126 protein-coding genes and 3 riboswitches (2 of these 129 cut by a window edge) are annotated in these 112,411 nt (G+C 43.9%); of the genes, 43 read left to right on the forward strand and 83 right to left on the reverse strand.

The features are described 5' to 3' along the window. The 5 genes from ACXQIQ_RS08230 to ACXQIQ_RS08250 form a co-directional block, all read right to left on the reverse strand. Window positions 1–509: the 5' portion of an alpha/beta hydrolase gene (locus tag ACXQIQ_RS08230; protein ID WP_439299244.1), read on the reverse strand. Its footprint begins 151 nt before the window's first position; only the first 509 of its 660 coding nucleotides appear in the window; its start codon is at window positions 507–509; its stop codon lies off the left edge, out of view. Between the two features lie 20 nt (window positions 510–529). Then, entirely contained in the window at window positions 530–1,015 is a 486-nt protein-coding gene (locus ACXQIQ_RS08235) for a GNAT family N-acetyltransferase (protein WP_439299243.1), read from the reverse strand. A gap of 12 nt (window positions 1,016–1,027) precedes the next feature. Beyond that, window positions 1,028–1,438 carry a VOC family protein gene (locus tag ACXQIQ_RS08240; protein ID WP_439299242.1) on the reverse strand — a complete coding sequence of 137 codons (411 nt, stop codon included), beginning with the start codon at window positions 1,436–1,438 and terminating at the stop codon, window positions 1,028–1,030. Next, the gene (locus ACXQIQ_RS08245; protein ID WP_439299241.1) at window positions 1,435–1,797 is read right to left on the reverse strand and encodes a VOC family protein; all 363 of its coding nucleotides are present in this window, start codon (window positions 1,795–1,797) and stop codon (window positions 1,435–1,437) included. Before ACXQIQ_RS08245 ends, ACXQIQ_RS08240 begins: the two co-directional genes overlap by 4 nt. Before the next feature lie 117 nt (window positions 1,798–1,914). Then, the gene (locus tag ACXQIQ_RS08250; RefSeq protein WP_439299240.1) at window positions 1,915–3,456 is read right to left on the reverse strand and encodes a hypothetical protein; all 1,542 of its coding nucleotides are present in this window, start codon (window positions 3,454–3,456) and stop codon (window positions 1,915–1,917) included. A gap of 187 nt (window positions 3,457–3,643) precedes the next feature. Between ACXQIQ_RS08250 and ACXQIQ_RS08255 the strand changes: the two genes are divergently transcribed. Beyond that, entirely contained in the window at window positions 3,644–4,303 is a 660-nt protein-coding gene (locus tag ACXQIQ_RS08255) for a sigma factor-like helix-turn-helix DNA-binding protein (RefSeq protein WP_439299239.1), read from the forward strand. Window positions 4,304–4,321: 18 nt separating this feature from the next. Beyond that, entirely contained in the window at window positions 4,322–4,906 is a 585-nt protein-coding gene (gene clpP, locus ACXQIQ_RS08260) for an ATP-dependent Clp endopeptidase proteolytic subunit ClpP (protein WP_439299238.1), read from the forward strand. A 56-nt stretch (window positions 4,907–4,962) separates the two neighbouring features. On the opposite strand, the gene ACXQIQ_RS08265 is transcribed toward clpP, so the two are convergent. After that, window positions 4,963–5,289, reverse strand: coding sequence for a four-helix bundle copper-binding protein (locus ACXQIQ_RS08265; protein WP_439299237.1), 327 nt, complete (start codon window positions 5,287–5,289; stop codon window positions 4,963–4,965). A gap of 145 nt (window positions 5,290–5,434) precedes the next feature. Next, window positions 5,435–5,635, reverse strand: a complete 201-nt coding sequence (locus ACXQIQ_RS08270) for a cold-shock protein (protein ID WP_226548119.1) — start codon at window positions 5,633–5,635, stop codon at window positions 5,435–5,437. Between the two features lie 416 nt (window positions 5,636–6,051). Here ACXQIQ_RS08270 and ACXQIQ_RS08275 point away from each other — a divergent pair, with 416 nt between their 5' ends. Next, on the forward strand, window positions 6,052–7,221 hold the full coding sequence (locus tag ACXQIQ_RS08275; RefSeq protein WP_439299236.1) for a lamin tail domain-containing protein: 1,170 nt from the start codon (window positions 6,052–6,054) through the stop codon (window positions 7,219–7,221). Window positions 7,222–7,473: 252 nt separating this feature from the next. Here ACXQIQ_RS08275 and ACXQIQ_RS08280 read toward each other — a convergent pair whose 3' ends face one another. Continuing rightward, the gene (locus ACXQIQ_RS08280) at window positions 7,474–8,037 is read right to left on the reverse strand and encodes a hypothetical protein (RefSeq protein ID WP_439299235.1); all 564 of its coding nucleotides are present in this window, start codon (window positions 8,035–8,037) and stop codon (window positions 7,474–7,476) included. Between the two features lie 115 nt (window positions 8,038–8,152). Here ACXQIQ_RS08280 and ACXQIQ_RS08285 point away from each other — a divergent pair, with 115 nt between their 5' ends. Genes ACXQIQ_RS08285 through ACXQIQ_RS08295 form a run of 3 tightly spaced genes read left to right on the forward strand, consistent with a single transcriptional unit; the run spans window position 8,153 to window position 11,094 of the window. Then, complete coding sequence (locus tag ACXQIQ_RS08285) at window positions 8,153–9,586, forward strand: FAD-binding oxidoreductase (protein ID WP_439299234.1); 1,434 nt, start codon at window positions 8,153–8,155, stop codon at window positions 9,584–9,586. Further along, window positions 9,583–10,167 (forward strand): MFS transporter, encoded by a 585-nt coding sequence (locus ACXQIQ_RS08290; RefSeq protein WP_439299233.1) that lies wholly within the window; start codon window positions 9,583–9,585, stop codon window positions 10,165–10,167. The genes ACXQIQ_RS08285 and ACXQIQ_RS08290 overlap by 4 nt, the downstream gene beginning before the upstream one ends. A 30-nt stretch (window positions 10,168–10,197) precedes the next feature. After that, complete coding sequence (locus tag ACXQIQ_RS08295; RefSeq protein ID WP_439301912.1) at window positions 10,198–11,094, forward strand: alpha/beta fold hydrolase; 897 nt, start codon at window positions 10,198–10,200, stop codon at window positions 11,092–11,094. Window positions 11,095–11,205: 111 nt separating this feature from the next. Here the strand turns inward: ACXQIQ_RS08295 and ACXQIQ_RS08300 are convergent, their stop codons facing one another. Next, window positions 11,206–11,997, reverse strand: coding sequence for an SDR family oxidoreductase (locus tag ACXQIQ_RS08300; RefSeq protein ID WP_439299232.1), 792 nt, complete (start codon window positions 11,995–11,997; stop codon window positions 11,206–11,208). Beyond that, the gene (locus ACXQIQ_RS08305; protein ID WP_439299231.1) at window positions 11,975–12,883 is read right to left on the reverse strand and encodes a fumarylacetoacetate hydrolase family protein; all 909 of its coding nucleotides are present in this window, start codon (window positions 12,881–12,883) and stop codon (window positions 11,975–11,977) included. The genes ACXQIQ_RS08300 and ACXQIQ_RS08305 overlap by 23 nt, the downstream gene beginning before the upstream one ends. A 144-nt stretch (window positions 12,884–13,027) precedes the next feature. Between ACXQIQ_RS08305 and ACXQIQ_RS08310 the strand changes: the two genes are divergently transcribed. Then, window positions 13,028–13,345 carry a DUF3870 domain-containing protein gene (locus ACXQIQ_RS08310; RefSeq protein ID WP_439299230.1) on the forward strand — a complete coding sequence of 106 codons (318 nt, stop codon included), beginning with the start codon at window positions 13,028–13,030 and terminating at the stop codon, window positions 13,343–13,345. 158 nt (window positions 13,346–13,503) lie between these two features. Continuing rightward, window positions 13,504–14,328, forward strand: coding sequence for a YihY/virulence factor BrkB family protein (locus ACXQIQ_RS08315; RefSeq protein WP_439299229.1), 825 nt, complete (start codon window positions 13,504–13,506; stop codon window positions 14,326–14,328). Here the strand turns inward: ACXQIQ_RS08315 and ACXQIQ_RS08320 are convergent. Then, the gene (locus ACXQIQ_RS08320) at window positions 14,325–14,756 is read right to left on the reverse strand and encodes an NUDIX hydrolase (protein WP_439299228.1); all 432 of its coding nucleotides are present in this window, start codon (window positions 14,754–14,756) and stop codon (window positions 14,325–14,327) included. The two genes, ACXQIQ_RS08315 and ACXQIQ_RS08320, sit on opposite strands and share 4 nt — an antisense overlap. Window positions 14,757–14,965: 209 nt before the next feature. Continuing rightward, the gene (locus ACXQIQ_RS08325; RefSeq protein ID WP_439299227.1) at window positions 14,966–15,322 is read right to left on the reverse strand and encodes a hypothetical protein; all 357 of its coding nucleotides are present in this window, start codon (window positions 15,320–15,322) and stop codon (window positions 14,966–14,968) included. A gap of 154 nt (window positions 15,323–15,476) precedes the next feature. On the opposite strand from ACXQIQ_RS08325, the gene ACXQIQ_RS08330 reads away from it, so the two are divergent. Continuing rightward, window positions 15,477–16,808: a helix-turn-helix domain-containing protein gene (locus ACXQIQ_RS08330; RefSeq protein ID WP_439299226.1), complete on the forward strand. Its 1,332-nt coding sequence runs from the start codon at window positions 15,477–15,479 to the stop codon at window positions 16,806–16,808. A gap of 230 nt (window positions 16,809–17,038) precedes the next feature. On the opposite strand, the gene ACXQIQ_RS08335 is transcribed toward ACXQIQ_RS08330, so the two are convergent. Then, window positions 17,039–17,632: a hypothetical protein gene (locus ACXQIQ_RS08335; RefSeq protein WP_439299225.1), complete on the reverse strand. Its 594-nt coding sequence runs from the start codon at window positions 17,630–17,632 to the stop codon at window positions 17,039–17,041. Then, window positions 17,629–18,531, reverse strand: a complete 903-nt coding sequence (locus ACXQIQ_RS08340; protein ID WP_439299224.1) for a hypothetical protein — start codon at window positions 18,529–18,531, stop codon at window positions 17,629–17,631. Before ACXQIQ_RS08340 ends, ACXQIQ_RS08335 begins: the two co-directional genes overlap by 4 nt. 183 nt (window positions 18,532–18,714) lie before the next feature. On the opposite strand from ACXQIQ_RS08340, the gene ACXQIQ_RS08345 reads away from it, so the two are divergent. Beyond that, the gene (locus tag ACXQIQ_RS08345; protein ID WP_439299223.1) at window positions 18,715–19,731 is read left to right on the forward strand and encodes a S8 family peptidase; all 1,017 of its coding nucleotides are present in this window, start codon (window positions 18,715–18,717) and stop codon (window positions 19,729–19,731) included. 40 nt (window positions 19,732–19,771) lie between these two features. Here ACXQIQ_RS08345 and ACXQIQ_RS08350 read toward each other — a convergent pair whose 3' ends face one another. The 3 genes from ACXQIQ_RS08350 to ACXQIQ_RS08360 all read right to left on the reverse strand — a co-directional run bounded on the left by ACXQIQ_RS08350 (window position 19,772) and on the right by ACXQIQ_RS08360 (window position 23,612). After that, window positions 19,772–21,037: an MFS transporter gene (locus ACXQIQ_RS08350; protein ID WP_439299222.1), complete on the reverse strand. Its 1,266-nt coding sequence runs from the start codon at window positions 21,035–21,037 to the stop codon at window positions 19,772–19,774. A gap of 480 nt (window positions 21,038–21,517) precedes the next feature. After that, window positions 21,518–22,555, reverse strand: a complete 1,038-nt coding sequence (locus tag ACXQIQ_RS08355; RefSeq protein ID WP_439299221.1) for an NAD-dependent epimerase/dehydratase family protein — start codon at window positions 22,553–22,555, stop codon at window positions 21,518–21,520. Window positions 22,556–22,679: 124 nt separating this feature from the next. Next, window positions 22,680–23,612 (reverse strand): prenyltransferase/squalene oxidase repeat-containing protein, encoded by a 933-nt coding sequence (locus ACXQIQ_RS08360; RefSeq protein ID WP_439299220.1) that lies wholly within the window; start codon window positions 23,610–23,612, stop codon window positions 22,680–22,682. Window positions 23,613–23,766: 154 nt separating this feature from the next. On the opposite strand from ACXQIQ_RS08360, the gene ACXQIQ_RS08365 reads away from it, so the two are divergent. Next, window positions 23,767–23,982 carry a hypothetical protein gene (locus ACXQIQ_RS08365; RefSeq protein ID WP_439299219.1) on the forward strand — a complete coding sequence of 72 codons (216 nt, stop codon included), beginning with the start codon at window positions 23,767–23,769 and terminating at the stop codon, window positions 23,980–23,982. 26 nt (window positions 23,983–24,008) lie between these two features. Here the strand turns inward: ACXQIQ_RS08365 and ACXQIQ_RS08370 are convergent, their stop codons facing one another. The 6 genes from ACXQIQ_RS08370 to nadB form a co-directional block, all read right to left on the reverse strand. Next, window positions 24,009–25,193 carry a molybdopterin-dependent oxidoreductase gene (locus tag ACXQIQ_RS08370; RefSeq protein ID WP_439299218.1) on the reverse strand — a complete coding sequence of 395 codons (1,185 nt, stop codon included), beginning with the start codon at window positions 25,191–25,193 and terminating at the stop codon, window positions 24,009–24,011. A gap of 28 nt (window positions 25,194–25,221) precedes the next feature. Next, window positions 25,222–25,740: a DM13 domain-containing protein gene (locus tag ACXQIQ_RS08375; RefSeq protein ID WP_439299217.1), complete on the reverse strand. Its 519-nt coding sequence runs from the start codon at window positions 25,738–25,740 to the stop codon at window positions 25,222–25,224. A gap of 30 nt (window positions 25,741–25,770) precedes the next feature. Continuing rightward, complete coding sequence (locus ACXQIQ_RS08380; RefSeq protein WP_439299216.1) at window positions 25,771–26,397, reverse strand: YczE/YyaS/YitT family protein; 627 nt, start codon at window positions 26,395–26,397, stop codon at window positions 25,771–25,773. A gap of 244 nt (window positions 26,398–26,641) precedes the next feature. Continuing rightward, window positions 26,642–27,748, reverse strand: coding sequence for a quinolinate synthase NadA (nadA, locus tag ACXQIQ_RS08385; protein ID WP_439299215.1), 1,107 nt, complete (start codon window positions 27,746–27,748; stop codon window positions 26,642–26,644). A 1-nt stretch (window position 27,749) separates the two neighbouring features. Beyond that, window positions 27,750–28,586 carry a carboxylating nicotinate-nucleotide diphosphorylase gene (gene nadC / locus ACXQIQ_RS08390; RefSeq protein ID WP_439299214.1) on the reverse strand — a complete coding sequence of 279 codons (837 nt, stop codon included), beginning with the start codon at window positions 28,584–28,586 and terminating at the stop codon, window positions 27,750–27,752. Further along, the gene (nadB, locus tag ACXQIQ_RS08395) at window positions 28,555–30,108 is read right to left on the reverse strand and encodes an L-aspartate oxidase (protein WP_439299213.1); all 1,554 of its coding nucleotides are present in this window, start codon (window positions 30,106–30,108) and stop codon (window positions 28,555–28,557) included. Before nadB ends, nadC begins: the two co-directional genes overlap by 32 nt. A 118-nt stretch (window positions 30,109–30,226) precedes the next feature. On the opposite strand from nadB, the gene ACXQIQ_RS08400 reads away from it, so the two are divergent. The 4 genes from ACXQIQ_RS08400 (at window position 30,227) to ACXQIQ_RS08415 (ending at window position 34,342) form a co-directional block, all read left to right on the forward strand. Then, window positions 30,227–31,366: an IscS subfamily cysteine desulfurase gene (locus ACXQIQ_RS08400; protein WP_439299212.1), complete on the forward strand. Its 1,140-nt coding sequence runs from the start codon at window positions 30,227–30,229 to the stop codon at window positions 31,364–31,366. A gap of 150 nt (window positions 31,367–31,516) precedes the next feature. Next, window positions 31,517–31,861: a nuclear transport factor 2 family protein gene (locus ACXQIQ_RS08405; RefSeq protein WP_439301911.1), complete on the forward strand. Its 345-nt coding sequence runs from the start codon at window positions 31,517–31,519 to the stop codon at window positions 31,859–31,861. 134 nt (window positions 31,862–31,995) lie between these two features. Continuing rightward, window positions 31,996–33,321: an FAD-dependent oxidoreductase gene (locus tag ACXQIQ_RS08410; protein WP_439299211.1), complete on the forward strand. Its 1,326-nt coding sequence runs from the start codon at window positions 31,996–31,998 to the stop codon at window positions 33,319–33,321. A 25-nt stretch (window positions 33,322–33,346) separates the two neighbouring features. Then, complete coding sequence (locus tag ACXQIQ_RS08415; RefSeq protein ID WP_439299210.1) at window positions 33,347–34,342, forward strand: class I SAM-dependent methyltransferase; 996 nt, start codon at window positions 33,347–33,349, stop codon at window positions 34,340–34,342. Between the two features lie 59 nt (window positions 34,343–34,401). On the opposite strand, the gene ACXQIQ_RS08420 is transcribed toward ACXQIQ_RS08415, so the two are convergent. Next, entirely contained in the window at window positions 34,402–36,366 is a 1,965-nt protein-coding gene (locus ACXQIQ_RS08420) for a phospholipase D-like domain-containing protein (RefSeq protein WP_439299209.1), read from the reverse strand. 201 nt (window positions 36,367–36,567) lie between these two features. Here ACXQIQ_RS08420 and ACXQIQ_RS08425 point away from each other — a divergent pair, with 201 nt between their 5' ends. Then, window positions 36,568–37,323, forward strand: a complete 756-nt coding sequence (locus ACXQIQ_RS08425) for a sulfotransferase domain-containing protein (protein WP_439301910.1) — start codon at window positions 36,568–36,570, stop codon at window positions 37,321–37,323. 66 nt (window positions 37,324–37,389) lie between these two features. Here ACXQIQ_RS08425 and ACXQIQ_RS08430 read toward each other — a convergent pair whose 3' ends face one another. Continuing rightward, on the reverse strand, window positions 37,390–37,674 hold the full coding sequence (locus ACXQIQ_RS08430) for a hypothetical protein (RefSeq protein WP_439299208.1): 285 nt from the start codon (window positions 37,672–37,674) through the stop codon (window positions 37,390–37,392). 395 nt (window positions 37,675–38,069) lie between these two features. Between ACXQIQ_RS08430 and ytvI the strand changes: the two genes are divergently transcribed. After that, window positions 38,070–39,101 (forward strand): sporulation integral membrane protein YtvI, encoded by a 1,032-nt coding sequence (gene ytvI, locus ACXQIQ_RS08435; protein ID WP_439299207.1) that lies wholly within the window; start codon window positions 38,070–38,072, stop codon window positions 39,099–39,101. Window positions 39,102–39,219: 118 nt separating this feature from the next. Next, a complete protein-coding gene (locus ACXQIQ_RS08440) occupies window positions 39,220–41,472 on the forward strand; it encodes a PAS domain-containing protein (RefSeq protein ID WP_439299206.1) in 2,253 nt (750 codons plus the stop codon). A 270-nt stretch (window positions 41,473–41,742) separates the two neighbouring features. Here ACXQIQ_RS08440 and ACXQIQ_RS08445 read toward each other — a convergent pair whose 3' ends face one another. The 10 genes from ACXQIQ_RS08445 to ACXQIQ_RS08490 form a co-directional block, all read right to left on the reverse strand. Next, window positions 41,743–42,660 (reverse strand): DUF6454 family protein, encoded by a 918-nt coding sequence (locus ACXQIQ_RS08445; protein WP_439299205.1) that lies wholly within the window; start codon window positions 42,658–42,660, stop codon window positions 41,743–41,745. A gap of 209 nt (window positions 42,661–42,869) precedes the next feature. Further along, a complete protein-coding gene (locus tag ACXQIQ_RS08450) occupies window positions 42,870–43,451 on the reverse strand; it encodes an ECF transporter S component (protein WP_439299204.1) in 582 nt (193 codons plus the stop codon). A 201-nt stretch (window positions 43,452–43,652) separates the two neighbouring features. After that, a riboswitch (FMN riboswitch) is annotated at window positions 43,653–43,805 on the reverse strand. A gap of 74 nt (window positions 43,806–43,879) precedes the next feature. Next, entirely contained in the window at window positions 43,880–44,623 is a 744-nt protein-coding gene (gene tatC, locus ACXQIQ_RS08455) for a twin-arginine translocase subunit TatC (protein ID WP_439299203.1), read from the reverse strand. Window positions 44,624–44,696: 73 nt separating this feature from the next. Beyond that, on the reverse strand, window positions 44,697–44,909 hold the full coding sequence (gene tatA / locus ACXQIQ_RS08460; RefSeq protein WP_439299202.1) for a twin-arginine translocase TatA/TatE family subunit: 213 nt from the start codon (window positions 44,907–44,909) through the stop codon (window positions 44,697–44,699). A gap of 26 nt (window positions 44,910–44,935) precedes the next feature. Next, on the reverse strand, window positions 44,936–46,597 hold the full coding sequence (locus tag ACXQIQ_RS08465) for a PhoX family protein (RefSeq protein WP_439299201.1): 1,662 nt from the start codon (window positions 46,595–46,597) through the stop codon (window positions 44,936–44,938). 729 nt (window positions 46,598–47,326) lie between these two features. Beyond that, window positions 47,327–47,536, reverse strand: coding sequence for an aldo-keto reductase family protein (locus ACXQIQ_RS08470; RefSeq protein WP_226548154.1), 210 nt, complete (start codon window positions 47,534–47,536; stop codon window positions 47,327–47,329). 207 nt (window positions 47,537–47,743) lie between these two features. Beyond that, a complete protein-coding gene (locus ACXQIQ_RS08475; RefSeq protein WP_439299200.1) occupies window positions 47,744–48,844 on the reverse strand; it encodes a GerAB/ArcD/ProY family transporter in 1,101 nt (366 codons plus the stop codon). Between the two features lie 15 nt (window positions 48,845–48,859). After that, a complete protein-coding gene (locus ACXQIQ_RS08480) occupies window positions 48,860–49,093 on the reverse strand; it encodes a hypothetical protein (protein WP_439299199.1) in 234 nt (77 codons plus the stop codon). Window positions 49,094–49,097: 4 nt separating this feature from the next. Further along, entirely contained in the window at window positions 49,098–50,291 is a 1,194-nt protein-coding gene (locus ACXQIQ_RS08485) for a Ger(x)C family spore germination protein (RefSeq protein ID WP_439299198.1), read from the reverse strand. Between the two features lie 28 nt (window positions 50,292–50,319). Then, complete coding sequence (locus ACXQIQ_RS08490) at window positions 50,320–51,861, reverse strand: spore germination protein (protein WP_439299197.1); 1,542 nt, start codon at window positions 51,859–51,861, stop codon at window positions 50,320–50,322. 174 nt (window positions 51,862–52,035) lie between these two features. On the opposite strand from ACXQIQ_RS08490, the gene ACXQIQ_RS08495 reads away from it, so the two are divergent. From ACXQIQ_RS08495 to ACXQIQ_RS08510, 4 genes are all read left to right on the forward strand, one after another. Further along, window positions 52,036–53,547 (forward strand): glycine betaine uptake BCCT transporter, encoded by a 1,512-nt coding sequence (locus tag ACXQIQ_RS08495; protein WP_439301909.1) that lies wholly within the window; start codon window positions 52,036–52,038, stop codon window positions 53,545–53,547. A gap of 64 nt (window positions 53,548–53,611) precedes the next feature. Then, entirely contained in the window at window positions 53,612–54,484 is an 873-nt protein-coding gene (locus tag ACXQIQ_RS08500; RefSeq protein WP_439299196.1) for a phosphotransferase family protein, read from the forward strand. A 79-nt stretch (window positions 54,485–54,563) separates the two neighbouring features. After that, a complete protein-coding gene (locus ACXQIQ_RS08505) occupies window positions 54,564–54,836 on the forward strand; it encodes a small, acid-soluble spore protein, alpha/beta type (protein WP_439299195.1) in 273 nt (90 codons plus the stop codon). Between the two features lie 362 nt (window positions 54,837–55,198). Continuing rightward, window positions 55,199–56,731: a carboxypeptidase M32 gene (locus tag ACXQIQ_RS08510; protein ID WP_439299194.1), complete on the forward strand. Its 1,533-nt coding sequence runs from the start codon at window positions 55,199–55,201 to the stop codon at window positions 56,729–56,731. 51 nt (window positions 56,732–56,782) lie between these two features. Here ACXQIQ_RS08510 and ACXQIQ_RS08515 read toward each other — a convergent pair whose 3' ends face one another. Beyond that, entirely contained in the window at window positions 56,783–56,968 is a 186-nt protein-coding gene (locus ACXQIQ_RS08515) for a hypothetical protein (protein ID WP_439299193.1), read from the reverse strand. 142 nt (window positions 56,969–57,110) lie between these two features. Here ACXQIQ_RS08515 and modA point away from each other — a divergent pair, with 142 nt between their 5' ends. Together modA and modB are read left to right on the forward strand one after the other, a co-directional pair. Continuing rightward, window positions 57,111–57,896, forward strand: coding sequence for a molybdate ABC transporter substrate-binding protein (gene modA / locus ACXQIQ_RS08520; RefSeq protein ID WP_439299192.1), 786 nt, complete (start codon window positions 57,111–57,113; stop codon window positions 57,894–57,896). Window positions 57,897–57,905: 9 nt separating this feature from the next. After that, window positions 57,906–58,574 carry a molybdate ABC transporter permease subunit gene (gene modB, locus ACXQIQ_RS08525; RefSeq protein WP_439299191.1) on the forward strand — a complete coding sequence of 223 codons (669 nt, stop codon included), beginning with the start codon at window positions 57,906–57,908 and terminating at the stop codon, window positions 58,572–58,574. A gap of 47 nt (window positions 58,575–58,621) precedes the next feature. Here modB and ACXQIQ_RS08530 read toward each other — a convergent pair whose 3' ends face one another. From ACXQIQ_RS08530 to ACXQIQ_RS08575, 10 genes are all read right to left on the reverse strand, one after another. Beyond that, complete coding sequence (locus tag ACXQIQ_RS08530; RefSeq protein ID WP_439299190.1) at window positions 58,622–59,410, reverse strand: putative hydro-lyase; 789 nt, start codon at window positions 59,408–59,410, stop codon at window positions 58,622–58,624. Between the two features lie 18 nt (window positions 59,411–59,428). Then, on the reverse strand, window positions 59,429–60,616 hold the full coding sequence (locus tag ACXQIQ_RS08535) for an NRAMP family divalent metal transporter (protein WP_439299189.1): 1,188 nt from the start codon (window positions 60,614–60,616) through the stop codon (window positions 59,429–59,431). An 11-nt stretch (window positions 60,617–60,627) separates the two neighbouring features. Beyond that, window positions 60,628–61,398 (reverse strand): LamB/YcsF family protein, encoded by a 771-nt coding sequence (locus tag ACXQIQ_RS08540; protein ID WP_439299188.1) that lies wholly within the window; start codon window positions 61,396–61,398, stop codon window positions 60,628–60,630. Then, complete coding sequence (locus ACXQIQ_RS08545) at window positions 61,395–62,405, reverse strand: 5-oxoprolinase subunit C family protein (RefSeq protein WP_439299187.1); 1,011 nt, start codon at window positions 62,403–62,405, stop codon at window positions 61,395–61,397. Before ACXQIQ_RS08545 ends, ACXQIQ_RS08540 begins: the two co-directional genes overlap by 4 nt. Then, a complete protein-coding gene (gene pxpB, locus ACXQIQ_RS08550) occupies window positions 62,402–63,115 on the reverse strand; it encodes a 5-oxoprolinase subunit PxpB (RefSeq protein ID WP_439299186.1) in 714 nt (237 codons plus the stop codon). Before pxpB ends, ACXQIQ_RS08545 begins: the two co-directional genes overlap by 4 nt. A gap of 14 nt (window positions 63,116–63,129) precedes the next feature. Continuing rightward, window positions 63,130–63,888, reverse strand: coding sequence for an IclR family transcriptional regulator (locus ACXQIQ_RS08555; RefSeq protein ID WP_439299185.1), 759 nt, complete (start codon window positions 63,886–63,888; stop codon window positions 63,130–63,132). Window positions 63,889–64,252: 364 nt separating this feature from the next. Beyond that, window positions 64,253–64,567: a quaternary ammonium compound efflux SMR transporter SugE gene (gene sugE, locus ACXQIQ_RS08560; protein WP_439299184.1), complete on the reverse strand. Its 315-nt coding sequence runs from the start codon at window positions 64,565–64,567 to the stop codon at window positions 64,253–64,255. A 63-nt stretch (window positions 64,568–64,630) separates the two neighbouring features. Continuing rightward, window positions 64,631–64,723: riboswitch (guanidine-I (ykkC/yxkD leader) on the reverse strand. A 48-nt stretch (window positions 64,724–64,771) separates the two neighbouring features. Beyond that, window positions 64,772–65,137, reverse strand: a complete 366-nt coding sequence (locus ACXQIQ_RS08565; protein ID WP_439299183.1) for a hypothetical protein — start codon at window positions 65,135–65,137, stop codon at window positions 64,772–64,774. A 105-nt stretch (window positions 65,138–65,242) separates the two neighbouring features. Then, on the reverse strand, window positions 65,243–65,392 hold the full coding sequence (locus tag ACXQIQ_RS08570; protein WP_439299182.1) for a hypothetical protein: 150 nt from the start codon (window positions 65,390–65,392) through the stop codon (window positions 65,243–65,245). A gap of 145 nt (window positions 65,393–65,537) precedes the next feature. Continuing rightward, on the reverse strand, window positions 65,538–66,023 hold the full coding sequence (locus ACXQIQ_RS08575; protein WP_439299181.1) for a DinB family protein: 486 nt from the start codon (window positions 66,021–66,023) through the stop codon (window positions 65,538–65,540). A gap of 171 nt (window positions 66,024–66,194) precedes the next feature. Between ACXQIQ_RS08575 and ACXQIQ_RS08580 the strand changes: the two genes are divergently transcribed. The 3 genes from ACXQIQ_RS08580 to ACXQIQ_RS08590 all read left to right on the forward strand — a co-directional run bounded on the left by ACXQIQ_RS08580 (window position 66,195) and on the right by ACXQIQ_RS08590 (window position 69,180). Beyond that, window positions 66,195–67,175, forward strand: a complete 981-nt coding sequence (locus tag ACXQIQ_RS08580; protein ID WP_439299180.1) for a metal ABC transporter solute-binding protein, Zn/Mn family — start codon at window positions 66,195–66,197, stop codon at window positions 67,173–67,175. A 177-nt stretch (window positions 67,176–67,352) separates the two neighbouring features. Then, window positions 67,353–68,207, forward strand: a complete 855-nt coding sequence (locus ACXQIQ_RS08585) for a permease (RefSeq protein ID WP_458026097.1) — start codon at window positions 67,353–67,355, stop codon at window positions 68,205–68,207. 4 nt (window positions 68,208–68,211) lie between these two features. Next, a complete protein-coding gene (locus tag ACXQIQ_RS08590) occupies window positions 68,212–69,180 on the forward strand; it encodes a TIGR03943 family putative permease subunit (RefSeq protein WP_439299178.1) in 969 nt (322 codons plus the stop codon). Between the two features lie 19 nt (window positions 69,181–69,199). Here ACXQIQ_RS08590 and ACXQIQ_RS08595 read toward each other — a convergent pair whose 3' ends face one another. The 6 genes from ACXQIQ_RS08595 to ACXQIQ_RS08620 form a co-directional block, all read right to left on the reverse strand. Then, complete coding sequence (locus ACXQIQ_RS08595) at window positions 69,200–69,754, reverse strand: GNAT family N-acetyltransferase (protein WP_439299177.1); 555 nt, start codon at window positions 69,752–69,754, stop codon at window positions 69,200–69,202. 14 nt (window positions 69,755–69,768) lie between these two features. Further along, window positions 69,769–70,161, reverse strand: a complete 393-nt coding sequence (locus tag ACXQIQ_RS08600; RefSeq protein ID WP_439299176.1) for a hypothetical protein — start codon at window positions 70,159–70,161, stop codon at window positions 69,769–69,771. Window positions 70,162–70,282: 121 nt separating this feature from the next. Next, window positions 70,283–70,663 carry a VOC family protein gene (locus ACXQIQ_RS08605; protein WP_439299175.1) on the reverse strand — a complete coding sequence of 127 codons (381 nt, stop codon included), beginning with the start codon at window positions 70,661–70,663 and terminating at the stop codon, window positions 70,283–70,285. Between the two features lie 11 nt (window positions 70,664–70,674). Further along, complete coding sequence (locus tag ACXQIQ_RS08610) at window positions 70,675–71,226, reverse strand: cysteine hydrolase family protein (protein ID WP_439299174.1); 552 nt, start codon at window positions 71,224–71,226, stop codon at window positions 70,675–70,677. 227 nt (window positions 71,227–71,453) lie between these two features. Beyond that, window positions 71,454–72,005, reverse strand: a complete 552-nt coding sequence (locus ACXQIQ_RS08615; RefSeq protein ID WP_439299173.1) for a GNAT family N-acetyltransferase — start codon at window positions 72,003–72,005, stop codon at window positions 71,454–71,456. A 111-nt stretch (window positions 72,006–72,116) separates the two neighbouring features. Then, window positions 72,117–72,371: a hypothetical protein gene (locus ACXQIQ_RS08620; RefSeq protein WP_226548183.1), complete on the reverse strand. Its 255-nt coding sequence runs from the start codon at window positions 72,369–72,371 to the stop codon at window positions 72,117–72,119. Between the two features lie 267 nt (window positions 72,372–72,638). Here ACXQIQ_RS08620 and ACXQIQ_RS08625 point away from each other — a divergent pair, with 267 nt between their 5' ends. Beyond that, window positions 72,639–73,169, forward strand: a complete 531-nt coding sequence (locus ACXQIQ_RS08625; protein ID WP_439299172.1) for a GNAT family N-acetyltransferase — start codon at window positions 72,639–72,641, stop codon at window positions 73,167–73,169. On the opposite strand, the gene ACXQIQ_RS08630 is transcribed toward ACXQIQ_RS08625, so the two are convergent. The 5 genes from ACXQIQ_RS08630 to ACXQIQ_RS08650 form a co-directional block, all read right to left on the reverse strand. Continuing rightward, complete coding sequence (locus ACXQIQ_RS08630; RefSeq protein ID WP_439299171.1) at window positions 73,145–73,573, reverse strand: gamma-glutamylcyclotransferase family protein; 429 nt, start codon at window positions 73,571–73,573, stop codon at window positions 73,145–73,147. The two genes, ACXQIQ_RS08625 and ACXQIQ_RS08630, sit on opposite strands and share 25 nt — an antisense overlap. Before the next feature lie 9 nt (window positions 73,574–73,582). Then, complete coding sequence (locus ACXQIQ_RS08635) at window positions 73,583–73,744, reverse strand: hypothetical protein (protein ID WP_439299170.1); 162 nt, start codon at window positions 73,742–73,744, stop codon at window positions 73,583–73,585. Window positions 73,745–73,844: 100 nt separating this feature from the next. Further along, window positions 73,845–73,944, reverse strand: a riboswitch (SAM riboswitch). A gap of 77 nt (window positions 73,945–74,021) precedes the next feature. Then, a complete protein-coding gene (locus tag ACXQIQ_RS08640) occupies window positions 74,022–74,282 on the reverse strand; it encodes a DUF2164 domain-containing protein (protein ID WP_439299169.1) in 261 nt (86 codons plus the stop codon). Next, a complete protein-coding gene (locus ACXQIQ_RS08645; protein ID WP_439299168.1) occupies window positions 74,279–75,010 on the reverse strand; it encodes an SIR2 family NAD-dependent protein deacylase in 732 nt (243 codons plus the stop codon). The genes ACXQIQ_RS08640 and ACXQIQ_RS08645 overlap by 4 nt, the downstream gene beginning before the upstream one ends. Window positions 75,011–75,161: 151 nt before the next feature. Continuing rightward, complete coding sequence (locus tag ACXQIQ_RS08650; protein WP_439299167.1) at window positions 75,162–75,353, reverse strand: YjcZ family sporulation protein; 192 nt, start codon at window positions 75,351–75,353, stop codon at window positions 75,162–75,164. Window positions 75,354–75,527: 174 nt separating this feature from the next. Here ACXQIQ_RS08650 and ACXQIQ_RS08655 point away from each other — a divergent pair, with 174 nt between their 5' ends. Beyond that, the gene (locus tag ACXQIQ_RS08655; RefSeq protein WP_439299166.1) at window positions 75,528–75,791 is read left to right on the forward strand and encodes a DUF2524 family protein; all 264 of its coding nucleotides are present in this window, start codon (window positions 75,528–75,530) and stop codon (window positions 75,789–75,791) included. Window positions 75,792–75,876: 85 nt separating this feature from the next. Here ACXQIQ_RS08655 and ACXQIQ_RS08660 read toward each other — a convergent pair whose 3' ends face one another. The 5 genes from ACXQIQ_RS08660 to ACXQIQ_RS08680 form a co-directional block, all read right to left on the reverse strand. Then, on the reverse strand, window positions 75,877–76,272 hold the full coding sequence (locus ACXQIQ_RS08660) for a hypothetical protein (protein ID WP_439299165.1): 396 nt from the start codon (window positions 76,270–76,272) through the stop codon (window positions 75,877–75,879). Continuing rightward, window positions 76,232–77,056, reverse strand: coding sequence for a DUF6843 domain-containing protein (locus ACXQIQ_RS08665; protein WP_439299164.1), 825 nt, complete (start codon window positions 77,054–77,056; stop codon window positions 76,232–76,234). Before ACXQIQ_RS08665 ends, ACXQIQ_RS08660 begins: the two co-directional genes overlap by 41 nt. 115 nt (window positions 77,057–77,171) lie before the next feature. Beyond that, entirely contained in the window at window positions 77,172–77,948 is a 777-nt protein-coding gene (locus ACXQIQ_RS08670; protein ID WP_439299163.1) for a 3-hydroxybutyrate dehydrogenase, read from the reverse strand. 19 nt (window positions 77,949–77,967) lie between these two features. Next, complete coding sequence (locus ACXQIQ_RS08675; protein WP_439299162.1) at window positions 77,968–79,287, reverse strand: GntP family permease; 1,320 nt, start codon at window positions 79,285–79,287, stop codon at window positions 77,968–77,970. A 271-nt stretch (window positions 79,288–79,558) separates the two neighbouring features. Then, window positions 79,559–80,926 (reverse strand): sigma-54 interaction domain-containing protein, encoded by a 1,368-nt coding sequence (locus tag ACXQIQ_RS08680; protein ID WP_439299161.1) that lies wholly within the window; start codon window positions 80,924–80,926, stop codon window positions 79,559–79,561. Window positions 80,927–81,065: 139 nt separating this feature from the next. Between ACXQIQ_RS08680 and ACXQIQ_RS08685 the strand changes: the two genes are divergently transcribed. Together ACXQIQ_RS08685 and ACXQIQ_RS08690 are read left to right on the forward strand one after the other, a co-directional pair. After that, the gene (locus ACXQIQ_RS08685; RefSeq protein ID WP_439299160.1) at window positions 81,066–81,749 is read left to right on the forward strand and encodes a hypothetical protein; all 684 of its coding nucleotides are present in this window, start codon (window positions 81,066–81,068) and stop codon (window positions 81,747–81,749) included. Between the two features lie 66 nt (window positions 81,750–81,815). Further along, window positions 81,816–82,028: a hypothetical protein gene (locus ACXQIQ_RS08690; protein WP_439299159.1), complete on the forward strand. Its 213-nt coding sequence runs from the start codon at window positions 81,816–81,818 to the stop codon at window positions 82,026–82,028. Between the two features lie 31 nt (window positions 82,029–82,059). Here ACXQIQ_RS08690 and ACXQIQ_RS08695 read toward each other — a convergent pair whose 3' ends face one another. Further along, window positions 82,060–83,478 (reverse strand): ATP-binding protein, encoded by a 1,419-nt coding sequence (locus ACXQIQ_RS08695; protein WP_439299158.1) that lies wholly within the window; start codon window positions 83,476–83,478, stop codon window positions 82,060–82,062. Further along, window positions 83,468–84,166: a winged helix-turn-helix domain-containing protein gene (locus ACXQIQ_RS08700; protein ID WP_439299157.1), complete on the reverse strand. Its 699-nt coding sequence runs from the start codon at window positions 84,164–84,166 to the stop codon at window positions 83,468–83,470. Before ACXQIQ_RS08700 ends, ACXQIQ_RS08695 begins: the two co-directional genes overlap by 11 nt. A gap of 173 nt (window positions 84,167–84,339) precedes the next feature. Here ACXQIQ_RS08700 and ACXQIQ_RS08705 point away from each other — a divergent pair, with 173 nt between their 5' ends. The 3 genes from ACXQIQ_RS08705 (at window position 84,340) to hpaB (ending at window position 87,657) form a co-directional block, all read left to right on the forward strand. Next, on the forward strand, window positions 84,340–85,218 hold the full coding sequence (locus ACXQIQ_RS08705) for a hypothetical protein (RefSeq protein WP_439299156.1): 879 nt from the start codon (window positions 84,340–84,342) through the stop codon (window positions 85,216–85,218). Between the two features lie 305 nt (window positions 85,219–85,523). Continuing rightward, window positions 85,524–86,108 (forward strand): GNAT family N-acetyltransferase, encoded by a 585-nt coding sequence (locus ACXQIQ_RS08710; protein ID WP_439299155.1) that lies wholly within the window; start codon window positions 85,524–85,526, stop codon window positions 86,106–86,108. A gap of 97 nt (window positions 86,109–86,205) precedes the next feature. After that, window positions 86,206–87,657, forward strand: a complete 1,452-nt coding sequence (gene hpaB / locus ACXQIQ_RS08715; protein ID WP_439299154.1) for a 4-hydroxyphenylacetate 3-monooxygenase, oxygenase component — start codon at window positions 86,206–86,208, stop codon at window positions 87,655–87,657. Window positions 87,658–87,897: 240 nt separating this feature from the next. Here hpaB and ACXQIQ_RS08720 read toward each other — a convergent pair whose 3' ends face one another. From ACXQIQ_RS08720 to ACXQIQ_RS08735, 4 genes are read right to left on the reverse strand one after another with little or no spacing between them, the layout of a single operon-like run. Beyond that, window positions 87,898–88,662: an NUDIX domain-containing protein gene (locus tag ACXQIQ_RS08720; RefSeq protein ID WP_439299153.1), complete on the reverse strand. Its 765-nt coding sequence runs from the start codon at window positions 88,660–88,662 to the stop codon at window positions 87,898–87,900. Next, the gene (locus ACXQIQ_RS08725; protein WP_439299152.1) at window positions 88,659–89,237 is read right to left on the reverse strand and encodes a histidine phosphatase family protein; all 579 of its coding nucleotides are present in this window, start codon (window positions 89,235–89,237) and stop codon (window positions 88,659–88,661) included. The genes ACXQIQ_RS08720 and ACXQIQ_RS08725 overlap by 4 nt, the downstream gene beginning before the upstream one ends. Before the next feature lie 11 nt (window positions 89,238–89,248). Then, window positions 89,249–90,025 (reverse strand): SDR family oxidoreductase, encoded by a 777-nt coding sequence (locus ACXQIQ_RS08730; RefSeq protein WP_439299151.1) that lies wholly within the window; start codon window positions 90,023–90,025, stop codon window positions 89,249–89,251. Window positions 90,026–90,038: 13 nt separating this feature from the next. Then, window positions 90,039–90,941 (reverse strand): DMT family transporter, encoded by a 903-nt coding sequence (locus tag ACXQIQ_RS08735; protein WP_439299150.1) that lies wholly within the window; start codon window positions 90,939–90,941, stop codon window positions 90,039–90,041. Between the two features lie 91 nt (window positions 90,942–91,032). Between ACXQIQ_RS08735 and ACXQIQ_RS08740 the strand changes: the two genes are divergently transcribed. From ACXQIQ_RS08740 to ACXQIQ_RS08750, 3 genes are all read left to right on the forward strand, one after another. Beyond that, a complete protein-coding gene (locus ACXQIQ_RS08740; RefSeq protein ID WP_439299149.1) occupies window positions 91,033–91,488 on the forward strand; it encodes a GNAT family N-acetyltransferase in 456 nt (151 codons plus the stop codon). Between the two features lie 102 nt (window positions 91,489–91,590). Next, window positions 91,591–92,502: an ABC transporter ATP-binding protein gene (locus tag ACXQIQ_RS08745; RefSeq protein ID WP_439299148.1), complete on the forward strand. Its 912-nt coding sequence runs from the start codon at window positions 91,591–91,593 to the stop codon at window positions 92,500–92,502. Then, window positions 92,499–93,239, forward strand: coding sequence for an ABC transporter permease (locus ACXQIQ_RS08750; RefSeq protein ID WP_439299147.1), 741 nt, complete (start codon window positions 92,499–92,501; stop codon window positions 93,237–93,239). The genes ACXQIQ_RS08745 and ACXQIQ_RS08750 overlap by 4 nt, the downstream gene beginning before the upstream one ends. A gap of 175 nt (window positions 93,240–93,414) precedes the next feature. Here the strand turns inward: ACXQIQ_RS08750 and ACXQIQ_RS08755 are convergent, their stop codons facing one another. Continuing rightward, a complete protein-coding gene (locus tag ACXQIQ_RS08755) occupies window positions 93,415–95,538 on the reverse strand; it encodes an ATP-dependent Clp protease ATP-binding subunit (RefSeq protein WP_439299146.1) in 2,124 nt (707 codons plus the stop codon). A 287-nt stretch (window positions 95,539–95,825) separates the two neighbouring features. Here ACXQIQ_RS08755 and ACXQIQ_RS08760 point away from each other — a divergent pair, with 287 nt between their 5' ends. Next, complete coding sequence (locus tag ACXQIQ_RS08760; protein WP_439299145.1) at window positions 95,826–96,365, forward strand: flavodoxin family protein; 540 nt, start codon at window positions 95,826–95,828, stop codon at window positions 96,363–96,365. 33 nt (window positions 96,366–96,398) lie between these two features. Here the strand turns inward: ACXQIQ_RS08760 and ACXQIQ_RS08765 are convergent, their stop codons facing one another. The 4 genes from ACXQIQ_RS08765 to ACXQIQ_RS08780 all read right to left on the reverse strand — a co-directional run bounded on the left by ACXQIQ_RS08765 (window position 96,399) and on the right by ACXQIQ_RS08780 (window position 98,779). Continuing rightward, window positions 96,399–96,554: a hypothetical protein gene (locus tag ACXQIQ_RS08765; protein WP_226548209.1), complete on the reverse strand. Its 156-nt coding sequence runs from the start codon at window positions 96,552–96,554 to the stop codon at window positions 96,399–96,401. Window positions 96,555–96,623: 69 nt separating this feature from the next. Continuing rightward, entirely contained in the window at window positions 96,624–97,382 is a 759-nt protein-coding gene (gene nfsA, locus ACXQIQ_RS08770) for an oxygen-insensitive NADPH nitroreductase (protein WP_439299144.1), read from the reverse strand. A gap of 280 nt (window positions 97,383–97,662) precedes the next feature. Next, window positions 97,663–98,070, reverse strand: a complete 408-nt coding sequence (locus ACXQIQ_RS08775; RefSeq protein ID WP_439299143.1) for a disulfide oxidoreductase — start codon at window positions 98,068–98,070, stop codon at window positions 97,663–97,665. Beyond that, window positions 98,060–98,779: a DsbA family protein gene (locus ACXQIQ_RS08780; protein ID WP_439299142.1), complete on the reverse strand. Its 720-nt coding sequence runs from the start codon at window positions 98,777–98,779 to the stop codon at window positions 98,060–98,062. Before ACXQIQ_RS08780 ends, ACXQIQ_RS08775 begins: the two co-directional genes overlap by 11 nt. Window positions 98,780–98,972: 193 nt before the next feature. Here ACXQIQ_RS08780 and ACXQIQ_RS08785 point away from each other — a divergent pair, with 193 nt between their 5' ends. After that, complete coding sequence (locus tag ACXQIQ_RS08785; protein ID WP_439299141.1) at window positions 98,973–99,293, forward strand: hypothetical protein; 321 nt, start codon at window positions 98,973–98,975, stop codon at window positions 99,291–99,293. A gap of 72 nt (window positions 99,294–99,365) precedes the next feature. Here ACXQIQ_RS08785 and ACXQIQ_RS08790 read toward each other — a convergent pair whose 3' ends face one another. The 3 genes from ACXQIQ_RS08790 to ACXQIQ_RS08800 all read right to left on the reverse strand — a co-directional run bounded on the left by ACXQIQ_RS08790 (window position 99,366) and on the right by ACXQIQ_RS08800 (window position 101,661). Then, complete coding sequence (locus ACXQIQ_RS08790; RefSeq protein WP_439299140.1) at window positions 99,366–100,310, reverse strand: STAS domain-containing protein; 945 nt, start codon at window positions 100,308–100,310, stop codon at window positions 99,366–99,368. A gap of 114 nt (window positions 100,311–100,424) precedes the next feature. Further along, the gene (locus ACXQIQ_RS08795; protein WP_439299139.1) at window positions 100,425–101,309 is read right to left on the reverse strand and encodes a patatin-like phospholipase family protein; all 885 of its coding nucleotides are present in this window, start codon (window positions 101,307–101,309) and stop codon (window positions 100,425–100,427) included. A 160-nt stretch (window positions 101,310–101,469) separates the two neighbouring features. Then, window positions 101,470–101,661: a hypothetical protein gene (locus ACXQIQ_RS08800; RefSeq protein WP_439299138.1), complete on the reverse strand. Its 192-nt coding sequence runs from the start codon at window positions 101,659–101,661 to the stop codon at window positions 101,470–101,472. 127 nt (window positions 101,662–101,788) lie between these two features. Between ACXQIQ_RS08800 and ACXQIQ_RS08805 the strand changes: the two genes are divergently transcribed. Next, window positions 101,789–102,085, forward strand: a complete 297-nt coding sequence (locus ACXQIQ_RS08805; protein ID WP_439299137.1) for a DUF3784 domain-containing protein — start codon at window positions 101,789–101,791, stop codon at window positions 102,083–102,085. A 92-nt stretch (window positions 102,086–102,177) separates the two neighbouring features. Continuing rightward, entirely contained in the window at window positions 102,178–102,363 is a 186-nt protein-coding gene (locus ACXQIQ_RS08810; protein WP_439299136.1) for a hypothetical protein, read from the forward strand. 441 nt (window positions 102,364–102,804) lie between these two features. Here the strand turns inward: ACXQIQ_RS08810 and ACXQIQ_RS08815 are convergent, their stop codons facing one another. Beyond that, window positions 102,805–103,797 carry a zinc-binding dehydrogenase gene (locus ACXQIQ_RS08815; protein ID WP_439299135.1) on the reverse strand — a complete coding sequence of 331 codons (993 nt, stop codon included), beginning with the start codon at window positions 103,795–103,797 and terminating at the stop codon, window positions 102,805–102,807. 122 nt (window positions 103,798–103,919) lie between these two features. On the opposite strand from ACXQIQ_RS08815, the gene ACXQIQ_RS08820 reads away from it, so the two are divergent. Beyond that, complete coding sequence (locus ACXQIQ_RS08820) at window positions 103,920–104,384, forward strand: GNAT family N-acetyltransferase (protein ID WP_439299134.1); 465 nt, start codon at window positions 103,920–103,922, stop codon at window positions 104,382–104,384. Between the two features lie 81 nt (window positions 104,385–104,465). Further along, window positions 104,466–105,584 carry a radical SAM/CxCxxxxC motif protein YfkAB gene (yfkAB, locus tag ACXQIQ_RS08825; RefSeq protein WP_439299133.1) on the forward strand — a complete coding sequence of 373 codons (1,119 nt, stop codon included), beginning with the start codon at window positions 104,466–104,468 and terminating at the stop codon, window positions 105,582–105,584. Between the two features lie 51 nt (window positions 105,585–105,635). Here the strand turns inward: yfkAB and ACXQIQ_RS08830 are convergent, their stop codons facing one another. From ACXQIQ_RS08830 to ACXQIQ_RS08855, 6 genes are all read right to left on the reverse strand, one after another. Continuing rightward, entirely contained in the window at window positions 105,636–107,288 is a 1,653-nt protein-coding gene (locus ACXQIQ_RS08830) for a M4 family metallopeptidase (RefSeq protein ID WP_439299132.1), read from the reverse strand. Window positions 107,289–107,811: 523 nt separating this feature from the next. Then, complete coding sequence (locus ACXQIQ_RS08835; RefSeq protein ID WP_439299131.1) at window positions 107,812–108,699, reverse strand: TIGR01777 family oxidoreductase; 888 nt, start codon at window positions 108,697–108,699, stop codon at window positions 107,812–107,814. Window positions 108,700–108,829: 130 nt separating this feature from the next. Then, the gene (locus ACXQIQ_RS08840) at window positions 108,830–109,480 is read right to left on the reverse strand and encodes a putative bacteriocin export ABC transporter (protein ID WP_439299130.1); all 651 of its coding nucleotides are present in this window, start codon (window positions 109,478–109,480) and stop codon (window positions 108,830–108,832) included. A 3-nt stretch (window positions 109,481–109,483) separates the two neighbouring features. Next, entirely contained in the window at window positions 109,484–111,508 is a 2,025-nt protein-coding gene (locus ACXQIQ_RS08845) for a hypothetical protein (RefSeq protein WP_439299129.1), read from the reverse strand. Between the two features lie 62 nt (window positions 111,509–111,570). Continuing rightward, window positions 111,571–111,882: a hypothetical protein gene (locus ACXQIQ_RS08850; RefSeq protein WP_439299128.1), complete on the reverse strand. Its 312-nt coding sequence runs from the start codon at window positions 111,880–111,882 to the stop codon at window positions 111,571–111,573. A 392-nt stretch (window positions 111,883–112,274) separates the two neighbouring features. Beyond that, a protein-coding gene (locus ACXQIQ_RS08855) for an endonuclease MutS2 (protein WP_439299127.1) crosses the window boundary here: on the reverse strand, window positions 112,275–112,411 show its final stretch. It continues 1,762 nt past the right edge of the window; 137 of the gene's 1,899 nt are visible here — the last part of the coding sequence; the start codon falls outside the window, past its right edge; its stop codon occupies window positions 112,275–112,277.

The raw sequence follows: 112,411 nt of genomic DNA on the forward strand, positions 1-112,411 counted from the left end.
GTAAGCGTATTGATTCTGTCTGAGATATAGTGCGGATCATCAGTTCCGATGACAAGATAGACTGCTTGTTCAGCATCCATCAGATTATTGAAGATCCTATCGAATTTTACTAATGGTGTTAAGATGACCATTTTGGTATTTGAAAAGCGCTCATCTTTCATATAAGCGTTGATGATCGGAATGGTTCCAAAGGACTTTCCTAAAAGTAGTTTTTCTTCATATGATTTTATGTTCAACACTTCTTCCATGATTCCATCAACATCTTTTGCTATCACGTTCGTCATTGATTCCATTGGAAGATCTAGTTCTTCGTCTTTGTAAGAAAAATGGATGTACACGACATCGTATTTGTGCTCAAGCATGAGCATCGTTGAATAGTAGAATAATGGATTATCATACAAATAGCTCGCACCTGAAAACATGAAACAGACTTTGTCACCATCATTATCAATGAAAGTATATTCGACCTTTTTGCCGTCAACGATTACAGACTTTCTTTCAGATTTCATCCTCTTGCTCCTTTGCCACTTTAATGACCTGTCATATTTTTGACGAGAAGTAGCTCATCCCGGATGGGAATGCCGTTGTCAGCTATCAACGGAATTTCAGGTTTCATTGTACGAGCCCTTTCAACCGCACCAGGAAAAACCTCCACAAGGTGATAGCCTCTTTTCTGGTAAAACTTCAATGCATTCAGATTGTCATTTGTGGTAATGAGCCGGATGGTACTTACCCCAAGCTCTACTGCCACTCGTTCCACTACTTCCATCAGCATTGAACCGATCCCTCTGTTCTCCTTAAGGCTATCCAGAGACATAATCTCCAGGAAATCGTTCTGACTCACGTAGGTGATCATTCCGAGGATATTCCCCTCTCGATTCAGAACAGCGAAACCATCCAGTTCATCACATCGGTAGGTGCCTGATGAGATGACCATTTCAGGGCTGCCCCAATGCTCTCTGAAAAAAGTTGTCCGTATTTCTTTCGGCAACTCTGCCGTCTTCAATAATTTCATGATGTTTCCTCGTTATGTGATTTGATATTTTTCTTTGAACTCCGGGCTTAGCTCACTCCATACATCGAACTTGTTCCCGTCCAGATCATAAAATACGAAATTGTTCCCTGCGTGACCTCGGTCTTCGATTTCTCCTACCCGGATCCCGTTTTGTTGGAAGTTTTTATGGAGGGACTTCAACTGCTCCAGTCCATCCACTTCGAACGTGAGCGAAAACCGCTCTTGTCCATCTTCATCTGTAAAATTAGCCGTTTCTTGACCATCTGTTTTAACGAGGAAAAAGCTCTGGTTCGCCAGATTGAGGATCGCTTTCTTCTCATCCTTATAGTTCAATTCGGCCTTCAGGTTTTCCACATACCAATCGCTTGCTTTCGTGACGTCAGATACCGGAATATAAGTCGTCCCTACACGCATTAAACTCATGTTGTGACCTTCAATTCTTCATATAGCCCAATGAGATTTCCATCAGGATCTTCAAACGTACACCATTTCACCGGCACGCCTTCTCTTGTGTTCACATCTTCTATCGAGATCTGGAATTTTTTCATTAGACGGATGCGTTCTTCCTGTATGTTTTCCACTCCGATTCGTAGTGGTCCGTTTCCTACTGAAGGGACGCCTTTAGAAACTTGAAGCCATGTATTCGGAATGATCTCCCATTCCACAAAATCAGCGTGAGGAATGAAATCCGCCTTTCGGTTGAAGAGCTTTTCATACCATTCCTTCCCTTTATCAAAATCAGAAACTCTTACTTGAAATGTTACTCCGGATAATTGGTTCATCTGTTACTCCTCCTATATGTAAAAAAAGCATAAACTATCACTTCCACACAGCTTCTGTAATTCCCTTCCAATTCATAAAAAATCGCTCCTTCGTGAAAAGGAGCGATGTATTCCGTATTAAATCGTATATGGCCCAATCAGAGTAATGAAAATGAGGAGATTGACACCGACGAAGTAAGAAACGCGGCTGATGATTCCCCATGATTGGTCTGTCCCTGCTTTCATCATTCCGTAGGCAAATAGGGCGAAAACCAACGGAAGGATATACATCGTCCCAGAAAACGTCAGATAATCCGGCGCATTCATAAAGAAGGAACGATTGAACACTTTCGGCATCAATGTCAGCTGTATTCCTAAATAAATCAAGATACTTGCCCATAACACCCAGGATTTGTTTTCATCCAGGGATTCCTCTTTTATAAAGTTGACGAGTACTAAGAAAATGGCTGGTGGCGCGATCCAAATGGATGCGATGAGTAAGATCAAAAATCCTGTGAACAAACCGGAGATGGCATTGGATGTTGCGTTTGCCCAATCGTCAGAAGTAATCTGTTGACTCTGTTCGACGATTTCAGGATTGTTTGATGAACCACTGAGATTGTATTCTTTTCCCGTATAATCGAGCCATACGACCGTCCCATCGTTTAACGGCTGGGGTTGTTCAGATGACTCCTTACTCGTACTGATCCGCTTGGCAACCCACTTGTTGTTTTGTATGGTTGCCATGTAGATGTTCGAGGCCACCTGCTTTCCTACTGTTCTGCCATCTGTTGAGAACAGGACCGTCGGTGTATCTTCTTTCATGTAGATTTCTAAATCTCTTGGTTTGAACAATCGCTCCCCCGTTTTTTCCAGATGGAAGAGCATTTCCTTGAAATCAGGCTTCTGATTGCTACCAGGTTCAATGGATGCGTAATAGGCTCTGTAATTCAATTTCTGCTGGGCTGTACTGTATGTCGTGAATACCAGGTGGAGCTTCCCATCTTGTTCAACAAAGTCCATCCCAGTATACTCAGCGACGCCCGCTTCTGAAATTTCAGTAATTTTTGTCGGTTGGTATAAGTCGGCTTCTTTTTCAAAATAGTGGACCTTCAAATCTGTTGATGCGCGGTCTGAGAGGACGATGAAGGCGTTTGGGTCGTTATGTAAGATGATGTCTTCTATTGGAAATTCGCTCTTCGCTACTAGGCGGCTTTCCAAAGATTCCGTCTCGATGGTATAGATTTCGTTGTCGTTCCAATAGACGACTTGATCAGGTGTTGCTTTCATTCCCTGCACATCTTCAAATAATATGTTCTCTGTCTGACCATCGTTGTGGAAGATTGTGTTGTCCTTGAAATACAGCAATTGATCCTCTTTTGCCCAAAAATAGGACGTACTCGAAATCTGTGCCTGTATGCTTTCCTGTTTTTGAACTTTCAAATCGTTGACAACATAATGAAGAACCTTTTGCTCATCGGATTGGTACAGATGGAACTGATTCCCTTCTTCATACACATATGGTTTACTTTTCCCAGTGGAATCCATGACGGTAATGGTCCTGCTCCAGTCTTCCGTTGGTAAAGCTCGTTCTTTTTCCAAGTAATGATAAAGCAGTAATCCAATGAAAAGGATACATATGAGGATTGGACCTAACCAGCTCATCCACTTTTTACTCATTTCCCTCACCTCACACCCATATTAACATAATATTCCAAAACAATAATCTGAATAGGCTAATTTGTATACCGGCTTAATGGAATGGAATAGAATAAAAGTATACATACCGAAAATTTCTCTAGCCCATATCTTTTATCCTTCCTGAATCGTTTAAAGAGTAGAGAGGAGCAAAAAAGGAGTGAGGTAAATGTTCGCCAGGCCTGGCAATATGGAACAAAAAGAAACGCCCTCGACAGATCATACAGTTGAAATGTACAGCAAGTTGAAACGCTATTGTCTCTTTCTTTCCAAGAATGTATGGGATGGAGAAGATCTTGCCCAAGAGGCATTTTGTAGAGGATTGGATCATTACAAGGAGAAATATTTAACAACCGCTCTATTGAAAAAAATCGCCTATCATCTTTGGCTCGATCAAATAAAGAAACGAAACCGCGAAACCGTCGGACCTATTCCTGAGGAGGAGCGTGAAGAGGTTCAGACTCAATATGACTTCATGGAACAGCTGTCCTCTCTGACCGCGAAGCAATCCGCCATTTTTACATTGAAGGAAGGTTTCCGGTTCCAGATCTCAGAGATTGCGGAGATGTTCCAGATGACTGAGACTGCTGTAAAAGCCTTGCTGCACAGGGCGAGAAGAAGACTCGACCTTTTAACGGATGAAAAAGATCCCCCAGTGTTGAAGCCTGTTTCAGACGAGGAAGATCAACTGGAATCAGCGATTTATGAAGCGATCCATACCGAAGATCCTCAAGTGTTGATCGATCAAGTGAAGGTGTTGTTCCCTGTGGAGATTCCACCGACCCGGAAGTCCTCCACTCCTTCAGGCTTCCTCTCTATGGCAGCATAAGTTGAAGGAGGACTCTAAATGGCAACGATTCCTTATGTCATTGAACAATCTAATCACGGTGAACGCTCGTATGACATCTATTCAAGACTATTGAAAGACCGCATCATCATGGTCAGTGACGAAATCAACGATCACATGGCCAACAGCATTGTCGCACAGCTCCTATTTCTGGCTGCTGACGACCCTGATAAAGATATTTCCCTCTACATCAACAGTCCAGGAGGTTCGACCTCCGCTGGCTTCGCGATATTCGATACCATGCAATACATCAAACCGGACATCAGTACGATTTGTACAGGGATGGCCGCATCTTTCGGAGCGATGTTGCTGCTCGCAGGCACGAAAGGGAAACGATATGCGTTACCGAATAGCGAAATCATGCTTCACCAGCCTCTAGGTGGGGCTCGCGGTCAAGCGACTGATATTGAAATTTCCGCTAAAAGGATCCTGAAATTAAGGGAGCATCTGAATCACATCATTGCAGAACGTACCGGTCAACCTGTTGAAAAAGTGGCTGGAGATACAGATCGCGACTATTTCCTGAGTGCGGAGGAAGCAAAGTCTTACGGGATCATTGATGAGATCATCAAGTCACACAAATAAACACTAAAAAGCCTGTCATCCCTTTGGACGACAGGCATTTCTCATTGTGGTTCGATTTAGGAAATCTTTCTGCATTCCTCCGCACATTTGAAGCATGCTTCTGCACATTTCTGACAGTGGTCATGGTCATGTTTCTTGCATTCGTTTCCACAAGCTTCACAAATCTTTGCACATACTGCAGCCAGTTCAGACGCGAACGGCGTGTTTCGGACTAAAGCTTGTTCTAAGTATGAACACATATCTGCACATTCCCGATCGAGACGTATGCAGTCCGCCATCATTTTCACATCGTCTTCTTGCAAGCATACATCATAACAATGGTTACAAGCTTCCATACATTCATGTAGAGCACTTACGACAGATTGATATTTTTCATGTGCCATTTTTTGAGCCGCCTCCTTTTTATCCTATACAATTTCTCTTTTACCGGAAGCTTCCAACTTTAAACTTCAATTTAGCGCTGAAAAAAACTTTCTTAACAAAAAACAGGCCCCTCGATTGAGGGGCCTGTCTATTGGTTTAGTCAGATTAAACTTTTTGTACGTTCGCAGCTTGTGGTCCGCGTTGTCCTTCTTCGATATCGAAAGAAACGTCTTGACCTTCTTCTAGTGTTTTGAATCCGTCACCTTGGATTGCAGAGAAGTGTACGAATACATCGTCAGCACCTTCACGCTCGATGAAACCAAAACCTTTTTCAGCATTGAACCATTTTACTTTACCTTGTTCCATTTTGTTGCCTCCTATAGCACATTAAGCACATTGTATTACTATTCTTGCCCTAATAAATAAAATATCTATCCGAACAAAAATAATTATCTTTATCGTACCAGTATACCCACTTTTGGACAAGAAAAACATTCTGACAAATTTCTTGTCGAAAGTTTATATTTCTACAAAGTCGTTTGTAAATTTTCAATAATTTGAGCCATTGGTCTCTATTCTGATCTTTTTCTTATATAAAAGATGATGAAAGTCATATTTAAATGGTCCATTCGAGGCGTTCATCCAGTTGAAAAGAAGATTTCTACACCCTTCTCTGTATCAAAAGTCATCACTATCGATTTTTACAACTGCTTTATACAGCATTTACATCCTTTTGTTACATTTATTGGGCAATACCAAACAATTTGGGGAGGTTTTTTGTAGTGAAGAAGATTTTAAGCATTTGGATGTTAGTGGCAGTCATGATTGTGCCGATTTCCATCATTGATACGGAAACGGCGAAAGCAGGTACATACACAGCAACAGTCGATTACGTAAAAGATGGTGACACCATCATGCTGCAGAGCCCAGTTAGAGGAGCTGACGAAGTTCGTTTCCTAGGAATCGATACACCTGAGACATTCGTTTCAAACGGAAAAGACCCTGGCAATCAAATCGATCCTCATGGAAACGCAGCAACAAATTATTTGAAGTCCATTCTTCCAAGCGGTACACAGATTACGCTCGTCACAGGACAAGAAGAAGTTGATGGATTCGGACGTTTGCTTGCTTATGTTTTCAAAGGGAATATGGACGTCAACCGTGCAATCCTTGAAAATGGACATGCGATTTCTTACTTCATCTGGCCTTTTGAAGATGCGAAATTCGAAGATTACCGTGGCGCAATGTTGACTGCAATGAACAACAATGTCGGTGTATGGGATGCATCCAACCCACTTGAAGAACTTCCTTTCGAATACCGTGACCGTATGTTCAATGACCAACCAGACAAATATGTAGGAAATTATTTTACGAAAGAATATGTCACCCCGTTGAATTATACACAAGTCCCGATTGAAGACCGTGTTTTCTTTTTCACAGAACAAGACGCTCAATCAGCTGGATACACATGTGATTGCTCTGGTGGTGGCGGAACAGCTTCTGACGAATTGTTGATCCAGGAAGTGTATTACGATGCAGAAGGATCCGACAGTGCAGGAGAATACCTGGAGATCTATAATACTTCCAACGAAACATTGGACATCAGCGGCTATATCTTGAAAGACAACTACAGTACATTCAACTTACCGAACGGCACGACTATCGATCCGGGTCAATATCTCGTCGTTGCTCGTGATGCTTCAGGGTTCAATAGCCTATTCGGATTTAATCCGGATGTTTCAGGTATGAACCTTGCGCTTGGTAACTCCGGTGATCAAGTATCTCTTCAGACACCATCTGGGGCTGAAATTGATTTCGTAGCTTACGAGAACTACGTTTCTGGATGGAACATCACTGCACGAACAGGTGAAGCGATTTACCGCTCTGACGTCAACAATGACACAGACTCTGTAAACGATTGGTCTGTCGGCGTCCCACTCCCTGGTAAATAAGTTAAACAAAAGGTATGCAGCCTAACGGGCGCATACCTTTTTAATTCATCATGGCTGATAAGAATGACAGCTAATAGTATCACTAATGGGAACAATAACCCAGGCATACATACCTCCTTTTTACGTTATTGAATCTTCATTTCCATCCTACGTACTTGTGTCGACATGCCCATCGCTTCATAAAATCGGATTGCGTCCTGGTTGAACTCCCACACCCAAGTTCCAGGTTGTTTGCGCCCATTTCATTGTCTTCTACTTGATAAACTTCCACAGAACGAGTCCTGTGAACAAAGTGAAGATTGCCCAGACTCCTGCATACATAACCATTTCTTCTAATGGAGGACTTTTTGGTGGCACTTTCCCTTCACTAGGCGGAAAAATCACTTTCTTGGGATGAAGCGGATTGGCGTCCTTTTCGTATAGATTGCTCGTCAGATCACAGAGTGTCGTCGTTAATACAGCAGTGTTCGTGTACGCATTGGATTCTGTAGCGTAAACGATATAATCCTGCCCGACTTCAAAATTGAACCCACAATCTCCTGAGCCAATACCCGTTACGACGAACATCTTGGACTTGTTCTGTCCTTTCCACGTTTTCTCAACATCAAAATAGACCTTCTTCGGACTGTAGAGGCCCATGCCGACCTTTTTTATTTTGGTCACCGTTCCGGTAAAAACCGCGTCGGATCGCTCCATCTCCTTCTCTGCCGATTGCGGAACAGCACACGAGCATGCTTGTGCTGAAGAAGGGTTCCACGTCAGAAACGTCATGAACAATATACTCAAAAAAATCCCAATGCGCAGCGTTTTAACCATGCCACCACACCCCACTCTGTTTTTATTTTCCATTTAGGTATTGAAGATTCCTTCGAATAGTGTAAAATTACACTAAATACATTTATTTATCCCTTTTAGAGAAAGGAGCGCTCATATGAAAAAAGTTTTGATCCTTCTTATTTGTATCGGCCTTTATGGCACTATTTTTGCATACTCTTTACATGAACCGACCACCAGCTCATCAAATCAATATATGACAGATGTGTCTAAGCTTATGCCGGTCAAAGTCGACCGTGTCGTGAAAGGTTCTGAGTTTGAAAGTATCCGAGAAGTCCTTAAGGAGGCTGAAGAGAAGAACCTCCGAGTGTCCATAGCCGGTAAACGACATAGCATGGGCGGTCACACGTATTATCATGATTCGGTCGTCATTGACATGACCGGATTTAACAAGATTTTAGAGTTTGATAAAAAGGAGAAGACGATCACAGTCCAGAGCGGTGCCACCTGGGAGGATATCCAGCAGTACATAAACCCGCATGGCCTTGCGGTTCAGGTCATGCAGTCCCAAAATATTTTCACTGTGGGAGGCTCCATCAGTGTCAACGCGCATGGAAGGGATATCCGGAAAGGTTCGCTGATCAGTACGGTTCGATCTTTCCGCCTGTTGACAGCAGATGGACGGATTCTGAATGTCAGTAGAGATGAAAATCGAGAGCTTTTTTACCTCGCGCTCGGCGGCTACGGGCTGTTCGGTGTCATATTGGATGTCGAGCTTCAACTGACGGACGATGAGCTTTACGAAATGAGGACCAAAACGCTCGATTACAAGGATTACTCGGAGTATTTCAAGACAGAGGTAGAAGGTGATCCCGATGCACAGCTCCACCTGGCACGGATCTCCACTGCTCCGGACTCCTTTTTAACGGAGATGTATGTGACCGATTATTTGCGCGCGGACGGGACACTCAGCGAACATAATACGTTGAAAAAGGAACAACTGACGGGTGTCACGAAGTTCGCGCTCGGCCTTGCACGAGATTTTAATTGGGGAAAAAATTCGTTCTGGTCGTTGCAGAAGGCGTATTTTGAACAGGTGGATGGAGACTTGATCACCCGAAACAATGCGATGCGCGGGGAGTCGAAGTTTTTGGAGTATAAAGCAGAGAATGACACCGACGTCCTTCAAGAATATTTCGTGCCAGTGGATGGGTTCGCTGATTACATCGACGACCTGAGGGATGTCCTTTCTGAAGAGGACTTGAACCTTCTTAATATCACAGTCCGCTACGTCAATCATGAGGAAGGACCAGTCTTGTCCTATTCCGATGAAGAGATGTTTGCGCTCGTCCTTTTGATCAACCAGGGATTATCTGAAAAGGAACAGAAGAAGACCGAGGAGATCGTTCGTAAGATGGTCGACGTAACCCTCGATCACGGTGGCAGTTATTATCTGCCGTACATGTCCTACCCGACCCGGGAGCAGCTTCACCGAGCCTATCCGCGTGCGGATGAATTTTTCCGAAAGAAGCTGAAGTATGATCCGGAGGAGCGGTTCACCAACTTTTTCTATGAGGAGTATAAGCGATGAATGCATTGAAACTGAAAGGTCTCATCATCTCACAGAGCAGCGTCTTTTTTGCGAGCAGTCTGATCTTCCCTTTCTACATCCTGTTCATTAAAAATGTGGGTTCGAGCTTCGCCCAGTTCGGGTTGTCCTATGGGCTGTTCGGTCTCAGCTCTGCCTTGCTCCACCCAGTGATCGGTCGGCTCTCCTCTAAAGTGGACCACCGGCTCTTCCTTGTTGTTCATGCCTGGGGGATGGCTGGGTTGTTGCTCGTTTTGCCGCATGTGACGAGCATTGCTCAAGTGTATGTCATCCAGCTCTTGCTCGGAATGTTCGGTGCATTGCAAAAGCACGGGGAAAAGATCATGGTGGCGGAATTTTCGGATGGAGCAGATCGTGGGGTAAAAATCGGTCGCTATCATTTCTGGACATCCATTTTCTCTGCATTTGCCATCATTGCTGGGGGATTTTTGGCAGACTATTTCACGATCTATTTCATCTTCTACTTGAGCTCCGCCCTCTATTTTGTCAGTGGTCTTATGGTCAGTCCGTTTTGGAAAAAGGAATCGCGGGTGTTGGCGAGAAGTAGTTGGGCAGAACGATAAAATGAGGTGTTGTCATTGAATGGAAAATTGATGAATATCCGTGGGAAAGACCTTTACGTTGAAACCTACGGATCGAAAGAGAACCCTTCTCTCCTTTACTTGCACGGTGGACCTGGTGAGAGCTGCTACGATTTCTCCGCCCACCAACCGGAGAGATTGCAGGACAATTTTTACCTGATTGCCATTGATCAGCGGGGCGTTTGCCGTTCTGCGTTAATTGAAAAAGGTGAATCATTCGGCTTTCAGGATCTGGTCGATGATTGTGAAGCGTTGAGAGAAGCGCTCGGCATCGAGAAATGGTCCTTGCTTGGGCACTCGGTCGGGGGTTACCTTGCGCTTTCGTATGTGAGCCAGTATCCCGAGTCGGTTGAACGGGTCATTTTCGAATGTCCGACGTTCGATTTCAAGCTGACTTCCAAGTTCTTGCTGAAGAAAACGGCTCGCCTGCTCGAAAAGTATGGGAAGCCGGAATCCGCGCGTAAAGCGTTGGATTTGATTGAACAGGATCTGGCGCCAAGGGATTTTGTAGAGTCCTACCTGCCGTTAAGTGATGAACTTGGCGAAAAGCGGATGGAAATCTACACGTATAACTTCGATAACCCAACGGACTACTGGGCGGGCTATACGGATGAGGAAGTCGATGAGCTGTATGACCGTTCCGAGGTGCATTACACTCGTTTACGGGAAGAGGGGAAAATCTTTGAAAACCTTCTTCCGACTTTGAATAAAGTGAAAAGACCGATGCTGTTGATGACGGCGGAACACGATGCGGTCACGTGTGAGCACCATATTGCTGCTTTCGAACAAGATGCCGAATATGGTGAGATCATTCATTTTGAAGAATGCGGCCATACACCTCACTATGAAGCAGCCGACCGGTTTGCGGACGTCGTGAAGCAGTACTTGCTGGGGGCGAAGACTGTGTAGTTAGTGGTGATTTCGGGGTGCGATATCGACGAAAATCGGACTTCGCACCTCGCAAAAACCGCATCATCCATAAATTGAGGGAACTTCCGACTGGAAGTTCCCTTCATTATTTTACAAAGCCTTGACCATTCCGCCATCGACTAGCAGGGATTGGCCGGTGATGTAGGTATTCGCTCCTGAGCCGAGGAATACGACCATTTTTGCAAACTCTTCTGGGGTTCCGTACCGCTGAAGTGGGATTTTCTTAGCTGTATTGTCCACATGCTCCTCTAACGGAATGCCGAGCTTTCCAGCACGGATTTCATCAAGTTCCGCTACCCGATCGGTAGCAATACGTCCCGGTCCAATCGTATTGACGAGAATCTGATACTCTGCCAGCTCCTGTGACAGACTCTTCGCCAGTCCCACTATCCCAGCGCGGAATGTATTCGAAAGGATCAGATTATCCAAGGGCTGCTTGATTGAGGACGAAGCGAAATTGACGATTCGTCCACTCTGTTGCTTTTGCATATGTGGGATGACTTTTCGCGTTAATCTCACAAAACTCAACAGGTTCAATTCGAACGCCTTCTGCCAGTCTTCGTCTCGCATATCTTCAAACCTGCCTGCCGGTGGTCCACCCGCATTGTTGATCAGCACGTCCACTGTGCCGTTCCTCTCAACCGCATAGTCCCCCAGGTGATTGATTTGATCCGGATCTGTGATGTCGCAAATGACATAGTCCACATGCTCGTTGCGTGTTTCTTTGAAAATCTCTTCCTTCGCTTGCTGCAGCTGTTGTTCGTTCCGGCTCGCTATCAGAACGTGTGCGCCTTCCTTTGCGAATTCCATCGCTGTCGCTTTGCCTAAGCCTTTACTGCCTGCTGTTACAATGACGCTTTTACCTTTCAGTTGTAAGTCCATCTATCGCCTCTCCCTTTCTTGCCTTCAGATCTTTTACCGGATTGACCAATCGACGAAAGCCGTCAATCTGACACTCCACAACGTCTCCATCCCTTATGACGACAGCACCTGGCGTCCCGGTTGAAATGATGTCCCCTGGATGTAATGTCATCACTTTCGAGTGGAAACTGACGAGATGATACGGATCGAAGGTCATGTTTTTCACCTGATTGAATCGGTGCACACTGCCATTGATGACCGTCGTGACCTGGAGACTATCGAGATCATCAACCTCATCAGGTATGACGAGTTCCGGACCGAAGCTGAAAAACGTATCGAAGCTCTTCGATCGGGTTAAGTATCTCGGGTTCTGCTGCAAAATATCTTCTGCCGTCATATCGATGATCGTCGTAAAACCCGCAATCACATCAGCAGCTTCCTCCTCCGATACGTTTTTACACGTCTTACCAATCACAACGCCGAGCTCCGCTTCAGCCGTTGTGCGCTCCGATTGCTCTGGAATTTCAATCGCATCACCTGCCCCTATAATCGTCGTGTCCGGCTTCATAAAACTTGCAGGTTCCGTCGACGGAGCTTTCTCCGATAATTCCGAAGCATGCTCTACGTAATTCAAGCCGATGCCCCAAATTTTTCTCGGATGCCGGTATAAAGGGGCAAACTGGATGTCCTCCACTGGATGTCCGATGTCCTCGACAAGCCGCTCTTTATCCAAGGTTTCCCACCAGCTTTTCAACAAGCCGAATGCCTCCGGCTGGATGAGTTCGAACACCGTTTCCGGATGTTTGATATTCAAATATTTGTTCACCTCGGCAATCAAAATCGCACGTTCGTCAATTATGATTGCCGCGCTTTCCACGTCTCCAATACGTACAGTCGCTAACCGCACATCAATCCCTCCTTCTCCAAACCTTACCCTTTTCTAACGGGCTGAAATCGTTGAATGAGAACGATTAAATTAATGAAGGAATCAAAACTATTATGTCAAATATATACGTGAGAATTAATTCGTCATATTTCTAGGAGGAAAACGATGTCCCATACACTTTTGATTTCTGGAAGTGCACGTCTACCAAACAGCATGGTTTTGAACGACTTAAATCAGTCCGTTACAGTAACTTTAGAAGTAGATAAATTGTATGGTGTCATAGTCTGGGCAGACTGTACACTCGACACCACACATGCCCAAAACTATTTAGGAAGGCTGATTAAGGGCTTAAGTATGCGTGATGGATTGAATGCAATCAACAAGGAAATAGAGAATCACTATTACGGGAAGACGCAATCCGTATTGTTAGCAGCAGTGCTCGACGCTTATAAGCAATATAAAACCCCACATGTCATCAAATAAATTATATTCGATGAAAAACTCATTCTCATGAATGGGTTTTTATTTTTGGAGCGAGCACTACGCATTGACCTGCACAATCAAATAAAAACGATCTCTCCTCTCATAAACTCCTTCTTTTTGGTTATACCAAGCATAGTGATGAAAATGAGGGATGATCTGTGAGTACTGTCTTTTGGCTGGTAAAAGCACTTTACCGAGAATTTTTCAATCGTAAAATCTACGACCTTGCTGCACAGATGTCGTATTATTTCCTGTTGTCTCTTTTTCCATTTCTCATTGTCGTCATCACTCTGGTCGGGAAGCTCCCGTTAAACACAGGTTCCGTGCTTGACCTTGTGGAACCATATGCACCTGAACAAACGATCTACTTTCTTAGAGAAACGTTGACTGGAATCTTCGCCAACCAGGAAGAGAACTTGATGACGTTCGGTTTCCTTGCTTCCATCTGGCTTTCTTCGTTCGCCATTCAATCCTTTTCGAGAATTCTCAATGAAAGCTATCCTCAAACGACAAAAAGGTCGTTCATCATCCAACTGCTCGAAGGGTTACTACTCACGTTCGCCTTCATCAGTGTTGTGGTCATATCGGTATTGGTACCAGTCGCAGAGCGCATCGTCCTCAACTTCATCGATAAAGATGCGTGGTTGTTTACCTTCATCATCACGTTTTGGAATCCGATCAAATGGATCGTCGGAAGTCTCGTCCTGTTCGTGTTCTTTTATGTACTCTATCATTTTGTGCCAAAAGCGCGGCTGAAGTTCATTGAAGTGTTACCTGGCGCGCTTACTGCGACGGTTCTCTGGCAACTGATTTCCGTCGGCTTCTCCTTCTATGTACGGTATAGTCAATATTCACTCATTTACGGGAATGTCAAAACGCTCATCATCCTGATGATCTGGCTGTACTTGACCGCACAAACCTTGATCATCGGTGGAACGATCAACGCCCTCTTGTTCAAAAAGAAATACAATCACGAGTGTTAAACGACGCCTTGATAGAAGTACGGAATTCCCTTGTTTGGTCCGGTAATTCTGAAGGACTCCGGCAAGTAATCCATACGTTCATTGGCTATCTTTAAATCAACCCATTCAACTTCTAAGATATCGTTATCGGGATCAGCACTTCTTAATTCTCCTCCAATAATTCTTCCGTAAAAATGAAAGAAGACCACTTGATGTCCGCGTTCTTGAAAAATAGTTTCACGGACTGAGTGCAGCCCAGTAATTTCAATATCGAGTCCTGCTTCTTCCTTCGTTTCCCTGACCGCTGCTTGTTCGATTGTTTCACCTTCTTCAACAGCACCACCCGGTACACTCCAGAAGTACGAATCTTCCTTTTTATTCTTTACCATAACGACCCGCTCTCCACTTTCATCAAAAAGGATGGCGGATGCAACGTGGATTTTCTTCATAGTCGGTACTCCTCTCAATAAAATTACAAAGGTCGACTCTATTTTCGAGCCGACCTTAGCATTCTCCTTTTTTTCTTCTTTCATATGTGAAGAATCCACGAACAGGTTAAGTGATTTTCATTAATATTCGGGTGCAAAAAAGAATCGACTCACGTTGGGGATTTCACTTACTTCAGAGGAAATTAAATGAAGAATTTCAGTGGAACTTGTTACACGGAACGTGGTTCATCATCTGGCCATACTGGATCGGAGCTGGCTGTTACATCACTGTCAGGCCATACTGGATCGTTCTCAGGTTTTTCAGGGGAATCCGGCCACACTGGGTCTCCATCGGGGTTGCTTGGAGCATCGGGCCATACTGGGTCAGAACTAGCGATGGGTGGGCTGTCTGGCCATACTGGGTCATTATCCGGCCAAACGGGGTCTGAATTGACGATGATTGGGCTTTCTTCCGCACGACTCGTGTCATTTCCACTTAGGTCGACACTGTGACCTGCGAATGCGATCCCCAATGCCATCGCACCTGCACTTACACTCTTTACAATTGTTTTTAACCTTCTTTCCATAGAGCACCTCCAAATAATTGAATATTTTTACATTTTTATCTTAAATTTAACATTTTACGTTGTCAATAACTTTTTTGTTAATATATTTAATTATTCAAAAATTGTGTTAATAAATTTACATTAATGGTAAAATGGGTATGGGAGGCGATTGAATTTGGAAAGTAGTGTTGGTACACGCATTAAGAGATTGAGGAAAGATTTAGGATTGACACAAGGGGATTTAGCTGGGGATCAATTGAGCCGTGCTATGTTAAGCCTGATTGAAAGAGACCTGACCACCCCCTCCCTGCGGACAATCGAGTATTTGTCACAAAAATTGGGTGTTTCTGTCGGAGATCTCTTAGGTGAAATCCGCGATGCCTCATTACCCGTGACAACTCCAGAAGACATTAAAAGAGGGCTCAATATATGTAAGACTCTGTTCAAAGTCGCGAAATATGACGAAGCAGAAAGTCGCTTGCAGGAACTCATTCATATAGAGAATGTCCCTTTCCCTGAAAAGTGGCTCGCTTATAAATTGTTGGGTCGCATTTGCGAAAAACTCAATCGAGATAAAGAGGCTGTAGAACATTATCGTGAAGCACTCTCTTATTTATCATCTATGGATACAAACGAAATTGTTGAAGTTTACTATTACATATCCTTATCCAACCGGAAGCTTGAAAATTATAAAGAAGGAATTGAAGCTGCCCTCCGTGCGTCCGCTCTCATCAACACGTATCATGCTGAGGTAGATGGACTCCTAACAATCAACATCCTTTATAACCTTGCGCTATGTTATTGTCGCATTCGAGAATTCCAAAAAGGACTGGATGTCATTCATGAAGCGATTGTCATCATGGACGATAATGAAATTCAATTTTCCAATGGTCATTTCTATATGCTGAAGGGAATTGCTGAATTATATATGCGGAAGTTTGCAGCCGGCATCGGCTCTACGAAAGCCGCAATCCAGTATTTCAATTCTGAGGAAGAAACACACCGCTACGTCGGCTCCAAGATCAACCTCGGAATCTTGTACCGTAAACAAGATAAAGCGGTTCAAGCCTTGAAAGAACTCCATAATTGCTTAGATGAAGCGAATGAGCTTAATTATAAAACCTTGGCAGTGAACAACTACTATGAGCTCTCTCTATCCTATCTGTACATCAATGATGTTGAGCTTGCGGAATATTACATCCAATCCGGCTTGGAACTGGCTGAACCGAAATCCCACTTACATGCGCAATGTCACTATGTACTCGGCAAGATCCTCATGAAAAAAGAACAATTCAAAGAAGCCATCAAAGAATTCAATACGGCTGAATCTATTTTTTATACCAAAAAGAACGATTCATGGCTCGCATTGGTCAAATCAGAAAAAGCGATCTGTTATGAAACATTAGAGGACCATACGAATGCCTTCCAAAACTTGCTTGAAGCCAATCAGAAATTGTTGTCCCACGATATCAATTTAATCAGTACAGAGCTTCCTGTAATAAGTTGAGGTTTCAACGTGAGGAGGAAATCCCAGGTGTTGCACAAAGGGAATAAGGTGATCTATCGAGGTAAGACATACATTGTCATCTGGAGGTATGATTCTGGGTACCTTGAATTGAAAGGTGACTTCAGAATTTACCTTGTTCATGAAAATGACGTGAAATATGTATAGTAGAGCAAAAAGGCTGACATAGGAATCAGCCTTTTTATTATTAATCTTTCAATTCGTGGAAAAAATTAGACTTGTACGGTTTCTTTTGAACGTCCCTCACCAGTTCGACCTTCTTTTTTACCGAATCTCCTTAAAAGGACTAGGAAGAAGATGTCGAGTACAATAGATAGGATTGCAGAAGCAATAATAGCTCCAGCGAGCAAATCTCCATACATATTCATAAAGAATGCGTGCGCAATTTGAAAGATTAACATGAGTACAATATAGATATTAAATAATTTTTGGGTGTATTGTTTAAGTTCTATGTCTCCGATCTCTTCCGCTACATTCACTAATAACTTGAATACATAAAACGTAAGTACAAGTTTTGCAAGCCCTAGCCCATACTCGTAAAATTCCAAACCATTCAACTGCATAAAAAGGGCTGATTCATTCACATTCGATTGGTTGATGAACACTGTCGGAACAGAAACAACGAGTAGAATCATTGATATTGGGCGTGAAAGATTACTTTTTCCATACGTATCCCTGATCTCCAATAGACCTAGGTAGATGAAAAGGTATCCAATCGGATCTGGTAATATATCGATGACAAATAGGTGGATTTCCACCAACACGAACAAGAATCCCCAGAATAACTTTTTAAATGTTTTGTTCATTCCATCCCCTCCTCCTTCTCGGCTATGATCTGATTGATATCATCCTGATCGAAGCGGGGTTGTGAATTCATAAAGATTAAATTTTCGAAGCTCTCTCCATCTTCCGTTTTCCCAACCCACCTTAAAGGCATATGAAGGTAGCTTTTAAAACTGTCATCTACTTTCAGATAAATGCTCAAGGTATCCCCTTGCATCAGTTGAATTGGAAATGCTATTTCTCCAAACGGCTTACCAGGGATTTCAGACCAATTTCGTCGATCCTCAGCCAGGTTGAATTCATCGTTGACTCCAATCTTTATGTCTAAGGAATCAGCAATTTTTTTATGATGAGGAATCACAAGTTTTTCAATCAATACGTTTTCTTGAGCTGTTGCCGAGTGATATGTCTCATTGGTATTACTACTGCCAGACATTTGATTCCCGAAAAGTTGATTGCCTTGAGTGTATGCTTTGACTGAAATATTCCCCACATCTTCACTTTCAGGCCGCTTTGCTGCATTTACATGTGTATAATGAGGTATAACTTCTTGAACTGACCATTTATCACCTGAATTTGGTTCTAAAGGAAGCCCATGATCTCGTAATTCAAATCTCACCTTTTTCAAGTAATGATGTCTGAATTCTTTTTCGAATTGAGGAACATTTTGTTCATAAACAAAGTGATTAAATTCTTCAGAGGGATACACACCTACCCCATTTAATTCAAGGTAATTTAATTTTTGATGATCTTTATTCGTAAGATAATAGATTTCAAAGAATGATCTGTCTTCAAATGGAATTTCATAATAGTGAGTTAGTAGAATCGGATTTTCCAGTTGCTGAGATTTTAAATAGGTATAGTTGCCAATCCATGCAATGACGATGACGACCATGATCAGCCAAAAATATCTTTCTTTCAAGCTATCCCCCCTCATTTCAATACTACATATTTTACCATATGAGAGAATCCCTGACTTCATCCTATCAATATTCAGGTACTTCACCCTATTGAATTGTTCTTGCCTTTCCGTTATTCTTTTCATAATTCAGAAAACTTGTCCTACATCATGCGATTTTCATCATTCAATTTAAGGAGGATGAATATGAGCGAAGTAAGATTGATTCCTTATCATGTCGAAGAAATTGTCGATGAACTGACCAACGTCCCCCGTGGTGTGAAAATGATTGAGGCACCGGACGTTTGGGATCAGGCGGATAAAGGTGAAGGAAATGTCGTCGCTGTCATTGATACAGGGTGCCAAATGGCCCATCCAGACTTGAAGGATCAGATTATCGATGGACGTAATTTCACGACAGATTACAATAGTGACGAAAACAACTATTCGGACAACAATGGTCATGGAACACATGTCGCCGGTACGATTGCAGCTGTCGGCACGAGTAATGGCATCGCCGGGGTCGCCCCGAAATCGAAGCTGTTGGTGCTGAAAGTGCTCACCCAACAAGGAAGCGGTAGAATGGCATGGATCATTGAAGCGATCCGGTACGCCGTCGATTGGGAAGGTCCTAAGGGTGAAAAAGTACGTGTCATTTCCATGTCGCTCGGCGGTCCTCAAGGAACGGATGAGCTTCACGATGCAGTGAAGTATGCAGTAGAAAACAATGTTTCTGTTGTATGTGCTGCCGGAAATGAAGGAGACGACAACGAGGGAACAGAAGAATTTTCTTATCCAGGTGCTTATAACGAAGTAATCCAGGTCGGGGCGATGGATTTCAAACGGAAGCTTGCCCGATTTACGAACACGAATGACGAGATTGACCTCGTTGCACCAGGCGTCAATATTCTGTCTACGTTCCCGGACAATCGGTATGCGAAGCTTTCGGGAACTTCGATGGCGACACCGCACGTGTCCGGTGCCCTTGCACTGCTAAACAACATCAGTCAAAAAGAATTCAACCGAAATCTAACCGAGGTAGAGTTATACGCCCAGTTGGTCAAAAGGACGATTCCACTCGGCTATACGAAGCGAGGCGTCGGAAACGGTCTCCTCACACTAGCGATTCAGGATAAGATGAAGAATCTTTTCCAACCGTACACCGAGCTTTGGGAAAATGAAATCAAACACGATGTCGGCATCTTGTCGACACAACGTTCATAATAGCAAGAAAGACGGATGGCAGCTGCCAGCCGTCTTTTTTTTACACTTTGGAAGGACGAGGAGAAATAAGGGCGAAAATGAAGCCGATGATCGGGAAAATCATCGTCAGGAGTAGAATCTCCGAGTATCCACCGAACAAGTCGAAAGCAAATCCGTAAGGAAGCGGGCCAAATGCCGAGCCGATGACCATTGTCGTCATCGCTATGCCTTTGATGCTTCCCAAATACTTACGTCCGAAATAATCCGGCCAGATGATTGATAGCGTAATCCGCTCAAGACCATTCACGATTCCCCAGACGATTCCAAATAGAATCGCCATCCAATAGGAGTTCGTAAAGAGTAGAAGGATGACAAACGCCAATTGCCCAATATAGCTGACGGACAGTACGACATGCACCTTCACGCGCTCCAGAATGAATCCGGAAACCATCGTGATCGGAAATCCTACGATTGCCATCAGACTGAGGATGAATGCCGCCGTACCTCTGCCCAGTCCACCTTCTTCAAAAATCGAAACGAGATGAAAAGTAATGCCGGTGTTCACCAATGCAGGGATACTGACACAGACGAGGATGAGCCAGAATTGTCTCGTTCTCATCGCTTCTTTCAGCGTCCATGACACATCGTATTCGTTTTCCTCCTCGACTTCGGTTCCATCCGCATTCTGTTTCCGTACGGCATTGTCCGGCTTCAAGCCGATGTCTTCCGGTTTATTTTTCATAAAGAAGAAAACGAGCGGAACGAAGAGGATCAGAATGGAAAATCCGAGAATACGGAAGGCGATCTCCCATGAGAAGGTGCTGATGAGCCAAGCATTCACAGGTGGAATCAGGGCAGAACTCAAGAAACCTCCGATGGCCATGAAACTGAGCGCTCTTCCTCTTTTTTCGATGAACCATTGGGGAACAAGCGTGTTCGGCACAAGCGTCATTGATCCTTGTCCGAAGAATCGCAGTAAGAAAAACCCGATGAATAGCATCACCGGCGTGAAAACGAAACTGTTCCAGAAACATGCGATTGCAAGCGATATACCGACGATCAGTGCCATCGTGCGCTGACCGTATTTATCAACCGCCCTCCCCATCAAAAACAGGAGTGAACCGGATAAGAGGGTCGCACCTGAATAAATGCCGGATACGAGTGACCGGCTCCAATCGAATTCTTCAATATATGAGTCTATGAAAACAGAAATTCCGTACGTTTGACCAGGTCCAGAGAAAAAGAGACCGAGCCCTCCGAGAAATACGATGATCCAGCCATAAAAGAATGAAAAGCGTGATTGTATGTATTGTTGTAGGTTCTTCATTGTGGCCACCTCAACCGTTGTATCGTTACCTGACTCATTGTATCAAAATTGAACAAACAATCCTAAAATTTCCTCTTTCCGGTTTACCGGAATTTTTTCTATCTAGTATTGCTAAACAGGTGGTTAATTCCAGTGTTAAAAGGAAGGCTATCTCTCTATGAGTAGGTGACTTCACCAGTTTTGGCATTTTCACCTATCAAAAAGCTCTCTTTGAGTGGGTGACTTCACCGGTTTTGGTGTTTTCACCTATCAAAAAGCTCTCTTTGGGTGGGTGACTTCACTAGTTTTGGTGTTTTCACCTATCCAGAAGCTCTCTAATGTTGCGACAACCGCAACCCTGTCCTTTGCATTATCTCAACAAGAAAAAGCAGACCAAAAATTTGGCCTGCTCATCTTCTTATTAGTGAATGTGTTTAAAAGGAACCGCTCAATTGAACCCCGTTAATTTCTGCAGCATCCAGCTCTTATCAATTTAGTGGATTATACACTCGCCGCTTCTGTCCATTTCGAAATGATTCTCTTCTCCTTCAATGGGTCCATGCAAGCTTGCGATAGTTCACGATTTTCTTGCATGAACCAATCATGTGTGTCCTTCAACGTTTCTTCAAACGTGCGGAAGGTCAATCCTTCCTGGACCGCTTTGAAAGGATCGAGCCCGATGTCGCCATTCGCTGGCGTCATTTCTTCGGATAGCCCGTATGTTTCAGGGATCCATAACGGCAGTTCAACCCATGGCATCACATCGTTCCGTTTCAAAAACGACTCCGACACCCATGTGATCTCGGTAGGATTGTTGAAAAGCGCTTTCCCTTTTTCCAAAAAAGTCTCCATCATTAACTTCATTTCTGGACCGACAGCATTGTATGTTCCGACGATCTGATCCTCAACCATTCGGATCGTCCATTCTGCAAGATCTCGAGCATCGATGAATTGTATTTTCCGATCCGGTCTTCCAGGTGCAAGAATCGGTCGGTCCTCTGCTAAGCGCATTGCCCAATACGTGAAACGATCAGTCGGATCGTATGGCCCAACAATCAATCCAGGCCGAATGACAAGGCCTCGACCTTCCATCTCTTCATAAACGACTTGTTCACATTGGTACTTCAATGGACCATAAGTTTCAGGTGTCCGATCGGCCGTTTCTGGGATTGCGCTGATCTCATCATCGGACATTGTAAGTACAATGGATTCCTCATTGACCATGTCTTGATTTGCGAAATGTTTGTACACAGATGCGGTGGAAATGAACGTATAGATTTCCGTTTGTTCCTTGACCGCTTGAACGGACTTCCGGACGGTGGTCGGATGATAGCCACACGTGTCTATGACAGCATCCCACTTTCGTCCACTGATTCGATCGGCATCTTTCGTCCGGTCACCCTGGATCCACTCCAAATCAGGGAAAAGGTCTTGGTTTGTACCTCTGTTGAACAAGGTCACCTCATGCCCTCTCTGAGTGGCTGCCTCGACGATATGCCTTCCGACAAACTTTGTACCACCGATGACGAGAATATTCATTCTTTCTTGCACCTCCAATAAAATTGTTTTTTGATCTATGATGTATTGCAATTATGTATGAAAAAATCAGAGAGCTGTCCCTGTTCCAATGCTTCCTACATTCCAGGTCAGCCCTCTGAAGATCTTACGATTTCACCGTTTGTGACTCCAATCGGTCATACACTTTCAACAGCTTCAAATTCTGCAGGGTCAAAATCCCTTTCCATTGTTCCTTCGCTTTTGGCCAGTCATGCTCATATTGGCCCCATTCCCAGTTCGGATGCCAAGAACCGTCTGCCTGCTGCTGGTCGATGATATAATCCAGATTCTCCTCGACATTCTCCTTCAACTGCCCATAAAAAGAAGACTGAGGATGCTCCGCAAGCTGTACTGGCTGCATGCCATACGATTTCCACTGCTCTTTCTTCACATTTACAAGCTCAGGTACGTGTTCCCTGACCTTTTCGATGATCATCTTCCGTTCTTCATCCTTCAATTCATCGGCTAATCTCAAATAACAGAATGTCTCATGCATATCAATCGCATCAAGCTCCTGAAAATGAGTCAGAGCCCTTTGCTTCAGATTCTCTCGCATATCCTCAGGCGTTAACGGATGATATCTAAGGAGATACCCTGCAAGCTCTGCATTCGGATTACCCCATGCCGCTTCTACCATGACCCGTTCATTTTCATGATCGTAATGCCACCAAGGTGCATGAGGGACTTGGTTCACCTCGGGTGGTACAGCATGCCAGCGCCCGTTCTCATCATCGTACACAGTGAGAAGATAATGCATCGCTTCCCTTACCATCGGGTGGTCCGCACCTACCTCTAACTCTTTGAAAATTTGAAACGCATGTGAGGCCGCCATCGGGGATGAAATTTCCAGCTGAAAGTCCGGCTCCATCTTTTTCCCGAATCCTCCGTCTTCGTTTTGATAGAATTGGAGAGCTTCCATGACCTCTTCTTTCGTCCCGTTTTCAAAATGGTAACGGAAAAGGGCTTTCTCCAACTCTCGACCATTTTCCATAATCCAGTTCCGAGCATTGTTAAATGATTGATTCGTCAATAATTTCATTGAATCCTCCTCGTCCCAATCGAAAATATGTTCTGCATAATCATTTCGGGAAAAAACATCGTTCTCCTTCCTTCTTCAGAACGATTTATTCATGTTCCAGCAGCATATATTTAGTGGTAAAATATGGGTAGGTTTGAGGGGGGAGGGATTTGGGATGATGTTTGATGTAGAGCGCTTAAGGAGCGCAATTATTTTCCTTGGAATCTGTGTATTGTTAGGGTCTTGCGCAATCGGGAATTCGAATACTCAGTATGTGGATGACACTTTTACCGATTACAGTTCAAATCTTTGGGAGATTAATAACCAGTTAGAGATACTAAATCAGAACATCGAGGAATTGACGAAGGTAATTAAGGAACAAGAACAATAAACGTACGGGGTCCTTCCGTACGTTCCTTATTTCCTCACCCACGCGTCCGTATCGTAACCCCGCATTTGCCAGTATCCTAAGTGGGGTGAGTCGATCAGCTCGATTCGAACAAGCCATTTGACGGCTTTATAAGCATACATTCTTGGAACGATGAGTCGGACAGGTCCTCCATAATCAGATGGGATGAGCTCTCCATCCATGATCATCGCCACCATGACATCATCCATCCGGGCTTGATCGAGCGTGAGTGCATCGGTATAGACGCCGTCACCAGAGTAGAACTTTACGTACTTCGCATCCTTCTGGACCCCCGCTTTTTCCAATAAGGCTTTCAATGGAATCCCTTCATAGGTCACTTTTCGAACAGACCAACCTGTCACACAGTGGAAATCGCTGACCTGAACGGTTCGTTTCTGCTTCACGAACTCTTCCCACTTGAAGGTGAGAGGCTTGTCCACTAGACCATCGATTGTAAAAGACCAATTTTCATTTGTGAACTTTGGTATTTCTGTCACTGTGTAGACCCGGAAGTTCCCTTCATAGCCCCCGCCTTTGGGAGGATTGGATGCCGGCAGTGGGGTTGGTGGTGGGGTCATCTCGTTCCGGTCATTGGCAATGACGCTTTTCAGCGAGTTCCCTCCATCATCCAGGACTTGCTTCAACCATTTGAAAAACGAGGGACCAATGAACACGACGAATGCCGTTCCAGCAACCATCTGGATGAAACCTCTTCTCGTGAGTGGAATCTTCAGTTTCGTGTCCTCATCTTTTGTTTGAACGAGTGGTTTTCTCTGCTTCTGCACCCATCTCAACCGGGTCACAGAATGATAAAGGATGATCGGAAGTCCGATCCAGGTGAACAGATCGTGGATGAACAACGCGGCTGCAGCCGTTGCTTCAGAAACCGATCTCTCGAATGTCAAAATGAATCCACTGACCGCCCAGACGACGATGAAGGCGATGATTGTCAGCAGGTTCACCCGTTTACCGGTCTGTTTCCGGCTCTTGTAGTGCTTTTTCAAATAAGGAAGGTAAAGGAGAAGGACGGCAACGGAGGCGATTCCAACGCCGATATGGGCTTGTTTCAACCCAACACGAATTGGTGCTAAAAACCCCCGCAAGGACGGAAGAAACAATAGAATGCCACTAACCATCAAAAATGTGATGATCCAACCGTTATAGGTGTGCAATGTCTTCAATTTCTTCCACATTTCCATCCACCTCCGCTTTGTCGGGATTTTAATTCAATGTAAGAGCAGCATAACCGAAGTCTTCATCAAAGGCCTTGCACCAGATGACGACCGTATTGAACTGGCTCAGATCAGCACCTTTAGGCAGAGGATAGTTTTGATCCCCTTTGTTTCCCTTCAATTTTCCAAGCTCGATTCCTTCTTTCGTCGGTTTTCCTTCTTCCGCTAAATACACATAAAGATCCGGACCATTTGTCGCTTCGAATTGTTCAAAACGGAGGAAGGTCCCTTCTTCGGTTGTGATGGTTTGTACATTCCCGCTCGCTTTATGCTTGTCATCTGCATCCACGAATGTTCCGCTATACATTTGTTCAACAGGTTCTGCATCTTCTGAGTCCGTTTGTTTTTCCTCATCACTGGTAGCTGATGATTCGTTTTCATTGGCGGGCTCCGTTACGCTTTGTGGTGCTTCTTCATTCACTTCCTTGTCCAAAAAAAGAGGAGAACCAAGCCACCAACCGACGCCTAAAAATACGATTGCAACAACCCCAATCATCACCTTTTTCACAGCTGTACACCTCTTTCATTTTTTATGAATTTATACAGAATACACTAAATCATCTATCTTGGTTTTCAAGACGGAAATGTATTTGTGGAAGAAACCGATCAGCGGTCCGACGAGCAAGACAACGATAAAGGTACCGATTCCGACTGGGCCACCCGCAATCAACGCCAGGATCAGAATGAAAGCCCCTGCTAGTGTCTTGGCTATGGCGAGCCTGAAACCGAACCGTCTGTGTAGCGCAATCATCAAACCATCGACCGGAATGAGTGCAATATTGGAATGGAGATAGATGGATATTCCAAGTCCGAGTAAGATGAGACCACTCATAAGGACAGTCGCCATCATCGGTAAGGTAACCGGCTCCCAAACTTGCCAGAGCGTAAACAGCCAAAAATCAATTCCGATCCCTGTGATCAGGGCGGTTACAATGCTGAAATAGGATGGTTTTTCCTTTTGTACGAATGCATTGATAAATACAAGAATAATACCGCCGATGAATTCCCAGCTACCGACGGTTAAACCGAAGTGATCCGTCAATCCGACATTGAGGGCATCAAGTGGTGAGGCACCGAGACCCGAGACGATTGTTGCACTAATTCCTAGTGTCATGATGAAGAGTCCGACCAAGTAGAAACTGATGTTTTCAAGGGATTTTTTCACAGATCTCCCTCCTTCACACAGATGTTTCTCTAGTTTCATTTTAACTCATTAGTTGCTGTATAGGCGAAAATAACGAATTAATCCGAAGTTGGGTAGAATTACAAGGCTTCCACCTCATATATGTAAAAAATAAAGACCAGCTCAAAAGCGATCTCCTCCCCACACAACAAAAGTAAAATTCAATGAAATTAATGAGCAAATGTTGTATGTTCAGAGCCTCGTTACTGAGCCAGCCTCTGCTATATTATATGGATTTTTCCAGCATACGTTCGAGTGCAACTTTCGCAAAATGAGCGGTTTCCGCATCTACCTTGATTTGATTGATCACATTACCCTCAACAATTGATTCTAATGCCCATAAGAGGTGAGGCAAGTCAATCCTATTCATCGTCAAACATGGGCACATATTCGGGTTCAACGAAACGATGTTCTTATCCGGATGAGTCTGAATCAGACGATTGACCAAATTCATTTCAGTCCCGATTGCCCACGAGGATCCGGCTGGCGCACTTTCAATCGTATCGATGATTTTCTTCGTCGAGCCGTTCTCATCGGAAGCTTGAACGACTTCAAACGTACACTCCGGATGCACAAGGACTTTCACGCCGGGCATCTCCTCTCGGACTTGAGCAATGTTCTCCAGCGTGAACTTCTCATGCACAGAACAATGACCTTTCCAGAGGATGATTCGCACATCCTCCCACGGTCCATCATACTCAAGCTCATTCGCAATCGGGTCCCAGACCGCCATCTGTTCGAGAGGAATGCCTAAGTTATGAGCTGTATTCCGTCCAAGATGCTGATCCGGTAAAAACAGGATGCGTTCCTTCTGTTCCAGCGCCCAATCGACCATCGCTTTTGCATTGGATGACGTGACGGTCGCCCCTCCGTTTTTCCCGACAAAGCTCTTGATGCTCGCAGTCGAATTGACATAGGTGAGCGGAAGGATGGTATCGCCGAATGCATCTTGTAAGATTTTCCATGCTTTTTCTGTCTGGTAGATATCTGCCATATCAGCCATTGAACAGCCAGCCCGCATGTCAGGAAGGACCACGATCTGCTCTTCACTGGACAAAATGTCAGCCGTTTCGGCCATGAAATGGACCCCGCAAAACACGATATACTTTGCTTGTGCATTTTCAGCTGAAAGCTGTGCCAGTTTCAACGAGTCCCCAGTATCATCTGCAAACTGGATGACTTCATCCTTTTGATAATGATGTCCTGGTAAATAAAGTTCCTCACCCAATTTTTCTTTAATGGTTTGGATACGTGCAACCATTTCCAGTTCGGTCAAATTCTTATACTTAGCGGGGAGTCCGTTCGACTGTTTCAAAATATCGAGTACACCCATGTTATTGAACCTCCATTTCAAGACTGATATCCAAGCCTTTGACAGAATGCGTCAATGCACCTAATGAGATGAAGTCGACTCCGCAGCCTTTGTAAGATGCCAGGTTACGAAGGCTGATGCCACCAGACGCTTCTGTAACGATATGCTCCGGGACGAGGGTGACCAGTTCCTTCACTTCATCTGGCGTCCGGTTATCGAACATGATGATGTCCGCTCCAGCTTCAACTGCAGCTTTTACCTGATCCGCGGATTCTGTTTCCACCTCGATTTTCGTCATCGGTCCTAACGCTTCCCGAACATGCTGAACCGCCTGATGGATACTTCCATACATGGCGATATGATTATCCTTAATCATCACCCCGCCATCGAGCGTCATGCGATGGTTCGCGCCACCGCCACATCGAACTGCATATTTTTCGAACATCCGCAGTCCTGGTGTCGTTTTCCGAGTGTCACATACTTGTGTTGAATCTCCTTCTAACAGCTTCTTCGCTTCATTCGTTTGGGTAGCGATGCCACTCATTCTCTGAATCAGGTTCAAAATGACGCGCTCCCCTTCTAAAATGGAAGCGACAGGACCTGTAAGGGCAGCAATTGTGTCACCTGCTTCCAGCCATTCCCCATCTCGGGCGACCATTTCAACTTGGATGTCCTCTGATACGAGCTTGAATCCCTCAACAATCACCATTTCACCCGCAAACACGCCGGACTCTTTGACAAACAGTTTCCCCCTTGCCATCTGTCCTTTTTGAAACAAAAGCTGGCTGGTCAGATCACCTGATGCGATATCTTCAATGAAGAATCTTTCAAGGTCTTGCCGTACTTTCAACCGGTTCATAGGATCTCTTCCTCCTCTTTATGCGCTTTTGACGCCAATACTCTTTTTCTAGTGGATGGTCGGTCCGGTAATGACTGCCTCTGCTTTCCGTCCGTTCCAGTGCTGAACGAGCGACGAGTGCACCGACCTGCACATGCTGATACGTTTGTATATCTTCCAAACTAGGAAACGCTTTATAAACTGTGTTAGTGAGATACCCCTCGAACCATTGAACGGCTCGCTCAAGACCGATCCGATTCCGCTCAATGCCAATATGGTCGTTGAATATCGTCTGGATACTTCTGAAATCAAGACTGTGAGAGAGCACCGGTACACTTGACCATAGATCTATCCCTTCCATTTGGACCGAATGCAGGTTAGAAAGGATGCTCTGTGCGACTTCATATGCAAAAACGCCCCCTTCCAACAGGGAATTGCTCGCAAGACGGTTTGCGCCGTGTACGCCTGTATTAGCCACTTCTCCTACAGCGTATAAGTTTGGAACGGTTGTAGCTCCATGCCGGTCGACCTCGATACCTCCCATTGTAAAATGAGCACCAGGTGCCACTGGGATGAATCCTTCTCGAAGGTCGATGTAGCCTTTACTACATAACTTTGTAACCGTCGGGAATTTCTTTTCAAAATCGGTGATTCCTCGGATGTCGAGGAACGATTTCCTACCACTCTGTCGTGCGCGATACAACACGCGGGAGACCACATCTCTTGGTGCCAGGTCTTCAAGTGGGTGCTCCCCTTCCATCAATGAGCGGCCATCCTGATCGACGAGTTTGGCTCCTTGACCTCTTACCGCTTCGGTCACCAATCCTGACGTCTTCCCTTCTGAAACCAACAAGGTCGGATGGAATTGGATGAATTCCAGGTCGGATAGTTCCGCTCCAGCCTCATAAGCCAGCGCAAGTCCATCCCCTGTTATCGTGGCAGCATTGGAGTTGAAAGGATACAAACCGGACATCCCGCCAGTCGCAAGGATGACCGTCGAGGCATATGTCGCAGTCCATTCCCCATTCGGATCGATACTCCAAGCACCGACGCAACGGCCGCTCCTCATCATTAACCTGACTACCGTTTGCCCCTCTTGAACCAGATCATGAGACTGTACTCTTCTTTTAACCGTATCAATCAAGTGTTTACCGGTCGCATCTCCGCATATATGTAGAATACGAGCCCGATTGTGCGCACCTTCTTGACCATATTGATAGCTTCCATCTTCGTTCCGATCGAATCGGACGCCCAATTCAACCAATCTATGAATCGCATCAGGCCCGCCTTCAACCAGCTGTTGTGTCGCTTCTGGTTCATTGTGGTAACACCCGGCCTGAAGCGTATCCAGGAAATGATCATACCAACTGTCATCGCTTTGTGTTACAGCTGCAATCCCACCTTGAGCCAAATAAGAATTGCTTTCTTCTAATCTATTCTTTGTGAAAATTATCACATTCTTGTGCGCAGAAAGAAGCTCCGCCGTCATGATGCCAGCTAGGCCACTTCCAATTACAAGGACATCCGTTTTTTGTGTTTTCATGTGGACCTCCTAGCAAACTCGTAGACTGATATTTTACATGTGTCTTGACACCTATATTTACATAAAACTAAACTGATAGCAAGAGGTTTTCAACCAGAACGAAACTTAGGAGGTTGTCATGATCTATTTTGACTATGCGGCGTCGACTCCGATGTCAGAGTCTTCATTACGTGTTTTCACTGAAGCTTCTACACGTTTTTTCGGGAATTCTTCCAGCCTACATGATATGGGAAGTAACGCGGAAATGTTGCTCGAAGAATGCCGGAAACAGCTTGCGGGATACTTGAATGGGGATCCGAATGGTGTTTATTTTACAAGTGGGGGATCGGAGAGCAACCATCTCGCCATCGTGTCATTGGTCCGTGCCCATTCACATAAAGGGAAACACCTGATCACCACAGTGACGGAACATCCCTCTGTGACGAACACGTTTCAGTTGCTGGAAGAGGAAGGTTTCACCGTTACAAAGCTTCCAGTGGATTCGACGGGTAGAATTCGGTTACAGGACTTGAACCAAGCGATTACCGAAAACACGATCCTCGTCAGCATCGGACATGCGAATAGCGAAATCGGTACCCTACAGCCATTACAAGAAATCGGCGAAATTTTGAGTGGCAAGGGGATCCTGTTCCACAGTGATTGTGTCCAAACCTTCGGAAAAATGCCGATTGATGTCCACATACTCGGATTGGACAGCATTTCTATCTCAAGCCATAAGATATACGGTCCAAAAGGTGTCGGAGCTTGTTATGTCTCTCCACAAACTCACTGGAAAGCGACGATTCCTGGTACGTCTCATGAAAAAGGCTTCCGCTCCGGGACCGTCAATGTTCCCGGCATTGCTGCATTCGTCACAGCTGCTGGGGATATGATCGATCATATGCGGGAGAATGAAATGCATTTTCGTAAGCTGAGAGACCGTGTCCTGACGAAATTGGAAGGCGAGGATGGTTTTTATGTTGAAGGCCATCCGATGACCGTCCTACCTTCAATCATCGGGCTTCGCGTAAAAGGGATGGAAGGTCAGTACATCATGCTTGAATTGAACAGAAGAGGGTTCGCTGTATCCACTGGATCGGCTTGTTCAGTCGGGCAACAATCCCCTTCGAAAACAATGATGGCCATCGGTCGTACACCAGATAAGGCGAGGGAATTCATCCGGATCTCACTCGGCTTGCATTCATCTGCAGACGATATCGATTCGCTATTAGACGAATTGCTCACTATCGCTACTCGAAACAGAACGGCAAAAGCTTGATCTCATCCCTCCCTTCTCGAATTGGTTAAAATTACTAGTAACATAGTACTTCTAAGTTATCAGAAAACTTTGTATAATAATGTTACATACGACTAAAGTAGGTATTAACGAATACTACCAAAGTTAGAGGAGGGAAGGGTCTTGTCGAATGTGGACATCGTAAAGGAAGCATATAACCAGTTTGCGAATGGAAATCTGACAGCAGTCGTTTCCAATCTTGCGCCTGATGTGCAGTGGATCAAGGCAGAGAAAAACGTGACGATCCAAGGCCGTACACGTGTTAAAAACGTCTTCAAGAAGCTCGAGAAGAATTATAAGATATTTGAAGTGGTCCCTGAAAAATTCGTAGAAGTAGGTGATCATGTCATCGTCTTCAGTCGTTATAAAGCCGTTTACAAAGAATCCAATGTCCATATCGATCGTCCAGTTGCTCAAATCATCAAATTGAAAAATGAACAGGTCATCTCTGTGAAAGAACATATTAGTTCGGCATAATACTTTTATATTAAAAATATACCCGCCCAGGTACCTGGCACGACACATGTGTCAGGTGCTTTTTTTATGTCCTCTAACGTTTACATCCTTATCATCAGTGGAAAAGAACCTTTACTACGAAGGTGGTGAGGACATTGGATTATCAAGTGATGATAGTCGGAGGTGGCATAGCCGGCTTGACGTTGGCTGTCAAGCTTGCTTCCTGTAAAGTCAAAGTACTTATGGTGGAAAAAGACGAGAAAAGTGGATTGATTTATAAGGGTGAACTGTTACAGCCGAAAAGCCTCGCTATCCTAAAAAAATTAGGCGTTTACGAACAGATCAAGGAAAACGGGAAAATGCTCCCCTCCATCGAGATGACAGAATTTTATCAAGATGGAGACTCTCTGGAACTGATTGGCGAGAACGAATTCCGCTATGATATCATCCGCTCAGAATTCAACACCTCCGTCATGCTTCCCCACGAAAAGTTGAAAGAAATTTTATTCCGAAAAGCGAAGCAATATCCTGATTTCCATCATATGAGACCTGCGAAATTCACAGGTTTTACAAATAAAGACGGACGACGGGTTGCGAACGTGTCAACGAAAGACGGTGAGACGTCTATTGAAGCACTGTTCTATATAGGAGCTGAAGGTAGGGTTTCCCCTGTCCGAAATGAAATGGATGTGCAGATAAAGAAGTATTCCTACAATCATCATTTCCTGACCGTATCCTTTCCGCGACCTCCTACCTTGAAATCCTCTTCCATCATCACCACCCAGGAACGGTTCCTAGGTCTGTTTCCACTACCAGATGGAGAAGTCCGAAGTGTACTGTTGATCAAGCCAGGTGAATACAAGTCTATGCGGAAACAAGGACTTGAATCTTTTTACCAGGCCTACATCGAACTGATGCCGGAGATGGAAGGGTACGTCAACCAGATCTCTTCCTGGAAACAGATACAGCTGATGATCCCGGTTCGACATAATGTATCGAGCTATGTAAAAGACAATTGTGTCCTTGTCGGTGATGCAGCACATAGTGTGCATCCGATGGCTGGTGAAGGCATGAATCTCGCCATCCAGGATTCCGATGTACTTGGAGAATTACTCTGTTGGATGTTTGAAACCGATCGAACCGATCCAAGCCACTTGAAATGGTTTGAGCAAGTGCGGAAACCTCGTGCAGAGTTCGTGTCGAGGTTGAGTCATCAGGCTGCCCTCCTCTATTCTTTCCCGTCGTTGAGCTGGCAGAAGTTGAGGATGAAAGGTATCCATAATACGGAGCGGAACAACCGATTGCATTTCAAACAAATGCTGAACACATCCGGTCTAGGCATCTGGAAATTCAGCATCGTCGATCGTATGAAACAGATCGGCTTGGTGCCCCACTCTTTCGGAAGCCGATCCATTCCAGAATCTGAACAGACCAAGCATTTTTTTACGGAACAAGAGGACTATCCATGGTTGAAGCAATGATCGAAACGAAGGAGGTACACATAATATGAACGAATGGTTGAAGCTACTCAAAGCACGGAAATGGATGAAAAGTAATGAACCTTTCCTATATGCATGGCACGCCTATGTTGGTTATGAGTTGGATTTGTTCGATTACTTTCAAAACGGTAACACCGTAGAGGCGGTTGCTGCTAAACATAAGCTTGATGAAGCTTTATTGAGAAGATGGTCCGAGGTCGGGTTGGCGATCGGTCATTTGAAAGGTGAAGTAGATGGTAAGGTTACTTCTCAACCGAGCATTCACAAGTATACATCCAAAAATAGTCCCCATACAGTCGGTGCATTATTAAAGGAGATGATGGAGCTTCACATTCCAATCTTGCTCGAATATCCTCAGCTCTTGAACCATCAAGAGAAGATGCAATATCAAGACAAAGATTTCGCTGCGACTGTTGCTGAAACCTCCACTTTCATTGAACGCTTCGCTTTTCCGAAGGTATATAAGTGGATGAAGAAGAACAAAGTCAAATCCATGCTCGATTTAGGTTGTGGACATGCCGGTTACATCTCACGTCTTAGTTCAAAGAATAAGAAATTGGATTTGCATGGGGTCGAGCTCAATCAACAGGTCTGTGACGAAGCCGTTTCACGCTTATCCCGAGTGAAAAATAAGAATGCGACGATCCATCAAGGGGATCTGACAAACTGGGAATGGCACGGGAAACCGTTTGATATGGTGATGATGAACAATGTATTGTATTATTTCTCACCGCTAGAAAGAGCCGGTCTTTTCCAACGAGCGCATGAGCTGACAGGTAAAAAAGGTTCCCTCGTTCTGATTTCCCCTTTGCGGGAACCTGAACACGGGCATGCTTTTTCAGCAGCATTCAACAGTTTCATGAGCGCGCATGATAATCTGTTCGCTTTACCTTCAAAGGATGAAATCTTTTCGCATGCTTCCGATCAGGGATACAAGCTGAAATCGATGACCCCTGTTGTAAAAGAAGGGGCATGGTATTTCATGGCGTTCAGAAAGAAATGATGATTATGTAAAAAGGATTGACACTGACAACCGTCAGGTCAATCCTTTTCGCTATATGGTTATTGAGCTGGAATCGTACCGCCAGCTTGTGAATAGCGTGCATAGAATTCTTGGACGAACTGGTTCGTAATCTGGTCATCATGGATGAACAACATATTCTCATCATTGTTATCGTTCCCGTTCGTACTCCAGTTCGTTGAGCCAACAACAACAGTCGGATCGCTGTTTGTATCTGCATCGATCAACATCGTCTTACTATGAAGCTTACGCGTTTCAGCATCGATATAGACAGGAGCAGGATTCGCCCAGCGGATGTTCGGGTTGTTTGCGCTTGTTTGAGAAGCTGTCCGCCCCGTCATCTCAATACTTGCCGACCACCATTGATTCCAGAAATCACTGTCGAACACCCCTTTGATATCAAAGCCGGTGAGTGTCCCTTGCATGTCATTGTATGAGCCTTCCCATTTGTACTTCAGTTCATCGACCAACGCCTGATCAGACCATGCGAAAATAGTGAAATATGTGTTGATGTTTGCTTCATTCTTCACAAGTTCAGTCAATTTACCAACTGCATTGTCTCCAGAAGAGAAATACACCTCAACTGTTTTTCCACCAATGTTAACGGAATGTGGCGTGTTGTCCGTTTTACGTGGTCCAAGGTTTGCATCTTGTGGAGAAGGATTCATCGTCGCACTCCCCCACATTTCGTTGAATTCTGTTTCATAGATTCCTGAAAGCTCAGGTGAATGTAATTCGACGACATGTTGTTGATTTCCATCTAGTACACCGTTCGCCATGTTTTCATCCGATCCATAAAGACCTGTTACAGTGAAATTCCATGTTCCAGTGAATACCCAAGTGTCATCTACAATAGCGAATTTGTTATGCATTTGGTTACCAGGGGAATAATACGTACCGTCCGGCTGTTGCTCCCCTTCTACGAACCAGTAGCCTGTTGTAGCCGTCGACCCGACTGTTCTCGTTTCATATGGGAAATCATCCGGAGACGCCGGTAGACCATGATCCGCACGTTTCGTCTGATCTTCTACTGCATACATCGGTGAATCAGAGAACACAGTGATGTCATCCGCTGTCCCTAATGTCATATCTTTTCCGCGTACCATTTCTTCCAAGTACAATCGCATCGTCGCAAAACGTTCTACGTAATGTGGATCATCTGCATCCTTCGCATCCGCAACTACACGAACGTCCACACCTTGAGCTGCTTTATTGACCAACGCATCGACCACTTTTGGCAAGTTGATTTCATACGTCGCAAAATCAATGCTTGTTGTCGCTTGGTTGATACGATGGATCAAGCGGTCCTCCAGGTTCACGTTGTAATTCGCTTCATTCCCTGCGTCCGCATAACCTGTTAACGCACATTTATTGAAATATACGTTGATAGAGCCAGCTGTCTCGGATACTTGGTTCAATTGTTCCGTTGTTGTGTCGCAAGATGATCCATTTCCTCCAGAAGAACTTTGGTTCGGAGTACCGTAACCGACATCATATGTAGCTGTTGCAGTAGCCCAATTGGAAGCCGTAGTACCACTGACCGCAGCATCGACACGTTCCATCGTTGCTTTCGTATCATTATCTCCTGCATACCATTGATCGACAGAGTCGATTACGGATCCGGAGTTATCTTTCAATTCAAGGACTTCATTCGAATTACTCATTGAGCCTGTATAGATCAGGTTGGCTGACACGTTAGGTACCGTACTGTCATCGGTACGTTCCAACAGATAATGTCCACCTGCCGGAATACTACCAGTCAAATTGATGGCAGGATCTCCGTCCGTCGCATTTAATGTCCAACCGTCCAATGTAATACTGCTGGACGTAGGGTTATACAACTCAATCCATTCGTCATTGTAGCTCGCTGTCGTTCCCATCCACGCAACTTCGTTGATGACCACATCACGAGTAGATGCTGCTTCCGCGGTGTCTACTTCAGTAATCGGGTTCATAAACGAGAGTGTAAGCGCTGTCATTAATAAAATCTGCAAAAACTTCTTCATTCTTCGATGCCCCATTTCGTATTGTTTGAATTTAAAAGCTTACCTTTCTATTAAACACAGAAACATGTAAACGCTTCAACATCATTTCGTGAATTTTATGTAAAGTTAGGCCTTATTTCATGCGGGTTTGTCCAATCCCGGACCATAAAATTACATATGATGAATATTAAGTTAAAAATGGTAAGGAGTTTAGTAAAGGTGATGAACGAGACTAATAAAATCATCGATCCTTTTTTCGTAAATTCTATTGCGAAAAGTGGTACACACTTGATTCGGCCGTTGCTTGAAGGTGTACCTGAACTGAAGCACCAAAACTTCATTTATCCAGGTCACATATATCAACTTCAGGAACATAAGCAAGTTCTTTCTAGAATGTCTGCAAATCAATTTGCAAACGGTCATCTCTTCCACTCTGAAGAATATGTAAAACTATTTGAAGATCTTAATATGAAACAAGTATTTCTTTACAGAGACCCACGAGATATCGTTGTTTCCTATGCCCACTTTTTCATGAAGTTCCCGAATCATCCATACTATCAATTTTTCACAGAAAACAATATGACCGTGCAATCCCGATGTAAGTTGATCATTAATGGAAATGAGATTCTAAGAAGACCGAACATAAATGATTGGTATCATCGCTTCCTTCCTTGGAAGAATGAACCGAACGTTCTCCCTGTAAAATATGAGAATCTAGTTGCATCCCCAGAACTGCAGAAACAAGAGTTGCGGAGAATTCTACAATTTGTAGGTGTCAACAGAAAGAGTTCCCTTCAGATTGAAGGTTTGTTACGCAGGATGCAAAATCATGTGGATCCTACCAAGTCCCCTACTTATCGAAAAGGTCAATCTGGGAACTGGAGACAGGAATTTGATGAAGAGGTGAAAAACCAGTTCAAAAGAGTGGCTGGTCAGCTACTGATTGAACTAGGTTACGAGAGAGACCTGAACTGGTAGAAAAAAAGGGACAACCCTTCGTTGGGCTGTCCCGTACATCGTTTTCTAGCAAGTTAATCGTCTTCATTACAATAAGAACATTGTCTTTTTCAAATAAAAATACACGTTTTGAAGCTTCAATTTGCTGCCCTCGATCCTGTCGACTTCTTGTTCGGAAGCTACAGTAATCAGGAAATTAGCATTGTCGTTCATTTGAATTGTTCCATATACATCATCAGTAGTGAAGTATACAGTTTTCCCTTTGTTTACGTACGTACATAAATCCTCGAATGATTGAATATAGGTTTTGTTTTGGCTATCTAACAATTTTCTGTCCAGTTGAGCAAAACCATCGAACCCAATGTTCAACATTCTCCCCCCTTCTTGCTATACTAGTAGAATAACAGAAAATCCACCAAATTTATTATTCTTTTTTACAAAAATCTGCTATTTTTTCATAAATAGTTTTATAGGAACAGTTCTTTATCATCATTTTCCATGAAAATAAGCTTCAAAACCTAACTATATTACTATAAGTTCAGTCCAATGATTTGTTATGCTGAGGAATAGAAACAATACAGCTTTGCTCAAAAATGTCACCCTTTCAAAAACATGTGAGAAAAGATATTTTCTCCAAGTGTTCTTGAGGAAATGGTGCAAAGTGAGCAAAAAATTTAGTTATGTCGAATAGATGCTCTTTTCATATAGAAAAGGTATAATAGGGATAATTTAGATTCGGGGACTTTCCCTCACGGAGGAGAACAACTTTGGAGTTAAAGAAATACATACCGTTCGTCTTACTTGTCGGCATCATCATTTTCCTAATTCCATATAGTATTCCACTGGTCTTGGCACTATTGACAGCAGCTCTTCTGGAACCGTTTGTGAAAATGCTCAATCGCACGTTTTCCATCAAGCGGGTCTGGAGTGTCGTCATCAGCTTCACCCTCTTCCTGGCATTATTGTTGGTCGGTTGTTACTGGGCTGTTACGACACTGATTGTACAGGTCATCGAGTTTTCCGAACAATTGCCTGAATTCGCCCAATACATTTTTGCCAGTGTCGAACAGTTCGTGCTTCAAATGGAAGAATATTATCAAGAGGTCCCTCCTGAGTATTTATCGACCATCCAGGAAGCGTTAGAAGATCTTCGTAAATTCTCAGTGGATTTCCTATCAGGGATTGCAAACGGCATTGTCGGATTCGTCACAGCAGTTCCGGTCCTTCTGATTCAACTGATGATTTATCTTGTCAGTCTGTTCCTGTTCAGTTTGGACCTGCCAAGACTTCATGCTGGATTCCTGAACTTGTTCTCTGAAAAAGCGAAGGAGAAAGTGCAGCTCGTTTTGCAGCAGCTTTCATTCGCCTTTGTCGGATTCTTACGTGCCCAGTTGATCTTAAGCTTTCTGACCTTCATCATTGCATGGATCGGCTTGCTCATATTAGATGTGAAGTATGCCTTGATCTTTTCGATCTTGATTGTCATTGTCGACATCCTACCGATACTTGGGACAGGCTCCTTCCTCGTTCCATGGTCACTATACAACTTTTACGCAGGTGATCAACGGTTGGCGATCGGCTTGCTGGTACTGTTCTTCTTGATTACGATTTTCAGGAGGATCATCGAGCCGAAGATTCTTGGTTCCAGCCTTGGAATCAGTGCACTTGCTGCATTAGCAAGCTTGTACATCGGATTCGCACTGTTAGGTGTGGTCGGGTTGATCATCGGTCCAGCTGTCGTCATCATCATCAAGTCGCTCGTAAACGCAGGATTCTTGAATGTGAAAATTGATTTTTGATCAAACCAGAGGGGTTGTTAATTCGTGAAAGAAATCACGGATGACAAACCCTTTTTCTATTCTGAAATTGGAAATTTTTTGCCTTGAAATGAGGAAATGAAGCAGGATTGTTCACATAATGAGAAGAATGATTAATACAGTAGATACTTGTCGAAGATTTGAGGGTGATGTCATGAAACCTTTTGAGCATTCTATACTAGATAGTTACCCTGAGCCGTATATCATGTTTGTCTTTTCGAAGGATTCTCAGGATGGTGGGCACATCAACTATGCGAATCAGGCAGCCTTAGAGGCACTACAATTGAATAAGAACAGCATCGGTAAAAGTATCGAAGAAGTGTTCCTCCATCCAGAACAAATCATACAGGGGTGCCGTAAAGCGATTTCGACTAGTGAGCATGAGACGTTAGAACACGTTTCCATTACACATCATGACATCGTTTTTGAGTCGGTCAAATTTGCGCCCATCTCTTCGGAGAGTGGTGTTCAATATTGTGGCATGATTCTGGATACCCCTTATACTTCGGACAAGATGATGACCGATGACCGGATGGTCGAGTCCATTTTCATGTCGTCTCCAAATGCAACGCTCGTCCAAAGTGTGGATGGAGAAGTTTTCAAAATCAATCCGGCTTTTACAGAAATGTTCGGCTGGAAAGATTACGAAGTGATCGGACACACGATTTCGTTGTTCCCATCCGGGTATGAAAAGGAATACGAAGAAATCGTCCGTCAGCTGAGGAAGCAGGATGTGTATCTCATTCCGAAGACGAAGCGTGTCCATAAAGACGGCACTGTGAAAGATGTATCGATCTGCTATATGAACATCTACAATCACCGTCGCGAACGGACAGCTGTAGCTAGACTATATATAGATATTTCAAAACAGATCCTTTTCCACGAAAAATATTTAGCACAGCGCAACTCTTTTCAGCTGATCACAGAGAACATGAAAGACCTGGTCGTGATCGCCGATTTTTCAGGAAAGGTCCTGTACGCATCTCCATCCCATTTAGAGATCACCGGATTTTCAGCTGATACATATTTGAACCGGAACGTCTTCAGGCACATCTATTCTGAAGACCGAAGGAAAGTGTTCAAGCAGATCCAGAACATGGTCCATGCCGGCCGGTCCGCTAAGGCTGAAATCCGATATAAACATGCGAGCAAAGGATTTATCTGGATAGAATTGATTGCTTCTCCATTATATGAAGGAAAAGCGCCGTATAAGAAGTTCGTCATCGTCGGCCGGGATATAACCGATCGCAAGCATGCAGAGCAGGCACTACAGGAAAGTGAGCGGAAATATCGTCTGATTCTCGAAAAGACATCAGACTTCATCGTGACCTTCAATCAATCCGGTGATGTGAATTTTGTTTCCCCTTCCCTGAAGACATGGTTGAACCATTCGTCGGTTACGAATATGTATGCCTTCATGACCGACTATGTCGTGAGAGATGACTTTAAGCTTCTATATGAAATCACCCGGAGTGTTTTTGAAACGAAGGAAGCCGAACAGATCGCTTTTACACTGGAAAAGAATCAAAAGAATTACACCTTCGATGCGGTGCTGACGCCACTGATCTCGAATGAATACAATTCCTATGAAGAAGACATGATCCTATTGATTGCGCGCGACATTACAAAGCGCCTGGAAGATGAGCACGTTTCCATGCAATTGGAGAAAATGTCGACGGTCGGACAGTTAGCTGCAGGGATTGCTCATGAATTGAGGAATCCGCTTACGAGCGTCAAAGGGTTCATCCGAATGATCAATGATGAAGTGGAAGATCCGCTTCTTCAAAACTACTTGGATATCATTGGTGGCGAGCTGGATAGCATTGAGCGGATTGCGGATGAGTTCATGGACCTTGCGAAACCGCATGTCGTCAAGTTGAGTGAAACCGAGCTTCATGATATTGTCGACGGCTGTGTCCGCTTGTTCGAGGGGACTGCTTTCCTGAAAGGAATCAACATGGAAGTCGAATATATCGACGAGCAAGAAATCATCCTCAACTGCCAAAAGAGTGCGTTGAAAAGAGTGTTCATCAACATCATGAAGAATGCGATGGAAGCGATGGAAGAAGGCGGAGACCTTAAGATACAGGTGGAATTGAGAGACCATTTCGTCGAATTGCGGTTCATTGATTCCGGTAAAGGCATTAAAGAAGAACGCCTGAAGTACATCGGAGAGCCCTTCTATTCCACGAAAGAAAAAGGAATTGGTCTTGGCTTGATGATGAGCCGTAAAATCGTCCGCGAACATGGTGGAAAGCTGACGATCGAATCGGAATACCTTAAAGGCACGACGATCCGAATCATATTGCCGCTTGCGAAAGCCCCTTCTGGTCTTATACCTATACGTTCATAATGATATTGTGATGAAAAAAGGATGCCTACCTCAAATTGAGGAGGCATCCTTCCTTTTTTACGTTATTTTGAGCGCTTCAGTTGTCTCGTTTTGCTCTGTTTTTGAGTTGATCTTGCCAAAATGAAGGTTGATCCAGCCAAACTCAGGTGTTGTCTTGCCGTAATGAAGCAAGGTTCAGCCAATCAGGTCTTTCTTACTAAAAAGAGATATCTTTATGAATCACAGTAAGGACAAACCGGATTCATCATTGAAACCCCTTTTCCCACCACATTATTTTGTTTCATAAATCAACAATGAAGCGTCGTCATCATCTGGAACAGCATATAATCTTATGCCGTCCTCTTCTTCCTTCGTTTCGAGATAAACCGGATTACGTGTAATTACATGGTGCTGTGGTGAGAATTCCGCAAGTGGTACTTCATGCTGTATTTCGTGCGACTTTTTGTCCAATAACGCTAGTCCACCTAATTCGTAAGTGCCTCCATCTTCTGACGGCAACCCAGCTAAACCACTGCAAATCATATTATTCTCATCGATTCCTTCACAGTCCTGGTAATCAATGAAATGGCTCGGATTCTTTTCAACCGACTTCACTTTCCCTTTATGATTCCATTCATAATACGTCCTAGATCCCCAGCTGACGCCGTATAGACGACTCTTCTCTTCATCGCTCACGACACCGCCGATGTGGTCGTCCACCTCAAATACTTCATTCACTTCGTTAGACTCCGGATCCACCTTGTACATGATGGATTGGCTATGTGGCCGGTATTCCGCAACGGGTACCCAAATGTGTTCACCATCAAAATCAATTCCACCTGGATGATACATATCGCCTTCACCCAGCTCGATATCCTTCAACAATTGGCCTTGCTCATCTACAACAAACAGATGCCCGACTCCCTTACCGGCTGTTCGATCATATCCATCTTTCGGCTGATTATATTTCTTCGGCTTCTCAATGATCTCCACCGATGAGATGTAGTACTTATCCTCGATCTTCGTCATCCCTTGTGGGTGATGGACGTTGAAATTCAAATCAAGCTCCTCGACTTGGTTCCACTCTGTACTACGTTCCAGCTGTTTGAATTCATTTGTCAGACCTTCCGTATCGCTGTCAGTGGCAACGACCGTCGATACCGTTCCAATCAGTAAAGCGGCTGATAAAATGGTTGTGATTACGCGCATGTGCGTTCCTCCTTGTGGGTATGTACGTTAACGTTTTAAACGTAAACAATTTCACCCTCATTAGGAAGAGGAACCTGCACTTCTTTAGACTATTTACGAAGAATTAAATGTCTCTTTAGTTTTAACACGAAACTGTAATCCTACATGTAACAATTCCCATGTAAAAAACCCCTTCTCTCATCGGAAAAGGGGTTCATTATCTAAATTTTTTATGAAGCAAGTTGTTCCATCCGTTTCAAGTATGGTGCCAACTTGTAGTAGATCATCACGAACAATACGGCGACAATCGTGCTCTTGATCAAGTTGAATGGCGTAATCCCTGTTAGAATCAACTGCGTCATCATTTCAGACGTCATCGGATCATAATTCAGGAACCATGTGTACGCTGGCAGGATCAACACGTAATTCAATAGTGCCATCACGAGCGTCATTGTAAACGTTCCTGCAACCAATCCCATTGTCAAACCTTTCTTGCTGCGATACTTACGGAACAAGATTGAAGCCGGGACGATATACAAGCTGCCCGCCAGGAAGTTGGCGAACTGTCCGACAGGTACCCCTGTCATACTACCTTGCACACCGTAATGCAGAATGTTCTTGATCGCTTCGACGGTAATTCCTGCAACCGGTCCGAAGACGATTCCGCTTAATAATGCCGGTACATCACTCAAGTCGATCTTAAGAAATGGCGGCAGTCCTGGAAATGGAAAATCCAGGAGCATCAATACGTACGCCATGCTGCTCATTAGTGAGACAGCAATCATGCGATACAATCTCCCCTTTTTTTGCATAGGAAACCTCTCCTTTTCCTAAACGCCATCTTGCTTCCAATGCATTGCACACTTCCGCCCATATGAGATCCACCTGTTTTCTATGGCATAAAAATCCCTAAAGCTATTCGCAGCTTTAGGGAGTATTTGCGCTTTCTATGACAGGTTTTTAGACCATTAGAAACTAAGCCTCTTCTCGTACGTGACTAAAAGAAACCGTGCAAACATCTTCTCCCATCCAGACTATACTGTCGGCTCTGGCCTTTAACCAGATCAGCAAAGCTCTTCTGTTTGAGAAGAACAAAGCTCGCGGGCTCATGAAGGGGGTCTTCATCTACCGCCGGTCGGGAATTTCACCCTGCCCCGAAGATGGTGTTTATGTTGTTGTATTTACAATTACAGTATATCGTTAAATGGCTTGATTCTGCAATAGGAATGCTTATTTCCCATCAACTGACACTTTTCAGGTCCGGTCTTTCCTTCTTCTGTTTTTTCTTATAGACCATCTTAGCTAGAGATATACTGATCTCATACAACAACAGTAACGGTATCGTCACAAGGAAGTCAGAAATGAAATCCGGCGGCGTAACCGAAACGGCGACCACAACGAGAACGAAATATGCGACTTTCCTTGCTTTGATCAGATGGGTCGGGTTCAATATACCGATGGTCGTCAAGAATAGAATGACCACAGGTAATTCAAATAACAACCCGAAAGGAAGGGTCATCTGCATCATGAATCGGAAATACTTCTCTGTTGTGTACATTTCTTGGAAATGATTAGCTGACAGACCTTCCATGAAGGAAAGGACCATCGGGAAGACAATGAAATAACCGAACGATATGCCGACCAAGAATAATAGAAATAATACTGGAATATAGGAGAGCGTTGCTTTCTGTTCTTTCAAGTTCAGCGCTGGTTTAATATAACGATAGATTTGAAATGCGGCAAAAGGTATGGTCATGGCAATCGCACAAATCCCCGAGATCATGAAATACACCCAAAGGATATCTGAAGGTCCAAGGATGACGAGCTTTTGATCGAGTTCCCGAATCAGCCATTCATAAATCTCCTCGACAAACACGAAGGATCCAACCAGGAATAGGATGAACACAACCAAAGTCCAGATGATTCTTTTTCTTAATTCTTCTAGATGTTCTGTGACTTCCAACTCTTCATCCACTTCACGCATAGCATTCACCGCCTTTCTTCTTTAGTAGAAAGAGGCTGACTCAATCGCATCGATTAAGCCAACCCCCATCCCATTATTTCTGTTCGCTTTGAGCTGTTGCTTTTTTCTCTGCTTTATCGTCGTCATCATCATCAGAAGACATCAAATCTTTTGTAGAATTTTTGAATTCTCTCAATGTGCTGCCGGCTGCTCGTCCGAGCTCAGGCAGTTTAGATGGTCCGAAGATGATCAATGCGATGATCAAAATCAAGATCAATCCAGGAATACCAATTTGACCGAAAGGCATCGTTCATTCCTCCTCTTTTTTATCGATTAAAATCCGATGATTGCTACGACTGCAGGTCGTGGCATACGTTCTCCTGCTCGGTGTGGCCATGTGCTTGTCGGATTGGATAGGTCTTCTGTTTCTTCACCTGGATGTTGGACGGATAAGAACAACGTCTTTTCATCGGGAGTGAAGGATGGTCCAGTCAATTCAGCTTGAATAGGCGCAGATGCGAACTGGAATGCTTCCCCTTCTTGGGGACCAGACGTTGGGATTGCAAACATTCCGTTATTCTTGAACGGTTTCCAGACTTTATCGTTCAACTTGCTGCTCGAGATATCCGTAACCGTCCACAATGTTCCGTACTGGTCGAATGTCAGGTTATCCGGAGCACTGAATCCGCTCTGGATTCCACCTGCTGCGAAAATAGAGAATTGGAATTCGGAAGCTCCGTGGTCTCCATCTTTCTCAAAGAAACGTGTGATGTGTCCATGGATGTTTCCGTGCTTATCATTATTTGTGTGTGCAACGAAAATCGTTCCATCAAACGGGCTGATTTCTACATCTTCCGGACGGTCTGTCGGTGTTGCACCAAGAAGGATGGCAGCATCATGTGCATGCACAACGACATCCGCTTGTGTTTGGAACTTTTCAAGCATTTCTTGGTTCCCTTTTGCAGCTTCCCGAACCGCTTCTACTGTCAATGCGATCCATTCTCCACTGCTTAAATCTGCTGCATAAAGCGTTCCTTCATTCAATAGATCTGCGTTTTTCTTCCCTGCTTGCTTATTGTATTTTCCTTTACTTACAAACTTGTAGACGCAAGCATCTTTCTTGTCATCACCCATATAAACGACGACGCGTCCATCTTTTGTAGTGCCCATCGATGCGTTTTCGTGATTGAAACGCCCTAGAGCCGTATGTTTACGGACTTTGAAGTTCGGATCAAAAGGATCGACCTCGACAACCCATCCGTAATGCGTCTCATCCAAACCTGCATCTTCAGCTGTATCTTCATAGTTTTCTTCACATGTCAGCAGGGTACCCCACAATGTTTTACCACCAGAACAGTTGGCAAATGTACCTTGAACCTTCGTTGCACCATTCACAGCCTTCGATCCAGCTGCTGGTCCAGTCAAGTTGATTTGTGTGAGCCCTGTAATACGGCGAGCGTATTTTGATTTCGTGTCCATCTTCCAGGTACGACCATCTCGATAAACTTCAATGATGGATCCACCCTGGTTGTAAAGAAGCGTTTGGATTTGCTCTTTCGAATACTTGTCTACCTCTTGTCCGAAAACGAAAAGATCTGAAACATATTCATGGTTGACCCAGAGCAATCCGCGCTCACTTTTACGACGATCATCGTCATCATCGTCTTCCCGCTCACCATCTCTTTCATTGATCGGGAAGTAAAGCGTGAAATCATTATTAAATCCAAATGTGTCTCCTTGTTGATTGATCTTATCTCCGTAGGCCGCAACAACATTGTATTGGTAGCCACGAGGCAAAACTAGATCATCTTTAGAAGAAGGCTCGATCGGGCTGAACTTGAGTCGGCCGATTTTTGGCTTCCTCTGTCCTTCTTTATGAAAGTCACCTGCTTGAACAGGTTTTGTAAGAACATTTAATCCCGTGCTTGATGCCGCAAGGGCTGTTGCACCCGTACCAAGATAGGTTAGGAATTTTCTTCGATTCACCTTACCCATTTCCCGTCACTCCTTATATATGTGAGTTGAAGTTTGTTGCAATTTTCATGATAAGCCTCATTTTTTAAGGAATCGTGTAGAAAGGGTTACAAGCTTGAAATAAGACGCATTTTAGCGATTTTCAGGAAAAAAAGTCTATTTTGTTGAACAATTTTGTAGTTCTAATTTACTATACTGCTTCCATGAACAGGATGATTTGGATGTTCATACAATCAGCTTTCTGACAACACCATTGAATTGTAAAGGAATTGTGTAGAGCTTTACGTTTTGTTCATATATAACGATTGGATTGTGCCACAAAATAGACAAAAATAAAGCCCCCACCAATTTGGATGAGGGCTAGAATAGTATAGACAAGCGGGAAACATACCCGCTGTTCTTACAAAAATATAAACAAGCTGCATAGCGAACCTCTTGCCGGAGAGAACCTCCCCTAAATATTGGAACGTCCTTGGAACAACCGTCTCGATGCAAAGATGTTCTTCCTCTCCGCTTGCAGGCTAGTGCTCACGTTATTTGGAAGGGTGATTCATTTCACCCTTCTTTCTTTGTTTTACATCCAATGAGTTGGAGTGCTATAATTTGGAAAAATCCTCTTTTCCAAGGAGAATTGCTATGTTCAAGGTATTTAAACAATTCGGTGCTGTGACATGGGCTTCCATGGTCTTTCTGTTTACCCTGATCACATTCGGAATCAATCGAAAACTCAAGAAAACCAAGAAATGAGACTCAGTGCCTCACTTGATGGTCGCGATTGATTTTAATGGATGAATTGAGAATTTCCGCACACTTCATTTCTTTCACCTTACCAGCACGCTTTTCCACCAGCTCTTGAAGTTCCCCCGCAGACACTTCTTCAGGTATGTCTAGTAACTCCACATAATACTCCTTGTTTCCTTCTACCAGAAAATCAATGGTAATTTTCGCAGTTAAACTCATGAACATCACCCTTCTTATGAAATCATTTTATGTATGGACATCCCTATATACCTAGTTTCTGTATATTATACGATGATATTGAGTTAATGTTTCAAAAAAAAGTAAATTTTTAAAAAATGACGAAAATGTTAAACTAATTGTATCCTTTTTCCCATATTATGACCACCCGTAATTCTCTTTAATCAAGTGAAGAACTAATTTTGTCCATTAATTATTTTTGAGATAAAACAAACCAGCAAGAAGAATCAAAGGTATAAAGATGAGACTGATTGTAAAATCCAGAAGTGGCCAATACTTTGAAATCACTTCATTGTAATATGTGATGCTTGGTGAAACCTCTAAAGATAGTACAATAGCAAGCATTCCCAGTGGAAATGTCAATGGTCGATAATCTTGTAATTTCAATAGTTGGGCGAGTCCGAGCGTCGAACTGTAAAAATAAAAGGTTGCCTTTATGAAGATTGTAATCAACCATAGGATGGCAATGATGGCCTCGATCCGTTCAAGAAACTTCCCGATATTGATTTTCTTCGCCAGGGAATAACTAGGATATTGCTGATGCGCAACGAGTTCACCCCCGAATACCAATAGGGCTGTCAGCATCATGAAAATAAGCAATGCCCCACCTGCAGTTTGCGCAAGCAGCATGGCATTCCTTAAATCTATTTGTTTTTTTACTTTTACATATGGAAAGATCATGATTAAGACAATCAGGGTTTCCATGAAGGGAAATGCGGTGAAGGTGAGCGAACCTCGCAGCATTGGCTTTAATCCATCACCCAAAATCGGCTTTATGTTATCCAACTGAAATTGAGGAGTCAGAAAGGCGAAGAATAATGCAACAAGAAGAAGGAAAAAAGGTAAAAAAACTTGTCCTGCTCGAACCCATGTTTCCAATCCTAATCGTGTGCCGTATATGACAAACACCATAAATAGAATCGTAATGGCTTCCATCGGAGTGTGTGGCAGGATCTGTGTCGTTAAAAAATCCCCCAACTCCCGTAACAGTAAAGCGACTGATAAAAAAGGATAAAGCAAAAAGAGACCAGCTAAGATTTTTCCTAGGAAAGAACCGAAAATCCGATCACTGTATTCTACAAAGGTAAGGTCAGGAAAGAGCTTACTGACTTGATAGAAAAGGAGCACAAGGAGTAATCCGATGCCTAACGCGAAGATACCCGAAAGCCAGGCGTCATTTTTCGCCTCTCCTGCAATACTGGAAGGCAGAACGAGAATCGAATCCCCTGTTGTTACAAGAAAAACAAGGATTGTAAATTGGGCAACAGATATCCTTCCTCTCTCCAGCATGCTTGATCAACTCCTTCATAACACTCGGTTGAATACAATTTCATAGATCGGCTTATAGATGAACTCGATGGCTTGTAGTGGGTTGAATAGTGGTACATCATATATTTTCATGATGCTCAACATTGATGCTATACCAAGTAAAACCGCAAAACTCCATCGATCCATTCTGCTTCGATTCTTCTTCAACTGTGGATATTCAATTAGGACAATAGCTGCTGATACTAACAGTAATCCGATTATCTTCCACATTCTCTTACTCCAATTCACTCACAATAGAATCTGTTATCGTTCCAAAGCGACGTATTTTCAACTTCGTAGTTACCTTAACTTCGAGGTCCATGAATTCCTCATCCCATTGATCTTTTAACGATTTCCACTTGCTCGGGTGCTGCCTATGGATGACTTCTCCAAAACCGAAAATATCGGTTTGGAACTCTTGTTGAGCTGCATCGACTGCTTGTAAACATAGGGATTTGATCCGTTGATTCCAACTCTGTTCAAGCTTGGCGAAATTCTCTTGCCTTCTAATATCAATCCCACAAGATACTTCATCTATATTACCTTCTCCTGTAATCTCGATATACATAATGGGCTTCTCACCTGTAAATCGACTTTTCAACTTTGTCTTTGTTTTGATTAGGTTCATGCCGACCTTACCACCATCTGGGCAAGGGACTACCCCGTTCGCTCTGACTACATTGTCGATTAAATAGTTGTATCCTTTACTTTCTTCTTCTGAAAGCCAACCAATTAATCTGTCCGATTTAAATACAGCTAAATTTTCGTATTTCAATTTACTCGTGTTCTTCAGATTTTTAACATTTTCTTCTGAAGCCGCTCGATCCTCATCCCCTATCAGTCTGATACCAGTTAGCACGGGCTGTTTCCCTTTATTCAAAAGGTCTATTTTCAAATCATCCAGTGTCACTGCTTTAGTCGGTGCATAGAGTTCTTCTGATTTAAGCAAGGACTCATACATCTTGTTAGCAGGTACATTTTCTGTTGCTGTCATGACTTTTAAAATGGTATCTGCAGTGGAGTCTTTTGCCACGATCAAAAAGAAATCCGTTCGAAATTCATGGTTCCGAGATATAAAGTCCAATACATATTTCATGCGATCTTTAGCCAGTTCTTCCCCTATGACCACCACTCGCACATGGGAGAGGTAAATATTGTTCGGGGATGTCGTCAGGATCTTCCGGAATGCCTCTGTAATGGTTTCACCTGTTTCTTCATACACCGTTACAGGTTTCTTATTACCAGCGCCTCCAGCAGTTCTTGAAATTTCACCAGGATTCACCACTTGGACAGCAACGTTGAATTCGTCCCCCTTTTTATCCAACCCTAAGGCTACGGTAATCCCAAGATCGCTTAATTCCCTAACATCCCAACAACCTGATGTGAATATAGGCATCAAGATCATCAGAAATATGATTACCTTTTTCATGGTTTCACCAACTCTTCAGTATGACTATTTATCGTTTTGGTTCTTTTCTTCCGACAGATTGCCTTTGTTGATCTTGTTGTTGCAAAAAGGAGGGGCGATTGTGCATTGCAGGCCAAGGAAACCTGAACAGCACATCCTTCTGATCATTCATGTTGAACGGTCCGACCGGAGATAAGTAAGGTACCCCGAAGGAACGAAGACTGCATAAGTGCAAAGTCAATCCAAATAAGGCGATCAAGATCCCGTAAAGACCGAACGTCGCAGCAAAGATCATTAATATGAATCGGAGAACCCGGATGGATATCGACATGGTGAATGCGGGTGTCACAAAACTTGCGATCGCCGTAATCGACACGACGATGACCATTGCTGGTGACACGAGTCCAGCTGTATATGCTGCTTCTCCTAAAACGATGGCACCCACGATTGAAATGGCAGAACCGATCACTTTCGGCATACGAATACTTGCCTCTCTTAAAATCTCAAATGTAACGGCCATCAACGAAGCTTCCACAAAGGCTGGAAAAGGTATCCCTTCCAGTTGTGCCGCGAGACTAATCAATAATGAAGTCTGCAGCATTTCCTGGTGGAAAGTCGTGATCGCGATGTATAAAGATGGTGCCAACAACGAAATGAAAAAAGTAAGAAGACGAAGGAATCGGATGAGACCAAAATCGGATCGGAGGTAGTAATCCTCTGACGCTTGAAAGAATTGGACGAAAAGTGCAGGTACGATCAACACAAACGGGGTGCCATCCACTATGATTGCAATTCGTCCCTCGAGTAGGTTGGCGGCAACAGTATCCGGACGTTCTGTGTTGTATACCGTCGGAAAAGGAGAGTAGGTTGAATCTTGAATGAATTCTTCAATATATCCTCCCTCTAAGATTCCATCAATCTTGATTTTGTCTAACCTTGAGCGGACTTCTTCTACAATGGCATCATCAGCAACACCGTTAATGTATGCGATGGCTACATCGGTTTTTGTACGAGTGCCTATCTGCCTGTTCTCTATCCAAAGGTTTTCGTCTCTGATCTTTCTTCGAATCAGTGCGGTGTTCGTAATCAACGTTTCTGTGAATGCTTCTTGAGGACCCCGCACAACCGGTTGAGTAATAGGTTCAGAGACACCTCTTCCTTTCCATTTCCTCGTGTTGATTAATAGTGCTGTTTCATATCCATCCAAAAACAAGATGGAATCTCCCGATAGTAATCCGGTTAATAGCTGGCTCATTTCCTTTTGTTCTTCTACTTGTGACACCGTCAAAATTGATTTTTTTACATCTTCAAATTGAATCCTTTTATCTTCGTCACCATGTAACATCAGGGACTCTAGAAGCTCTTGTATCATTTGGAGGTCCGTAAGACCTTTCGTATAGATGATTGCCCCGTTTAAGTTTTCTTGGATGAGAAACTCTCTGACAATGATATCCATGGAGTTTCCAATGGATTGCTTCATTTCGTTGATGTTGTCCTCTAATTTCGGATGGATCTGCAGAATCGAGTGATTTTGTTGAACGGGCTTTGAATCATGTTCTTTCAAATGCTTTCTACGCTTAGCACGTTTCATAATCACGTCTCCTTCCATTCCGATTTACACACTTATCGTTAGCATCTTCCACCCTCCACGAGCCTATACAAGATGTTTTTGCACTGAAGTTAATCTTTACGGTAGTAGGGTATACCTATAAAAGACGCACCTTTCATCTCAGCAATCATTAAAGGAGGAACTCGAATGGAAAAAATGAAAGGAAAAGCTCCCCATCGCAACATCGTGTTCTGGGTATCATCCATCATCGTTTTTCTCTTCGTCCTATGGGGAGCCCTATCACCGAAATCACTAGGAGATAATGCCGCATCCGTGTTCGATTTCACTACATATGCTTTTGGTTGGTTTTATCTCATCGCCGTGTTTTTCTTCACGATTTTTTGTTTGATTTTAGCAATCAGCCGTTATGGTAAAATCCGACTTGGCGGAGACGATTCCCGACCGGACTATCCCTTTTTCACCTGGATCGGGATGTTGTTCAGCGCAGGATTCGGGGTCGGTCTCGTTTTCTGGGGCGTAGCAGAACCGATGAGCCACTTCTTCAAGCCTCCCATGGGCTTGGAAGGACAGTCTGAAGAAGCTGCACGTGTTTCCATGCGCTACTCCTTCTTCCACTGGGGCATCCATCAATGGTCTGTCTTCACCGTCGTTGGATTGGCACTCGGATATTTTCAATATCGTAAAAAAGAGAAAGGATTGATCAGCACGACGTTCAATCCTTTGATCGGGCATTCTGGCAAAACGCCTTTAAGAAGGACGGTCGATATCCTTGCAGTCATCGCGACCATTACCGGGGTAGCAACTTCTCTCGGTTTCGGGATCCTGCAAATCAACGGTGGTTTGAAAACTGTCTTCGATCTTCCGAACAATGCCATGATGCAATTGATCATTACGGGTGTGTTGCTCATCCTTTATCTTACTTCTGCGATGACAGGCCTCGATAAAGGCATCAAATGGTTAAGTAACTTGAACTTAGGATTGGCTCTTCTCCTGATGATTGCCGTCCTTATCATGGGACCGACCGTTTTCATTCTTAACAGTATGACGCTTGGAATCGGAGATTATATTTCGAATTTCTTTGAAATGAGTTTCCGTTTGACCCCTTATGAAGGTGGGACCTGGGTCCGTGACTGGACTGTCTTCTATTGGGCATGGGTCATCGCCTGGTCCCCTTTCGTCGGATCATTTGTTGCGAGGGTATCCCGTGGCCGGACGATTCGTGAGTTCGTTTTCGGAGTGCTGATCGTTCCACCCTTCCTCGCGATCATCTGGATCGCAATTTTCGGAGGAACGGCTCTACACCTGGATTTAACTCAGGGTACGAATATCGCTGAGCTTGTGAATGAGGATGTTACAACGGCATTGTTCGTCACGTATGCTGAACTGCCATTGACCTTCCTGTTCTCACTCTTATCGATTTTGTTGATATTGACATTCCTGATTACGTCAGCAGACAGCGCTACGTTCGTACTCGGCATCATGACGACAGACGGCAATTTGAATCCAGGACGCTTCGTCAAATTCATCTGGGGTCTTTTGATGGCAGCAATTGCAGCGGTCCTCATCATCAGCAGCGGGCTGCAAGGTTTGCAAACCGCCTCGTTGATAGCTGCACTACCATTTACGGTCATTCTCATTGTCATGTGTCTATCGATTATTAAAGTGGTGAGAAAAGAGCCACACATTCCACGTAAGAGTAAGAAATAAGCTATATTGAAAAAAGGAAAACAGTCCCTTCTAGTCGAATATTCTCGATGGGAGGGATTGTTTTATGTATTTGGAACAATATTTGAAGTGTATTCATTCTTTTTATCCTTCACTTGAATTCCAGGTGATTCATTGGAATCACTTCGGTCAGAACAATGATATTCTTTTTCTCAATAATGAGTGGGTGTTCCGCTTTCCGAAGAACGAGGATGCAGCTGATACTCTGCACACTGAATGCGAGCAACTTGGCTATATCTATCCCTATATCTCCCTTCCGATTCCGGTACCCGTCTTCCATAACACCGATACGAATATCCTCGGACAGTCGTTCGTCGGTTATCCTTTGATTCCTGGTGATCCTCTTTATCCGGAGACAGTCAATGGACTGGACGAAGTGGCGGCAGAAAGATTAGCGAAGGATTTGTCCCTGTTTTTGACCGAGATGCACGCCATCCCGACTGAACAAGCGCCAGGTAAAGTCATTACAGGGAAAGACGCTTACAGATTTTGGGTGAACATGTACGAGAATATCTCACAGTCGTTATTTTCTTATATTCGTGAGGAAAAGCAGGTAGAGATCACTTCCCATTTTGAACTTTACTTGAATGACGAAGAGAATTTCACTTTCTCTCCAGCAATCATCCACGGAGATTTCGGCGTCTCCAACATCCTTTTTGATGAAGACGAGCGAAAAGTGAGTGGCATCATCGATTTTGCAAGCAGCCATGTCGGAGATCCCGCAGTGGATTTCGCCGGGCTTTTGAAAAAATATGGGCTTGATTTTGTCCAAAAGATGGGACGATATTATTCAGGCTTAGATGAGTTGTTGCCGCGTGCTCAGTTCTATGCCGGCACATTCGCCTTGCAAGAGGCGCTCCACGGCTACAACAACAGAAATCCAGAATCGTTGAAGAACGGTTTGAAAGAATATGTCTGATGGTGAACAGCAGGTTCGCTTCCGCTCGTAATTTGTCCCTTACATGCACATACTAAGTGTAAAAAAGGAGGCAAAGAACATGGCGAGACAACGCAGACCCCTCGTGCCTGAAGCAAGAGAAAGCCTGGACCAGTTGAAAGTGGAAGTCTTGAAGGAGAAAGGCTACAACGTAAATGAAGCTGATCCGAACAAAGCGAAGTTCGAAGTGGCGAAAGGACTCGGGATTCCTCTTAAGGAAAAAGGAAACCGCGATCTCAGTTCGCACGATGCCGGTAGAATCGGTGGTCAAATCGGGGGTAGCATGGTCCACGAACTCATCAAACGAGCAAAAGATCAATTAAATAAACAATGAACATGAAGGATTGACTCGCGATTGAGAGCAGAGTCGATCTTTTTTGTTTGAGCTTGATGTGACGAGTTTGCGGGGGGTGAAATCGCGATTTTCGCATTGTCGGGGTGCGATTGAACTTCTTGCGGGGTGCGAAACTTGAGTTTTCGCGTTTTCGGGGTGCGATTAAGCCTCTTGCGGGGTGCGAAACTTGAGTTTTCACGTTTTGGGGGTGCGATTAAGCCTCTTGCGGGGTGCGAAACTTGAGTTTTCGCATTTTCGGGGTGCGGTCACCTAACAAATATTTCGTCACTCGAAGGAAATCAGCTCCCAAGACCGAATAGGTTAGGTAGGTTCTTTTACAATTATAAGGAGGGGTTTTGAAGATGACGCAACAAGTATTGGATGAAACGGTTCAACAAGCGGTCAAGCAATTCACTGAGCTCGATGAAAAGATCTGTCACTTCACGAATATCATGGGGTTACTAGGTTGGGACGCACGTACATATGCACCGAAAAAAGGAAAGCCGATCTTCGCGAAGGCAAAAGGTACGCTTTCAACAGAGACGTTCAAGCTTTCCATTTCAAAAGAGATGGGTGAATGTCTTGAAAAGCTTTCACAACCTGATGTATTCAATCAACTCGATCCGGCGACACAAGCTTGTGTGAGAGAGCGGAAACAAGACTATGACAAGTCGAAACAGATTCCGTCCAATGTGTATAACGAGTATGTTGTCTTAGCTTCAAATGCGAACGATGCCTGGGAAGAAGCACGCGCGAATGACGACTTTGCACACTTCCAGCCTTATTTGGAAAAAATGATCGACATGAAAAAGCGTTTCGCAGAGTATTACGGATATGAAAAACACCCGTACGATGCACTGCTCGATGAGTTCGAGCCAGGTTTGACGGTCGAAAAATTGGATCCTCTTTTCGCAGACCTTAGAGAATCTAGCATAAATCTCTTGAATCGCATTCAACAATCGTCTAGAAAGCCAAGGACTGAAATCTTCAATCAAACGTTTGATATCGAAAAGCAAAAGCAGTTCGCTCATTTTATTATCGAAAAACTCGGTTATGACCTGGACGCTGGTCGACTGGACGAAACGACGCATCCATTTGCAATGGGAATTAACACGGGTGATGTCCGGATTACGACTCGTTATGAGCATGACAATATGAGAATGGCGATCTTCGGAACGATTCATGAGACCGGTCATGCGCTCTACGAACAGGGTGTGGATGCGGACTATGAAGGACGTGTCATCCGTAGAGGTGCATCATTTGGAATTCATGAGTCACAATCCCGTTTCCTGGAGAATTTCGTAGGACGCACGAAAGAGTTCTGGATGTATTTTTACGATGACCTGAAAACGCATTTCCCACACGAATTAAGCGGAGTGTCGTTGGAGGAATTCTACCGAGCAATCAACAGCGTCGAACCTTCCCTCATTCGTGTCGAGGCGGATGAACTCACTTATAACCTACACATTATGCTCCGTTATGAGATTGAAAAAGGTTTGATTGCAGGTGACATTGAAGTGAAGGATCTTCCGCAGGTTTGGAATGAGAAGTTCGAAGATTATCTAGGAATCACGCCTCCATCTAACCGTTTAGGTGTACTACAGGATGTTCACTGGTCCCATGGTGGCGTCGGGTACTTCCCTTCTTATTCACTTGGTAACTTGTACGGTGCTCAGATGTTGGATAAAGTGCTGAAGGATATGCCTGACTTCTATTCACATATTCAAAATGGGGAGTTCATGAAGATCCGTGAGTGGCTCGGAGAAAACGTCCACCAATACGGTAAGCTGTATACGCCTGGTGAGTTGATTAAAAAAGTGACAGGTGAAGAGCTTAATTCCAAGTATCTGGTCGACTATTTGGAACAAAAATTCAGCAAGTTGTATGATTTGTAAGCAAACAAACGAAATGGCTGTCTTCCTAAGAAGACAGCCTTTCTATTTAATCTACTTCTCAACCGACTCTTTATTTATTGAACTGTGTTCCAGCTCTTTCATTCTCAGATCCAATTTCTTTTGCTCGAGCTCCAATTCTTTACCTTTATACTCATACTTCTTTTTTTCAATGTAACCGTAGTACAGAAGAGAAAAACCAACAATGACGATGATGAATCCAAAGAACCAAATTTCCAATCCGTCTCCCCCTTTAACTTAACCACTGCCATTTTAACATAATATTCCTTTTCACGGTTCTAAAAATGAGATTTACTGTTCTTTTAACAAGGCATTCGGTATAGTAAACTTGTTAGAGATTATCGTTTTGGATGTGAATGTAATGAGGGCTCCGGGCTTCTTTTTCCTGGTCATGATCACCATAATTATTGCAGGATGTACGAACCAACCATCGACAGATCCTCATGAAAAAGTAGAGCTGCATGTATTGTCTGCCGCCAGTTTGAGCGATGCGATGCTGGTCATCGAGCAGCAATTCGAAGAGGACTACCCTGAAATCGACCTGATCCTGAACTTTGCATCGTCTGGTACCCTTCAAAGACAAATTGAGCAAGGCGCACCGGCTGACGTATTTCTGTCGGCTTCTGAAGAGAAATTCAATACCCTAAAAAAAGCAGGTCACATCCATCAGGACTATGCAACAAGCTTATTCAAAAATGAACTCGTCGTCATTACGAAAAAGTCGGATGAAACAGCTTCATTACCTGAGCTTTCCAATCTGAAAAACGATGCGATCGACCGGATTTCCATTGGTGTTCCGGAGTCTGTACCAGCTGGTCATTATGCGAGAGAAACACTCGAGAACTCGAACCTGTGGCAAGGAATCCAAGAGAAGATCGTTTATGCGAAAGATGTCCGACAGGTGCTCTCTTATGTGGAAACCGGGAATGTAGAAGTTGGCTTCGTTTATGCCACAGATGCGAAGAGTTCATCCAAGATCCATCTCCTCCAGAAGGTCGATTCCATACTACATACAGACATCATCTATCCTGGTGGCATCGTAAAGGATACGAAGCATCTTGAGGAAGCGAAGACACTCTTCAACTTCCTTCAGACTGAACAGTCCATAAAAACGTTCCAAAAATTCGGCTTTATGCCAATAGATTGAGGTTTTTCAATGGTTTCATCTTTCTGGTCTCCGATTTATTTATCTATCACAATTGCCATAACGGCCGGTATCATCGTTGGTGTGCTCGGAACATTGATCGGGCGTCTCATGGCTCGGCGCTCTTTTCGCGGTAAAACGGCTCTTGAGACCTTCTTGATGCTTCCACTTGTGCTGCCTCCGACGGTGGTCGGCTTTTTGCTGATTGTCATTTTTGGTGTGAACAGTCCCATCGGAAAACTGATTGAAACACTTTTCAATCAGTCGCTCATTTTTACATGGTGGGCTGCGGTTCTTGCGGCAGTGGTCGTCTCGTTTCCACTCATGTATCAATCGGCGAAAACCGGCTTCGCCTCTGTGGATTCTGAAATTGAAGATGCCGCAAAAATCGATGGGGCGACTTCAATGGCCGTATTCATCAAAGTATCAGTTCCACTCGCCGCTCAAGCGATTCTTACCGGTTTTGTGCTCAGTTTCACACGGGCCCTCGGGGAATTCGGTGCGACATTGATGTTCGCGGGCAACATCCCTGGTAAAACACAAACCGTTCCGACCGCGATTTATCTTGCTTTTGATACGGGAAACATGCAACTCGCCTGGATGTGGGTCGGCTCCATCATCCTGCTTTCGTATATTCTTTTGTTCATCATTTATCGTTTTTCACGTACAGCCCGTTATTAAGACGGGAAAAAGCAGCACCAGAATCATTCTGGATGCTGCTTTTTTTATCAATACTCAAAATGGTCATCAGTCCAGTCTGTGATGAACATGTGTCCCGGTGCATGTGTAATCATGAGTTCAGGCTTCACCTGCATCGCGACCGCTTGTGGCGTCACGCCGCAAGCCCAAAATACCGGCACCTCACCCTCACCAATCGTAACCGGTTCACCAAAGTCAGGTGTTGATAAATTATGAATGCCAAGGTGTTCCGGGTTTCCTATATGAACGGGAGCTCCGTGTACCGATGGAAAGCGGGAGGTGATCTGAACAGCTTTCGCAATATCCTTTGAAGGGATCGGCCGCATACTGACGACCATGTTTCCTTCGAACGGTCCGGCTTTTTCACATGGAAGGTTGGTCCGGAACATCGGAACGTTGACACCTTCTTCTACATGTCTGATCGGAATCCCCTGTTCCATCAAGGCTTTTTCAAATGTAAAACTGCAGCCGAGGAGGAAAGCGACCATGTCCTCCCGCCAATATGCAGAAATGTCTTCCGGCTCAGCAGTCTTTACGCCATTCTCATACACATGGTATTTCGGAAGATCCGTCCGCAAATCCGCTCCCAAAGCGGCTAAAGCAGGTTCACTAGAGCCGACCTCTGTCACATCGAGAACGGGACAAGGCTTTGGATTTCGTTGGCAAAACAACAAGAATTCAAAGGCCAACGTTTTCGGTAGAACGACTAAATTGGCCTGTGTGTAACCATTCGCAATACCTGCTGTCGGTTTATTCCACTTATTCAGACGGAACATGTTTCTCGCTTCTTCAGGCTTCATATTGTCGTATTTCACCATGTAGATGCCTCTCCTCCATTATTGGAATAACTTCGGTAGCTGATCAATCATCGTCACAGCACCCATGTAAGACATGGCAACCACGATGATTCCTCCGAATACCGTCAACCAAACAGGGTGCTTGTAAGAACCGACGATTTTCGGTTTATGTGCCGCAATCAGCATGACACCGAGTGAAATTGGGAGAATCAATCCGTTCAATGCACCGACGAGAATCAATACTTTTACTGGCTTCCCGATCGATACGAAAACGAGTGTCGATAGCGCGATGAACGCGACAATCAAATACTTGTGATACTTTTCAAGCATCGGGTTCATTGTACGGATGAATGAAACAGACGTATACGCGGCACCGATGACCGATGTGATCGCTGCAGACCACATGATGACACCGAAGATTTTATATCCGATATCCCCTGCCGCTAGTTGGAAAACGGAAGCGGGTGGGTTCGACGGATCAAGAGACACTCCTTGAGCTACGACACCTAAGGTCGCAAGGAATAAGAAGATTCGCATGATCGATGCAATCCCGATCGCAGATACGGAACTTTTCGTCACTTCAGGCAACGACTCTTTACCTTTGACTCCTGCATCCAATAGTCTGTGTCCACCTGAGAACGTGATGTATCCCCCTACCGTTCCTCCTACGAGCGTAATGATTGCGATGATATCGATCGTTTCCGGTACGAACGTTTTCTGCACCGCTTCTCCGACTGGAGGAGAAGCTGAGAACATGACGAACACGGTCAGAGCGATCATGAGGAATCCGAGCACCTGCGTGAAACGGTCCATGATCTTGTTTGCTTCGCGCAATAGGAAAATGCCGATTGCGATGAGTCCGCTTAGGAATGCGCCCATCTCTGGAGACACTCCTAAGATGACATTCGAACCTAAGCCTGCACCTGCAATATTTCCGATGTTAAAGGCAAGACCACCGATGACGATCAGGAACGCTACGAAATATCCGAGTCCTGGTAGCACCATATTGGCAATGTCCTGAGTTCTACGCTCTGATATCGCAATGATCCGCCAAATGTTCAACTGTGCCCCGATGTCGATGATGATCGAGACTAAAATGACAAATCCGAAACTTGCCATAAGTGTTTCAGTGAAAAAGGTCGTTTGTGTCAGAAATCCTGGTCCAATGGCGGACGTTGCCATCAGGAACGCCGCTCCGAGTAATATGCTACGATTCGATTGCTTCATCTAATCCCACCTTACCCTTTTATTTGTCCGATGCTTTCAATCGTGATGTCCGCTGATGTCAATCCTTTGGTGATGGTCTGCGCAAATTCAAGAGCATGGATTCCATCTCCGTGTATACAAATCGTATCTGCTTCAATGGGTATATCGACATCCTGCAGCGAATGCACTTTCCCTTCCTTCACCATCCGTACGACTTGTCGGACAGAGTCCTCTTCCTTTTCAATTAGTGCGTTCGGTAGTTTCCTTGAGGTCAACGATCCATCTTCCTGATACGTCCGGTCTGAAAACACTTCATTCGCCGTTTTCAGTCCAGCCCGATCTCCAGCTTTAACCAGTTCACTGCCTGAAAGACCGAAAAGGATCAGTTCAGGATGAACTCGATAGACCGCTTCTGCGATGGCATCTGCAAGTTTATCGTCTTTCGCTGCCATATTGTACAACGCACCATGCGGTTTCACATGCTGCATGATTCCGCCTTCTGCTTTTACAAATCCATAAAGTGCGCCGACTTGATACACGACCATATCATACGCTTCATCCGGTGTGATCTGCATCGGGCGTCTGCCGAATCCCATCAAGTCCGGGAGACCTGGATGCGCACCGATTCCTACCTTCTTCTCCAAAGCCATCTGAACCGTTTTGCGCATGACGGAAGGGTCGCCCGCATGGAACCCGCATGCAATGTTCGCCGATGTGACGTAATCGAGAATTTCCTCGTCACGACCTTTTTGATATGTTCCGAAGCTCTCTCCTAAATCACAATTGATATCGACTGTCTTCATCCTATCTCGCTCCCTTCTCGCAGTTTCAACGAAATACCTTGCTCGAGCTGTTGCAGATGTTGTTCTTGTTCAATGATCAACCTTTCAGCTTCCCTTTGGGTGATTTTCTGAAAACGGACCTTCTCACCTGGTTTCAGCTGAGCGACTTTCGAAAAATCGACCGTTGCGATTTGCGCGATCTTCGGGTAACCTCCTGCTGTCTGCCGGTCAGCGAGCAATACGATCGGATTCCCTTCCGATGGAACTTGAACGGTCCCGAACGCTACACCCTCTGAAATCATGTCTCGTTCATCAGTCCGCTTCAACTTTTCCCCTTTAAAACGGAAGCCCATCCGGTCGGATTGAGGCGTCAACTCGAATTCCGTCTCTGTAAAAAGCTGGTGACTATCTTCTGTAAAATCCGTCCATTCCCGGCCAGGAATGAAACGGATGACATTCTCATCCCTCATCTCTGGACTCCATTCCGATGCAGACGACCAATCAGATTCCATGAAAGGTTCACCTGTATTGTTGAACAGTTCGAAAATCTGGTTTGACCGCTCTGAAGGATTTCCGGTAGTCAGATGATCTCCTTCCTTCAACGCTCGTCCGTTAAAACCACCGAATTCTGCTCTCAAGTATGTGGAACGGCTTCCCATTACTTCAGGAACGTCGACTCCACCACCGACTGCCAAATAGGCGCGGCAACCAGATTTGCATGCACCGAATTTCAGATTAGACCCTGCTTTGACATATACAGGTCTCCACCGTTTAACCGGTTGATCGTTGATGGTCGGTGAAAGGTCTCCACCTGTCACGGTGATGAGCGTATCTTCTTCAAATTCAATTTCCGGACCTTTCATCGTCATTTCTAGCACCGCTGCATCTTCGTCATTCCCGACGAGGATGTTTCCGATTCTCTGGGCAAGTCGATCCATGACACCACTTACGATAACGCCATATCTTTGGTAACCGTAACGTCCGGCATCCTGGACGGTCGTCTGTAATCCTGGTTTGATGATTTTCATTCCTGCCCCTCCTTCATGGCTTCGAATTCCGATAAGGAGATCGGCTTGAACCGGATCTTATCACCGGCTTCGACCAACGTAGGCGGTTCTTGATTGATATCAAATAATGCGGAAGGTGTTTGTCCAATCAGTTGCCAGCCGCCTGGAGTTTCAATCGGATACACCCCGGTCTGCGAACCCGCAATACCAACAGAACCAGCTGGGATCTTTTGTCTAGGTGTTTCTTTACGGGGAGTTGCAATCTGTTCAGACATACCGCCCAAGTATGGGAAACCAGGTGCGAATCCGAGCATGTACACGAGGTACTCCCCTTTTGAATGAATGTCGATCACCTTATCAGGCGTGAGTTGATTATGTTTCGCAACCTCCTCAAGGTCTGGTCCAAACTCTCCTCCATAACAAACCGGTATTTCCACCGTTTTCGCCTCTTTCGGTTTTGAGCGTTTCATATTTTCAAGGATATAACCCAACTTGTCGCAAATAACTTCGTATGGTGAAGCATCGCTCTCCATTCGAGTCCATACTTTTATCGGATCGTAGTAAACTGTAACCGTCGTGAATGCAGGTACGAAATCAAGCATTCCGTCGATCGGATTTTTCTCCAAATAGATGGTCAGGTTCCGAACCGCATGATGCGTCTTCTCCGTAATTTCGGTTTCGAGTTGGACGATGACAGCCGAATCACCAAGCGGACTTAGTTCATACTTCAAAAGATCACCTCAGTTCATTTATTCCATCCTAAAGATGTTGAAATTTCATCAGCAGCTTGTTTCACTTTTTCGATTAAAAGAGGGAGCGAGTCCGAGTTCCGGAAGCGTCTTTCTGGACCGACGATGCTGATTGCAGCATAGACTTCACCTTCATAATCAAATATAGGAGCTCCGATCGCTGATGAATCATCATGTAATTCCGAATGGCTGATCGTGAATCCATTTTGTTTGGATTCTTGTAAAATGTGTTCCAATGCATCTCGATCAGTGACCGTACCTGATGCGATCGGCACAAGATCTACGTGCTCTAGATATTCGGCTCTTTCCGACTCAGGCATATACGCTAAAAGGATGCGCGGACACGCTCCTGCATATAGGGGAGCTGTCTTCCCGATACCTGTGTACACCCTAACAGGTTTGTCGGTTTCCACCTTCTCTACGTAAATCGCTTCGTGCCCTTCCCGCACGATCAGGTTGACTGCTTCTCCAAGCTCATTTTTCAACCGTTGCATGATTGGATAAGCCGTTCTTCTGACATCCAACCTCGACTTTACGAGTTGACCGTATTCGAGGAAAGCGAAGCCAAGTTCATACTCACCAGATGCGTTTCTTCTTAGAAATCCGGTTTCCTCAAGCGACAACACCATTCGATAAATGGTCGTTTTCGGGGAACCGGTTAAAGTGACGAGCTTTTGCAATGATAATGTATGATGTTGTTTAAATATTTCAAGGATCGTCATCGCTTTGATGACAGTGCTATTTTTCTCTCTCATATTCCACCTGCTCTGTTCTTAAAACCATTTGTTCCGATATTCGGAATAGTTGTTCCGTTTTTTTAAAACGCTTACATATTAGTCTAGTCGGAATTGTGCAACTTTTCAATGTATATATTATCCATACCCATTTTGCCAGCCCTATCATCTACTCCATTTTGTCTAAAAACATTATGACGGTTTTTTCAGGCGATATGTCCTTGGTACACAAAAAGCAGACCCTGATAGGATCTGCTTACTTCGCATACTTTGATGCTCTTGCACTTGAAGAAAGTATAAGGGCAACTAAGGCTCGACCTACAAAAGTCTTGGTCTCGCCAAGTTTTCTTTTAAAGTAGTTGATTTCCGCTCTACGAGCTTACTTTTAAGATGTCACTTTCAAACCGATGATTCCAAAGAAGATCATCGATAAGAATAGAAGGCGCATGATATTGTATGGTTCTTGGAACAAGATGATGCCTAGCAACACGGTCCCCAAAGCACCTATTCCTGTCCAAATCGCATAAGCCGTGCCCATCGGGAGTTCCTTGATCGCCATGGAAAGGAAGTAAAAACTGATGATCATTCCAATTCCTGTGATCAGTGATGGATACAGTTTTGTAAATCCTTGCGTATACTTCAATCCAACTGCCCAAACCACCTCAAATATTCCGGCAATAACTAAATAAATCCAAGCCATGTTGCTTTTCCTCTCTTTCGGTAAGATTGAATCATAAAAGCCCGGGAAAATATCGGTTAGATATCCTCCCGGGCTTTTGTCCCTCCGTGTACACATCCATATGTGCGGTTTCTCTTGGACCAGACCATGACATGCGGAACCCTAGAAACCTTTTCATTTTCAAATTTTCATTCCATTTTGGCACATCGGCGATTTCCTGTCAAATTATTGAATTGAATTTGCCACCTTGATTAGCTCAGTTTTGATGGTTTCTTCATCTTTTGTGAAAAAAGTGTAATGAAGATTGTATTCTGTTCCATCTTTAAACCAATGTAATTCAGCAGATGGGAAATCCGTCATTTTATATAAAGCATTACTTCCGTCTGCTAATTCAACTTTTTCATAGCTTGGATCTTCTTCTATTTTGTTGAAAAAGCGATTGAATCCAGCCACTATGTATTCAATCTCTTCTTTCTGATCGTTTGTATTGGAATAGGTGACGGTGTATACGGTTTGACCTTCACCCTCCGGCCATTCGGTTTCCTCTAGTTCCGACTCTTCAAATGTTTCAAAAGGTAGAAATGTTGGCATTTCAATCGATCCATCCGAGGAGGTTTCGGTTAAACAGCCAGTCAGAATCAGCACACCTATAATCGAAAACAACTTCCATTTTATGATCGGGAAACATCCTTTCCTTTAAATGAACTCTTTGAACAGACGGATGATCATTCTGGGAATAAATAATATGATTCGGAATAAGATCGAACCGAATATGAAGTCACGGATTTCATCCTTCAGCCAGCTTAGGAATCCTTCTTCTTTCCTTTTCTTCCGGTTTTTGCTCACTTTACATCTCTCCGTCCGTTTGATCAACTTTATCTTTACGTACGTTTGATTATAAAGAAGGTTTCGTTTAGTGAAGAATCGTGAATGAAGTAATAGATTCCTTACATAAAAAAATAAGCATATGGGATCACCACATGCTTATCTGCTAATTCATCTTTTCAACTTCCCATTGCTGATTGAGGAAATCATCAATCTGTTGTTTATGGTGCCGGTCATGCTCACATAGGTTGATTAAGTAATCTCGAAGCGTTTCCTTGTGCCCACGATTATAGAAAACCATATCCATTTCTTCTTCCGACCTGGCATTGATTGCCTTGACAATCAAGTCTCTCGTTTCAAGAAATTCTTTGATGAGCTCTTCTTTCGCCACGCCGCTCTTCGCGTATAAAGAAGCTCTTTGGTTCATCACATCCACGTCAATGGACCGCGGCAATCTTGCTCCCGCTTTCATCCTCGGATATCTTTCCTTCAAAAAATACCGATCCCAATAAGTAAGATGAGCGATAATTTCCGCAACTGACCATTTACCTGGTTTTAAAGGCTTTAACCATTCCTCTTCACTAAGAGACTCCAAACTTTGAACCCACTGACTGAAACGGACAAATCGAAGTGCAATTTCTGTTTTTGTCATGGTTCCTCCTCCATAAAATGTTTGTTATATATCCCTTTCCCTAAAATCCTATGATTTAATAGTGAAATTTATGGTTTCTCGTTTTTTATATAAATCGTAATTATTACGGTTCTCAAATCGTAATCGTTACGATATACTGTTTTGTGTATTGATTCTTTAGGGGGATAAAAAATGTTTAAAAAAATGCTATTCATACTAACCAGTTTGCTATTAGTCGCAGCTTGCGGCCAGAATAAATCCGCAACAACAACGGACGCTAATGGCTCCATTGAAAAATTGGAGATCATGGCCACTCTTTACCCGTTAGCCGATTTCACTAAAAAAATCGGAGGCTCCCACGTTGAAGTGGATAGTATCCTCCCACCCGGGGCAGATGCCCATACCTTCGAACCTACACCAAAGACGATGATCGATCTAGCAGATAGCGATCTATTCATTTACATGGGAGCAGGTTTGGAAGGATTTGCAGAATCTGCAGCTAAAACATTGAAGGATGGAGAAGTTGAAGTCATTGAAGCATCTGAAGGTGTGACTTTCGAGGTTTTTCAAACCACTCATGACCATGAACACCACGACCACGGGGACGAAGAAGCCCAACAAACGGATGAACATCGTGATGATCATGGAGATGTGGACCCTCATGTATGGCTCGACCCAATCTTAGCAATTGATCTAGCTGACCATATCAAGTCTGAGCTGATTAAAGCAAAACCTGAGGCGAAGGAAGAGTTCGAGCGCAACTTCCTTGATTTGAAGCAAAAACTTGAAGAGCTTGACCGATCTTATAAGCAAATGGTCGAGCAGGCGGATAGAAAAGAAATATTGGTATCTCATGCGGCCTATGGTTACTGGGAGCACCGATACGGTATTGAACAAATCAGTGTTTCTGGTCTGTCGCCGACAAATGAACCGACTCAAAAACAAATCAAAAAGATCATAGAAGAAACGCGTGCGCATGATATACAATACATTCTATTCGAACAGAATGTCAGCACAAAACCAGCTGAAACGATCAAGAAGCAACTGAATCTCGATATTTTGTACCTTCATAATTTATCAGTTCTGACCGAAAAAGATGTTGAGAATAATGAAGATTATTTTTCTTTGATGGAACGGAACATTTCAACTTTACAAAAAGCTTTGAGCCATTAAAATAAAGTGATGTGAATGAATATGCCCCAACATAATATACGCGAAAATGTAATCCTTTTTCTCTTGTTCTTTTTATTCTTGTTTGGATTTTTCTTTGTTGACGAAATTAAAAGTTCTACGGTACCTTCTTCAATTCCTACGACACTAGTAGACTTGAATACCATTTTCTTGAGTATCGTGCTGGAGGCCTTCCCTTTTCTATTATTAGGTGTGTTCGTATCCGCTCTGATTCAATCTTTCGTTTCAGAAGAGACGATCAGGCGGTTCACTCCTAAAAAAGGGTATCTCGCATTATTTCCCGCAGCAGTTATGGCTGCACTTTTCCCAGTTTGTGAGTGTGCCATCATACCAGTCGTTCGTAGATTGATCAAAAAAGGGATGCCGCTACATATCGGTATCGTCTTTCTTGTCGGTGCACCGATCTTGAATCCAATTGTATTTCTATCAACCTATTATGCATTCCGCTCTGATTTGACGGTCTTATATGCAAGAATGGGACTGGGTTTCATTTTGGCAATATTGATTGGAGGAATCATCTACGCACTCTACAAGAATCGTGATATGTTAAAGAGGTCGAACCACGACCATGAACACAATCATTCACATAATAACGAACAACCCGCTTCTAAATGGAAGCTGACGATGTATCATATGACGGATGAATTCTTCGACACAGGAAAATTCCTCTTGCTCGGAGCACTGTTAGCCAGTTCATTCCAGGCTTTCGTCAGCCGGGATGTCATCGCCGCGATCGGTTCGGAAGTGTGGTCGTCTACTTTAGTGATGATGGCTTTCGCTTATCTTGTATCACTCTGTTCTGAAGCAGATGCATTTGTTGCGGTAACCTTCCAATCGACTTTCAGTACAGCATCGATTGTCGCATTTCTCGTTTATGGACCGATGCTGGATATCAAGAATACAATGATGCTTCTTGCCTATTTCAAAAAGAAATTCGTATTGGTGCTCATGGGTGTCATAACGGGCACAGTGTTCATCGCTATCTTCATTTTCCAACTATTGATCGGAGGTTGAGCTGTTGAATAACCAATTCTATATCAATTTGCGAGCGATCATTCTGTTCGGGTTTGCTTTTCTGTTATGTTCATTTATCTACAGTGGGAAAATCCAATATTATATCGCCCCGCAAATGATGAAGTTCATTTACTTTGCAGCAGGAACGTTTTTTGTTTTAGGTGTCGTCCAAATGTTCCGATCCGAGGATTCAGAGGAACATTGTCTTTGTGGTCATGATCATGCCGATACGAGCAAACCGTTCATGCGATTCTCTGTGTATTTCTTGTTTCTACTGCCGTTAATGACCGGGTTTGTGTTCCCAGATAAAGTATTGGATAGTGCCATGGCCGAAAAGAAAGGGGTATCGCTTAACGGGACGATCGGGATGAAGGCTTCTGCATCAAAAACAGACAAGCCTTCCGAAAAAACACAATCAGATAGTGATACACCGAATGCAGATGCTTATCTGGAAGATCCGGAAAAGTATATGGCAGAGCTGGAAGAGAAATATGCAGATGATTCAGAAGACAGTTCAACCACTGGATCAGCCGATAGTGATGCGGTTTTTGATTACGATGAATATTACTTAGAAATTGCTGAGAAATATGATGATCGAGAAAAGATCAAGGTCAATGACGACAATTACGCGGACCTCGTCGATTCTATTGCCATTTTCTCAGACCGGTTCGAAGGGAAAGAAATTGAAATCAAAGGGTTCGTGTATCGCGAGGAAGGCATGGAACAAAATCAGCTCGTCGTAGCTCGATTCCTGATGAGCTGTTGTTCAGCAGACACCTCTGTAATCGGTATGATGGCTGAGGGTCACGACTTAGGTGAGATTGAAACAGATAGCTGGGTGAAGGTGACTGGCACGATCTCTCAAACAACGTATGGAGATGCTCGTATCCCTTCCATTGAAGTGAGTGAAATTAAACAAATTAAAAAGCCGGACACCCCATATGTATATCAGGATTTGGGGATATTCAATTAAAAAAGCTGACCGTAATTGGTCAGCTTCTTTGCATTTTCTTATAATCTCGTTTCAACATGCTGTATAGATAGCAATCATGATAATGGTCATACAAGTATTCTGCATCTCGTATCGTACCTTCTTTTACGAAACCAAGCCGTTCAGGGATTGCTACACTCTTGCGATTTTCCGTTCCACATTGGATTTCAACACGGTTCAAGTGAAATGTGTTGAAGGCGTAGTCCACTAACACTTCCACCGCTTTGGTCATGATCCCTTTACCCTGGTATTTTTCAGCCAGCCAATAACCGATGGAAGTCTTCTTACTTGCATGGTCAATGTAATGAAATCCGACCATTCCAACAATCTTTCCTTCATAAAGGATCCCCGCTTGAAAGCCATTATCTTCAGCATACTGCTTCAACCACATATCAATGACCGGTTCATAATCCTCTTCTGTCTTCATGTTGTCTACCCACGGAAGCCACTCTCTTAGATAAGGACGGGAACCATCCACAAGCGCGAATAACTGTGGCGCGTCCCTCTTTTCTAACAGTTTAAGAGATAAGCCTTCTTCTATTGGAAAAATGAACATTTGATCCTCCCCTGTTACTCGTATGGATTGATTCTTACATCGATGATGTCCCAGTCTCGAAAGCCGACTTTCTTCATGATGATGTACAAATCCCCATCATAAGACTCAATCACTTCGGAACCCTCATCTTTATACTCATAAGCCTGGAAACGCGCTCTCACCTCGTAGCCATTATCAACATCTTCTGCGGAGTCGATAATCATACGGGTTTGGTCAAGTTCTTTTGTCTCCGGAAACTTGATGAACGCTTCAAGCTCTTCTCTTTTATTTTCGACAGAATCATCACTGATTGTGCCTGCCTTCAATTCTTCTATGAATTCGTTCGCTTGTTCCTCAGGAGTCTTGATTAAGTAAGAGGTTAAAACGACCAGCAAAACCCCAGTGAGGAATGCACTTACGAAAATCATGATCAACTTCTTGTTAATGGATCATCCCTGCCTTCTATGTAATATCTGTACGTATACTACCATAATTCCACATAAAAAGGGAATTGCCTACATAAGACAATTCCCGCACAAATCAGGATTCCTATTTTCCAGCTTCGTGTTGCTCACAGATCATCAGAACATTACCTTCTGGATCCTTGAAGTTAAAAAATGAGACATCTGGATGCCTTTCAATTTCACGGACGATTTGGCCGCCTTTTTCTTTTACAAATTGATAGGCTTTATCAATATTATCTGTATGGAGCATGACAGAAGCTTCTGTTCCTGGTGCGTTGTTTCGGTCATCATCCAACAGGATGCCGCCTCCGTCTTCCAATTCAAAGTAATGAACAGGATGTTCCGGGTTGACGTCCGGGGTCTTCTTTCCTAATAGGTCTGCATACCAGTTTGCAGTCTTTTGAAGGTCCTTCACATGAATAAAAGGTGTTCCTACTCTATTGATCGGGCTTTTCGTAATTTTCATCATTGTCCTCCTTAATGGGTAATCGGCTTGTTCATCCAATGGATTTCACTCGTTTGGAGTAACGATAACGTCGCTTTCGGACTCCAGAAGTTTTCAAGCGTATGATGGACATGGTTGATGATTTCTTCAGCTGTCATATGATCTTTGTCCGTTGTCGTGTGGGCATCTTTCACCAACGTCACATCCAGATGGTGGTCAAATGCACCTCTGCAAGATGAATCGACGCAAAAGTCGGTTTGTGCTCCACAAATGTAGAGATGATTGATATTCCTGGTGGTCAATACATCTTTCAATTTGGTGTCTGAAAAAGCATTAGGCAACGTCTTGTGGATGATCGTTTCTGCCTCTATCGGCTTTTCCAGCTTGTCATGAAGCTGCCAATTGGGCTCTCCACGCTTCATCGGACCAATCGGGTATTCATGCTGAACATAAATGACGTCTATGTCGTTCTGTCTAGCACGTTTGATCAACTGATTGATTCTGTCGATGGTCCGCAATTCCTGATGACTGTTTTCCATGACAGCTTTCTGAACATCAATGACGAGCAGAGCCTCTTTTGTCATGTAGTAGCCTCCTTCATATATAGAGAATTGCAACGGAACGTAAGTTCGCATTTCCTCACCATAAGATTTTCGCGATTATTTGTCGATTCCCTGCAACCTTTTTCAAATTCTTTCGTCTATATTAGTAGGAGGTTCCTTTGAAGTGAAAATTTCTGGTTCCCCCTAAACAGATTATCCTACCTCCCCTTACATTGGACTGGCTTTCCCTAGCCAGTCCCTATTTTTGTTCATTCGGCATTGATAAAGTAAACAAGATTATCCGTCCATTCTTCGAATTCATAGATGAATCCCTTCCGTACGCATTCGAATGCCATACCGACACTTTTCGCTAATTGAATAGACGCATCGTTATCCAGATTGATATGTGCCTCTATTCGGTGAAAATCGAGTTTTTCAAAAGCAAGATCCAGAGCTGCCTGCACCGCTTCCTTCCCGAACCCTTTCCGCCAGAAATGATTGTGGAGCGTATATCCTATCCGCCCCCATTGGAAGTCGTATCGCAACAGAGTGGAAATATCGATCGTGCCGATGTGCTCACCAGACTCTTTATCAAAAACTCCGAATATGTAACAATCATCCTCTTTTATCATGTCATGATGCCTTTCGACCAATTGATGAAACCAAACTTCGGTACATTCGCTCATGTCCGTTTTTCCCTGGTCATATTTATGTTGTGACGGCAACCGCTCTTCATGCTGATGCAGCCAGTTGGAATAGTCTTCTTTTTCAAAAGGCCTTATTATTAATCGTTCTGTTTCTACAGATAAGTTCAGTTGCATGATCTTCCCCGCTTTCGTGGTTGACTCTATCTTGATGATAGCTAATTAAAACAAGTATGAAGGGGCATTCCCTTACATACTTGTTTATGTCGTGCCTATTCTATTTCTGGATTACTGGACTTTAATCCTTTTTTTCGATTTCTTTTTCTTAACGACGAGTTGATAGGCGAGCGTCACCTTCTCTTCCACATAGTTCAGTGTTACATTTCGATCTGGATCAGACAGCATTCCTACCGCTCTGGCCATATGGTCCAATGCAGCCCTCAAATCCTTCTCACTTCTGGATGTCTCATTCAGGTGGAGGTCATCCATCACATGATAAGCCATCGCTTGAATGTCCCTTAAACGCGCCTCTTCACTCTTCAAAGCGTCCCCTCCCAGCTAGTACTTTTCGCGAGCATACTCTAATTTATGGAAAGATCCAGCTGAAAATGAATCTTTTTTAGTCCGTGCCAGGTACTTTCAACGAAGCCTGTCACAGCAGCGTTTGTTGGAGGTGCCAGGTACCGTTTATGAACCCTGTCCTACCAAGGGTTTGAAAACGGTACCTGGCACTTGGATTGTTTTAGGCATGGCTCCCATACTATGATGGTAGGGGAACTAATAGGAAGTAATGTGTCAGGAGGGTTCCGTATGTTCGAATTGGTAACAGAGCGGTTGCGTTTGAGGGCTCTCAGGGAATCGGATGTGGTGAACTTGATGAAGATCTTCGAAGATCCAATCGCCATGGAGCATTATCCGAGTACGAAGTCAGAGCAGGAAGCAAAAGAATGGATAGTTTGGAACCACAATAACTATGATGCGTTCAACGTCGGCTTATGGGCAGTCGAGCTTCTGGACTCCGGCACATTCATCGGTCAATGCGGTATTGTACCTCAAAAAGTGGACGGAAAAATACAAATGGAGATCGGCTATTTGCTCGTCCGTGAGCATTGGGGGAAGGGCTACGCCACCGAAGCAGCGAAAGCCTGCCTCCAATATGGTTTCGAGACATGTAAATTTCCTAAGATGATCTCACTGATCGATCCTGCAAACGGACCATCGGTTGCGGTCGCCAAACGAATCGGCATGCAAAAGGAAAACCGAATCCAGAAATGGAATCGGTCAATTGATGTGTATTCTATTCATTCGGAAGCTGTTCAAGAAGAAACAGATGTATCTTGATTCTCAAGCCTTTTCACCCACTGTATCCAGTCACCTGATGGAATGCATTTTTGACAAATAGAGAGATTGTGGTCGACGGTATAGATGTAAGTGTCCAAAAGTCCATCCCTTGTCGTCACCTTTTGGACCATCCGCTCATACAAGTTGCTTTCGCGGTCTGCTACAAAACCCTCCAATTGATCAAGGGTTTGGAGACCGATATCATCCACTTCAAAGATTTCACCATGCACTTTGCCATGAGGCGATAAACTCAATGCCGGATATCCAAGACCTGTATCATACAAGGTCCCTTTAATCCAGGCGTTTTCTGCCACACAACGGGCTCCATTTAATACGTGATGATTACTTGCCCCTTTTCGAAGCGTGCCATATACAAAAACTAAATGACGCACAGAATCAATCATGCCATCCCTCTACTTCCTCCGAATACGTTTTCTCTCACGTACATAACTCCGAATGTATTTTTCGTAGGTTTTCCTATGAAAAGCTTTAATCTCTTCATCACTCATCGCGCGAATATGCTCTTGGTCATTTGGCAAGGCGTTCGTCTCTTCATTCCATCCCTTTTTCACCATTTCCATTCCTCCTCGATCGGATTCACATAGGAAACACCGTCTATTTTGCGAAAAAACAAAAACTCCTTCTGCTTTGATGCAAAAAGAGTTCGAACGATGACCCTTATCACTCAAAGTTGCCTTTGCTGGTTGGAGCACCTTTCAAAAGCAGGTTGCTGTGGAGTCTTCAAGCCAGTTCTTTCGTCCACTCTTGATAATTTGTTTATGAAATTTGACGCCATTATATGACGGAAGAAATGGAATGTCAACGGGATTTTTCTGAAGATTCGAGAAAAGTTCAATAACGATCGTGCAAGTGGATCGGTTTCTTCAGAGCATCCAAATCCTCTTCCATGTTCATCATCTTATCCTGAAGGAGTTTCTTTGCATCCTTCACGCCCTTGTTATAGGCGTATGGACCGGCTTCCTTCAAAAAGAAATCCAGCATCAACCCTGCAGCCAAATCGCCGATTTCTTCCCCTCTCTCATCCATGAAATAACCTTGGATGTTTTTCACCAACTGTTCTCGCTCTTCTTTCGGTATTTCAATGACCATCATACTGTCCCCTCCAATACTTTATCTCGAATCAATTGCAAAACTTCGCCTGCTTTCCCTTCAATCTGCAGGTCAAATTGGTTATGTAAGTACGTCTCTTCTTGATTGATGATGACCTTTTTTCCATCCGATAGAAAAGGTAATTCATTTGCTGGAGCGACTTGTAGACTCGATCCAATCACAATCAACAGATCTGATTCTTCAATGTCTTGTATCGCACGGCCCCATACATCTTGCGGCAACATTTCCCCGAACAGGATGATCTTCGGACGGAGATGACCTTCGCAATCCGAACAAGACTCTCGTTCCATAAAGGCAGCTTCATCTGCTCGAGCTCCACATTCATGGCAGAAGATCTTCCGAAGGGACCCATGCAGTTCATGAACTGTACCGCTTCCAGACTGCTGATGGAATCCATCGACATTCTGGGTGACGACTGCAGAAACATGACCCTCTTTTTCCAAATCGGCCAACGCATCATGCCCTTTGTGAGGCTCGCATTTTTTCAAATCGGATAACCTCAAGCTGTAAAACCCATGGAAAAGATCGTATTGATGTTCTAGCGCATCAACCGTTGATACCGTCATCGGATCGATCTTTTTCCACCAACCCTCTTTGGAACGGAAATCGGGAATGCCGCTTTCGGTGGACATGCCTGCTCCAGTCAAAATGACCGTACGACGGGATTCTTTCATCCATTCTGCTAAAAGGTCAATCTTCGGTTGGTCCATGAATGATCCTCCTGTTTTGGACATCTGGAAATGGTTCCATTATAGCATATATGATAAAAAGGCTAACCTGATGCAACAGGTTAACCCTTGTTTCAATCATTTTCAATTGAAAACAGATGGTGGTCATTCCCCCCCATCTGTCCAACCTTTATTAATACCAGCTATATCCGCCGCCGCCATATCCATAGTCGTCGCATCCGCAGCCGCCATATCCATAACCGCCGCCGCCGTAGCTACCATATCCACTCGTACATGCACAGCCAACGATAATTAGCAGGATGAACAATACAACGATTAACGTGAAGCTTTTGCCGTGGCCTTTTTTCTTACATCCATCACTCATCTTTTCAGCCTCCTTTTCTTCTATTCACTATTACTGTATGTACTAATAAAAACTCTCGATAGGGACAAATATGGAGGTCGAAAAAATTATGCTAGTGTCCAACGTCCGTGACACATAAAATTTGTGGTGCTTTACCACACTATATGTACAACAACCAGAGGAGGATACCCTTACATGACAGAACATGAATCGTTAGAGATGTTTCTGAACCGTGCGAAACAAGTCATCGACCATGCAACCGAACAGAATGAACTTTACAATAGGCAAGAACCACAAATTGATGCAGCCATCTATTCCAGTGCCCAACAGCAGCTGGAAGAAGCGTATCTCGATCTGCAAAAAGTATCCAACAGTGCCACACCACAACAAAGAGAAGAAATACAGCGCATAATGGCACAAATCCTGCAGCTCCAAAGCGATATGATCATCAACGAATAAATGAAAAAGCACCCAACGAAATAGTACCAGGCACCGATCTGGAAGCGTTGCGCTGCAACGACTTCTGAACGGTGCCTGGTACTGTCTATTCTTTCTTTTCCTTTAAATACTCGTGATAAGGGAAAGGTTCCTCGGGTTTACGAGGACCGACGTGGAAGACAATCAGTTCTGGGAAGTTATAAATTTCGGATATATGTTCTTTCGGAATTTTTTTCTTTTCGGTATTGCTTATGTAATAGAAATGATCATACTCCGTGAGTAAAGTGATGCCCTCATAAGGAAACACCGCTTCTCCGTTCTCCTTCACCTTGATGCTCCTCTCTGGAAGCTCATTCGATTCAGAAGATGTGTGGATTTTGACCCAACCCGTATAGCCTACAGGGATGAGAATGTCATAATCTGCCCGAGCAGGATCTGGTTTCGGTATGAATTTCGTATAATCAGGATCCCGATTTTGATTGAATTCGTTCAATCGTTTCATAATCGCCTAATTCGGTAGAAGAAAAACCAGATATCGGGCCAAAGTGAATCCTCTCTTTTGGAATGGTCTTTTTTTCGCCACTCTCACTAACAAAAAAATACTCATTGTCCAAAAGGGAAGCCCCTTCAAATTCAGTAGAAGTCCAAGCTACTCCTTTTTCATTGAATTGGATGACTCTGAAATCACCTTCTTTTTCCAACGCTGGTTTACCAGGCCGGTCGTAAAAGACGTACAGCCAACCTTTATGATCTTCAGGTACATAATATTTCGTCAAAGGCGGATTACCACTTACGAATCCGATTTGATCACTAAAACCGAACCACCCTAAGGAGCTTAGGATTAAGATAGAGCTTACGATTCCACTGATCATCTTCGTTTTCCGATCAGGCACACGATTCAGAAAAGGCATCCATCTTTTGAGCAGTTCATCCATTCCCCAGAAAACAGCTGCAATCGTGCTAACTAGCAACAGAATATAAAGAATATGTGTCCTCGGCTCTATCATCTTAAAAATCAACAACGGCACAATAACAAATCCCACATGTATTAAGAGGGCGTACAGCCATCTGTATTTCACCTTTTCGGGCAATATAACTTCTGCAAGGATAGATACAGGCACTCCGTACAGTCCAATTGTAAGGAGGACAAAAAACAAAACAATGAGTCCCACCATAAGTACACTGACATCGCCGTTAAATAACCCCTCTGCAACAAAAATCAACGTGACTACTATCCCCGTAAATAAGCCAGCAAGTATTTTACGCCATAGGAAAATCGCCCCCATACAACCACCCCTAAACCATTCATTTCAACCTTATTCTACCATAGTAAAAAGTACCAGGCACCGATCTGGAAGCGTTGCGCTGCAACGACTTCTGAACGGTGCCTGGTACATATCATTATTGGGCGGTGTAGCCTCCGTCGATGACGACGGCTTGCCCTGTGATCCCTTTAGCTTGTTCACTTGCTAGGAACAGCGTATAGTCTGCGATTTCTTTTACCGATAACAAACGTTTTTGAGGGACAAGTGGATAAATGACTTCCTCCATCACTTGTTCTTTTGTTACTCCACGGTTTTTGGCCAAGTCATCCAATTGATTTTGGACGAGTGGCGTATCAATGTATCCCGGACAGATGGCATTGACGGTTACGCCATGTTCCGCAGCTTCCAACGCGGTGACTTTCGTCAAACCGATCACCCCGTGCTTCGCGCTGTTGTAAGCAGCTTTTCCTGCGAAACCAACCAACCCATTGATAGAAGACATGTTCAATATCCGTCCGAAGCCTTGTTTCTTCATATAAGGGAGGACATGTTTCGTTGCGATGAACGGCGCAACCAGCATGACCCGTGTCAACAGCTCGAACTTCTCGGTCGGAAATTCCTCAACAGAAGAAATGTATTGAAGACCTGCGTTATTGACGAGAATATCCAGTCTGCCGTAATGCTCGACGGTTTTCTCGATCGAGGACTTCACTTCCTCTTCATTCGTCACATCACACTTCAAGCCTAGCGCATCGTATCCTTCATTGGTCAATTCTTTCGCTGCTCCTGATACGCCATCTTCATTCAAATCCGTCAGGACAACTTTTGCTCCTTGTTCGGCGAAGGACCTTGCGAGCTCATTTCCGATACCACTAGCTGCTCCTGTAATATATACGACTTTATCTTGAACCACAATGAAACCTCCTCAACGATTAAATCCCAAGTCCGAATGAGAATAAGACGACAGCTAATGCGAGACCGATCAACGGCACAATAACAGTCAAAGCACCGACAGCTCCATAGGCAGCTGCATGCGTTTCCCCACAGATTGCACGAACGGTCGTGACGACATATCCGTTGTGCGGCAAGGAATCCAGCGCACCTGAGGAAATCGCGACTGTTCTGTGCAATGCCTCCGGATTGACGCCCATATCGATATAATGCGGCGCTAAGATCGGCAAGGCAATTGCCTGACCACCTGAAGCGGATCCTGTCATACCAGCAATCACACTGACCGCGATCGCACCACCGATGAGTGGACTTCCAGGTATGCTCGTCATCGCATTGACGGCAACATCGAATGCTGGCACCCCTTTCGCGACACCACCGAATCCGACGACAGCTGCAGTGTTACCAATTGCGATCAAAGCCCCAAGTGTACCACCAGAAACGGCTTCCCAGAAATCGGTGAAATACTTTCGATTCAACAGGTAGGCTGCAATGACACCACCGAGCAATGCGACAATCAACGCAGATTGCTTCAATGCATCATGAAAAATGAACGATATGATGAGTACAACGACCAGCGGCAATAGACCAGCGATCGGATTCGGCAATTCTTTTTCCGCTACTTCCGGATCGTCTTTTCTCGCTTCGAATTTTTCTCCATTCTTGACCGCTTTCGTAATCATCTTCCTTAGCCACCAATATCCGAACACCGCCATGAACACAGCGACAATCAAACTGACTTCCCAACCTGCGTATGGTGAAGTGCCTAAATACTCAATTGGAATCCAGTTTTGAATTTCAGGTGATCCGGCTGAAGTCATCGTAAAGGTGACCGAGCCGAATGCCAATGAGGCAGGAATGAAACGTCGTGGCAAATTCGCTTGTTTGAATAGCCCTACTGCCATCGGATAAACCGAGAACGCGACAACGAACAAGCTCACGCCACCATATGTCAAAATGGCACAAGCCAACACGATCGCCAGCACAGCCTGCTTCATACCAAGTTTTGCTACAATCCACTTGGATACACTATCGGCCGCGCCACTATCTTCCATGACTTTTCCGAAAATCGCACCTAGCAAGAACATTAAAAACCAGGCGGCGACAAATCCTGAAAATCCAGCCATGTAATTTCCGACTAAGTTCGCTTCACCCTCTGCCGCTAGCTGTGGAAACAGTGGAATGCCACTGAGGGCAGCAACAAAGAGCGCACATAGAGGTGCAACAACCAACAGGTTCATACCCCTCATCGTTAAGACAATTAATAAGATGAGTCCCCCTAGTAAACCAATCATGCTTAACATCTGATATCCTCCCTTGACGAAACAGTTTTGTGGAACCGCTTTCAAATTTTCACAGTTAATCTATTTAAAAATAACAGGCGATTCCGTTCTCCCAGATAAGTAATGCAATAATCGTGCCAACTTTTCATCACTGCTCTATCACTTGTTACAAATTATTGAACGTTTTCATTTTTCCGAAAAATCGGAAACAAGCACCGAATAACCTCTCTAAACCCTTGTCAATCATAAAAATTCCAGAATTCCGGACAGTATTCCGGGATTCTGGAATCATTCACAACAAACCGTATTTGTTCAATTTTTCATAAAAGCTGGACTTACCGATGCCAAGCGTCTTAGCAGCAGCCAGTTTATTTCCGTCATTCTGATTGAGCGCATCGATCAATGCGTTGCGTTCCGTTTGTTCCAGGAGTTCCTTTAGCGACTTGTTCCCTACACGCAAGCTTTCCTGCTCAGTCAGATAGTCGGGTAATGCCTCGAGATCGATTGTCTCCCCATATGTCAGATGGACCGCAGCTTCAATGACATTCTCCAGCTCTCGGATATTGCCTGGCCAATTATGGCGACGGAACACTTGCATCACGTTGTTTTCCATTCCTTGAATCCGTTTCCCCGTCCTTCTCGTCACTTTCTCAAGAAAGTGATTGATTAGCGGTAAAAGATCGTCTTTCCGCTCACGAAGTGCAGGAATGTGGAGCTGAAATCCGTTGATCCGGTAAAATAAATCTTCGCGGAACAATTTTTCCTGGACCATCTTCTCTAGCGGACGGTTCGTCGCCGCAATCACCCGGACATTCACTTTCTCCGTCTTGTTCGCACCGATCGGTTCAATCTCTTTTTCCTGAAGTACGCGTAACAGCTTGACTTGCATCTGCAGAGGCATGTCCCCGATTTCATCCAGAAAGAGCGTCCCTCCATTTGCAAGGATGAACTTTCCGACTTTCCCGCCTTTTTTCGCTCCGGTAAACGCACCTTCAACATACCCGAACAACTCTGACTCAAGAAGATGCTCTGGAATCGCCGCACAGTTCACTTTCACGAATGGCGCAGTACTCCGTTCACTGAGCTGATGGATACTATGGGCAAAAAGCTCCTTACCTGTTCCACTTTCCCCACGGACGAGAACGGAAATATCCCCGCTGGAGATTTTCTTCACCCGTTTTTCCAATTCCAGCATAGCCTCAGAATTGCCGACGAGATCATTCAATGAATATTTCGCGCCATTGTTCGCCGTCCATTCTTTCCGGTAAAATTCCAGCTCTGAAAATAGACTCTTCACATGACTATTCATCTTCTTCCACTGTTCCGTATCGCGGAAAATGACCGTTCCGAGTGCTGCGACAACTTGTCCTTCATGAAAAATGGGAATCCGGTTTGCAATCATATAGTTCCCTTTAATGAACTGCAAATCGGCGATTTCTTTTTCACCGGTCTCTGCTACAATATGCATTCTCGTGTTTTCAATCACTTCCGTCACATGCTTGCCAATCACTTCTTTGGAATCCACTTCAAGGAATTCGCAATACGTTTTGTTCATAAAACGAATGACACCTTCAGGATCGACGACTACAACCCATTCGAAAGCGTTATCAATAATCGCTTCAAGAATTTGATTTTTGATTTGAAAATCGGTTTGCAGCATGATTGACCGTCCTCTCGTCCAACATTCTGTTTTTACTTTATCATAACTTTCGCAAATCATTAGAGGATTCTGAAGAAATGACAACTATTTTCCAACTATTACCTGTATAATGGTATAGGTTACTAGGGAGGGAGAAATCATGATTAGAAGTTTAAAATTTTTGATCCTTGCATTCGTATGTATATCCGTGTCTTTCGTGCTGACCTTCTCTTTTCCAAATGGCAAACCTTTGGGAGAGCAAGTTTTTTCTGCACTAGGGATTCCATTTTATACTAACCCTGAAACACAAACGGGTGTAAATATGTTGGCGATAGGTATTCTGGTTGTATTCTTGTTCGGACTCATATTTCTTTTCCACTCGTTCCAGAAATATCAATTACTGGTCGTATTCTTGACGATCTTTGTTTTGATGTCTGTGCCTTCCTTTATCATGAAAGTCTATCAATCTACTGCTGCAAATGGAGTATACGCCATTACTTATGGAAAAGAGTATAGCAGTTGTGAATTTCAATTTGATGAGGAAAAAGAAATCCTCAACGGGGAATGCAGCATCCCATTAAGAAACCATAGTAATGACATTCTTGATATTTCAATCGAACTTTTGGATTGGAATCATTCAGAGGAAAGGAAGACTACCTCTCTGATGACAATGGATGGACCCCTGCAAATTCAATTGAGACCAAATGAAAGTAAGATCTTCCATTTTGAAAAAGCCATCGATGTCAGTCAGTTGGGGCGAGGAAAATATCCATACGGTGGTAACTATTTTTATATTGATTTAATCCTTTCTGATGGAAAGAAAAATATTGAATTGAGTGGATAAATCAAGCACGATTCTCCCTGTTATGGCATATGGATAATTACAATAGCCTTTTTATGGGGGAGTTGTATGAAGGAGACATCCGTCTTGATCATATTGGTCTTGTACCTTTTGCTTATCATCGTGCTGCAGAACGCCATATTCCACAACAAGCATGATTCCAATTCAAATCCTCACTCCAATCCGATTACGATTGTGGGTAACATCGGACCCACCACCTATGAAGACGGGACATTGAACATCCAATATATCGGATATCCATATGTTCCTTTCCGGACTTAAGAAAAGGACTGAACGAGTCAATTCGACTGCGTCAGTCCTTTTGTTTTGATGGCAATTTTATCGTAAACTTCGTCCCCTGGCCTTTTGTACTTTCCACTTCAATTGATCCATCGTGAAGTTCCACAAGCTGCTTTACGATCGATAATCCGAGGCCGAATTCTCCTAACGGATTATTTTTTCTTGAAATGTCCGCTTTATAGAACCGGTCCCAAATTGACTCGATGTCGTTCCGATCGATCCCTATTCCGTTATCCGTAATTTCGATGATTGTCTCGTCGTGACCCATATGACCCGATAGCTCAATATGTCCGCTCGTTGTAAACTGCATGCTGTTTTGTGTGATATTCAATATGATTTGTATGAGCCTGTCATAATCGGCATAGACCTTTAGATCGTCCTCCACGTTCATCACGATCTCGTTTTGTTGGGCATCCGCTTGATACAACAGTTGTTCTTTGATAATTTCAAAGACTTCCCTCAGAACAATCGTTTCTTTTTCAAGCTTGATCTGATTGGAACGGATTTTTTCATAATCGAGGTTTTCATTGACCAGCCGGATGAGCCTTCTCGTTTCTTTTTCGACCAGGTCCATTGATTTATCCCGATCTTCATATGGGATCATGTCATTCCGAATGCCTTCGATCACCCCACGGATCGTCGTCAACGGAGTGCGCATTTCGTGAGATACATCCCCGAGAAACTTTTTGCGACGAGCTTCTAAACGTTCAATTTCTTCATTCGATCTCTTCAAGCGTTTCGTCATCTCATTAAAATCCTTCGTCAGCTCTCCGATCTCGTCTGATTTCCCGTAAGGCACTTTTACGTTATAGTTACCTGAAGCGATTTGAGACGCTGCTTGCCGTAACCGCATGATCCTTTTTCCATGAGATCTCGATAAAAACCAACTCATCAAGAGCGCAACGATCAGGGACACGACCATCGTCAAGGTCAGAAACTTGTTCAATTGCTGGATGAACTGTCTCGTTCCACTGATTGGAGAAATGAGCAGTACGCCTCCCGAAAATTGATCCCCTTGCATTTTCGGGAAGGCGACCATCGTCACTTCCTGGTTGAATCGCTTTAAATCTTGTTTAACGGAAACCACCTCTCCATCCGAAAGTTTATCCCATTCTGTACCGGATAGCTTCAGTCCATTAATTCCCCTGTTCGGCGATTGGATGTCTCCTTCTTGGGTGAACGTTACGAACTGGATGTCCCGCGCTCTCAACATTTGAACATAGGTTGCAAACGCCACTTTTGCACCGATTTTATGATCGAGAATGGCACTTTCATTGACGATCTGATTGCCGTAGCTTTTCAGTTCATTCACCTTGGTCTGGAACACATAATCCTCTACGAACCTTGTAAAAAGGACGCTCAACAGTAGGAACGCAATAAGTAGAATGCTGATGTGAGTCCCGAGCAGTTGGTGAAAATACTTAACCTTCATCAGCGGTCACCGTTTCATCAAACTTGTAACCCACTCCCCAAATCGTATGGATGAACGGTCTTTCTTTTGAACCGATCTTTTTCCTGAGGCGTTTGATATGTACATCGACGGTCCGTTCGTCTCCATAAAACTGGTAGCCCCATACCCGCTCTAATAACTGTTCTCTTGAGAAGACTTGCCTCGGATGCTCAGCCATGTAATGCAGCAACTCAAATTCTTTTGGCGTGAGATCCCTTACCTGCTTTCCATCCAATAGGACGTCTCGTGTATTCTTATCGATTTTCAAATGCAGCGTTTCCAGGTTATGCGCACTACTTACATCGGTTTTCAGCTGGTAACGGCGCGCGACAGCTTTGATTCTCGCCATGAGCGTGAGCGGGCTGAAAGGTTTCGTCACATAATCGTCTGCCCCTAACTCCAAGCCTAGGACTTGATCGGATTCGCTGTCTTTCGCCGTCAGCATAATGATCGGGATACTGCTTTCTTCCCTTATCTTGTGGCAGATGGTCACTCCATCCATTCCTGGCAGCATCCAGTCCAGGATGATCAGATCCCAATCGCCTTCTTGAAACCGGGTATACCCCTTCAATCCATCCTGGATGAATTCGCCCTTGTACCCTTCCTTCGTGAAAAACATTTCAAGCATTGAACAGACGCTGTCGTTATCTTCAATCACCAAAATGTTCATCCATCATCACCATCTTTTACGCATAGATTTACTATTATCTTAACGGTTGCAGAGCGCTTTTTGGGGATTTTGAAAAGATTTCTAAATTTTTAATGGTTTGCTCATCGTTCGTTCATAGTTTGTTCATAAAGTCTGGATAAGCTATTAATAACTCATGGAAGGAGTGAAGGATTTTGTTGAAGAAAAAAGCGCTTTGGATTGGAACTTTAGGACTTGCGACTCTAGGGATGTTGAGCCCACAGTTTGTAGGAGCATCCACATCCGGTGAATCACCGTCTGTCGCCTTAGAGCAAAAAGAAGATTGGAAGTTGGGATTCCACTTCAAGAAACATCTGTTAGAGGATGAGTTCCAAGCTTTGTTGGACGCAGGTTATTCGAAGAAAGAAATTTTGAAAGCGTCCCATATCACAAACGCAAGTGACGCATCAATTGAAGACGTACTGCAAAATTATAAGGAAACAGGTTCTTGGAAGGAAACAGCAGAGCACTTCGGCTTGGATCCGGAACGACATATGAAGCGATCAATTGGAAAAGCGCTTCACAAAGACTTCAATAAGGAAAAATTCGAAACTCTGTTAGAGGACGGCTACACCAAAGAAGAGATCATGAAAGGCATCCATATCGCCAGAGCCGCAGATAAGACTGTGGAAGAAGTTTTGGAGGATTATAAAGGGACCAACTCCTGGGAAGAAACGATGAACAACTTGGGTGTTGAGAAAGAAGATCTCATGAAACATAAAGGCAAATGGGCGAAAGGTGCAAAATATCTAGAAGCTCATAAGGAAGAGGTCGTGAACTATTTGAGTGAATATACAGGTGAGCGTGTTGAGAACTTGAACGGTTACCTGGAAAACGACATGCGTTTGCATCATCTGGTCCGTGTAGCTGTCGTTGCGCACCTGAGTGATTCCACAATCAGCGAAGTGATCGAGTATAAACAAGCCGGACATAGCCGTGAAGAGTTTAAAGAGAAGTTCAGCATCGAGAAAGAAGAATTTCACACAGAAATGAAGAAAGTTTGGACAGAAATCAAGTCTTCCATCAAGGAATAGAACTATAATGGGTGAAAATCGTCCGATTCCAGTCAGGATCGGGCGATTTTTTCGTCTAATAAGTGTTGTGGAACTGTGGTTTTAGAAAAAAGGGCTCTTGTTTTGTAAAACTGAGGCGTAGTCTTGCAAAAAGGAGGGTTTGTTTTACAAAAATGAAGCTCAGTCTTGTAAAAAGAGTGTGGTGTTTTATAAATCGGGTTTATTTTACCATCAAAAATCCCTACCTCAATAGATAGGAAGGACATTTCAGCTTCCAAAGGGAATAAGTAGTTAGCCAAACTATTTAAACTGTGGAGGGAAATTTTATGTGGATCCAACCTGTGACACTGCAAGGCCGACGTGTAACAATACGACCGATGGAACGGGACGATATCAATGATTTATTTGAAGCGGGAAAGGACTCGGAAATCTGGACGTACATGCCGATGGATATCACAAGTCGCGAGGACATGGAAACACTCGTCCATCAAGCATTACAGGATAAAGAAGCAGGCACCGCATTCCCATTCGTCATCTATGATCATGAGCAAGAAAAGTTGGTCGGCAGCACACGGTTTCTCAACATCTCGGAAAAAGACCGACACCTTGAGATCGGCTGGACATGGTTGTCACCGTCCGTGTGGCGTTCGCAAGTCAATACACAGTGCAAATACCTTCTCTTAAAGCACTGTTTCGAGAATTTGTCGACCGTCCGTGTACAATTGAAAACCGATGCACGGAACATCCGCTCTCAAAACGCGATCGATCGAATCGGCGGAATCCGCGAAGGCGTCCTCCGCAAGTGTAAAATCATGCACAATGGTCATGTGAGAGACACGGTCTACTACAGTATCCTGGACGAGGAATGGCCAAGAGTGAGGGAGAAGATCGAGAAAAAACTCGTCGACTGATTTTCAATTTATTACCATAACGGGCGTTTGGACGTACCTTTGCCACAAACTATGCATACCTTGTTTATAACAATGGCTTGGCAAAGGAGTTAGTTGAATGGCACTTATTTCTGGTCAGCAATATATCGACCGAATCAATGAACTGAAGCCTGAAATTTGGGTCGACGGCAAACAAGTAAGTGGTAAGCTGTCTGAACATCCGGCCTTGAAGGGGATAATAAAGAGCAAAGCAAGACTGTACGATATACAGAAAGACCCGGATCACATCGATCATATGTCTTTCACAACATACTCAGGAGAGCAAGCTGGCATGGCTTTTCTCCCTCCGAGAACGAAGGAAGATCTGGAACGGAGACGAATCGCCATCCGAACATGGGCAAAGTCGTGCGGGGGATTGATGGGACGTTCTCCGGATTATTTGAACACCATCTTAATGACTTTTGCTCAATCTGCGGAACTCTTGAAATCCCAGGACCCTACTTTCTGTCAGAACATGATCAATCTTTATGAAAAAGCGGTCACCCATGATCTGTCATTCACCCATACATTCGTGCATCCTCAGATGAACCGCGGGCGTTTTCAGTTGGAATGGGCGGACAAACAGGTCGCTGCACACATAACGAGTAAAACAAAAGACGGCATCATCATCCGGGGGGCCCGCCTTCTCGCTACCCAAGGAGGATTGACGGATGAAATCATCGTTTTCCCACAAGGTGGTATTTCTGAACTGAGTGTAGCAAACGGTTTTTCACTGCCGGCAAATACACCTGGATTACGATTCATCGCAAGGGAATCCTTCGATTATGGAAAATCACATTTCGATCATCCACTTGGTTCCAGATTTGACGAACTGGATTCTATCGTCGTTTTTGACGACGTACTCGTCCCATGGGAAAATGTTTTTTTCTATGAAAACTTGGAACTCTCTCAACAGATCTATGATAAATCTAGCTTTTTCCAACACACCGTTCACCAGGTCGTCAATCGATGTATCGTCAAAACCGAATTCATTCTAGGCACGATCCAATTGATGATCCAGACGATCAACATCGGTGGATACGATCACGTTCAAGAGAAGGTTTCCGACATCATCATTGCGCTAGAAGCGATGAAAGCATTCGTATTATCATCGGAAATCCAGGCAGAAATCGATCAGTGGGGAACGATGACGCCTGCGAAGGAACCGCTTCACGCGGCCTTGACCTATTACGCTAAAATCTATCCGACCTTCAATGAGATCATCCAAATTCTCGGTGCGAGCGGACTTGTTTCCATACCAGGGGAAAATGATTTCAATTCTCCGATTCGGAAGGACCTCGATCTATACCTCCAAGGTGCGAACGCGAATGCCGAAGATCGGGTGAAGATTTTCCGTTTGGCCTGGGATCTGTCCATGAGTGCTTTCGGTACAAGACAGTCGTTATACGAACAGTACTTTTTCGGAGGACCACTGAGTCTATCAAAACGGCTATATCTAAGTTACTACCGGAATGAACAAATCCAATGGGTGAAAGAATTTCTTTCTATTGAAGATGATGAAGACAGCTGATGGACAGCTGTCTTTTTACAATGAAAAAAGAGGGTGACTCGATCCTGTCACCCTCCGTCCTTTACTTACGTCTTTGTTTTTTATGATGGTCGATGATGATCTTCTCAATCTCGTAATAGTTCAACATGGAAACCGCTCCCTTTCGTCTTTTGTTACTCTTAGTTTACGAATTTCCATGTCGTTTCTTAACGGTCAGCGGTATGGACTTTTCTCAGTCTCTGGAATGAACTTTACTTCCGTCTAAGACCCAATTCTATGCAACAGCTCATATGGCTTCACTTTCACCGATTCAACTGGCACTGTCTCTGTTGACTTCAATGCGTCATATACCCGTGTCGCCATATGTGGCCGCGTAATGTAATCTTCCACATTCCCTTCGGTCAATCGGACGAATTTCGCCTCTCTTATCTCGGAATCTTGCTTTACGATTTCTGCGTTCAATGCCACCCCTTCAAAAACGATACTGACGATTCGGCTCGTCGTATTTTGGTAAACGCCTGTCGTTTTATCGATTCTCACTTCTATCCCAGTTTCCTCGAGAATTTCCCGTCGGAGCGCAGTTTCAAGCACTTCCCCCTCTTCAACCTGACCTCCTGGCAGCTCCCACGTATCACTCCGCCAATTGGTTTTGACCAGCAGCACTTCCCCTTCAGCATTTCTGATCAGTGCTGAAACGGCAACGATATGTCTTGGCACATGGTAGTTTTCCGTTGGTTCCATGAATTCCTGTTTACTAGAGAGGATCGCAGGAGCGATGGCTGGTCGCTTTTCTTGTGCTGTTTTGTGCATCTCATCACTTCGAACGAGCGATTCAATTTTTTCATATGCTTCAAAACTCTCATACTCCCAGATTGCAGTGATATGCCGACGGTTCTCACTGACCCACCGACCGACGAGCTTAGACCCATGTTTCCGCTGATTCGGCAATAAATATGTATGGAAAAAATCGTTGAAAGCTTCCAAATAGGCTGGGTCAATCTCATATGTCTTTTTCCGATATATCAATGTGCTCCTCCTATTTTTGTCTTTGGGTCCCACATTCGGTCCACTTCAACCAAATCGGCCCCCTCGAACGTCAATTTGTAAACATCGGGCATCGTCAACTGTTTCCAAAAATCGAGATCATAGGATGCGTTGAAGTGCTTCATCGTCAGCACCATCATATTCCCATGTGACCCGATGACGATGTTTTTCCCTTTGTGCTCCTCCAACAACACACGGAGTATATCGCCGCCACGCTGTTGAGCCGTTTCATTGGATTCTCCACCTGGAAAAGCGTAATCTGGCTCCGACCACAACCGATCGACGGCAGCTGGGAAATCATCCACTGGTTCCTCCGCTAATCGCCGTTCTTTCAACTCCTCAATGATGTGCACATCCAACCCGCGGTCTTCCGCTACACCTTTTACCGTTTCAATCGCTCGCGCATACGGACTGGAGAAAACGAGGTCTACAGGGACATCCTTGAACTGTTCCCTTACCCGTTCTGCATCTTCAGCCCCTCGATCGGAAAGCTTACGCCCATACTCATCCGGCGTATAATCGGAATGAGCATGCCGTACAAAATAAATGACTGTCATATTGTCCTCCTTTAAAACCACGTTCGCTGGAAACCACCTTCTGTATGGATCACCTGACCTGTCACCCATTCCGCTTCCTGACTTGCTAAAAACCGGATCAACCGTGCAGCATCTACTGGCGTACCTACGCGCCCCATCGGAAACTTCGGCAACAATGCATTTTTCAGCTCCTCTTCCATCCAGCCTGTGTCATTAGGTCCTGGGTTGACGGCGTTGATTGTCATCCCTTTTTTCGCGAGATCAGGGACAAGCGTTTTCGTGATGTGTTCGATGGCACCTTTCGTAATCGCATACGATAATTCGTTACTCATCGGTTCTAGTGATTGACCGGATGTCAGGTTGATGACCCGGCCACCGCTTCCATTTGTAAAACCTCTCGCAAAATACGACGTCAACAGCGTGGTCGCTTTTACATTGATGGCATAATGCCGGTCCAGGCTTTCCGGATCAATCGTTTCATAGGAATCCATCGTCGAATAGCAAGCATTATTCACGAGGATATCTGGGTAACCGAGCGCCTCTTCCACCGTTCTCAGGAGTGTCGGGATTTCTTCTGCATTCGATAAGTCCCACTCCAGCTTGTAGCATCGTACCCCTTTTTCCTCAATGGATGCTTGGAGAATGGATGGATCTTCTTCCCCCATTTCCAACTCCAGCTCCCGGTCATAGTTCGACCAATAGGTGAAAAAGATATCACAGCCGGCATCAGCGAGCTCCAGACAAGTCGCTGCACCGATTCCTTTCAAGCGGCTCGCGCCGGTCACCAATGCAATTCTTCTTTTTTCCATATAAAACAACTCCTTATTGTGCGAGTGAATGCTCGGTCTTCACTCGTCGATTCTCTTGCACCACCATCACCGCACTCAATACGAAGAAGATGCCGACGATCTGCCACATACTAAGCTGTTCCTGAAACAGGATGACCCCGACCAACGTAGCGATGACCGGTTCGACCGTTGCCGTGATGGAAGCCCGGCTTGATTCTACGAACTGCAGTCCAACGGTGTACAGCATATAAGCGAGCACCGTCGACACGAACCCGATTCCTACGGCGTTCATCAATACCCCAGATTGCAGGATGACATCCGTCTTCTGCCAACAAAGCCCCGTCACAGGTATGAGCGCAACAGAAGCGTAAATGAAGGTGTATGTGATGACGGTGAGTGAAGAATATTTCTCCAGGGCATACTTTCCGAAAATGCTGTACAGCGCATATCCAAGTCCAGATCCAAGACCTGCTAATACACCAAACAAGGAAGCATTGCTCGCACCACCTGGCAATATGCCGATGACAAACATACACCCGAAGAAAGTCATACATAGCGCGAGAATCTTACGTTTCGTGAACCATTCCTGGAATAAAAACCTGGATAAAATCGTGACGATCGCAGGTGCTGTATACAATAAAATCGCGGCAACAGCGATGGACGTTTCCTTGATGGCCGTAAACAAACACCAGTTGAAGAAGACGATGCTGAAAATACCGGTACCAATGAAGTACATGCTGTCCCGCCAATTGATCTTCAACAGCTTGACATCTTTTATGGAGACAAATAGGATGAGAAGGATCGCTGCCACCATCACCCGAATTGCAACGATTTCCAATGCCGTAAATCCATATGTATAAAGTCCTTCAACGAAAATAGCGATGAGCCCCCAGAGGGATGCGCCAAGTGCGATGAATAGATATGCCCACTTCTTCATAGATGTCTCCCCTATCTTTTTAAAAATCGAATGCCACATTACATTCGATACAGGATTCGAGAATTCCTTTTCTTAACTGGAGGTTTAGGATATGAAAATATGTGCGCTACAACCATCCGATCTGGATGAAGTCCAGGAACTGTTCCAGAAAACGATTGTAACGGTGAATAGAAGCGACTACTCAGAAGAACAAACGAAACGCTGGTCCGAACAGACGAAGTGGAAAGAGAATCTCCTTCATCATCATTCTTATGTAGCAGTAGATGAAGCGCAAATCATCGGTTTTGCAACCCTGAGTCATAATGGATCCATTGAAATGCTGTATGTCCATCATGCTTTTCAAGGTCAGAAAGTCGCCTCCAAGTTGTTGGATGTACTTGAAAAAATTGCGCATGAGCTCGACCTTGAAGAACTCGTAACCGAAGCGAGCATCACGGCGAAACCGTTTTTTGAAAAGAAAGGCTTCTTTGTTGAGGAAGAACAAGTGAAATGGATCCAGGACACGCCTTTCACCAACTATCGGATGCTTAAAAAGCTTAATCACTGATCAAAGTGCGAACTTGACAAAAAGTTCGTACTTTTTTTATGAAACTAATGTATCATCAAAACGTATAAACAATTGGAATCATGTTCCAGAGGAGGGGAATTCATGAATCACGTCATCACGGTTGAAAGCTTATCGAAAAAGTACGGAGAAGTACAGGCAGTCCAGGATATTTCTTTTTCAGTTCGTAAAGGGGAAATTTTCGGGATCATAGGTCCGAACGGTGCCGGTAAAACCACGACGATCGAGATGTTGGAAGGCATTCGGAAGCCGGACAGCGGAACGATCGATGTCCTTGGGCTCGTTCCAAGTAAACAACTGAGAGAGTTGAACAAACGGATCGGTGTCCAATTCCAGGCCACTTCCATCCAAAAGAAAATGAAAGTGAAGGAAGCGCTGGATCTGTTTTCATCGTTCTACAACAAACCGACTCAGAAAGATCACCTCATCGATTTATTAGGGCTAGGCGAAAAGCTGAATGTCCAGTTCGATGATTTATCGGGTGGTTGGAAGCAAAGAGTGACCCTGGCACTTGCTACGCTTCACCAACCTGAGATCCTGTTTTTGGATGAACCGAGTATGGGGCTCGATCCACACGCACGGAGGGAAATGTGGTCGATGATCCAACTACTGAAAGAACAGGGATGTACCATCGTCATTACGACGCATTACATGGAAGAAGCAGAAAAGCTTTGTGACCGGGTTGCGATGATTTATGGTGGACAATTGAAAGCCCTCAACACCCCAGAAGAGCTGTTGGATGAAATGGCAGTCCATTATCTCGCATTCGAAAGCGACGGTTTGGAGTATGATTATTTGCTGTCCCTTCCGGATGTCGTCAGGGTGGAGCAGGATCAATCCACCTACAAAGTATTCAGCGATGATCAGCAGAACACCGCTTACCACATATTCAAGTATTGCAACGAGAAAGGCATCACCTTGAAAGACTTCAAGTTTGAAAAAGGCTCTCTAGACGATTTGTTCGTCCATTACCTGGAAAAGGAGCGATCCGCATGACGGCGATGGTGAAACTAGCTGGCTTAGAGACGAAAATGTTTTTCAGGGATCGCTTGAGCGTATTTTGGACGTTCTTATTCCCTGTGTTGATGATTTGGTTGTTCGGTTCCATGTTCGACGGCAATGACATGAATGGAATGAGCTTTGCGGAGTTGTACGTCCCTTCGTGGATCGGGGTCAACATCGTGACCACATCATTCTTCACACTCGGAACGGTGTTGGCCGGCTACCGCGAGACCGGTGTACTGCGCCGCTATCAATCTACTCCGTTGCAGCCCTGGAAGATTCTTGCCGCACACACATTCCAGGGAACGGTCATCTTCTTCATTTCAGCAGTCTTGCTGATGATTTTCGGTATGTTGATGTATGATTTGACGTTACCCGCGTATATCGGAAGTACGTTGCTTGCTTTATTGATCAGTATTCTGGCGTTTTTCCCTTTTGCGCTGTTTTTGACGTCACTGGCGAAAAACACCCAAGCAGCGGCGGCGATCAGTTCATTGTTCTTGAACCTGATGCTGTTCCTATCAGGCGCGACTTTCCCGCTTGATTTCATGCCGACGATCTTGCAGTACGTAGCGAAAGTCCTTCCGCTCTATTACGTCATTCAGCTGTTGCGTGGCACGTGGAACGATGCACCGATCACCGATTATCCGTTGGAAGTCGGGGTACTGCTCGGGATAGCGGTCGTCTCCATCATCCTCGCCTCCCGATTCTTCCGTTGGAGTGGGAAGTAAGAGGAGCGTGGTAATTGTGACGTAATTTGGATTAATTCTACCCAAATTGGAGTTTATCCTGTCCAATCGTGGATTAATTCTAATCACAGTCGAATTAATTCTCACCAAACACAGAATAATTCTATCCAATCATAAAAAAATGACCCAGAGAATCCTCTGGGTCATTCATTTCTAATTAACCTTTATTAACGACGATTTCGTCATCGACGAAATCCACCTTAATTTTCATTACGTCTTCTTCATCCAGCAGCAGGTCGGCAATTCCGTCCTCCACTTTTTCTTGAAGTACACGGCGGATCGGACGAGCACCGAATCGTGGATCGTAACCGAGTGAAGCGATATGTTTCTTCGCTTCTTCCGTTACTTCAATTTCACGCCCTTCATCTTTTACCATTTCACGGATATCCTCGAGCATGAGGTCGACGATTTGTACAAGGTGATCTTGAGACAATTCGTTGAATGGAACAATCCCGTCAAAACGGTTCAAGAATTCAGGTTTGAAGTAAGCACTTAATCTTTCAAGTACAGACACCGCTTCTGATCCATGGTTCTCAAATCCCATCTTGATCTTCTTCTCACCCGTGCCTGCGTTACTCGTCATGATGATGACCGTATCCTTGAAGCTTACGGTACGACCCTGACTGTCCGTCAATCGACCATCCTCCATGATCTGAAGGAACATGTGCTGCACATCCGGGTGCGCCTTTTCAATCTCATCCAGCAAAATGATGCTGTATGGGTTGCGGCGCACGCGCTCGGTGAGTTGACCAGCTTCATCATGACCGACATATCCTGGTGGTGAACCGATGAGCTTGGACACGGAGTGTTTTTCCATATACTCACTCATGTCCAGACGGATCATCGCATCCTTCGAGCCGAACAGTTCTTTAGCCAGCGTTTTAGTCAGTTCGGTCTTACCGACACCAGTCGGTCCGACGAATAGGAATGCACCGATCGGGCGTACTTTGGATTTCAGACCAGCACGGCTACGGCGTATTGCTTTCGCTACCTTCTGAACCGCTTCGTCTTGACCAATCACACTTGATCCAAGACGTTCCGCAAAATTCTTCAGTTTGTTTTGTTCGTCGTTCTGCAGTTTGCGGACTGGGATACCTGTTTTCTCTTCGACGATGTATTGCACATCCACGATTGTGATTTCAGGCATATCCTCTGGTTTTGTAGCAGTCTGGTTCTGAAGCTTCAGTTCTTCATCACGGAGTTTTGCAGCACGCTCATAATCTTCTTGTTGCGTCGCTTCTTCCTTTTCTTTTGCAATCGCAGCGAGACGTTCTTCCACGTCATCTTCGCTTGTACCAGCGTGTTTCAAGTTCATTTTAGAACCGGCTTCATCCATCAAGTCAATCGCCTTGTCTGGTAGGAATCGATCCTGGATGTAGCGTTTGGATAGCGTTACGCATGCACGAAGTGCTTCGTCCGTATAACGAATTTCGTGATACTTCTCATATTTCTCTTTCAATCCTTGTAGGATCTCCACTGCTTCCTCTTCTGTCGGTTCTTTGACCATGACAGGTTGGAAACGACGTTCGAGCGCAGCGTCTTTTTCAATTTGACGATATTCCTTCAACGTCGTTGCACCGACGAGTTGAAGCTCTCCACGCGCAAGGGCAGGTTTCAGAATGTTTCCTGCATCCATCGAACCTTCTGCAGACCCTGCACCGACCAAGAGATGAATCTCATCTACGAAAAGGATCACGTTCTTGCGCTCTTTCACTTCCTTGATCAGTTGCTTCATACGTTCTTCGAATTGACCACGAATCCCCGTATTTGCAACGAGTGATGACACGTCCAGGAGGTATACTTGTTTATTAAGGAGCTTTTTCGGTGCCTCCTGGTTCGCAATCTTCAACGCAAGTCCTTCTGCAATGGCCGTCTTACCGACACCTGGTTCCCCGATCATGACTGGGTTGTTTTTGTTTCGACGGTTCAGGATCTCTGTGACCCGTTCTACTTCTTTGTCACGTCCGATGACCGGATCGATCAGACCTGCTTTTGCTGCGTCCGTCAAATTACGTCCGAGGTCATCTAAGAGACCGCCGCCTTTTTTACCTTGTCCAGGACCGGCTTGCCCTTGTTGCTCCTGTTGGTGATCCATGAAGTCGTTCATATCGAATCCACCCATGTTTTTCCCCATGAAAGGATTCATGTTACTTGGCTGCTTCATTTCGCTCTGGATTTCTTTATAGCATTTCGGGCAGAGTCGAATCTGCTTCGTAATACCGTTTATGTGAAGAGTCATTCGTACATTTGCTTCATTAACTTGACAGTGTTGGCAACGCATAATAATGACCTCCTTGTAAAAGTAGAATTAATTGTTGGTGAAGTCTTAGCTTTAATCAAAATTGACTTTGACTATCTTTGACCTTTGTTTATATTATAGTTTGACCTTCTTTGACTTTCAAGTATTTTGTTTTGTCTTTTTTCCTGCCAATTTTTGATTGGTTTACGATGATAACAGGGTGTCTCGGTGTATGCAAAGAACGTGCTTATAGCGAAGTCTGATTGCTCGCAATCCCTTCATGCCTCCGTTATGATGGGTATGAAAGAGGATTGAAGGAGGTACATACAATGAAAATTCTAGCGATACATGGGAGTTCCCGTCCGAATGGGAATACCGAACAATTGACGACAAAAGCACTCGACGGCTTGGATGCAACCCACATCCATCTCCGCGAATTCAACATTCAGCCGATAGATGACCTACGTCATGAACCGGGCGGATTCCGATCAGTAGAAGATGACAATGACCGCATAGTAGACTTGATGCTTGAACATGACATCATTGTGTTTGCTACTCCAGTTTATTGGTATGGAATGTCTGGCATGATGAAAGATCTGATTGATCGTTTCTCACAAAACATGCGCGATGACCGATATGATTTCAAGGCTGAGCTTCGTAAAAAGAAAGCGTATGTCATCTGCTGCGGAGGCGACAATCCGAAGATCAAAGCATTGCCGCTTATCCAACAGTTCAACTACATCTTTGACTTTGTAGATCTTGAATTCGGTGGATACATCATCGGACAAGCGAACAAACCAGGCGACATCGCAGACGATCACTTAGCGATGCAACAAGCTGTAGAACTGAATCAATTGTTGAAAAAGTAAGAAGGACAGCCAGGCGGCTGTCCTTTTCCTTATTTAGAATTCTTGATTTTCGCGCTCGGGTAGATCCTCGTCACGCAATTCTGTCTGCCCTTTTGCAAGCTCTTCAGCAATTTCAATGTCTGGAAGACTTTCCTTCGGCGTTTGATTATGGTGTTTCGTCTTATCGTTCAACTGCTTGCGCTTCGTCATACGATCGCCTCCAATTTTTCACGGTATGATGGTAGTTTGGACGAAGCGATCCTATGGTATGCGCTGCAATTATTTAAGCGGAATCTTGATGCTTTTCAAGAAGTCCTTCATATAAAGTCTCATCGGCTTACTCATCTTGTTGGCGATGATCTGCGTCCAAGTATGCGTGCGCTTTCCTTGGGTACGCTCACGATAGTAATCAGCAATATCTTCGTTATAACGAGCCAACTGCTCGATGAATTCTGTTTCGTCTTGCTGATACTCATCTACATGATAGATGTTCTCCATCGGCAACCGCTGTTTTTTATCAGGATTCTGATCCGGTACACCGACACACATACCGAACAATGGAATGACGCGGTCCGGCGTTTTCAAGACTTCCGCCACTTCTTCCAGGTTGTTACGCAATCCACCGATATAGCAGATACCGAGTCCCATTGATTCAGCAGCAAGTGCCGCATTTTGAGCCGCAAGCGCTGCATCAATCGTTCCGACCATGAATTTTTCCGTAGATTCAAGCGATTCGACAACTTCATCCTCTGTTAGACCTTCCATTTCCACAGCAATTTTATGCCGGTTAAGATCCGCACAAAATACGAAAAAGTGTCCGTTCTTCTCCACGTATTCCTGGTTTCCTGCGAGTTCTGCCAACTTCTTTTTCTTGGCCGGATCTTTCACCCCGATGATGGAATAGACCTGGAGATAGCTGGATGTAGCTGCCGCTTGAGCGCTTCGGACGATCGCGGTGATTTGTTCTTCTGAAAGCGGTTCATCTTTAAACGCGCGGATACTGCGATGATTCAATATCGTTTCGATTGTCTCGTTCATTTCTCTCACCCTTACTTTCATCAGTTTCGTTATTCTAAATTCATCGTATCCAACGTGAGGTCTGAGGACAACTATTGTGCCTTTAAGCGTGTTTTGGCTTATAATTCTGGATTTTGGATTATAATACTGGATTTTGGATTATAATACTGGATTTCGTTTTATAATTTCTGGATTTGGATTATAATTACAAATTTCGGCTTATAATTCTTGAATCTGGCTTATATTCCACTAGATCAAAAAAAGAGAGCTGTACCCGAGGACAACTCTCTCCATTACTGCTTTATTTTGAACTTTTCATCCGGCTAATCATCAATACAGTGATTCCCACAAACGCCATTAATGCTAAAAAAGGAATCGTGATGAAGCCGAGCCAGTTAATATACTCTCCAGAACATGGAACACCTTGTGTACATGATCCCACCTTTGAAAACAAATCGGTTTTCTGATGAAGGAAATGATACGTCGATACGAATATTCCGATCACGCTGAACGGAAGCACATACCAATGAATCTTTTCCTCATCCAGGAAAAGTCCGACTCCAAGAATGATAGCGAGCGGGTACATCAGAATCCGCTGATACCAGCATAACTGACACGGGACGAAACCGGCTATTTCGCTAAAATAAAGACTCCCAAGCACCGCAACGAGTGATATGATCCAAGCGATGCCTGTCCGTTTACTGCTCACCGGCTTCCTCCAAAGCTTCCTCGATAGCAGGTTTGATGGAGCCCTCATAATCTAGTTCGACCATCTTGCCATTCACCAATACTGTTGGAGTACTCTCGACTTGGGCACTCATATCTCGATCTTCTTCTACTCTTTGATTGATGGTTTCGTTGTCGATATCTTCCTTCAATTGATCAACGTCAATTCCATCCACATTTTTTTCAACTAGATCGAACAAGAATTCTTCTGTTGCCCAAGGCTCGCTCATTTCACCCTGATTGGCTAAGACAGCATCATAATATTGAATGAATGCATCAGGATTTTGTTCATACACTGCTTCACCAACGAGAGCAGCTGTGAATGAATCTGGTGCCAGGAACGGTTTATTGATGAACGTCATGCTCGCTTTTCCTGTATCAATGAAGTCTGCTTTGATCTGAGGATAGACTTGCTGAGCGAAAGATGCACAGTGCGGACACTTGAAATCGAAAAACTCAACCAATTTGACCGGTGCATCTTCTTCACCGACAGTCGGTTGATTTTCATAACTGACCTCAATCTCTTGACCAGGCTGAGCAGACTCCGCTTGATCCTGACTCGGGTTATTATTTTCATTGCTGATGATGAACAGTAATACTGCAGCTAATACGAATACTGCTCCTATAATGATGATGAATCCTTTATTGTTCTGTTTGGGCGGCTTATAGACCGTTTTCTTTTTCTTTGCCATGACAGGTCCTCCTATATATGTACTAACTCTATTCTTCCTCAATTCGAACACCTATGTCAATGAACGTGCTATGAACATTTGTACATCTCCCAAAATACACTCAATTTTTCCTAATTAATGGAGATTAGTTGTAGATATAGCGCTCTTGTTAGTGTAAAATTACACTAAATGAGAGTTTTATTAGGGGGATTGGATGTATGCTATGGACACACTCCCAACCTGGGTATGGGTAATGTATTTTGCTTACATCATTGCTAGCATGGTCGTTTCTTTTCATGCCATACGGAAAAAACGGTTAATCGTGTTGTCGGTCTTACATATCGGCTTCACTATCACAACCCCAATCATAGGATTTGTGCATGCAATCGAACGTATTGAAGGGAATGAATTGAATCATCTGATCCGAGGTTTGGAAAACTTCGAATTGTGGTCTGTCTATGTATTGGTAGGGTACGTCTACTCTTTTGTTTGGTGGATTCTTTACCTATTTAAAAAGAAAAACGGGAACTTCTAATCAATAGAAGCTCCCTTCCTTATAAGTACGTTATTTTGCGCTATCTTTATATTAAAGTTTGGTCAATTACTTTTATAAATTCTCATGAGGAACCGAAGAAACCAATTTCTTCTCTTCCTCTTCTTCAGCTTCGGATCGACTATAAATTTCATCGGTCAATCCCCAGTCCTTCTTATTGGCAAGATAACGTAAGCCTGTACGGAAAGTCGAGAATGTTTCAGCTTCAATCTTCACGCCAGCACGAACGATCTCTTGAACAAGTCGGGATGAGAAACCTACATAGATGATTTCGACTCCCATCAATGAGACCGATCTTGTCAATTGCTCGATCTGATGGGCAAGGTCATCCATTTGGAAGTGCCCATTATCCGGTAGGATGGCACCTGTAAAATCACAAACGATGGATTCAGCATCCTGGGTTGTAATGTTATGCAACAGTTTATCACGAGTGATTTCGAATCGTTCATTGGTCAACATGCCTACAATCGGTACGAGGATCGTGTTCGGGACGATTGAAGGTATGATCGGCACAGACAAATCGGCGATCAACTTCTTGTCATGTTTCATCATTTGTTCGGACTCATCGATTCGGCCTTCAAAGTTAACAATTAACGAGTGCACATAATAGAAAGCTGCATGGTCTAACATGGTATCGATACTTCGAAGCGTCGAAATCAGTTCTTTGTTCGACCAATCTTCAGATTCCGTTTGGAGTTCGACAACGTCTAGAACTTGACCCTTGAATATCTCGAATGCTTTGAAAGACTGATTGAAAGGTCTTTTTTCATTGATTGCATTCCAGCTCGTTTTCTCCGCCCATTCATTGATCAGTTGCTTCGCTTCAACCTCATCTTCTAATTCCAGGCCCCTACTGAGATACTCCGCTAATGACATGTGTGCTTCAAGAAAGTTTCGCGTGTTCTTGGTGCCAAGTGATTCTGAGAGTACTTCGTCGGTCTTCTGAGCAATGGCTTCTTTTTCATCATAAATTCGTTGAGCAATTACGGCGATACTCATGACCAGTCCCCCCCTGGGAAAAATGTTTAACATATTCTTAATACCCTATTAGATGTATGTTAAACCCCATATTACAGATTCTCTCGATTTTTTTTGATAAGGGCGCTCGACTCGTCAATGAGCTGTTAACGTCTCTTCGGTCTGAACAGCCGTTCCCAACCATTCTTTCAATGCATCGAATTGCTTTGCAGCATCGTAATAGCCTTGATCATATAACGCAGTCAATTTAGCAGGGTCCCTTTCTACACGCCCTACTTGGAGCGGCTCTAACGGTCGGATGACGAAGACGTCTCCGTTTTGCTCTTTATCCCGGATATAATCCATCGTCTCGTTATACACCTGGAATCTCTTACTCATGCTATCAACCAGACCGTTATATTGCGGATAGGCTTTACGAGTGATCCAATTCATTCTGGAAGGTTTCTTGATATAACCGTCATTACGCGTCAAAATGAGGATATTTTTTCGATTGCCATCCAATTCAGATTTACGGATCGGAATCGGGTCTGAGATGCCTCCATCCATTAAACATCGATCACCCAATTCAATGACCGGTGCCATGAAAGGTAATGAACTTGATGCTCTTAGGATGGAAAGTATTTCGTTTGAGTAAGCCCCTTTCTCAAAATACACTGGTTCACCTGTCCTGCAATCTGTCGTTCCGATCACGAACTTTTCCTCCGCTGTATGGAACCGATCGAAATCAAAAGGGACGAGTTTATTCGGAATTTCATCAAAGATCAAATCCATCCCGAATAATTGACGCTTTTTCCAGAAATTTTTGAAAGATATGTAGTCAGGATGTTTGGAATAACCGATTGTCACTTTCTTGTTTCTTCCCCGTTGACGGGCGAGATAAGACGTCGCATTACATGCGCCTGCTGATACACCGATGACATATGGTAAATAAAAATCCTGCTCCATGAAATACTCCAGCACACCGGCTGTATATACCCCACGCATCCCGCCACCTTCTAGCACAAGTCCTGTACCGTTCATGCAAACAACACTCCTAGCTTGATCTCTTTTTTCCAGTTTATCAAAAATAATCTTCCAATGTCAGGAAATGCGCAGGTTTTTACAAAGGATTAAGATTCAATCTTTTTTCCATATATAAAAAAACCGAATACCTCGATGAGGATCCGGTTTTGGATATCGTTTATGTCGGCGGGGGCTGACTTCCTTCCCTTCCTGCTTGGCTGCGATGTCTGTCTGTCACATTTTGATGTGACGGCCTTTCTTGGTCTTCAGAAGAGTTCAAATGAACCTCTGTTCTTTTCCTATTCTGATATTCATAGTAAATGGCGATCAACAAGACGACCAACAGTGGTATAAGCATCCACATCCACATTGCACAAGCACCTCCTTTGTCACTTACCATACCCGCATTCCATAAAAAGCTAACATGAAACAAGCTGTGGAAAATTTCGGCCACACCATGTAAAGTAAAAGGTAGACAAAGAAAAGGTGGTCAAACAATGGTAACAAAACAACTTATCGTGTTTTACATGATTGGCGGCGCTCTGATCTTGTTAGGAGCTGGCTTTTGGTTGAAAAAAAATATTTTCCTCATTAAAAACTATGAGGCAAGTTCAATAGCCGATAAAGAAGGATTAGCAAAGTCTGCGGGGATCTATGTCATTGCAATCGGCGTTTTGATTTTCTTGACTTCCTTCCTTACACAAGCAATCGGGAATTTCGCCTGGATGATTTTCGCCATCCTCGTATCCTTGTCCTCATTGCTCATGATGCGCATCATCATGAAATACATGTAACGAAAAATGAACCTTCCGGGTTCATTTTTTTGTGATCTTATATGGAAATGTCTGGTACTATGGTATAGAGAATATGTATGGGGGTGAAACATTTGGACGTTGGTTTCTTTGGACTGTTCGGTCTTTTATATACTTTATTTATTTTAGGGTTATTTGTATTTGCCATCTATTTCGTCATTTCATTGCTCAAGTTCATGAAAAACAAGCAAAAAACCGATCAAGAGATGAACGAAAAACTGAATACTTTAATAGAAGAGATCCGTTATCGGAAAAACTAGCATCCTTCCCCTTCCATCTACCTAGTAAATAGGCATTAGAAACGAAAAAACCCCTCCCGGATCCGGGAAAGGTTTCTTCTAAGGGTTTAGGGGTTAGGGGGATAAAAGGTTGTTAGTATAAGGATACCCACCTCTACATTTTTTAAACATCAAAAACTATAAAATTTCGAGATTTTTTTCGTTTAGGTCTTTCGTAACATTTGTGTAATATTTGTAATAAACACGAAACTTTCCTCCGAATCATTCGTCTATATAAGTAAGAAGAACAAATTGGAGGAGGAAGATACATATGAACACATTCATGAACCTATTTCGACCATTGTTGGCAGGAACAATTGCGGTGATAGCGTTTATCTTTGTTGTTCTTTCACTTTGGCACTATGTGTCCTAAGAAAGACTGAAGGGATTGATCACGATGATCAATCCCTTCTTTTTTATAGTCTATGAAATTGTGAATCCGATTTTTCCGAACTGTTTTGCTTCTTCCATTCTATTAAATGCTTCCTTCGCTTCTTCCAACGTGAACGTTCGGTCGATGACAGGCTTGATGTTGTACTTACGAATGAAGGAAAGCATATCACGGAATTCTTCATGACTCCCCATCGTCGTGCCGAGTAGATTGTATTGACCATAAAAGAACTCACGGATATTGATGTGTACTTCATCTCCGGCGGATGCCCCGAAAGTGACTACCGTTCCACCTGGCTTCACAGCATTCAGTGATTTGTCGAACGTAGCTGCCCCTACACTTTCAATCACTAAGTCTACCTTTTCACCTTGCAGGGTTTCCGTCCAATCTGATGCACTATCAATCGCTCTATCGGCACCCATCCTCAACGCTTCCTGCCGTTTTGCTTCACTTCTAGAAGTAACGGTTACTTGAGCACCGACCGCTTTCGCATATTGTAAAATGAACGTGATGACACCACTTCCGACACCCGGCAGTAATACGTGTTGCCCTTCTTGTAGTTGACCTCTCGTAAACAATGCGCGATATGCCGTCAAAGCCGCAAGAGGTAACACCCCTGCTTCCATCCAATTGAGATGTTCAGGCTTCGGTTCGACCTGGTTAGCGGGAACGACAACCTCCTCTGCAAAAGTTCCGTTAGATGGAAATCCGAGAATCCCGAATCCTTCAGGAGGAGCAGGCGATTTTTCCGGCCAGCCGAGACCCGGATTGATGACGACTTCATCTCCAACCGAGACGCCTTCCACCCCGCTTCCGACTTCTGAAACGATACCTGCGCCATCTGATCCGATGACAAATGGAGGTTGATCCTCTTCGTGACGATGAAGTACGAACAGATCGCGGTGATTCAATCCAGCTGCCTTCAACTGAACCTTCACTTGTCCTTCTTTTACAATGGGAGATTCAAAGTCTTCCAGCTTCATACCTTCCATGCCTTTCGGACTTGTATGTACGATTGCTTTCATAACGATTCCTCCTTCTTTTCCACCATTATGGCATACTCTTACTTCATACTCATCTTACACGCATCTGAATATTCGAAACTTTTTAGTTTTATGGTAAGGTTATGGAAAAAGGAGTGATGGTTATGGTCCGTTTCACGAATATGACCGAAAAGCAGTTTCACGAGTACCGAGCACGGTCTCTAGCCGAATACGCAGAAAATATCCGTAAAAATTATGACGTGTCCGAAGAGGTTGCCACTGAACAAGCAACAGACCAGTTCGATGAGTTATTGAAAAATGGCTTACATACGGAAAACCACAGCATTTACCATGTGACAGATGAAGAAACGGAAGAAAACGTCGGGATCATCTGGTATTCCCTACGACAGGAAACAGAAGAAGTCTTCCTTTATGAAATCTGGATGGACCCAGAATTCAGAGGGAAAGGATATGGGACACAATCGATGAAAGAGTTGCACCGGCGGGCGAAGGAGCTCGGTGCCAAGAAGGTCGGTCTACACGTATTCGGACAGAATACAGGTGCGATCACTTTATATAAACGGCTCGGGTATGTCGAGAACAGCATCGTCATGCAGTATCAATTATAAGAATATTATGGAACTGACACCCCTTCCGTCTCTTTCTGTTATAGTAAGGAGTGGAACATTGTACGTGTAAAGGAGTTTCATATGTTAAAAGAAACAAAACCAGCTAGAATCACCCCGGATTTCGATCCATGGGAAGCTTATATGGACGTGGAAGATCATGGCCGGATGGTCCTCAGCAATGTCGAGTTCACGACGACGACGATCTGCAACATGCGATGCGAGCATTGTGCGGTCGGTTATACGTTGCAGCCGAAGGACCCGGATGCGCTACCGGTGGAGTTGATGATCAAGCGCTTGGAGGAAATTCCGCATTTGAGATCGATCAGCATTACGGGTGGAGAACCGATGCTTTCCATGAAATCTGTGAAACAGCATGTGGTCCCTCTTCTTCGTTATGCACATGAACGTGGCGTACGGACGCAGATCAACTCCAACCTGACATTGGACTTGAAACGGTATGAATTGATCACGCCTTATTTGGACGTGTTACATATATCCCATAACTACGGGTCAGTGGAAGATTTCAATGAAATCGGTTTTGCAATGATGGAGAAGAAACCGAAGATAGCACAACGCGAAAAATACTTCGAACGGATGGTTGAGAATTCGAGAGCGCTCACTTCGGAAGGTGTCATCGTTTCAGCGGAAACGATGTTGAACAAGCGTACGCTTCCTCACCTGGAGGATATCCACCGTCAAATTGTCGAGATGGGTTGTCAACGACACGAAGTTCACCCAATGTATCCGAGCGACTTTGCAAGTGGATTGGAAGTCGCCACCTTGCCTGAAATACGCGAAGGAATTCATCGATTATTGGATTCGAAGGACCCAGACACTTGGATGCTCTTCGGCACGCTCCCTTTCTATCCGTGCAGTGACGATACGGAAGATCTCGAGTTGCTGAAACGTTTATATAAGGAAAACAATGTGACGGTACGAAACGATCCAGATGGTCGCTCACGTTTGAACGTGAATATTTTCGACGGCAATGTCATCGTTACCGATTTCGGAGAAGATGGACCGCTAGGCAATATCAAAACCGATTCACTCAATGACGTGTATGATCGTTGGATGGACAGCAAGTTGGCTCAATCTGTGAATTGTCACTGTCCGGCAGTCAAATGCCTCGGACCGAACCTGCTCGTCAAGAACGCATACTATCCTGACCAAGATTTCACTTTAAAAAAGTCCAATATATGAAGAAAAGGCTATCGAATTTGTCATTCGATAGCCTTCTTTATGAACGATTGATTATTGGATGCCGACTGCGTCAAAGGATAAGTTTACGGCATTGACTTCAGGAGAACCTGCTCCAAAAAGGTCTATAGCCGATTGGACAGCTGCTGATCGAGCTTGACTGAATGTGGAGGACGCTGTCAAATACACCGTATTCATACGGTAGTAGACGTCTCCCATCTTGTCCTTTCCAATCCCCGGTACCGTCACGCCGTAATGGGTGCCGCCTTCGCTCAACAAGTAGGCCGCTTTATTGATGATCCCGCTGTTCGTATGAACCCCTCCGTTATCACCTGTTCCTGTGTATCGGTTAGAGTAATGATCCGGATCACCGTATTTCGTCGGATCACTCATGGAACGTAGTGCGTCCCCTGGCGTTCCAGGTGTATAAATATCTTCTCCTACCTCAAAGTCAGGGTTTGTCCCATGGTAATACTCGACAAGCGTACCGAAGATATCGGATAATGCTTCGTTCAACGCTCCAGATTCATTTTCATAGACGAGGTCCGAACTATAATCGGTAACCGCATGTGTTAATTCGTGGGCGACTACATCAATTCCTCCGGATAGAGCTTGGAATGTAGTACCATCACCATCTCCGTAGACCATTTGAGAGCCGTTCCAAAATGCATTGTTGTAATTAGAGCTATAGTGAACGGAAGATTGGATCGTCGCACCGTTTCCATCATATGAATTACGCCCGAACTCCCCTAGATAGTAGTCGTATGTAACGCCTGCATAATGGTGTGCATCGACTGCTGCAGCATCGTACGCTTGATGGAACTGGTTGTCACTATCGGCCCACAGTTTACCTGGAAGGAAGAACTGAGGGAAGAACGTCCTGTTTTCCATATCGTATGTCATGATGCCGTTCCCTCTGGTGTTGTCCTGTAGATAATAGGTATTGTTCGAGAGTGTGGTGTTAAGAGATTTCGTATTTCCTAGCACACCAGTTCCTGAACCGACTTCATTCGTTCCACTCACATCATGCATATCATTGTACTTGTGGATGATGTTGCCCGTCGCCTTATCAATGAAATAGTTCCAGTTTCCAGGCTTCGGATCCAGGAAGTTCAAATTGACGAGATACGCGTTGTAGGTTTTGCCATCCTTTTGATAGACGATGGACTCTCCTTTCGCCTTATCTTCCAGGTCAGGATTGAAGTCCAAGTCTTTCAAGGCGATCTGTGTCGCTTTGTTTGCGTTGATTTTGCTTTTCTTTTTCAGAGATTTCTCTTTTGCAAGATCGGATACAACTGACCCGGAAACGACCTTCAACACGCCATCATCACCAACGTGTGCGACCTGTGTCGATCCCCATACTGGTGAACCTTTATACATTTGCTGTAGGCGGACGATTGTTCCACCTAAGTCATCCTTCTTCACTTCTACTATTTTGAAGGATTCTTTCGCTTGCGCTTTTCCAATCTTGAACTTGTCTTTATTACTATTAAAATACTTGTACACAATTTCTTCAGGTGCTGCCTTCATAGGTGCTGTCAAATTTCCAGCAACGAATTCCGGCGAATCTAGCTTCTCATTGAATATGTATTGAGAAAGTTCGACCTGCGGCAACTCTACAGGAGGTTTTGCCATGGCATTCGGGGCCATTGCTCCTGAAACGAGCCCCACCGATAAACCGACTGCTAATAGATTCTTTTTGTTCATGTAACGAAACATCTCCTTCACCCCATAGATTTGAATACGAGAAAAAGCTTAACATTATTTACAATTTTCTAATAATTCAGATATGTTTACTACTAACGTACTACTTGTTGTCAATCACTAACGTTAATTCAGTCGTTTTGCTTATATAGATGTGTGCAGGTTTAGGTTAAATGGAGGGGTTTTTGGAGGTTAAGAACTGAAAAGGTGTCCTGGATCTCGGTGAAAAAGCTATTTAGGCATTTGGGAGGGACTTTTACCGCTTGTTTTTGTGGGCTTATTGGAGAGGTTTCGCGGATTTTGGGGTGGGTTTTAGAAATTTCGTAGTTGGTTTTAGAAATTCGTTGGGCTGTTTTGTAAATTTCAAGACTCGTTTTGTAAAAATGCACGCTTGTTTTGTAAAAACAGCCACCGGTTTTTGAATTCGGATCTTTTTTACTATGAAAAAAGACTTCATCCTCACAGAATGAAGTCTTCCTTATTTAATTCATCCAGGCGGATGATTTCCCGTCGATTCTCAAGGGACTTACTTCATAGCATCAACAAGCGCATCATTGATTGTTTCATACTTGAATTTGAATCCCTCTTTTTCCAATCTTTCTGGCAGTACCCATCGACTTTTCAGCACAAGTTCTGCCTCTGTGCGAAGGAAGAATGAGCCGATTTCGAGCATCCACCTTGGTGAGGACATCCCCACTTTGCGTCCTAATGTATCTCGGAGTTGTTGCATCAGTTCACGATTTGTAATCGGATCAGGTGAAGAACAATTGAATACTCCAGACAATTCATCATGCTCTTTTAAGAAAAGAACGATTCGCCAGAGATCTTCAACATGGATCCAACTGAACATTTGATTCCCCGAACCTTGTACGCCTCCAAGTCCAAATTTGACCATATATTTATATGGTGTCATTACACCGCCTCCTGGACCTAACACGATTGCTGTCCGTAACGCGACTTGTCTTGTTTGAGGAAGTTTAAAGTTGAAGAATGTCTTTTCCCATTCCTGAGCGACATTTACGGAAAAACCAGTGCCTAGCTCCCCATCGTCCTCTGTCATCGGGCGGTCCTCTGCGTGTCGGTAGATGGTTGCCGTACTTGAATTGATCCATAAGGATGGTGGATTCGAGCATTGTTCCACCGCTTGCCCGAGCATTTGTGTCGTCTCGATTCTCGAGTCCATAATCGTTTTTCGATTTTGTTCATGATACCTGCAATTGACCGACTTTCCGGCCAAGTTGATGAGCATGTCTGCACCTTCTAATGCATCGATGATTTCGTGTTGGTTCTCCCAGGTTATGTGAGGGCGTTTCCTTGATATAATCAACACCTCATAACCGGCACGAATCAATTGTTTTTCAAAATACTGTCCGATGAACCCTGTTCCTCCAGCTAATACAACCTTCTTTTTCATAGAATCATCCCAATCTTATTAAACTGGAAAACTAATATGTGAAGTATTTCACATATTAGTATAACAAACATAGTCCAGAAAAAGGAAGTAAAAAAAGACTTCATTTAAATTAAACGAAGTCTTTTTTTACTTACACATTCAATTCATCCAGGCGGATGATGCGTGAAAAGTAAGGTAAGATCTTATGATTATGGGTCACGACGACGATTGTTTTCCCGAGCCCGTTCAATTTTTTCAAGTAATCCATGATGATCCTCTCATTATCTGCATCCAGGCTGGCCGTCGGTTCATCAGCTAGAATTAAATCACTTTCCTGTAATATCAATCGCATGATGGCGATCCGTTGCTGTTCCCCACCGCTCAGTTGATAGACCATTTTATCTTTCAAATGGTAGAGTCCGAACTCTTTCAAGAGACTCTCGACCTTTTCCAGCCTCTTTTTCTTATTCAACTTCTTATATTCAAGAGCGAGGTTCAAGTTCCACTTTACGGTTTCGTCATCGACGAGCCCGTAATTTTGAAACAAGTATCCGATTTTGTTCCGTCGTAACATCATCGCTGATTTGGAATGGATGGCAGGATTGTCTTCCCCAAATAGCTTCAACTGGCCGGCATCCTTTTTCGTAATCAAGCCCATAATATTCAATAAGGTCGTTTTCCCTTTTCCACTTTCTCCAGTGATGGCGACCATTTCCCCTTGTTTAATCGATAGATTGACATCCGAAAAGATCTCTTCCTTCTCATACGCTTTGTTTATATTCTTTAGTTCAATGATTGACATCGCTTATCCACCTTTAACGATTTTGTGCAGATCGCTGCTGACCAATTTTTTATACAAGTAGAATAGAATCAATAAATCCACCGCCAATATCCCGATGTAGAGGACGGCATTAAAATCTACAAAGAAATGAAGACCGATCATACCAAGCAACATGATGTAGATGATGAAATGAACCTTGAACGTCCTTGCACCATCGTATCCGTAAATGAACTGCATGATGTATCTTTTGTTGTTCGAGGTCACATCGACAAAATTGGAAATATAGATGACGAAGATCAGTGTGAATAAAAACAGGACCGTAAACACTAAAGAGTTGTACATGACGAACTCAGTGTAATGGACCCTATCCATATAAGGAGTCAAAAGTGTCCCTACATTCACGAGCTTCTGAAGGTCGAATTTGGCAATCGCCTGGCTGAATTCATCTCTTTCATCCAATTGGAAGTAAACGTCCCCTGCATTCAATAAATCATAATAGTACAGGCTATCAAAATTTCCTGTGTCCAGCATGACGATCGTATCCCTCAACTTGATGTCCGTTCCCGAGACGTTCTGACCGAGTAACGCATATTCCTGACCATTTTGCATGTATAGGATATTCAAATCCTCTACCCGCTTCGGATTCTCATTTTCAATCCCAAAGAACTCATTATAATTCATCAAGTGCTCGAATTTTTCTTGGTAGATGTTCCGGACCACATCCTCTTGTTCCATATATTTGACCGGAACCAAAAGGGTTGGTTTATCGGCCTCCAGGTTGTCGATCGGCACGCCATTCTCATCATGAAGATTCATGAACGCTTTGAAATATCGCTCATTAACGACGATATGATTTTCCTCAAGTGAATTGAATATATCTTCTTTCTTCAAGCCCTGAATCTCCAAATAACTAGGAGACAGTAATTCGAGTAGGTAGGCGTCATTCACATACAACTGACCACGTGCTTCGAAATGCTCATATAGGTTTTGAATCGACTGACCATATTCTGCGATTCTTTCCGGCTGTTTTCTAGCAATCGTATCTTCCTCATAATTGTAGCCATTGGATGTAAAATAACCATTCAACTGTTTATATTGCTCCAGGTCCCTCATTTTCTCCTTATAGTCGGTGTAATTGGACATGAAAGAAGAAATGGAAACGGTTATGGAAAGGATCAATACGATTTTCAGTCCGTATAAAGCGTAGTTCAACTTGTTCGAGTAGACTTTATTCTTGATCATCAGATTGATATCGATGAATCTTAAGCTCGTTTGAGTAATCAACAAAAGGATGATGTTACATAATGCCACAACGAGCATGAATGCAGCTAGTAGGTAAAAATAACGCAACACGATCTGATCGACGAACAAGTAATAGAAGAAATGGGTACAAAGTACACCGAGTAAGATTGCACCCTCCATGTAGACGAAGTCTTTCAGCGAGCCGAGGATCATTTTCATATTAGAAAAACCAAGCATTTTCTTTACAGCATTCACTTTGATCCTTGTAAATGTATATATGAAGAGGACCAACTGGGATAAGACCAGCAATAAGGTGAAGTTCAAGAGATTGTACTTCAACACTTGTCCATAAGCGATCGTATTTTCATAAGGTTCAATTGTAACGCCGAGTGTAGATGCTATACTGTCTATTTCATCCCGTTGTAGATCTGTATAGAATACCCCGTTGTTATCAATGAAATCTTCCTTCTGCAAAGGATAGTAATTGAAGATTGTATCTGATGATATGGATGCAGGCTTTGCGATTTCATCCAGTTCACTATGATAGATTTCGTAAACGAATTGATTGTTCTCAGATACAGGTGTTTTGATGAGTTGAACTCTGCAGGATTGATCAGATAAACACAATGCGTCAATCTCTTCATAAAGCGCATTCAATCTGTCACCTGAAAGGTCCTCTACGATATAGGCATCTAGTGTCGAATCACCTAGATGATTCAATTCATATATATCGAATAAAGATTTATTGAAGATATAGGATAATAACAAGAATTGACCAATCAAGAAAATGAATAATAGTTTTTTCATCGTTCCTCCATGTCTTGTGTATCTTGTTGGTAAGGAAAAAGGACAAAAGATTTGTTTAAACCTTACCTTTGATAATAGTCGTAATGCGATGTTTCGTTACAATACCATTTGCGGTCCGCTTGCTTATAAGCTTTGTCCTGCTTCCAGCCAGAAGAATATGTACTACTACATACCTTGACAGCCGCCCAAACATTGTAATACTTGCTATTGCTTGGCTTCGCATCTCTAATATCCGAGTATACGTACGAATCCGTCTGACCGCCTTTATAGATCAATTCACCACCAGCGACAGATGCTGCGTATGCAGCGCCGAATGGGACCAAGAACATAGCAGCAGCAATAAAAGTAATGATTCCTCGATTAAGCTTCTTCATTAATTCCCCACCTCATATGGTTTGTCCTTTTTCCTTGATGAAAAATATACCATTCGTTTGATTATTTGTAATTTTTTGTAATATTTTTCAGTAAATGATTCAAAACGCCTATTTAACAGGGTCTGAAGCAAGTAAGACCCTTTCGTAAAGCGATATTTTCAAGTTTACCTTTTTTAATGAATAAAACTTAATTGAAATTTGTTAATATATTTAATTCCACTAACTACGCGAGATTCCTCATCTTAGATGAAAGAGAGGGTGTTTCGACTTAGGTCTTTGTTCTTATTTATGTATTGGTGGTCAAAATTCCCTTTCTGAACACGTTCGTTTATAATATGTGTTTTTAAAAAAAGACTGCCTCCATATCACATGAGGCAGCCTTCATTTGAAGATTAATCTTCGCTCTTATATTCGATTTTCAACCCATCAACATGCCTCTTCTCCATAATCCGTTTCTTTTTCCGGTTTTCAACCGTTTCGAAGAGTATATCGTAATCATAACCCTCTGGATAAAGTTCTTCTGCTGGCA

Source organism: Pseudalkalibacillus sp. Hm43 (assembly GCF_054170705.1).

What these genes read in the sequence shown, in the direction of transcription:
- ACXQIQ_RS08360 (WP_439299220.1), bottom strand. Translation starts at nt 23,612, where the DNA reads ATGAAATTATTGACGAATCAATCATTTAACAATGCTCGGAACTGGATT.
- ACXQIQ_RS08350 (WP_439299222.1), bottom strand. Translation starts at nt 21,037, where the DNA reads ATGAAGAACCTACAACAATACATACAATCACGCTTTTCATTCTTTTAT.
- ACXQIQ_RS08780 (WP_439299142.1), bottom strand. Translation starts at nt 98,779, where the DNA reads ATGGCAAAGAAAAAGAAAACGGTCTATAAGCCGCCCAAACAGAACAAT.
- ACXQIQ_RS08725 (WP_439299152.1), bottom strand. Translation starts at nt 89,237, where the DNA reads ATGACAGTCATTTATTTTGTACGGCATGCTCATTCCGATTATACGCCG.
- ACXQIQ_RS08635 (WP_439299170.1), bottom strand. Translation starts at nt 73,744, where the DNA reads ATGGTGAAAAAGGGATGGAATGAAGAGACGAACGCCTTGCCAAATGAC.
- ACXQIQ_RS08760 (WP_439299145.1), top strand. Translation starts at nt 95,826, where the DNA reads ATGAAAATTCTAGCGATACATGGGAGTTCCCGTCCGAATGGGAATACC.
- ACXQIQ_RS08795 (WP_439299139.1), bottom strand. Translation starts at nt 101,309, where the DNA reads ATGAACGGTACAGGACTTGTGCTAGAAGGTGGCGGGATGCGTGGGGTA.
- ACXQIQ_RS08495 (WP_439301909.1), top strand. Translation starts at nt 52,036, where the DNA reads ATGAAAGGAAAAGCTCCCCATCGCAACATCGTGTTCTGGGTATCATCC.
- ACXQIQ_RS08545 (WP_439299187.1), bottom strand. Translation starts at nt 62,405, where the DNA reads ATGAAAATCATCAAACCAGGATTACAGACGACCGTCCAGGATGCCGGA.
- ACXQIQ_RS08415 (WP_439299210.1), top strand. Translation starts at nt 33,347, where the DNA reads ATGAACGAATGGTTGAAGCTACTCAAAGCACGGAAATGGATGAAAAGT.
- ACXQIQ_RS08285 (WP_439299234.1), top strand. Translation starts at nt 8,153, where the DNA reads ATGAAAAAAGTTTTGATCCTTCTTATTTGTATCGGCCTTTATGGCACT.
- ACXQIQ_RS08815 (WP_439299135.1), bottom strand. Translation starts at nt 103,797, where the DNA reads ATGAAAGCAATCGTACATACAAGTCCGAAAGGCATGGAAGGTATGAAG.
- ACXQIQ_RS08835 (WP_439299131.1), bottom strand. Translation starts at nt 108,699, where the DNA reads ATGAAAAAGAAGGTTGTATTAGCTGGAGGAACAGGGTTCATCGGACAG.
- ACXQIQ_RS08605 (WP_439299175.1), bottom strand. Translation starts at nt 70,663, where the DNA reads ATGAAAATTACGAAAAGCCCGATCAATAGAGTAGGAACACCTTTTATT.
- ACXQIQ_RS08755 (WP_439299146.1), bottom strand. Translation starts at nt 95,538, where the DNA reads ATGCGTTGCCAACACTGTCAAGTTAATGAAGCAAATGTACGAATGACT.
- ACXQIQ_RS08625 (WP_439299172.1), top strand. Translation starts at nt 72,639, where the DNA reads ATGTTCGAATTGGTAACAGAGCGGTTGCGTTTGAGGGCTCTCAGGGAA.
- nadB (WP_439299213.1), bottom strand. Translation starts at nt 30,108, where the DNA reads ATGAAAACACAAAAAACGGATGTCCTTGTAATTGGAAGTGGCCTAGCT.
- ACXQIQ_RS08450 (WP_439299204.1), bottom strand. Translation starts at nt 43,451, where the DNA reads ATGCAAAAAAAGGGGAGATTGTATCGCATGATTGCTGTCTCACTAATG.
- ACXQIQ_RS08535 (WP_439299189.1), bottom strand. Translation starts at nt 60,616, where the DNA reads ATGAAGCAATCGAATCGTAGCATATTACTCGGAGCGGCGTTCCTGATG.
- ACXQIQ_RS08270 (WP_226548119.1), bottom strand. Translation starts at nt 5,635, where the DNA reads ATGGAACAAGGTAAAGTAAAATGGTTCAATGCTGAAAAAGGTTTTGGT.
- ACXQIQ_RS08765 (WP_226548209.1), bottom strand. Translation starts at nt 96,554, where the DNA reads ATGACGAAGCGCAAGCAGTTGAACGATAAGACGAAACACCATAATCAA.
- ACXQIQ_RS08645 (WP_439299168.1), bottom strand. Translation starts at nt 75,010, where the DNA reads ATGGACCAACCGAAGATTGACCTTTTAGCAGAATGGATGAAAGAATCC.
- ACXQIQ_RS08600 (WP_439299176.1), bottom strand. Translation starts at nt 70,161, where the DNA reads ATGATTTTCGTAAGTGCATTCCTCACTGGGGTTTTGCTGGTCGTTTTA.
- ACXQIQ_RS08505 (WP_439299195.1), top strand. Translation starts at nt 54,564, where the DNA reads ATGGCGAGACAACGCAGACCCCTCGTGCCTGAAGCAAGAGAAAGCCTG.
- ACXQIQ_RS08320 (WP_439299228.1), bottom strand. Translation starts at nt 14,756, where the DNA reads ATGAAGAAAATCCACGTTGCATCCGCCATCCTTTTTGATGAAAGTGGA.
- ACXQIQ_RS08430 (WP_439299208.1), bottom strand. Translation starts at nt 37,674, where the DNA reads ATGTTGAACATTGGGTTCGATGGTTTTGCTCAACTGGACAGAAAATTG.
- tatC (WP_439299203.1), bottom strand. Translation starts at nt 44,623, where the DNA reads ATGCGTGAAGTGGATGAAGAGTTGGAAGTCACAGAACATCTAGAAGAA.
- ACXQIQ_RS08555 (WP_439299185.1), bottom strand. Translation starts at nt 63,888, where the DNA reads ATGAGAGAGAAAAATAGCACTGTCATCAAAGCGATGACGATCCTTGAA.
- nfsA (WP_439299144.1), bottom strand. Translation starts at nt 97,382, where the DNA reads ATGAACGAGACAATCGAAACGATATTGAATCATCGCAGTATCCGCGCG.
- ACXQIQ_RS08440 (WP_439299206.1), top strand. Translation starts at nt 39,220, where the DNA reads ATGAGAAGAATGATTAATACAGTAGATACTTGTCGAAGATTTGAGGGT.
- ACXQIQ_RS08235 (WP_439299243.1), bottom strand. Translation starts at nt 1,015, where the DNA reads ATGAAATTATTGAAGACGGCAGAGTTGCCGAAAGAAATACGGACAACT.
- ACXQIQ_RS08595 (WP_439299177.1), bottom strand. Translation starts at nt 69,754, where the DNA reads ATGTTCATTTTTCCAATAGAAGAAGGCTTATCTCTTAAACTGTTAGAA.
- ACXQIQ_RS08265 (WP_439299237.1), bottom strand. Translation starts at nt 5,289, where the DNA reads ATGGCACATGAAAAATATCAATCTGTCGTAAGTGCTCTACATGAATGT.
- ACXQIQ_RS08325 (WP_439299227.1), bottom strand. Translation starts at nt 15,322, where the DNA reads ATGGAAAGAAGGTTAAAAACAATTGTAAAGAGTGTAAGTGCAGGTGCG.
- ACXQIQ_RS08465 (WP_439299201.1), bottom strand. Translation starts at nt 46,597, where the DNA reads ATGGGTAAGGTGAATCGAAGAAAATTCCTAACCTATCTTGGTACGGGT.
- ACXQIQ_RS08750 (WP_439299147.1), top strand. Translation starts at nt 92,499, where the DNA reads ATGACGGCGATGGTGAAACTAGCTGGCTTAGAGACGAAAATGTTTTTC.
- ACXQIQ_RS08610 (WP_439299174.1), bottom strand. Translation starts at nt 71,226, where the DNA reads ATGACAAAAGAGGCTCTGCTCGTCATTGATGTTCAGAAAGCTGTCATG.
- modB (WP_439299191.1), top strand. Translation starts at nt 57,906, where the DNA reads ATGGTTTCATCTTTCTGGTCTCCGATTTATTTATCTATCACAATTGCC.
- ACXQIQ_RS08300 (WP_439299232.1), bottom strand. Translation starts at nt 11,997, where the DNA reads ATGGACTTACAACTGAAAGGTAAAAGCGTCATTGTAACAGCAGGCAGT.
- ACXQIQ_RS08660 (WP_439299165.1), bottom strand. Translation starts at nt 76,272, where the DNA reads ATGAAACGATTGAACGAATTCAATCAAAATCGGGATCCTGATTATACG.
- ACXQIQ_RS08695 (WP_439299158.1), bottom strand. Translation starts at nt 83,478, where the DNA reads ATGAAGGTTAAGTATTTTCACCAACTGCTCGGGACTCACATCAGCATT.
- nadC (WP_439299214.1), bottom strand. Translation starts at nt 28,586, where the DNA reads ATGAACCGGTTGAAAGTACGGCAAGACCTTGAAAGATTCTTCATTGAA.
- ACXQIQ_RS08345 (WP_439299223.1), top strand. Translation starts at nt 18,715, where the DNA reads ATGAGCGAAGTAAGATTGATTCCTTATCATGTCGAAGAAATTGTCGAT.
- ACXQIQ_RS08730 (WP_439299151.1), bottom strand. Translation starts at nt 90,025, where the DNA reads ATGGAAAAAAGAAGAATTGCATTGGTGACCGGCGCGAGCCGCTTGAAA.
- nadA (WP_439299215.1), bottom strand. Translation starts at nt 27,748, where the DNA reads ATGGGTGTACTCGATATTTTGAAACAGTCGAACGGACTCCCCGCTAAG.
- ACXQIQ_RS08800 (WP_439299138.1), bottom strand. Translation starts at nt 101,661, where the DNA reads ATGTGGATGTGGATGCTTATACCACTGTTGGTCGTCTTGTTGATCGCC.
- tatA (WP_439299202.1), bottom strand. Translation starts at nt 44,909, where the DNA reads ATGCCTTTCGGTCAAATTGGTATTCCTGGATTGATCTTGATTTTGATC.
- ACXQIQ_RS08640 (WP_439299169.1), bottom strand. Translation starts at nt 74,282, where the DNA reads ATGATGGTCATTGAAATACCGAAAGAAGAGCGAGAACAGTTGGTGAAA.
- ACXQIQ_RS08445 (WP_439299205.1), bottom strand. Translation starts at nt 42,660, where the DNA reads ATGCGCGTAATCACAACCATTTTATCAGCCGCTTTACTGATTGGAACG.
- ACXQIQ_RS08655 (WP_439299166.1), top strand. Translation starts at nt 75,528, where the DNA reads ATGACAGAACATGAATCGTTAGAGATGTTTCTGAACCGTGCGAAACAA.
- clpP (WP_439299238.1), top strand. Translation starts at nt 4,322, where the DNA reads ATGGCAACGATTCCTTATGTCATTGAACAATCTAATCACGGTGAACGC.
- ACXQIQ_RS08685 (WP_439299160.1), top strand. Translation starts at nt 81,066, where the DNA reads ATGATTAGAAGTTTAAAATTTTTGATCCTTGCATTCGTATGTATATCC.
- ACXQIQ_RS08805 (WP_439299137.1), top strand. Translation starts at nt 101,789, where the DNA reads ATGGTAACAAAACAACTTATCGTGTTTTACATGATTGGCGGCGCTCTG.
- ACXQIQ_RS08615 (WP_439299173.1), bottom strand. Translation starts at nt 72,005, where the DNA reads ATGCAACTGAACTTATCTGTAGAAACAGAACGATTAATAATAAGGCCT.
- ACXQIQ_RS08290 (WP_439299233.1), top strand. Translation starts at nt 9,583, where the DNA reads ATGAATGCATTGAAACTGAAAGGTCTCATCATCTCACAGAGCAGCGTC.
- ACXQIQ_RS08475 (WP_439299200.1), bottom strand. Translation starts at nt 48,844, where the DNA reads ATGCTGGAGAGAGGAAGGATATCTGTTGCCCAATTTACAATCCTTGTT.
- ACXQIQ_RS08850 (WP_439299128.1), bottom strand. Translation starts at nt 111,882, where the DNA reads ATGAAGAAGCTTAATCGAGGAATCATTACTTTTATTGCTGCTGCTATG.
- ACXQIQ_RS08580 (WP_439299180.1), top strand. Translation starts at nt 66,195, where the DNA reads ATGTTTAAAAAAATGCTATTCATACTAACCAGTTTGCTATTAGTCGCA.
- ACXQIQ_RS08785 (WP_439299141.1), top strand. Translation starts at nt 98,973, where the DNA reads ATGTATGCTATGGACACACTCCCAACCTGGGTATGGGTAATGTATTTT.
- ACXQIQ_RS08335 (WP_439299225.1), bottom strand. Translation starts at nt 17,632, where the DNA reads ATGAACAAAACATTTAAAAAGTTATTCTGGGGATTCTTGTTCGTGTTG.
- modA (WP_439299192.1), top strand. Translation starts at nt 57,111, where the DNA reads ATGAGGGCTCCGGGCTTCTTTTTCCTGGTCATGATCACCATAATTATT.
- ACXQIQ_RS08710 (WP_439299155.1), top strand. Translation starts at nt 85,524, where the DNA reads ATGTGGATCCAACCTGTGACACTGCAAGGCCGACGTGTAACAATACGA.
- ACXQIQ_RS08740 (WP_439299149.1), top strand. Translation starts at nt 91,033, where the DNA reads ATGAAAATATGTGCGCTACAACCATCCGATCTGGATGAAGTCCAGGAA.
- ACXQIQ_RS08240 (WP_439299242.1), bottom strand. Translation starts at nt 1,438, where the DNA reads ATGAGTTTAATGCGTGTAGGGACGACTTATATTCCGGTATCTGACGTC.
- ACXQIQ_RS08310 (WP_439299230.1), top strand. Translation starts at nt 13,028, where the DNA reads ATGTCCCATACACTTTTGATTTCTGGAAGTGCACGTCTACCAAACAGC.
- hpaB (WP_439299154.1), top strand. Translation starts at nt 86,206, where the DNA reads ATGGCACTTATTTCTGGTCAGCAATATATCGACCGAATCAATGAACTG.
- yfkAB (WP_439299133.1), top strand. Translation starts at nt 104,466, where the DNA reads ATGTTAAAAGAAACAAAACCAGCTAGAATCACCCCGGATTTCGATCCA.
- ACXQIQ_RS08295 (WP_439301912.1), top strand. Translation starts at nt 10,198, where the DNA reads ATGAATATCCGTGGGAAAGACCTTTACGTTGAAACCTACGGATCGAAA.
- ACXQIQ_RS08745 (WP_439299148.1), top strand. Translation starts at nt 91,591, where the DNA reads ATGAATCACGTCATCACGGTTGAAAGCTTATCGAAAAAGTACGGAGAA.
- ACXQIQ_RS08500 (WP_439299196.1), top strand. Translation starts at nt 53,612, where the DNA reads ATGTATTTGGAACAATATTTGAAGTGTATTCATTCTTTTTATCCTTCA.
- ACXQIQ_RS08575 (WP_439299181.1), bottom strand. Translation starts at nt 66,023, where the DNA reads ATGACAAAAACAGAAATTGCACTTCGATTTGTCCGTTTCAGTCAGTGG.
- ACXQIQ_RS08250 (WP_439299240.1), bottom strand. Translation starts at nt 3,456, where the DNA reads ATGAGTAAAAAGTGGATGAGCTGGTTAGGTCCAATCCTCATATGTATC.
- ACXQIQ_RS08680 (WP_439299161.1), bottom strand. Translation starts at nt 80,926, where the DNA reads ATGCTGCAAACCGATTTTCAAATCAAAAATCAAATTCTTGAAGCGATT.
- ACXQIQ_RS08425 (WP_439301910.1), top strand. Translation starts at nt 36,568, where the DNA reads ATGAACGAGACTAATAAAATCATCGATCCTTTTTTCGTAAATTCTATT.
- ACXQIQ_RS08820 (WP_439299134.1), top strand. Translation starts at nt 103,920, where the DNA reads ATGGTCCGTTTCACGAATATGACCGAAAAGCAGTTTCACGAGTACCGA.
- ACXQIQ_RS08370 (WP_439299218.1), bottom strand. Translation starts at nt 25,193, where the DNA reads ATGTGGAAGAAATTGAAGACATTGCACACCTATAACGGTTGGATCATC.
- ACXQIQ_RS08480 (WP_439299199.1), bottom strand. Translation starts at nt 49,093, where the DNA reads ATGTGGAAGATAATCGGATTACTGTTAGTATCAGCAGCTATTGTCCTA.
- ACXQIQ_RS08255 (WP_439299239.1), top strand. Translation starts at nt 3,644, where the DNA reads ATGTTCGCCAGGCCTGGCAATATGGAACAAAAAGAAACGCCCTCGACA.
- ACXQIQ_RS08490 (WP_439299197.1), bottom strand. Translation starts at nt 51,861, where the DNA reads ATGAAACGTGCTAAGCGTAGAAAGCATTTGAAAGAACATGATTCAAAG.
- ACXQIQ_RS08675 (WP_439299162.1), bottom strand. Translation starts at nt 79,287, where the DNA reads ATGTTAAGCATGATTGGTTTACTAGGGGGACTCATCTTATTAATTGTC.
- ACXQIQ_RS08510 (WP_439299194.1), top strand. Translation starts at nt 55,199, where the DNA reads ATGACGCAACAAGTATTGGATGAAACGGTTCAACAAGCGGTCAAGCAA.
- ACXQIQ_RS08690 (WP_439299159.1), top strand. Translation starts at nt 81,816, where the DNA reads ATGAAGGAGACATCCGTCTTGATCATATTGGTCTTGTACCTTTTGCTT.
- sugE (WP_439299184.1), bottom strand. Translation starts at nt 64,567, where the DNA reads ATGGCTTGGATTTATTTAGTTATTGCCGGAATATTTGAGGTGGTTTGG.
- ACXQIQ_RS08365 (WP_439299219.1), top strand. Translation starts at nt 23,767, where the DNA reads ATGATGTTTGATGTAGAGCGCTTAAGGAGCGCAATTATTTTCCTTGGA.
- ACXQIQ_RS08280 (WP_439299235.1), bottom strand. Translation starts at nt 8,037, where the DNA reads ATGGTTAAAACGCTGCGCATTGGGATTTTTTTGAGTATATTGTTCATG.
- ACXQIQ_RS08245 (WP_439299241.1), bottom strand. Translation starts at nt 1,797, where the DNA reads ATGAACCAATTATCCGGAGTAACATTTCAAGTAAGAGTTTCTGATTTT.
- ACXQIQ_RS08790 (WP_439299140.1), bottom strand. Translation starts at nt 100,310, where the DNA reads ATGAGTATCGCCGTAATTGCTCAACGAATTTATGATGAAAAAGAAGCC.
- ACXQIQ_RS08565 (WP_439299183.1), bottom strand. Translation starts at nt 65,137, where the DNA reads ATGCCAACATTTCTACCTTTTGAAACATTTGAAGAGTCGGAACTAGAG.
- ACXQIQ_RS08470 (WP_226548154.1), bottom strand. Translation starts at nt 47,536, where the DNA reads ATGAGTTTAACTGCGAAAATTACCATTGATTTTCTGGTAGAAGGAAAC.
- ACXQIQ_RS08650 (WP_439299167.1), bottom strand. Translation starts at nt 75,353, where the DNA reads ATGAGTGATGGATGTAAGAAAAAAGGCCACGGCAAAAGCTTCACGTTA.
- ACXQIQ_RS08665 (WP_439299164.1), bottom strand. Translation starts at nt 77,056, where the DNA reads ATGGGGGCGATTTTCCTATGGCGTAAAATACTTGCTGGCTTATTTACG.
- ACXQIQ_RS08845 (WP_439299129.1), bottom strand. Translation starts at nt 111,508, where the DNA reads ATGAAAAAACTATTATTCATTTTCTTGATTGGTCAATTCTTGTTATTA.
- ACXQIQ_RS08840 (WP_439299130.1), bottom strand. Translation starts at nt 109,480, where the DNA reads ATGTCAATCATTGAACTAAAGAATATAAACAAAGCGTATGAGAAGGAA.
- ACXQIQ_RS08540 (WP_439299188.1), bottom strand. Translation starts at nt 61,398, where the DNA reads ATGAAGACAGTCGATATCAATTGTGATTTAGGAGAGAGCTTCGGAACA.
- ACXQIQ_RS08355 (WP_439299221.1), bottom strand. Translation starts at nt 22,555, where the DNA reads ATGAATATTCTCGTCATCGGTGGTACAAAGTTTGTCGGAAGGCATATC.
- ACXQIQ_RS08420 (WP_439299209.1), bottom strand. Translation starts at nt 36,366, where the DNA reads ATGAAGAAGTTTTTGCAGATTTTATTAATGACAGCGCTTACACTCTCG.
- ACXQIQ_RS08700 (WP_439299157.1), bottom strand. Translation starts at nt 84,166, where the DNA reads ATGAACATTTTGGTGATTGAAGATAACGACAGCGTCTGTTCAATGCTT.
- ACXQIQ_RS08735 (WP_439299150.1), bottom strand. Translation starts at nt 90,941, where the DNA reads ATGAAGAAGTGGGCATATCTATTCATCGCACTTGGCGCATCCCTCTGG.
- ACXQIQ_RS08400 (WP_439299212.1), top strand. Translation starts at nt 30,227, where the DNA reads ATGATCTATTTTGACTATGCGGCGTCGACTCCGATGTCAGAGTCTTCA.
- ACXQIQ_RS08830 (WP_439299132.1), bottom strand. Translation starts at nt 107,288, where the DNA reads ATGAACAAAAAGAATCTATTAGCAGTCGGTTTATCGGTGGGGCTCGTT.
- ACXQIQ_RS08485 (WP_439299198.1), bottom strand. Translation starts at nt 50,291, where the DNA reads ATGAAAAAGGTAATCATATTTCTGATGATCTTGATGCCTATATTCACA.
- ACXQIQ_RS08630 (WP_439299171.1), bottom strand. Translation starts at nt 73,573, where the DNA reads ATGATTGATTCTGTGCGTCATTTAGTTTTTGTATATGGCACGCTTCGA.
- ACXQIQ_RS08530 (WP_439299190.1), bottom strand. Translation starts at nt 59,410, where the DNA reads ATGGTGAAATACGACAATATGAAGCCTGAAGAAGCGAGAAACATGTTC.